The organism is Leisingera sp. McT4-56, from assembly GCF_020514995.1.
In the GTDB taxonomy this organism is placed as follows: domain Bacteria; phylum Pseudomonadota; class Alphaproteobacteria; order Rhodobacterales; family Rhodobacteraceae; genus Leisingera; species Leisingera aquaemixtae_A.
This window is the reverse complement of record NZ_JAJALF010000022.1, coordinates 1-80,930: the sequence shown is the minus strand read 5'-3', so window position 1 is coordinate 80,930 and position 80,930 is coordinate 1. Positions and strand designations below refer to the sequence as shown.

Annotated in this window: 79 protein-coding genes, 3 tRNA genes and 2 riboswitches; of the genes, 40 read left to right on the top strand and 42 right to left on the bottom strand. The window is 64.2% G+C overall.

The window, feature by feature from the left end:
• Positions 1 to 2: 2 nt before the first annotated feature.
• Positions 3 to 89 (bottom strand) — tRNA-Leu (locus tag LHL23_RS19530).
• 212 nt (positions 90 to 301) lie between these two features.
• Between LHL23_RS19530 and LHL23_RS19525 the strand changes: the two genes are divergently transcribed.
• Positions 302 to 1,291 (top strand): complex I NDUFA9 subunit family protein, encoded by a 990-nt coding sequence (locus LHL23_RS19525; RefSeq protein ID WP_222476785.1) that lies wholly within the window; start codon positions 302 to 304, stop codon positions 1,289 to 1,291.
• Positions 1,292 to 1,352: 61 nt separating this feature from the next.
• Here the strand turns inward: LHL23_RS19525 and LHL23_RS19520 are convergent, their stop codons facing one another.
• A complete protein-coding gene (locus LHL23_RS19520) occupies positions 1,353 to 2,159 on the bottom strand; it encodes an undecaprenyl-diphosphate phosphatase (protein WP_226431172.1) in 807 nt (268 codons plus the stop codon).
• Between the two features lie 242 nt (positions 2,160 to 2,401).
• Here LHL23_RS19520 and LHL23_RS19515 point away from each other — a divergent pair, with 242 nt between their 5' ends.
• From LHL23_RS19515 to LHL23_RS19485, 7 genes are all read left to right on the top strand, one after another.
• Entirely contained in the window at positions 2,402 to 3,841 is a 1,440-nt protein-coding gene (locus tag LHL23_RS19515) for an NAD(P)-dependent oxidoreductase (RefSeq protein ID WP_222476781.1), read from the top strand.
• Positions 3,842 to 3,949: 108 nt separating this feature from the next.
• Positions 3,950 to 4,384, top strand: coding sequence for a GFA family protein (locus LHL23_RS19510; RefSeq protein WP_226431171.1), 435 nt, complete (start codon positions 3,950 to 3,952; stop codon positions 4,382 to 4,384).
• Positions 4,381 to 8,913, top strand: a complete 4,533-nt coding sequence (gltB, locus tag LHL23_RS19505; protein WP_226431170.1) for a glutamate synthase large subunit — start codon at positions 4,381 to 4,383, stop codon at positions 8,911 to 8,913. Before LHL23_RS19510 ends, gltB begins: the two co-directional genes overlap by 4 nt.
• A gap of 206 nt (positions 8,914 to 9,119) precedes the next feature.
• Positions 9,120 to 9,857 carry a monofunctional biosynthetic peptidoglycan transglycosylase gene (gene mtgA, locus LHL23_RS19500; protein ID WP_226431169.1) on the top strand — a complete coding sequence of 246 codons (738 nt, stop codon included), beginning with the start codon at positions 9,120 to 9,122 and terminating at the stop codon, positions 9,855 to 9,857.
• A 66-nt stretch (positions 9,858 to 9,923) separates the two neighbouring features.
• Positions 9,924 to 10,589, top strand: a complete 666-nt coding sequence (gene fzlA, locus LHL23_RS19495; RefSeq protein ID WP_222476772.1) for an FtsZ-binding protein FzlA — start codon at positions 9,924 to 9,926, stop codon at positions 10,587 to 10,589.
• Positions 10,590 to 10,658: 69 nt separating this feature from the next.
• Positions 10,659 to 11,702 (top strand): tRNA epoxyqueuosine(34) reductase QueG, encoded by a 1,044-nt coding sequence (queG, locus tag LHL23_RS19490; RefSeq protein ID WP_226431168.1) that lies wholly within the window; start codon positions 10,659 to 10,661, stop codon positions 11,700 to 11,702.
• A 72-nt stretch (positions 11,703 to 11,774) separates the two neighbouring features.
• Entirely contained in the window at positions 11,775 to 13,781 is a 2,007-nt protein-coding gene (locus tag LHL23_RS19485) for a hydantoinase/oxoprolinase family protein (protein WP_226431167.1), read from the top strand.
• Positions 13,782 to 13,928: 147 nt separating this feature from the next.
• On the opposite strand, the gene msrA is transcribed toward LHL23_RS19485, so the two are convergent.
• The 8 genes from msrA to ade all read right to left on the bottom strand — a co-directional run bounded on the left by msrA (position 13,929) and on the right by ade (position 21,119).
• The gene (gene msrA / locus LHL23_RS19480; RefSeq protein ID WP_226431166.1) at positions 13,929 to 14,444 is read right to left on the bottom strand and encodes a peptide-methionine (S)-S-oxide reductase MsrA; all 516 of its coding nucleotides are present in this window, start codon (positions 14,442 to 14,444) and stop codon (positions 13,929 to 13,931) included.
• Positions 14,441 to 14,890 carry a peptide-methionine (R)-S-oxide reductase MsrB gene (gene msrB, locus LHL23_RS19475; RefSeq protein WP_174145171.1) on the bottom strand — a complete coding sequence of 150 codons (450 nt, stop codon included), beginning with the start codon at positions 14,888 to 14,890 and terminating at the stop codon, positions 14,441 to 14,443. Before msrB ends, msrA begins: the two co-directional genes overlap by 4 nt.
• Before the next feature lie 104 nt (positions 14,891 to 14,994).
• Positions 14,995 to 15,558: a DUF4202 domain-containing protein gene (locus tag LHL23_RS19470; RefSeq protein WP_226431165.1), complete on the bottom strand. Its 564-nt coding sequence runs from the start codon at positions 15,556 to 15,558 to the stop codon at positions 14,995 to 14,997.
• Positions 15,559 to 15,670: 112 nt separating this feature from the next.
• A complete protein-coding gene (locus LHL23_RS19465) occupies positions 15,671 to 16,576 on the bottom strand; it encodes a DMT family transporter (RefSeq protein WP_222476763.1) in 906 nt (301 codons plus the stop codon).
• A 61-nt stretch (positions 16,577 to 16,637) separates the two neighbouring features.
• Positions 16,638 to 17,261, bottom strand: coding sequence for a LysE family transporter (locus LHL23_RS19460; protein ID WP_226431164.1), 624 nt, complete (start codon positions 17,259 to 17,261; stop codon positions 16,638 to 16,640).
• A gap of 164 nt (positions 17,262 to 17,425) precedes the next feature.
• On the bottom strand, positions 17,426 to 17,713 hold the full coding sequence (locus LHL23_RS19455; RefSeq protein WP_019297532.1) for an HU family DNA-binding protein: 288 nt from the start codon (positions 17,711 to 17,713) through the stop codon (positions 17,426 to 17,428).
• A 140-nt stretch (positions 17,714 to 17,853) separates the two neighbouring features.
• A complete protein-coding gene (locus LHL23_RS19450; RefSeq protein ID WP_222476758.1) occupies positions 17,854 to 19,320 on the bottom strand; it encodes an AMP nucleosidase in 1,467 nt (488 codons plus the stop codon).
• On the bottom strand, positions 19,317 to 21,119 hold the full coding sequence (gene ade / locus LHL23_RS19445; protein WP_226431163.1) for an adenine deaminase: 1,803 nt from the start codon (positions 21,117 to 21,119) through the stop codon (positions 19,317 to 19,319). Before ade ends, LHL23_RS19450 begins: the two co-directional genes overlap by 4 nt.
• 142 nt (positions 21,120 to 21,261) lie before the next feature.
• On the opposite strand from ade, the gene LHL23_RS19440 reads away from it, so the two are divergent.
• Together LHL23_RS19440 and LHL23_RS19435 are read left to right on the top strand one after the other, a co-directional pair.
• On the top strand, positions 21,262 to 21,684 hold the full coding sequence (locus tag LHL23_RS19440; RefSeq protein WP_226431162.1) for a VOC family protein: 423 nt from the start codon (positions 21,262 to 21,264) through the stop codon (positions 21,682 to 21,684).
• 83 nt (positions 21,685 to 21,767) lie between these two features.
• The gene (locus tag LHL23_RS19435) at positions 21,768 to 22,958 is read left to right on the top strand and encodes a hypothetical protein (RefSeq protein ID WP_226431161.1); all 1,191 of its coding nucleotides are present in this window, start codon (positions 21,768 to 21,770) and stop codon (positions 22,956 to 22,958) included.
• On the opposite strand, the gene LHL23_RS19430 is transcribed toward LHL23_RS19435, so the two are convergent.
• Positions 22,955 to 23,896, bottom strand: coding sequence for a GlxA family transcriptional regulator (locus LHL23_RS19430; RefSeq protein ID WP_226431160.1), 942 nt, complete (start codon positions 23,894 to 23,896; stop codon positions 22,955 to 22,957). The two genes, LHL23_RS19435 and LHL23_RS19430, sit on opposite strands and share 4 nt — an antisense overlap.
• Before the next feature lie 79 nt (positions 23,897 to 23,975).
• On the opposite strand from LHL23_RS19430, the gene LHL23_RS19425 reads away from it, so the two are divergent.
• From LHL23_RS19425 to LHL23_RS19410, 4 genes are read left to right on the top strand one after another with little or no spacing between them, the layout of a single operon-like run.
• Positions 23,976 to 25,139 carry an acyl-CoA dehydrogenase family protein gene (locus LHL23_RS19425; protein ID WP_226431159.1) on the top strand — a complete coding sequence of 388 codons (1,164 nt, stop codon included), beginning with the start codon at positions 23,976 to 23,978 and terminating at the stop codon, positions 25,137 to 25,139.
• A gap of 3 nt (positions 25,140 to 25,142) precedes the next feature.
• Complete coding sequence (locus LHL23_RS19420) at positions 25,143 to 25,445, top strand: SelT/SelW/SelH family protein (RefSeq protein ID WP_226431158.1); 303 nt, start codon at positions 25,143 to 25,145, stop codon at positions 25,443 to 25,445.
• Between the two features lie 6 nt (positions 25,446 to 25,451).
• On the top strand, positions 25,452 to 27,479 hold the full coding sequence (locus tag LHL23_RS19415) for an acetate--CoA ligase family protein (protein ID WP_226431157.1): 2,028 nt from the start codon (positions 25,452 to 25,454) through the stop codon (positions 27,477 to 27,479).
• 50 nt (positions 27,480 to 27,529) lie between these two features.
• Entirely contained in the window at positions 27,530 to 28,315 is a 786-nt protein-coding gene (locus tag LHL23_RS19410; RefSeq protein WP_222476744.1) for a carnitinyl-CoA dehydratase, read from the top strand.
• Between the two features lie 225 nt (positions 28,316 to 28,540).
• Here the strand turns inward: LHL23_RS19410 and LHL23_RS19405 are convergent, their stop codons facing one another.
• The gene (locus tag LHL23_RS19405; protein ID WP_222476742.1) at positions 28,541 to 29,176 is read right to left on the bottom strand and encodes a class I SAM-dependent DNA methyltransferase; all 636 of its coding nucleotides are present in this window, start codon (positions 29,174 to 29,176) and stop codon (positions 28,541 to 28,543) included.
• A 73-nt stretch (positions 29,177 to 29,249) separates the two neighbouring features.
• Between LHL23_RS19405 and LHL23_RS19400 the strand changes: the two genes are divergently transcribed.
• Complete coding sequence (locus tag LHL23_RS19400) at positions 29,250 to 30,119, top strand: SDR family oxidoreductase (protein ID WP_226431156.1); 870 nt, start codon at positions 29,250 to 29,252, stop codon at positions 30,117 to 30,119.
• A 42-nt stretch (positions 30,120 to 30,161) separates the two neighbouring features.
• On the opposite strand, the gene LHL23_RS19395 is transcribed toward LHL23_RS19400, so the two are convergent.
• The 7 genes from LHL23_RS19395 to LHL23_RS19365 all read right to left on the bottom strand — a co-directional run bounded on the left by LHL23_RS19395 (position 30,162) and on the right by LHL23_RS19365 (position 35,881).
• Entirely contained in the window at positions 30,162 to 30,524 is a 363-nt protein-coding gene (locus LHL23_RS19395) for a 1-deoxy-D-xylulose-5-phosphate synthase (protein WP_226431155.1), read from the bottom strand.
• Positions 30,517 to 32,445 (bottom strand): 1-deoxy-D-xylulose-5-phosphate synthase, encoded by a 1,929-nt coding sequence (gene dxs / locus LHL23_RS19390; RefSeq protein ID WP_226431154.1) that lies wholly within the window; start codon positions 32,443 to 32,445, stop codon positions 30,517 to 30,519. The genes LHL23_RS19395 and dxs overlap by 8 nt, the downstream gene beginning before the upstream one ends.
• A gap of 41 nt (positions 32,446 to 32,486) precedes the next feature.
• On the bottom strand, positions 32,487 to 33,371 hold the full coding sequence (locus tag LHL23_RS19385) for a polyprenyl synthetase family protein (protein ID WP_226431153.1): 885 nt from the start codon (positions 33,369 to 33,371) through the stop codon (positions 32,487 to 32,489).
• Between the two features lie 3 nt (positions 33,372 to 33,374).
• On the bottom strand, positions 33,375 to 33,617 hold the full coding sequence (locus tag LHL23_RS19380) for an exodeoxyribonuclease VII small subunit (protein WP_027235853.1): 243 nt from the start codon (positions 33,615 to 33,617) through the stop codon (positions 33,375 to 33,377).
• On the bottom strand, positions 33,614 to 34,540 hold the full coding sequence (locus LHL23_RS19375; protein ID WP_226431152.1) for a histone deacetylase family protein: 927 nt from the start codon (positions 34,538 to 34,540) through the stop codon (positions 33,614 to 33,616). Before LHL23_RS19375 ends, LHL23_RS19380 begins: the two co-directional genes overlap by 4 nt.
• A gap of 129 nt (positions 34,541 to 34,669) precedes the next feature.
• Positions 34,670 to 35,371 carry a response regulator gene (locus LHL23_RS19370; RefSeq protein WP_226431151.1) on the bottom strand — a complete coding sequence of 234 codons (702 nt, stop codon included), beginning with the start codon at positions 35,369 to 35,371 and terminating at the stop codon, positions 34,670 to 34,672.
• A gap of 6 nt (positions 35,372 to 35,377) precedes the next feature.
• Complete coding sequence (locus LHL23_RS19365) at positions 35,378 to 35,881, bottom strand: MarR family winged helix-turn-helix transcriptional regulator (RefSeq protein WP_222476734.1); 504 nt, start codon at positions 35,879 to 35,881, stop codon at positions 35,378 to 35,380.
• Between the two features lie 162 nt (positions 35,882 to 36,043).
• Between LHL23_RS19365 and LHL23_RS19360 the strand changes: the two genes are divergently transcribed.
• The 4 genes from LHL23_RS19360 (at position 36,044) to LHL23_RS19345 (ending at position 39,167) form a co-directional block, all read left to right on the top strand.
• The gene (locus LHL23_RS19360; protein ID WP_222476732.1) at positions 36,044 to 36,910 is read left to right on the top strand and encodes a branched-chain amino acid aminotransferase; all 867 of its coding nucleotides are present in this window, start codon (positions 36,044 to 36,046) and stop codon (positions 36,908 to 36,910) included.
• 202 nt (positions 36,911 to 37,112) lie between these two features.
• The gene (locus LHL23_RS19355) at positions 37,113 to 37,583 is read left to right on the top strand and encodes an MgtC/SapB family protein (RefSeq protein ID WP_226431150.1); all 471 of its coding nucleotides are present in this window, start codon (positions 37,113 to 37,115) and stop codon (positions 37,581 to 37,583) included.
• Positions 37,584 to 37,698: 115 nt separating this feature from the next.
• On the top strand, positions 37,699 to 38,658 hold the full coding sequence (locus LHL23_RS19350) for an AraC family transcriptional regulator (RefSeq protein ID WP_226431149.1): 960 nt from the start codon (positions 37,699 to 37,701) through the stop codon (positions 38,656 to 38,658).
• 137 nt (positions 38,659 to 38,795) lie between these two features.
• Positions 38,796 to 39,167 (top strand): SPW repeat domain-containing protein, encoded by a 372-nt coding sequence (locus LHL23_RS19345; protein ID WP_226431148.1) that lies wholly within the window; start codon positions 38,796 to 38,798, stop codon positions 39,165 to 39,167.
• Positions 39,168 to 39,170: 3 nt separating this feature from the next.
• On the opposite strand, the gene LHL23_RS19340 is transcribed toward LHL23_RS19345, so the two are convergent.
• Positions 39,171 to 40,007 (bottom strand): LysR substrate-binding domain-containing protein, encoded by an 837-nt coding sequence (locus tag LHL23_RS19340; protein WP_226431147.1) that lies wholly within the window; start codon positions 40,005 to 40,007, stop codon positions 39,171 to 39,173.
• A 102-nt stretch (positions 40,008 to 40,109) separates the two neighbouring features.
• Here LHL23_RS19340 and LHL23_RS19335 point away from each other — a divergent pair, with 102 nt between their 5' ends.
• Entirely contained in the window at positions 40,110 to 40,808 is a 699-nt protein-coding gene (locus tag LHL23_RS19335) for an SDR family oxidoreductase (RefSeq protein WP_226431146.1), read from the top strand.
• Between the two features lie 56 nt (positions 40,809 to 40,864).
• On the opposite strand, the gene LHL23_RS19330 is transcribed toward LHL23_RS19335, so the two are convergent.
• Positions 40,865 to 41,800: a DMT family transporter gene (locus LHL23_RS19330; protein ID WP_226431145.1), complete on the bottom strand. Its 936-nt coding sequence runs from the start codon at positions 41,798 to 41,800 to the stop codon at positions 40,865 to 40,867.
• A gap of 94 nt (positions 41,801 to 41,894) precedes the next feature.
• Here LHL23_RS19330 and LHL23_RS19325 point away from each other — a divergent pair, with 94 nt between their 5' ends.
• Positions 41,895 to 43,397, top strand: a complete 1,503-nt coding sequence (locus tag LHL23_RS19325; RefSeq protein ID WP_226431144.1) for a malonate--CoA ligase — start codon at positions 41,895 to 41,897, stop codon at positions 43,395 to 43,397.
• Positions 43,398 to 43,518: 121 nt separating this feature from the next.
• On the opposite strand, the gene LHL23_RS19320 is transcribed toward LHL23_RS19325, so the two are convergent.
• Complete coding sequence (locus tag LHL23_RS19320) at positions 43,519 to 44,157, bottom strand: cation transporter (protein WP_226431143.1); 639 nt, start codon at positions 44,155 to 44,157, stop codon at positions 43,519 to 43,521.
• A 73-nt stretch (positions 44,158 to 44,230) separates the two neighbouring features.
• Between LHL23_RS19320 and LHL23_RS19315 the strand changes: the two genes are divergently transcribed.
• The gene (locus LHL23_RS19315) at positions 44,231 to 44,647 is read left to right on the top strand and encodes a MerR family transcriptional regulator (RefSeq protein WP_226431142.1); all 417 of its coding nucleotides are present in this window, start codon (positions 44,231 to 44,233) and stop codon (positions 44,645 to 44,647) included.
• A gap of 64 nt (positions 44,648 to 44,711) precedes the next feature.
• Here LHL23_RS19315 and aroC read toward each other — a convergent pair whose 3' ends face one another.
• On the bottom strand, positions 44,712 to 45,812 hold the full coding sequence (aroC, locus tag LHL23_RS19310) for a chorismate synthase (protein ID WP_226431141.1): 1,101 nt from the start codon (positions 45,810 to 45,812) through the stop codon (positions 44,712 to 44,714).
• 232 nt (positions 45,813 to 46,044) lie between these two features.
• Positions 46,045 to 46,136, top strand: a riboswitch (TPP riboswitch).
• 32 nt (positions 46,137 to 46,168) lie between these two features.
• Between aroC and thiB the strand changes: the two genes are divergently transcribed.
• The 3 genes from thiB to LHL23_RS19295 are packed head-to-tail and all read left to right on the top strand — an operon-like array spanning position 46,169 to position 49,357.
• Positions 46,169 to 47,146, top strand: a complete 978-nt coding sequence (thiB, locus tag LHL23_RS19305) for a thiamine ABC transporter substrate binding subunit (RefSeq protein WP_226431140.1) — start codon at positions 46,169 to 46,171, stop codon at positions 47,144 to 47,146.
• Positions 47,122 to 48,678: a thiamine/thiamine pyrophosphate ABC transporter permease ThiP gene (locus LHL23_RS19300; protein WP_226431139.1), complete on the top strand. Its 1,557-nt coding sequence runs from the start codon at positions 47,122 to 47,124 to the stop codon at positions 48,676 to 48,678. The genes thiB and LHL23_RS19300 overlap by 25 nt, the downstream gene beginning before the upstream one ends.
• Entirely contained in the window at positions 48,665 to 49,357 is a 693-nt protein-coding gene (locus tag LHL23_RS19295) for a thiamine ABC transporter ATP-binding protein (protein WP_226431138.1), read from the top strand. The genes LHL23_RS19300 and LHL23_RS19295 overlap by 14 nt, the downstream gene beginning before the upstream one ends.
• Positions 49,358 to 49,419: 62 nt before the next feature.
• On the opposite strand, the gene LHL23_RS19290 is transcribed toward LHL23_RS19295, so the two are convergent.
• Positions 49,420 to 49,857 (bottom strand): 6,7-dimethyl-8-ribityllumazine synthase, encoded by a 438-nt coding sequence (locus tag LHL23_RS19290; RefSeq protein ID WP_226431137.1) that lies wholly within the window; start codon positions 49,855 to 49,857, stop codon positions 49,420 to 49,422.
• Between the two features lie 79 nt (positions 49,858 to 49,936).
• Positions 49,937 to 50,085: riboswitch (FMN riboswitch) on the bottom strand.
• Between the two features lie 56 nt (positions 50,086 to 50,141).
• Here LHL23_RS19290 and LHL23_RS19285 point away from each other — a divergent pair.
• On the top strand, positions 50,142 to 50,765 hold the full coding sequence (locus LHL23_RS19285; RefSeq protein WP_226431136.1) for an FMN-binding negative transcriptional regulator: 624 nt from the start codon (positions 50,142 to 50,144) through the stop codon (positions 50,763 to 50,765).
• Here the strand turns inward: LHL23_RS19285 and LHL23_RS19280 are convergent.
• Positions 50,744 to 51,040, bottom strand: coding sequence for an antibiotic biosynthesis monooxygenase family protein (locus tag LHL23_RS19280; RefSeq protein ID WP_222476698.1), 297 nt, complete (start codon positions 51,038 to 51,040; stop codon positions 50,744 to 50,746). The two genes, LHL23_RS19285 and LHL23_RS19280, sit on opposite strands and share 22 nt — an antisense overlap.
• Before the next feature lie 112 nt (positions 51,041 to 51,152).
• Between LHL23_RS19280 and LHL23_RS19275 the strand changes: the two genes are divergently transcribed.
• The 4 genes from LHL23_RS19275 to LHL23_RS19260 all read left to right on the top strand — a co-directional run bounded on the left by LHL23_RS19275 (position 51,153) and on the right by LHL23_RS19260 (position 54,683).
• A complete protein-coding gene (locus tag LHL23_RS19275) occupies positions 51,153 to 51,755 on the top strand; it encodes a glutathione S-transferase (protein ID WP_226431135.1) in 603 nt (200 codons plus the stop codon).
• Positions 51,756 to 51,967: 212 nt separating this feature from the next.
• Positions 51,968 to 52,528, top strand: coding sequence for a ubiquinol-cytochrome c reductase iron-sulfur subunit (petA, locus tag LHL23_RS19270; protein WP_222476695.1), 561 nt, complete (start codon positions 51,968 to 51,970; stop codon positions 52,526 to 52,528).
• Between the two features lie 12 nt (positions 52,529 to 52,540).
• Entirely contained in the window at positions 52,541 to 53,875 is a 1,335-nt protein-coding gene (petB, locus tag LHL23_RS19265; RefSeq protein WP_222476693.1) for a cytochrome b, read from the top strand.
• A gap of 19 nt (positions 53,876 to 53,894) precedes the next feature.
• Positions 53,895 to 54,683: a cytochrome c1 gene (locus LHL23_RS19260; protein ID WP_222476691.1), complete on the top strand. Its 789-nt coding sequence runs from the start codon at positions 53,895 to 53,897 to the stop codon at positions 54,681 to 54,683.
• A gap of 87 nt (positions 54,684 to 54,770) precedes the next feature.
• Here the strand turns inward: LHL23_RS19260 and LHL23_RS19255 are convergent, their stop codons facing one another.
• The 3 genes from LHL23_RS19255 to dapF form a co-directional block, all read right to left on the bottom strand.
• Complete coding sequence (locus LHL23_RS19255; RefSeq protein WP_226431134.1) at positions 54,771 to 55,208, bottom strand: glyoxalase superfamily protein; 438 nt, start codon at positions 55,206 to 55,208, stop codon at positions 54,771 to 54,773.
• A 191-nt stretch (positions 55,209 to 55,399) separates the two neighbouring features.
• On the bottom strand, positions 55,400 to 56,662 hold the full coding sequence (gene mtaB / locus LHL23_RS19250; RefSeq protein WP_226431133.1) for a tRNA (N(6)-L-threonylcarbamoyladenosine(37)-C(2))-methylthiotransferase MtaB: 1,263 nt from the start codon (positions 56,660 to 56,662) through the stop codon (positions 55,400 to 55,402).
• On the bottom strand, positions 56,659 to 57,501 hold the full coding sequence (gene dapF / locus LHL23_RS19245; protein ID WP_226431132.1) for a diaminopimelate epimerase: 843 nt from the start codon (positions 57,499 to 57,501) through the stop codon (positions 56,659 to 56,661). The genes mtaB and dapF overlap by 4 nt, the downstream gene beginning before the upstream one ends.
• A gap of 187 nt (positions 57,502 to 57,688) precedes the next feature.
• Between dapF and LHL23_RS19240 the strand changes: the two genes are divergently transcribed.
• Positions 57,689 to 57,764 (top strand) — tRNA-Lys (locus LHL23_RS19240).
• Positions 57,765 to 57,802: 38 nt separating this feature from the next.
• Here LHL23_RS19240 and radC read toward each other — a convergent pair.
• From radC to dnaK, 3 genes are all read right to left on the bottom strand, one after another.
• Positions 57,803 to 58,567 carry a RadC family protein gene (gene radC, locus LHL23_RS19235; protein WP_222476653.1) on the bottom strand — a complete coding sequence of 255 codons (765 nt, stop codon included), beginning with the start codon at positions 58,565 to 58,567 and terminating at the stop codon, positions 57,803 to 57,805.
• A 284-nt stretch (positions 58,568 to 58,851) separates the two neighbouring features.
• Positions 58,852 to 60,009, bottom strand: a complete 1,158-nt coding sequence (gene dnaJ / locus LHL23_RS19230) for a molecular chaperone DnaJ (RefSeq protein ID WP_222476651.1) — start codon at positions 60,007 to 60,009, stop codon at positions 58,852 to 58,854.
• A 78-nt stretch (positions 60,010 to 60,087) separates the two neighbouring features.
• Positions 60,088 to 62,010 carry a molecular chaperone DnaK gene (gene dnaK / locus LHL23_RS19225; protein WP_222476648.1) on the bottom strand — a complete coding sequence of 641 codons (1,923 nt, stop codon included), beginning with the start codon at positions 62,008 to 62,010 and terminating at the stop codon, positions 60,088 to 60,090.
• 213 nt (positions 62,011 to 62,223) lie between these two features.
• Between dnaK and LHL23_RS19220 the strand changes: the two genes are divergently transcribed.
• Positions 62,224 to 62,826: an alpha-ketoglutarate-dependent dioxygenase AlkB family protein gene (locus LHL23_RS19220; protein ID WP_226431131.1), complete on the top strand. Its 603-nt coding sequence runs from the start codon at positions 62,224 to 62,226 to the stop codon at positions 62,824 to 62,826.
• Between the two features lie 71 nt (positions 62,827 to 62,897).
• Here LHL23_RS19220 and LHL23_RS19215 read toward each other — a convergent pair whose 3' ends face one another.
• Both LHL23_RS19215 and LHL23_RS19210 read right to left on the bottom strand, forming a co-directional pair.
• Positions 62,898 to 63,542 (bottom strand): SH3 domain-containing protein, encoded by a 645-nt coding sequence (locus LHL23_RS19215; RefSeq protein WP_226431130.1) that lies wholly within the window; start codon positions 63,540 to 63,542, stop codon positions 62,898 to 62,900.
• Positions 63,539 to 64,360 carry an ABC transporter permease gene (locus LHL23_RS19210; protein WP_222476645.1) on the bottom strand — a complete coding sequence of 274 codons (822 nt, stop codon included), beginning with the start codon at positions 64,358 to 64,360 and terminating at the stop codon, positions 63,539 to 63,541. The genes LHL23_RS19215 and LHL23_RS19210 overlap by 4 nt, the downstream gene beginning before the upstream one ends.
• Before the next feature lie 111 nt (positions 64,361 to 64,471).
• Between LHL23_RS19210 and cysQ the strand changes: the two genes are divergently transcribed.
• The 8 genes from cysQ (at position 64,472) to LHL23_RS19170 (ending at position 73,528) form a co-directional block, all read left to right on the top strand.
• Positions 64,472 to 65,269, top strand: a complete 798-nt coding sequence (gene cysQ / locus LHL23_RS19205; RefSeq protein ID WP_222476643.1) for a 3'(2'),5'-bisphosphate nucleotidase CysQ — start codon at positions 64,472 to 64,474, stop codon at positions 65,267 to 65,269.
• Entirely contained in the window at positions 65,269 to 66,069 is an 801-nt protein-coding gene (locus LHL23_RS19200; RefSeq protein ID WP_226431129.1) for a 3-deoxy-manno-octulosonate cytidylyltransferase, read from the top strand. Before cysQ ends, LHL23_RS19200 begins: the two co-directional genes overlap by 1 nt.
• Before the next feature lie 181 nt (positions 66,070 to 66,250).
• Positions 66,251 to 67,144, top strand: coding sequence for a UTP--glucose-1-phosphate uridylyltransferase GalU (gene galU, locus LHL23_RS19195; RefSeq protein WP_222476640.1), 894 nt, complete (start codon positions 66,251 to 66,253; stop codon positions 67,142 to 67,144).
• 47 nt (positions 67,145 to 67,191) lie between these two features.
• On the top strand, positions 67,192 to 68,175 hold the full coding sequence (gene galE, locus LHL23_RS19190; RefSeq protein ID WP_226431128.1) for a UDP-glucose 4-epimerase GalE: 984 nt from the start codon (positions 67,192 to 67,194) through the stop codon (positions 68,173 to 68,175).
• 2 nt (positions 68,176 to 68,177) lie between these two features.
• Complete coding sequence (locus LHL23_RS19185; protein ID WP_226431127.1) at positions 68,178 to 69,218, top strand: glycosyltransferase family 2 protein; 1,041 nt, start codon at positions 68,178 to 68,180, stop codon at positions 69,216 to 69,218.
• Positions 69,219 to 69,401: 183 nt separating this feature from the next.
• Entirely contained in the window at positions 69,402 to 70,388 is a 987-nt protein-coding gene (locus LHL23_RS19180) for a glycosyltransferase family 2 protein (protein ID WP_222476633.1), read from the top strand.
• Positions 70,385 to 72,085, top strand: coding sequence for a beta-1,6-N-acetylglucosaminyltransferase (locus LHL23_RS19175; protein WP_226431126.1), 1,701 nt, complete (start codon positions 70,385 to 70,387; stop codon positions 72,083 to 72,085). The genes LHL23_RS19180 and LHL23_RS19175 overlap by 4 nt, the downstream gene beginning before the upstream one ends.
• A 6-nt stretch (positions 72,086 to 72,091) precedes the next feature.
• Positions 72,092 to 73,528 (top strand): sulfotransferase family 2 domain-containing protein, encoded by a 1,437-nt coding sequence (locus tag LHL23_RS19170; protein WP_226431125.1) that lies wholly within the window; start codon positions 72,092 to 72,094, stop codon positions 73,526 to 73,528.
• Between the two features lie 162 nt (positions 73,529 to 73,690).
• On the opposite strand, the gene LHL23_RS19165 is transcribed toward LHL23_RS19170, so the two are convergent.
• The 9 genes from LHL23_RS19165 to LHL23_RS19125 all read right to left on the bottom strand — a co-directional run bounded on the left by LHL23_RS19165 (position 73,691) and on the right by LHL23_RS19125 (position 80,924).
• On the bottom strand, positions 73,691 to 74,155 hold the full coding sequence (locus LHL23_RS19165) for a PTS sugar transporter subunit IIA (protein ID WP_222476628.1): 465 nt from the start codon (positions 74,153 to 74,155) through the stop codon (positions 73,691 to 73,693).
• A gap of 52 nt (positions 74,156 to 74,207) precedes the next feature.
• Positions 74,208 to 74,765 carry a ribosome hibernation-promoting factor, HPF/YfiA family gene (hpf, locus tag LHL23_RS19160; RefSeq protein WP_222476627.1) on the bottom strand — a complete coding sequence of 186 codons (558 nt, stop codon included), beginning with the start codon at positions 74,763 to 74,765 and terminating at the stop codon, positions 74,208 to 74,210.
• A gap of 270 nt (positions 74,766 to 75,035) precedes the next feature.
• A complete protein-coding gene (lptB, locus tag LHL23_RS19155) occupies positions 75,036 to 75,794 on the bottom strand; it encodes an LPS export ABC transporter ATP-binding protein (protein WP_222476625.1) in 759 nt (252 codons plus the stop codon).
• Positions 75,794 to 76,306, bottom strand: a complete 513-nt coding sequence (locus tag LHL23_RS19150; RefSeq protein WP_226431124.1) for an LptA/OstA family protein — start codon at positions 76,304 to 76,306, stop codon at positions 75,794 to 75,796. The genes lptB and LHL23_RS19150 overlap by 1 nt, the downstream gene beginning before the upstream one ends.
• Before the next feature lie 3 nt (positions 76,307 to 76,309).
• Entirely contained in the window at positions 76,310 to 76,909 is a 600-nt protein-coding gene (gene lptC / locus LHL23_RS19145) for an LPS export ABC transporter periplasmic protein LptC (protein WP_222476623.1), read from the bottom strand.
• A gap of 22 nt (positions 76,910 to 76,931) precedes the next feature.
• Positions 76,932 to 77,900, bottom strand: coding sequence for a KpsF/GutQ family sugar-phosphate isomerase (locus tag LHL23_RS19140; RefSeq protein ID WP_222476621.1), 969 nt, complete (start codon positions 77,898 to 77,900; stop codon positions 76,932 to 76,934).
• Positions 77,897 to 78,511, bottom strand: coding sequence for a ribonuclease D (locus LHL23_RS19135; protein ID WP_226431123.1), 615 nt, complete (start codon positions 78,509 to 78,511; stop codon positions 77,897 to 77,899). The genes LHL23_RS19140 and LHL23_RS19135 overlap by 4 nt, the downstream gene beginning before the upstream one ends.
• 165 nt (positions 78,512 to 78,676) lie before the next feature.
• Positions 78,677 to 80,575: a M10 family metallopeptidase C-terminal domain-containing protein gene (locus LHL23_RS19130; protein ID WP_226431122.1), complete on the bottom strand. Its 1,899-nt coding sequence runs from the start codon at positions 80,573 to 80,575 to the stop codon at positions 78,677 to 78,679.
• Between the two features lie 262 nt (positions 80,576 to 80,837).
• Positions 80,838 to 80,924, bottom strand: a tRNA-Leu gene (locus tag LHL23_RS19125).
• Positions 80,925 to 80,930 lie beyond the last annotated feature (6 nt).

The following is an 80,930-nucleotide window of genomic DNA, read 5'->3' as shown; positions in this document are numbered from 1 at the left end:
AATGGTGCCCAGGAGAGGACTCGAACCTCCACGTCCATACGGACACTAGCACCTGAAGCTAGCGCGTCTACCAATTCCGCCACCTGGGCAGGTGTCGTGGGACCGGCGTATAAGCAGCTTCCCGGGGGGCGTCAAACGGATTTTTTCAGGATCGCCGGGGCGGGACAGAAGAGGGGGTGGCGCTTCGGCGGAAAAACTGATGCAGGCAGGCCGCTTGGGCCGCAGCAGCGGCCATTTGCGCCTTGTTCGGCGCCTCTTGCGGCGCTAGAGCATACTTGCAGCTAAGTTCAGGAGCCAAATGATGTCCAAACTGGTCACGATCTACGGCGGATCCGGATTCGTGGGCCGCTACATCGCGCGGCGCATGGCCAAGGAAGGCTGGCGGGTGCGGGTCGCCGTGCGCCGTCCCAATGAAGCCATGCATGTAAAGCCTTACGGTGTTCCGGGCCAGGTGGAGCCGGTGTTTTGCAACATCCGCGACGATATTTCGGTCGCGTCGGTGATGCAGGGGGCGGATGCAGTGGTCAACTGCGTTGGCGTGCTGAACGAGCTGGGCAAGAACACCTTTGGTGCCATCCATGCCGAAGGTGCGGGCCGCATCGCGCGCATCGCGTCGCAGCAGGGCGTTGCCAATCTGGTGCATATCTCAGCGATTGGCGCCGATGCGGATGCCGCCAGCGGCTATTCCCGCACCAAGGCCGCCGGCGAAGCTGCTGTGCAGCAGCATTTCCCCGGCGCGGTGATCCTGCGCCCCTCGGTGATCTTCGGGGCAGAGGACGGCTTCTTCAACCGGTTTGCCGGAATGACCCGCCTGTCGCCCTTCCTGCCGATTGCCGCAGGCGGCACCAGGTTCCAGCCTGTGTTTGTGGATGATGTGGCCAAGGCTGCGGTCAAGGGTGCGCTGGGCGAGGCCGAAGGCGGGGTCTATGAACTGGGCGGGCCCGAAGTCAAAACCTTCCGCGCGCTGATGGAGCAGATGCTGGAGGTCATCCACCGCCGCCGCGTCATCATCTCGCTGCCCGGTTTCATGGCGAAGCTGGTGGCTTTCGGCTTTGACATGCTGCAGTTCGCCAGCTTCCAGCTGATCGAGAACAAGATGCTGACCCGCGATCAGCTGAAAAGCCTGAAGTCGGACAACGTGGTATCCGACGGCGCCAAGGGTTTTGCGGATCTGGGCATCGACCCGGTGAACGCTGGCTCGGTGCTGCCGGATTACCTGTGGAAGTTCCGCCCCTCCGGCCAGTATGACGAGATGACCAGCTCCGCCCGCAATCTGCGTAACGGCGCCTGATTTTCGAAACGAGTCGAAGCTTTGAAAGCGCGGGGCAGCCCCGCGCTTTTTCCTTTCCGGTTCAGCTGCTGTAGGCGATGGTCAGAAGCACCGTGCCCAGGATCACCCGGTAGATTACATAAGGTGTGAAGCTAACCGAGCGCAGCAGCCGCATCATCAGGCTGAGCGCGGCCAGCGCCGAGAGCATCGCCAGTGCCGCGGCAATGGCGGCATCGCGCAACAGGGCGGTATTGGCCTCCAGCGCTACACCAGTACCTAGCAGAACAGCGGAGGCAAAGATCGATGGAATCGACATCAGCATTGCAATCCGGGCACCTTCCTCGCGCGTGTAACCCAGCTGGCGGGCGCCAGTAATGGTGATACCGGAGCGTGATGTGCCGGGAACCAGCGCCAGCATCTGCCATAGGCCCATGATCAGAGCGTCGCGCGTGCCCCAGTCAGCGGCCTGTTTTTCTTCGCTGCCTTTCTGGTCGGCCCAGTACATCACCAGGCCAAAGCCCAGCATTGCCCAGCCGATCACGGTGATCGACCGCATCGCCAGGCTGAGCCCGGTGCAATATAGCAAGGTACCAACCATGACGGTGGGAATAGTGGCGATGATCAGTCCCATCGCTAGTTTGGACCCCGGAGTGTCGGTGCGGCCGGAAAGGGCGCGGGGCAGGCCAAGCAAACCTTCGCGCACGTCGCCCCAGAAATAGAGCATAACCGCTGCCAGGGTGCCTGCGTGCACGGCCACGTCGACTACTTGGCCCTGATCTTCGAGGCCCGTGAGGCCGGGCAAAAGAATCAGGTGGCCGGAGGAGGAAACGGGCAGGAATTCCGTGAGGCCCTGGATAAGTGCAACCAGAATCAATTGGAAAAGCGGCATCCGCAAATCATCTCCTGCTGGCCTCGAAGGGGCGGTAAACTGTCGCGACTCTGTATAAATCCCGGCACTGGATTGGAAAGCAGATATTAAGGTCCGAATCGGGCCTAAAATTCCTGTACATTTCCGTCAAACACGGTATCAGAAATTAAGCGCTGGCAAAATAGGTCAGCAAAGTTGACATAAAAGCGTATCCGTACCCGAAATGGTGCCTGCGCAGCCAGACAAACGATGGAGTCCAGCCCGTGGCCAAGCAACCGATGCTGAAATTTGTGCAGATCGAACGCGACATGCCGGAAAAGCGTGACGCAAGTGTACGCAAGGAAGACTTCAAAGAGATTTACGCAGAGTACGCTGCTGCCAAGGCCGAAGAGCAGGCCAGCCGCTGCAGCCAGTGCGGCGTGCCCTACTGCCAGAGCCACTGCCCCCTGCACAACAACATCCCCGACTGGCTGCGCCTGACCGCCACCGGCCGCCTGGAAGAAGCCTATGCCACCAGCCAGGCCACCAACACCTTCCCGGAAATCTGCGGCCGCATCTGCCCGCAGGACCGCCTGTGCGAAGGCAACTGCGTGATCGAGCAGTCGGGCCATGGCACCGTGACCATCGGTTCGGTTGAGAAATACATCACCGACACCGCCTGGGAAAACGGCTGGGTGAAACCGGCGGCTCCGCTGGCCGAGCGCAGCGAGAGCGTCGGCATCATCGGCGCCGGCCCCGGCGGCCTGGCGGCGGCGGACATGCTGCGCAAGGCGGGGGTGCAGGTCACTGTTTACGACCGCTATGACCGTTCCGGCGGTCTGCTGATGTACGGCATCCCCAGCTTCAAGCTGGAAAAGGACGTGGTGGAGCGCCGCAACAAGCTGCTGGCCGACGGCGGCGTGACCTTTGTCCTGAACTGCAACGTGGGCGAGGACATCTCGTTCGAAGAAATCCGCAAAAAGCATGACGCGGTGATCATTGCCACCGGCGTCTATAAATCGCGCGATCTGGCGATGCCGGGCAGCGGCTCGGAAGGAATCGTCAAGGCGATCGACTTCCTGTGTGCCTCGAACAAGAAGAGCTTTGGCGACGAAGTAGCTGAGTTCGACAACGGCAGCCTGAATGCAGAAGGCAAAAAGGTTGTGGTGATCGGCGGCGGTGATACCGCGATGGACTGCGTGCGCACTTCGATCCGCCAGGGCGCAACTAGCGTCAAATGCCTTTACCGCCGCGACCGGGCCAATATGCCGGGCTCGCAGCGGGAAACCCAGAACGCCGAGGAAGAAGGCGTGGTCTTCGAGTGGCTGTCGGCGCCCAAGGGCTTCACCGATGAAGGCGGCAAGGTTGCAGGCGTGATGGTGCAGAAGATGCGCCTGGGCCAGCCGGACGCTTCGGGCCGCCAGGCGCCGGAAGTGATCGAAGGCGCGGATTACGTGGAAGAGGCCGACCTGGTCATCAAGGCGCTGGGCTTTGAGCCGGAAGAGCTGCCTGTCCTGTGGAATCAGCCGGAGCTGCCGGTGACCCGCTGGGGCACCATCAAGGCAGCGTTCAAATCCGGCGCGACCGAGCTGGACGGTGTCTATGCGGTGGGTGATATCGTGCGCGGCGCATCGCTGGTGGTCTGGGCGATCAAGGACGGCCGTGACTGCGCCGAAGCGATCATCGAAAACTTCAACAGCAAGGCCGCAGTGGCGGCGGAATAGGCCGGCACCCCCTGTACACCGTCTGTGCACCCCCTGTGCACCGGCGGAACAGCCGGGAAACGCAGCAAGGTCAGCGATGCTGACCCAGCCAGCAGAAGGACAATGGATATGAGCGAACTGAAGGGACAATGCATGTGCGGCGCGGTAACCGTCACCGCCACCCCTGCGCGCGCTTCCATTTCCGCCTGCCACTGCGAAATGTGCCAGCGCTGGGCCAGCGGCCCTTACCTGAGCTTTGAGGCGGCCAGCGGTTATGCGGCCCTGGGCCCGGTGCAGACCTATGAGTCCTCCGGCTGGGCCGAGCGGGCGTTCTGCGGCAAATGCGGATCGTCGCTGTGGTACCGGATGACCGCAGGAGAACATAAGGGCCAGACGCAGATGTCGGCTGGCCTGTTTGAAAACGCAGGCGGCAACGAGTTGCACCTGGAACTTTACATCGACAAGAAGCCAGCGGGCTACGCCTTCGACAGCAGCAGCCGGAAACTGACCGGCGCTGACGTGATCGAGATGTTCGCCCCCTCCGTAGAAGGAAACAGCCAATGACCAAATATGATGCCGATTGGGTGCGCGCCGAGGAAGCCAAGCGCAAGTGGATGGCTGAAAACGGCCTGTATTCCGAGGAGGAAGAGCATTCCTCCTGCGGCGTTGGCCTGGTGGTTTCGGTTGACGGCAAGAAAAGCCGCAAAGTGGTTGAGGCCGGCATCGACGCGCTGAAGGCGATCTGGCACCGCGGCGCGGTGGATGCCGACGGCAAGACCGGCGACGGCGCGGGCATCCACGTGCAGATCCCGGTTCCGTTCTTCTATGACCAGATCCGCCGCACCGGCCATGAGCCGCGCCAGGATGAGCTGATGGCGGTGGGCCAAGTGTTCCTGCCGCGCACCGATTTCGGCGCCCAGGAACGCTGCCGGACCATCGTCGAGACCGAAGTGCTGCGCATGGGCTATTCCATCTACGGCTGGCGCCATGTGCCGGTGGATGTGGCCTGCCTGGGTGAAAAGGCCAATGCGACCCGCCCGGAGATCGAGCAGATCCTGATTTCCAACGCCAAGGGCGTGGACGAGGAAACGTTCGAGCGCGAGCTTTACGTGATCCGCCGCCGGATCGAGAAAGCGGCCAATGCTGCAGCTATCTCGGGCCTGTATATCGCGTCGCTGTCCTGCCGCTCGATCATCTACAAGGGGATGATGCTGGCAGAGCAGGTTGCGGTGTTCTACCCGGACCTTATGGATGATCGGTTCGAGAGCGCCTTTGCGATCTATCACCAGCGCTATTCCACCAACACCTTCCCGCAATGGTGGCTGGCGCAGCCGTTCCGGATGCTGGCCCACAACGGCGAGATCAACACGCTGAAGGGCAACCTGAACTGGATGAAGAGCCATGAGATCCGCATGGCGTCGGCGACCTTTGGCGACTATGCCGAGGACATCAAACCGATCGTGCCGGGCGGCGCGTCCGACTCCGCGGCGCTGGATGGTGTGTTCGAGGTTCTGGTGCGCGCCGGCCGCTCCGCGCCGATGGCCAAGACCATGCTGGTGCCGGAAAGCTGGTCCAAGCAGGCGGTGGAACTGCCCCAGTCCTGGCGCGACATGTATTCCTACTGCAACTCGGTGATGGAGCCCTGGGACGGCCCCGCCGCGCTGGCGATGACCGACGGCCGCTGGGTCTGCGCGGGCCTGGACCGCAACGGGTTGCGCCCGATGCGCTATGTGGTGACCGGCGACGGGCTGGTGATTGCGGGCTCCGAGGCGGGCATGGTGCCGGTTGACGAGGCCACCGTGGTCGAGAAGGGCGCGCTGGGCCCGGGCCAGATGCTGGCCGTCGACATGGAAAAGGGCAAGCTGTTCCGCGACACCGAGATCAAGGACAAGCTGGCCCGCGCGCTGCCGTTCGGCGACTGGGTCAAGCGGATCAACGATCTGGACGCGGCCCTGGCCAAGGTGACGGAGCAGCCGCTGTTCAGCGGCGAAGAGCTGCGTCGCCGCCAGGTTGCGGCCGGCTATTCGATCGAGGAGCTGGAGCAGATCCTGGCGCCGATGGCCGAAGACGGCAAGGAAGCACTGGCTTCGATGGGGGATGACACCCCGTCGGCGGTTCTGTCCAAGCAGTACCGCCCGCTGAGCCACTTCTTCCGCCAGAACTTCTCTCAGGTGACCAACCCGCCGATCGACAGCCTGCGCGAATTCCGGGTGATGTCGCTGAAGACCCGCTTCGGCAACCTGAAGAACGTTCTGGATGAGGACAGCTCGCAGACCGAGATCATCGTGCTGGAAAGCCCGTTTGTCGGCAACGCCCAGTGGGACAAGCTGGTGGAGCAGTTCAACGCGCCGCTGGCGGAGATCGACTGCACCTTTGCGCCGGGCCGCGGCTCGCTGAATGCGGCGCTGGCGCGGATCCGGGCCGAGGCCGAGGAAGCGGTGCGTTCGGGTGCCGGCCATATCGTGCTGACCGACCAGTATTCGGATGAGGGCAAAGTGGCGATGCCGATGATCCTGGCGACCTCTGCCGTGCATTCGCATCTGACCCGCAAGGGCTTGCGCACCTTCTGCTCGCTGAACGTCCGCTCTGCCGAATGTATCGACCCGCATTACTTTGCGGTGCTGATCGGCTGCGGCGCCACCGTGGTGAACGCCTATCTGGCCGAGGATTCGCTGGCCGACCGTATCGAGCGCGGCCTGCTGGACGGCTCGCTGACCGACAATGTTGCCCGCTACCGCGAAGCCATCGACCAGGGCCTGCTGAAGATCATGGCCAAGATGGGGATCTCAGTGGTGTCCTCCTACCGCGGCGGCCTGAACTTCGAGGCGGTGGGCCTCAGCCGCGCCATGTGCGCCGAGTATTTCCCGGGCATGACCTCGCGCATTTCCGGCATCGGTGTCAGCGGCATTCAGGTGAAGGCAGAGGAAATCCACGCCAAGGCCTGGAAGGCGCCGGAAGGCATCCTGCCGATCGGCGGTTTCTACAAGGCGCGGAAGTCGGGGGAGACCCACGCCTGGGAAGCGACCTCGATGCATATGATGCAGATGGCCTGCAATAGAGCCTCATACGAGCTGTGGAAGCAGTATTCGGCGAAAATGCAGTCGAACCCGCCGATCCACCTGCGCGACCTTCTGCAGATCAAGCCGCTGGGCAAACCGGTGCCGATCGAGGAAGTGGAATCGATCACCTCGATCCGCAAACGGTTCGTGACCCCGGGCATGTCGCTGGGCGCGCTGAGCCCCGAGGCGCACAAGACGCTGAACGTGGCGATGAACCGGATCGGCGCCAAGTCCGACTCCGGCGAGGGCGGCGAAGACCCGGCGCACTTCGTGCCGGAGCCGAACGGCGACAACCCGTCTGCGAAGATCAAGCAGGTGGCGTCGGGCCGCTTTGGCGTGACCGCCGAATATCTGAACCAGTGCGAAGAGCTGGAAATCAAGGTGGCCCAGGGCGCCAAGCCCGGCGAGGGCGGCCAGCTGCCGGGGATGAAGGTCACCGACCTGATCGCCCGCCTGCGCCACTCGACCAAGGGCGTGACGCTGATCTCGCCGCCGCCGCACCACGACATCTACTCGATCGAGGATCTGGCGCAGCTGATCTACGACCTGAAGCAGATCAACCCGCGCTGCAAGGTGACGGTGAAGCTGGTGGCGTCCTCCGGCGTTGGCACCATTGCAGCAGGCGTTGCCAAGGCCAAGGCCGACATCATCCTGATTTCGGGCCACAACGGCGGCACCGGGGCGTCTCCGGCGACCTCGATCAAATATGCCGGCCTGCCGTGGGAGATGGGCCTGACCGAGGCGCATCAGGTGCTGGCGATGAACAACCTGCGCGAGCGGGTGACGCTGCGCACCGACGGCGGCCTGCGCACCGGCCGCGATATCGTGATGGCAGCGATGCTGGGGGCCGAGGAATACGGCATCGGCACCGCGGCGCTGATCGCCATGGGCTGCATCATGGTGCGCCAGTGCCAGTCCAACACCTGCCCGGTCGGCGTCTGCACCCAGGACGAGAGCCTGCGTGCCAAGTTCACCGGCAACGCCGACAAGGTGGTGAACCTGATCACCTTCTACGCCCAGGAAGTGCGCGAAATCCTGGCCTCCATCGGCGCCCGTTCGCTGGATGAGGTGATCGGCCGGGCCGACCTGCTGGCGCAGGTGTCGCGCGGCTCTGCCCATCTGGACGACCTGGACCTGAACCCGCTGCTGATCACAGTCGATGGCTCTGCCAATATCGCCTACAACCGCGACAAGGAGCGTAACGCGGTGCCGGACACGCTGGATGCGGAGATCGTGCGCGATGCCGCCCGCTTCCTGCAGGACGGCGAGAAGATGCAGCTGTCCTATGCGGTGCAGAACACCCACCGCACCGTGGGCACCCGCACCTCCAGCCATATCGTGCGCAACTTCGGCATGCGGAACTCCTTCCAGCCGGATCACCTGACGGTGAAACTGCAGGGGTCCGCCGGCCAGTCGCTGGGCGCCTTTGCAGCGCCGGGGCTGAAGCTGGAAGTGTCGGGCGACGCCAACGATTACGTCGGCAAGGGCCTGTCGGGCGGCACCATCGTCGTGCGCCCGCCGCAGGTGAGCCCGCTGACCGCGTCCGAGAACACAATCATCGGCAATACCGTGCTGTACGGCGCCACCGATGGCTACCTGTTTGCGGCCGGGCGCGCGGGCGAGCGCTTTGCGGTCCGCAACTCCGGCGCCAAGGTGGTGATCGAGGGCTGCGGTGCCTGCGGCTGCGAATACATGACCGGCGGCGTTGCGGTGATCCTGGGCTCGATCGGTGCCAACTTCGGAGCCGGCATGACCGGCGGCATGGCCTATCTGTACGATCCGGAGGGCAAGGCCGAGACCCTGATGAACATGGAATCGCTGGTCACCTGCCCGGTTGCCGTGGCGCATTGGGAGGCAGAGCTGAAAACCCTGATCGAACGCCATCTGGAGGAAACCGGCAGCCGCAAGGCGGCAGAGATCCTGCAGCATTGGGACATCGAGAAGGCGAACTTCCTGCAGGTCTGCCCCAAGGAGATGCTCGACAAGCTGCCGCATCCGGTGATGCAGGAGCAGGAGGCTGTTCCGGCGGAATAAGCCTGCTTAGAGACTGAAACCAAGCCCCGCAGGCCGTGCCTGCGGGGCTTTTCGCATCTGCTGGCCTCCCGCTGCCGGCCGGAATTTCCCGGAGGTTTGTGCCGCAGCTGCGGGCGGGGCGGCCCCCCTGGCGCGCGGATCAGCGGAATGCGGCGTCAAGCAAACTGTTCCTTTGTGAATGCTTCGCGGCCGTCCTATAGAGGGGCATGGCCAAGGCAGTTGCAAAAAAGAAGAAAACCAAGAGCAGCAAGAAGACAGCGAAGCTGAAGATTCAGCCGTTGCGCTGGCTGCGGCGCTGGGCATTGCGGGGCGCGCTGGTGCTTGCCGCGGTGTTTCTCTTTCTCATTCTGCTGTTTTCGGTGGTGAACCCGCCGATCACCCATACCATCTGGGCCGAGCAGCGCCGCCTGGGCGAGGTGGACCGGATGTGGGTGCCGCTGGAGGAAATCTCGCCGGAGCTGGCGCGCTCAGTCGTGGCGGCGGAGGATGCGCAGTTCTGCCGCCATTGGGGCTTTGATGCCCGCGCCATCCAGGCGGCAATCGAGGCCGGCGGCAGCCGCGGCGGCTCGACCATTTCGCAGCAGGTGGTGAAGAACGTGTTCCTGTGGCAGGGCCGCAGCTGGCCGCGCAAGGTGCTGGAGACGCTGCTGACCCCGGTGGTGGAGATCGTCTGGAGCAAGCGGCGCATCCTGGAGGTTTATCTGAACGTCGCCGAAATGGATGAGGGCGTGTTCGGCGCCGAAGCGGCGGCGCGCAAGTATTTCGGGGTCGGCCCCGACGAGCTGAGCGCCCGGCAGGCGGCGCTGATTGCCGCCGTGCTGCCCAACCCCAAGGAGCGTTCGGCCCGCAAGCCGTCGAACTTTGTGCAGCGCCGGGCCCGGCAGATCCAGGACGGAGCGGCCACCATTCGCGCAGACGGGCGGGCGGATTGTTTCGAGGATTGAATCTTTGCCCCGCCCAAGGCATTGCTGAACCAACCGTTGTAAGTTTTCTGGAGAACCCCTGTAGCCATGGCGCGCCTGTACCACGTTCCCCTGTCCCCCTATTGCCGCAAGGTGCGGCTGTCGCTGGCAGAGAAGAAGATCGAGGTTGAACTGGTCGAGGAGCGCTACTGGGAGCAGGATCCGGACTTCCTGCGCCGCAACCCGGCCGCCAAGGTGCCGGTGATCCGGCTGGACGGCCAGATGATGGCCGAGAGCGCCGCGATCTGCGAATACCTGGAGGAAACCCGGCCTGAGCCGGCGCTGATGCCCAAGGATGCCGCGGGCCGTTATGAAGTGCGCCGCCTGGTGAGCTGGTTTGACGACAAGTTCCACCACGAGGTGACATCGAAACTGCTCTATGAGCGGGTGAACAAGAAGATCACCGGCGAGGGCTATCCCGACAGCCGCAACGTCAAGGCCGGCGCCAAGGCGATCAAGTACCATCTGGACTACATGGCCTGGCTGCTGGACCACCGGCGGTGGCTGGCCGGGGACATGATGACGCTGGCGGATTTCGCCGCGGCGGCGCATCTGTCGTCGCTGGACTATATTTCGGATGTGGACTGGAACCGCTCGGCGGTGGTCAAGGACTGGTACGCCAAGATCAAGTCGCGGCCTGCGTTCCGCTCGATCCTGGCGGATCAGGTGCCGGGGTTCCGGCCGCCGCCGCATTACACCGATCTGGATTTCTGATATCAAGCGGGGTGAGGGGCGCTGCCCCCGCGGCCTGATGGGCCGCTCCCCCGGAGTATTTGGGCAAAGATGAAAGACGGAGCCGGCATCAAGGACAGACTGGTGGCGCAAGCGCTGGCCGAGGGGTTCGTGTCCTGCCGCGTCTGCCGGCCCTGGGATGTGCCGCAGGTGCCGGGGCGGCTGCAGGCGTTTCTCGACGCGGGCTATCACGGGCAGATGGGCTGGATGGCGGAGCGTACCCATTGGCGCGGCGATCCGGCGCAGCTGTGGCCTGAGGCGCGGTCGGTGATCATGCTGGCCGAAAGCTACACACCTGAGGAAGACCCGATGGCGGTGGTGGGGCAAGCGGACCGCGGTGCGGTGTCTGTCTACGCCCGCAACAAGGATTACCACGACCTGGTCAAGAAACGGCTGAAGCGGCTGGCGCGCTGGCTGATTGCGGAGGCTGGCGAGGATTGCGAAGTGAAGGTCTTTGTCGACACCGCGCCGGTGCCGGAAAAGGCGCTTGGCATGGCGGCAGGGCTGGGCTGGCAAGGCAAGCACAGCAATCTGGTGAGCCGGGATTGGGGGAACTGGGCCTTTTTAGGGTCTGTTTTCACCACGCTGGAGCTGCCGGCGGATCGTGCTGAGCCGGACCGCTGCGGGTCCTGCCGGGCCTGTCTGGACAGCTGCCCGACGGATGCTTTCCCGGCGCCCTACCAGGTCGATGCGCGGCGCTGCATTTCCTATCTCACCATCGAGCACAAGGGGCCAGTAGACGAGGATCTGCGCGGAAAACTGGGCAACCGGATTTACGGCTGCGACGACTGCCTGGCGGCCTGCCCCTGGAACAAGTTTGCGGTGGCGGCCAGCGATATGCGCTATGCCGCGCGCGAGGAGCTGAAGGCGCCGAGGCTGGCAGAGCTTGCGGTGCTGGATGACGCGGCGTTCCGGGAGAAGTTCTCCGGCTCGCCGATCAAGCGCATAGGGCGCGACCGTTTTGTGCGCAATGTGCTCTATGCGATTGGCAATTCCGGCCTGGCGGAGCTGCGCGAAGCGGCGCAAGGGCTGGCGGAGGATCCGGATCCGGCGGTGGCGGATGCGGCGCGATGGGCGGTTCAACGGCTTTCGTGACGCAAACAGGATGGACGGGCCGCAAATAGGCGTTACACCCGGTCCGGCGAACAGAGTTTGAGAGGGCTGGGCATGGCGTTGCTGCTGGGAGTGGACACGGGCGGAACCTATACCGATGCGGTGCTGATCCGCGACGAGAAGGAGGTGATCGCCTCGGCTAAGTCGCTGACCACGCGCCAGGATCTGGCGATTGGCGTCGGCGGCGCGATCCGGGCGGTGCTGGAACAGTCCGGGGTGAAGCCGCAGGAGGTGTCGCTGGCGGCGCTCTCCACCACTTTGGCGACCAATGCGCTGGTCGAGGGCCAGGGCGGCCGGGTGGCGCTGATCTACATTGGCTTTAAAGAGGATGATCTGGACCGGCACGGGTTGCGGGACGCGCTGAAGGGTGATCCGGCGCTGGTGATCGGCGGGGGCCACACCCACGCGGGCAGCGAGGCAGCGTCCCTGGACACGGAGGCGCTGGAGATGTTCCTTCGCACTGAAGGCCAGGGCGTGACGGGCTTTGCCGTGGCCGGAGTCTTTGCCACCCGCAACCCGGCGCATGAGATGGAGGCGGCGCGGATCATTCACGAGATGACCGGCGCGCCGGCCACCTGCTCGCACCAGCTGTCGGCCAAGCTGAACGGGCCCAAGCGGGCGGTGACAGCGGTGCTGAACGCCCGCCTCATCGGCATGATCGACCGGCTGATCGGGCGAGCGCAGGACACGCTGCGCGATCTGGGGATCGAGGCGCCGATGATGGTGGTGCGCGGCGACGGCGCGCTGATGAGCGGCGAGCAGGCGCGGGAGCGGCCGATCGAGACCATCCTGTCCGGCCCGGCGGCCTCGATCGTCGGCGCGCGCTGGATGACCGGGGCGGACCATGCGCTGGTGAGCGACATCGGCGGCACCACGACAGATGTGGCGCTGATCAAGGATGGCAAGCCCGCGATTGACCCCGCAGGTGCCCGGGTCGGGGCGTTCCGCACCATGGTGGAGGCGGTGGCGATGCGCACCACAGGCTTGGGCGGCGACAGCCAGGTGCATCTGAACACCAGCGGGCTGTCAGGCGGTCTGACCCTGGGGCCGCGGCGGGTGTTGCCGGTTTCGCTGATTGCCACCGACGCGCCCGAGGTGGTGCATGCGGCGCTGGACGAACAGCTGCGCAATTCCACGGTGGGCGAGTTTGACGGGCGTTTTGTGCGGGCGGTGCCGGGGGTGCCGGTGGCGGGCCTGAGCGAGCGGGAGGCTGGGCTGTTGGCGCGGATCGGGATGCAGGTGCATCCCTTGGGGCAGATACTGCGTACCCGGATGGAGCATGGCTCACTGGGCCGGCTGGTGGACCGCGGGCTGGTGCAGGTCTCCGGCGTGACGCCCTCGGATGCCAGCCATGTGCTGGGCCGCGCGGATGCCTGGGACCGCGAGGCGGCAGAGAAGGCGCTGACGCTGTTTGCCCGCCGCCGGGTGGGCAGCGGCGATATGGTGGCAAAAGATGCGGAAACGCTGGCGCAGATGATCATTGATCAGCTGACCGAACAGACCGCTTTGACCTTGTTAGAGTCTGCTTTTGCCGAGGAAGCCGAAGATTTTGGCCTGCCCGCGGATCAACTGGCGCGGCATGTTCTGATGCGGCGCGGGCTGGCGAAACACCGCGGGCTGCTGGCGTTGGATGCGGCGCTGAATGTGGATGTGGTGGGGCTGGGTGCCTCTGCACCCAGCTATTACCCGGCGGTGGGAGAGCGGCTGCACTGCAACATGATCCTGCCGGAACATGCCGGTGTGGCCAATGCTATCGGCGCTGTGGTGGGGCGCGTCACCATGCGGCGCAGCGGCACCGTGACCTCGCCTTCCGAGGGCAAATTCCGGGTGCACCTGGAGAGCGGGCCGGTGGATTACCAGGCCTCGGACGAGGCGCTGGCGGCGCTGGAGGCGGCGCTGGCGGGTGAGGCCCGCGGCGCGGCAGAGGAAGCCGGTGCCGAGGATATCCATGTGCATGTGGAGCGGGATATCCGCACCGCGCAGGTGGAGTCGCGGGAGGTCTTTGTCGAAGCCATGCTGACTGTGGAGGCCAGCGGCCGGCCGCGGGTGGCGCACGCCTAGGCCGGTTTCAGTAGGCGGATTTTTGGGAAATCCCGCTGCCTCCGGCGGGGATATTATTGGCCAGATGAAGCACGGATGGTTGCTGTGGATCTGATATTTGAAGCGCCCCGCCGGAGTGCGGCGGGGCATTGAATGCCTTGCTAGAGCTTATTCTGCAGCGGCATCGCGCTTGGGCAGAACCCAGTCGGGCCGCGCGAAATGGCAGGTGTAGCCGTTCGGCAGCCGCTGCAGGTAGTCCTGATGCTCGGGCTCGGCCTCCCAGAAGTCGCCCACAGGCTCCAGCTCGGTGACCACTTTGCCGGGCCAGAGGCCGGAAGCGTTGACATCGGCGATGGTGTCTTCGGCCACGGCTTTCTGGGTTTCGTCCGCGTAGTAGATCGCCGAGCGGTAGCTCATCCCCAGGTCATTGCCCTGGCGGTTCAGGGTGGTCGGGTCGTGGATCTGGAAGAAAAACTCCAGCATCTCCCGGAAGGAGGTGACGGCGGGGTCAAAAATGATCTCGATCCCCTCGGCATGGGTGCCATGGTTCCGGTAGGTGGCATTGGGCACGTCGCCGCCGGTATAGCCGACGCGGGTGCTGATGACACCGGGGCGCTTGCGGATCAGCTCCTGCATGCCCCAGAAACAGCCGCCTGCCAGGACGGCGCGTTCGGTGGTGCTCATTTCACGACCTCCACTTGGTTGATGTAGGCGCCATAGCCCTCGGCCTCCATGTCGTCCAGATGGACAAACCGCAGCGAGGCGGAGTTGATGCAGTAGCGCAGGCCGCCCCGGTCCATCGGCCCGTCCGGGAACACATGGCCCAGGTGGCTGTCGCCATGGGTGGAGCGGACCTCGGTTCGGATCATGCCGAGGCTGCGGTCCTCCAGCTCCTGGATATGCGCGGATTCGATCGGCTTGGTGAAACTGGGCCAGCCGCAGCCGGATTCATACTTGTCGGAGGAGGCAAACAGCGGCTCGCCCGAAACGATATCGACATAGATGCCCGGCTCCTTGTTATAGAGCAGCTTGCCGGTGCCGGGGCGTTCGGTGCCCGCGTTCTGGGTCACATAGAACTCTTCCTCCGACAGCGCTGCAACGGCGTCCGGGTTCTTGAAGTATTTGGTCATGGTGTCCTCCCGCCTGTTCGCGTTTGGTGCAGAACATGGGGTCTGGGTGCGCAAATGCAAAGCCCTGTTACAGGCGGCTCGCAAAGCCGTGTAGCTGGTGCCGGTCAGGCGGCGAAGGCGCCAGCCAGCTCCGCGGGCAGGGTGAATTCGCCCAGCACCCGGGTGCGGGCCTCTGCCGACATCTTGCGGGCGGTCTTTTCGACAATGCGCTGCACCTTGTCCGCCGGGTGCTTGGTGGCAAAAGGCTCAAAGTACCATTTCAGGAAGACAAAGCAGATGATGTCCTCCAGCGCCTGCACCTGGTCGTCGCGCTTGATGCCTTCCTTGCGCAGCATCTTTGCGGCGGCGTCCACGTCTTCTGCGCCGTAGCCTGCGTCCTGCATCAGCGCGGTGACCACTTCGGCGTGGTGTTGTGCCTCGGCCTTGCGCCAGGCGAGGTAGCCGGCGCGGCCTTCGGGGAAGGCGCTGCGTTCCAGCTTCCAGCGCTCCACATGCTGGCCGCGGGCGGCGATTTGCAGCGTCTCGGAGGCGTCCGGGAACAGGCGGGCCTGCTCTGCGCTCATCCGCTGGCCGTAAAGCAGCGCGGCGGGCTGGCCGTCTTCCAGGTTGGGGTCCTTGGCGTTGGCGGCGTCGATGGCGTCCAGCACCTGGGATAGTTGCGCGCTCATGCCGCGTCCTCCTGCTTGCGTCGTGGTGCTTCAGGTTAAGTCGGAAACGCAAGGACTTGCAACGGGGCCGCGCCGCGGCAGCGGCGCCGGGCCCAAGGGGCGGGGACGGGCGTCAGCCCGGTTTTGCCGCGCGGGAGAGTTCCGATTGCGGATGCGCGGGTTGCCGGGCCAGTTGCACGGCCAGGATGCCGCCGGTGACGATGGCAACGCCGAGCAGATCGAGCGGGCCCAGTTTTTCGCCCAGCAGCACGCTGGCGACGGCGACGCCGAACACCGGGTTCAGGAAATGGAAGGTGGCCGCGCGCACCGCGCCGATGCGGTTCAGGAGCAGCACCCAGATGAAGGTCGCCATCAGCCCAGGCACGATGGTGGTGTAGGTGAAAGCCGCCGCTAGCTGCCAGGTCGGATTGACAAAGATGTCCTCACTCAGCGGTGCGGCCACAAACAGGATGGCAGAGCCGATCAGCATTTGCAGCCCGACCACCATCATGAAATTGCCGCCGGAGGTGGCGCCGCGCAGGGCGAGGGTCGCAGCGGTCAGCGCCAGCACGCCAATGACGCAGAGGCCAACACCTAAGAGGTCCACCCCGGCGCTGAGGCGGGTGCCCATGATCAGGGCAACCCCCAGGATGCCCGCTGCCAGACCGGCATAGCCCAGGGGGCGCAGCCGCTCGCCGAACAGCATCCAGCCGGCCAGCGCCACCAGCAGCGGCATGGTAGAGGCGATGATGGCGGCCAGGGAGGCCTCGATCCATTGCATGGCGACGAAGTTGAGGCCGAGGTAGAGCGCGTTCTGGCAGATCCCGAAAATCACCGTGGCGCGCCACTGGCCCGGCGTCAGCCGCCAGGTCTGGCCCAGGGCGCGGGCGATGGCGACGCCGATCAGGCCGGAGATCAGGAAACGCACCGCAAGCGAGAACAGCGGCGAGGCGTCCTGCACGATGATCCGGGCCGAGGTGAAGGCCGAGGACCACATCAGGGCAAAGGCCAGCCCCATGGCAATTGCGCGTGCGTCCATTGTCCCAACCCTTTCTGCTGCGGCGGACCTTCGGGGAAGCGGGCGGCGGGTTCAAGCCCTGTCAGCTGAGGCGGGCTGCAAAGATCTGCCAGCTGGCGGCACCGAAGGCGGCGGCAAACAGGGCCTCGAACCCGCGGCGCAGGCGGATGTAGATGCGGCTGGCGGCGGCGCTGGAGAACAGGATCGCGTAGCCGTGGAAGATCAGCGTGCTTTGCACCGCGATGGCAGCGATCACCACCAGCAGCGCCGACGGTTCTGTTCCGGGCGGGATGCCGATGGCATAGAGCGAGCCGAAGAACAGGATCGCCTTGGGGTTGGTCAGATGCAGCGCCAGCCCCTTGGTATAGGCGGCGCGCAGCGATGCGGCTGAGGAAGGGCGCAGTTCCGGGGCGCCGGAACGCAGGGCGGACCGGGCAGAGCGGATGGCAAGATACATCAGGTAGGCCGCGCCGAAGTAGCGGACCACCTCGAACATCCAGGCATTGGCCAGCATCACGGCGCCCAGGCCGAAGGCGGCAGAGACCGACCAGATCAGCGAGCCGCTGCTGACCCCGGCTGCCAGTGCCAGCCCGGCAGCGCGGCCGCGTTGCATGGCGGTGCCGGCAATGGTCAGGGTCGCGGGGCCGGGGCTGGCGCCGGCCAGCAGCGCCGCACCCAGGATCAGCAGCAGATTGACGTTCTCCATGGCGCGGCTCCCTTGTGCTTTGACCTCAGCCTGCGCCTCTGTGCCCGGTTTGGCAATCGGGAACGCTGCGCTGGCGGCCGAACTGTCGGCGCAGGCTGCGCGGGGCAAAAGAAAAGGGCCGCCCGCGAGGGGCAGCCCTGTAACTGTCCGGATCAGGTCCGGTATCAGCCGTTCACGCTGTCCTTCAGCGCTTTGGCGATGGTCATTTTCACGACCTTGTCGGCTTCCTTGGTGAACTTCTCACCGGTTGCCGGGTTGCGCACTTCGCGCTCGGGGCGCTCGCGGCAGTAGATCTTGCCGACGCCCGGCAGAGTCACTGCGCCGCCGCCCGACACTTCGCGGGTGATCAGCGAGCAGACCGCTTCCAGGGCGGAACCTGCGACTTTCTTGTCGCTGCCCATTTCCTCTGCCAGAGCGGCAACAAGCTGGGTTTTGGTCATCGGTTTGGACATTCTTCGTCTCCTTAAAGCTGCCCGAACTGTGGGGCCTCATCGCGTGACATTATCGTTATGTTGTTGGACAACACAACTTCTTGTGTGCTCAGCGCAGGCAAAAATGGGCATTTTTTCTAGGAAATCCGCAAAAATCGGCCTTACAGGAAGGCTGTTTCGTCGAACGAGCGCAATTTCCGGCTGTGCAGGCGCTCCAAAGGCATGCCGCGCAAGCGTTCCATGGCTCTTATGCCGATTTGCAGATGGCGTGCAACCTGGGTCCGGTAGAAGTCCGACGCCATGCCCGGCAGCTTCAATTCGCCATGCAGCGGCTTGTCCGAAACGCACAGAAGCGTGCCGTATGGCACCCTGAAGCGGTAGCCGTTGGCGGCGATGGTGGCGCTTTCCATATCCAGCGCAATGGCGCGGGACTGGGACAGCCGCTGCACCGGGCCGGATTGGTCGCGCAGCTCCCAGTTGCGGTTGTCGATGGTGGCGACGGTGCCGGTGCGCATGATCCGCTTGAGGTCGAACCCTTCGTATTCGGTGATCTCTGCCACCGCCTCCTCCAGCGCGACCTGGATTTCCGCCAGCGCCGGGATCGGGGTCCAGATCGGCAGGTCGTCATCCAGCACATGATCCTCGCGCAGGTAGCCATGCGCCAGCACGAAATCCCCCAGCGCCTGGGTGTTCCTGAGGCCCGCGCAATGGCCAACCATCAGCCAGGCGTGCGGCCGCAGCACAGCGATGTGGTCGGTCGCGGTCTTGGCATTGGAGGGGCCGACGCCGATGTTGACCAGGGTGATGCCGTTCCCGTCCTCCCGCTTGAGATGGTAGGTGGGCATCTGCGGCAGCTTTCCGGCCTCGGGGATCACGGCCGAGGGATCGGTGATCTCGTGGTCGCCGGTGCTGACAAAGCTAGAATAGCCGCTGTCCGGATCCGCCAGCTGGGCGCGGGCGTAGGCTTCGAACTCCGCCACGTAGAACTGGTAGTTGGTGAACAGAACATGGTTCTGGAAATGCTCGGCGCTGGTGGCGGTGTAGTGGGTCAGCCGCGCCAGCGAGTAGTCGATGCGCTGGGCGGTGAACAGCGACAGGGGGCCGGTGCCGTTGGCGGGCTGGTGGGTGCCGTTGACGATGTCGTCGTTGGTGGTCGACAGGTCCGGCACGTCAAACACGTCGCGCAGGGTAAAGCCGGCCGCGCCGTCCTGCGGCACGGTCAGATCCGGGCGCGAGGCAACCGCGAAATGCACCGGGATCGGGGTGTCCGAAACCCCGATGGTCACCGGCTGGCCGTGATTGCGGATCAGGAGGGAAATCTGCTGGATCAGGTAATTGCGAAACAGGTCCGGCCGCGTCACCGTGGTGGCATAGGTGCCGGGGGCCGAGACATGGCCGAAGCTGAGCCGGCTGTCCACTTGGGCGAAGGTCAGGGTGGAGAAGCGGATTTCCGGGTAATAGGCCCGGATGCGCTGATTGTCCGGCGCCCCGTCGGCCATGGCGCGGGTGAATTCCTCGCAGATGAAACCGGTGGCCTGCCGGTACAGCAGCTCCAGCCGGTCCACGGCCTCGGTGGCGTCATTGAAGCTTTCGTCCGGCGGATGGCCGGGGTGTTTTGTTGTTATCATTGGGCAGGCTCGATCACCGGGATTTTCTGGAAAGTGCGCACATCGACAAGGCCAAGGTCGGAGATCCTGAGTTCCGGGATCACCACCAGCGCCAGGAGCGAGTGCTGCATGTAGGCGTTATTGAGCGCGCAGCCGCAGGCCTGCATCGCCTCCATCATCACCTGCGCCTTGGCGGCAACCTCGGTGGCGGGGCTGTCGGACATCAGGCCGGCAATCGGCAGCTCGACCAGCGCCAGCTCCTGCCCGTCCTTGTAGAGCGTGATGCCGCCGCCCACCTGGGCCAGCCGGTTGGCCGCCATCGCCATCTGCTCGCGGTCGGTGCCGACAACAATCATATGGTGGCTGTCATGCGCCACGGTGGAGGCCATTGCCATCTTGCCCTGGTAGCCGAAGCCCGAGACAAATGCGTTGGTGACGCCGCCGGTGGCGCGGTGGCGCTCGACCAGGGCGATCTGGCAAACGTCGCCGCGGCCTTCCACCAGCCCGTCCACCACAGGCAGCTCTGCCTGCAGCGCCTTGGTCGGGGCCTGGTTTTCCACCACGCCGATCACATTGGCAGTGACAGCATTGGCGCCCTCTGGTGCGGCCAGTTCGAAATCCTGGGCCGTCAGCTCATGGCCCAGATGCACGGTGCCGCGGGCGCTGGCGGGCCAGTCGTAATGCGGGCAATCTACCTTGATAGAGCCGGATTCCGCGACGATCCGGCCGCACGCGATCACCACCTCGATCGGCAGTTCGCGCAAATCGGAGGTCAGGATCACATCGGCGCGGCGGCCGGGGGTGATGGAGCCGATCTCGCGCTCCAGCCCGAAATGGGCGGCGGTATTGATGGTCGCCATCTGCAGCGCAATCACCGGGTCGCAGCCGCAGGCAATGGCGTGGCGCACCACCCGGTTCATGTGCCCGTCGTTGACCAGCGTGCCGGAGTGGCAGTCATCGGTGCAGAGGATGAAGTTGCGCGGATCCAGCCCCTTTTCCGTCACTGCGGTGATCTGGCTTTCGACGTCATACCAGGCAGAGCCGAGCCGCATCATCGACCGCATCCCCTGGCGCACCCGGGCGATGGCGTCGGCTTCGCAGGTGCCCTCGTGATCGTCCGCCGGGCCGCCGGCCACATAGGCGGCGAAATCCGGGCCAAGGTCGGGGGAGGCATAATGGCCGCCTACGGTTTTGCCCGCGCGCTGGGTGGCGGCGATTTCGGCCAGCATCTTGGGGTCGGCGTTGGCAACGCCGGGGAAGTTCATCATCTCACCCAGGCCGATGATGCCCGGCCAATTCATCGCCTCTGCCACATCTTCGGCAGAGATTTCATAACCGGTGGTCTCCAGTCCTGGCGCCGAGGGCGCGCAGCTGGGCATCTGGGTGAAAATGTTGACGGGCTGCATCAGCGCCTCGTCATGCATATAGCGCACGCCGTCCAGACCCAGCACGTTGGCAATCTCATGCGGGTCGGTGAACATCGAGGTGGTGCCATGCGGGATCACTGCGCGCGCGAATTCCGCCGGCGTCAGCATGCCGCTCTCGATATGCATGTGGGCGTCGCACAGGCCCGGGATCATGTAACGGCCGTTTGCCTCGATGATCTGCGTCTCCGGCCCGGTGCAATAGGAGGCATCCGGCCCGACATAGGCGATGCGCCCGGCTTTGATCGCAATGTCATGGTCCGGCAGCTGTTCGCGGGTGTGGACGTTGACCCAAATGCCCTGCCGGATCACGGTGTCGGCCGACGCGCGGCCTGCGGCTACTTCGATCAATTGCGGGGCGGTGTCGGGCCAGCTCGGGAAAATGTTATCTGACATAATCCAATTGTTCCGATTGCGGGCGGGAAGGCAAGCGGATTGCTTGCATTGCCATCAAAGCTTCATGCCTGCGGTGGAAAGGCGCCGAAGACTGGCGCATTTGGGATTGCGGCAGGGCGGGATCAGGGGAAGACTGGACCGCATGGATTATGGACAGACAGATGCGGACAGTTTCGGACGCTCCCTGCGCGGGATCGGGATCAATCTGCTGGTGCGGGATGTGCCGGCAGAAGTTGCCTTCTTAGAGACTGTTTTTGCGATGAAAGGCCATCAGGTGACGCAGGATTTTGCCATCGTCACCTACGGCGGGCAGGTCTTTCAACTGCACAGCGACGGCACCTATGCGGAAAACCCGCTGCTGGGGCTGTTGCCGGAAAACCCGCCGCGCGGGGCCGGGATCGAGATCCGCCTGTATGACACCGACCCGGATGAGGCCGTGACGCGGGCGGAGGCGGCAGGGTTCACCATTCTGCAAGTGCCCACGGACAAGCCGCATGGCCTGCGGGAGGCTTATATTCTGTGTGAAAACGGCTACGCCTGGGTGCCAAGCCGGCCCAAGGGGTAAGCGGCGGGAAATCCTCCCCTTTCGCCGCGCGGCAGGCCGGTCCATGCTGGGCGGACCCGTACTGATGCCGCGAGGGACCGCAGATGCATGCCATTGCCGATACAACCGCGCTGGTCGAGGAAGGGGTGCTGACCCCGGATCAGGCCCGCACCATCGAGGCGCGCTCGCGCGAGGTGATGGTGTCGCTGGCGGTCAATGCAATCCTGTGTTTCGGGATTATCGCCGCCACCGCTGGGTTCATCTTCTGGCTGGCGGATCCGCTTGCGGTGGCGGTCACCGGCATTCTGATGCTGGGCGGCGGGCTGGCGGTTCTGGCGCGCGGCGGCGAAATGCTGCGGATGTTCGGCAATTCCGCCACGCTGATCGGCGCAGGCATGCTGATGGGCGGCGCCGGGATTGAGCTGGTCGACAAATACGAGGACGTCGCCGGCTGGGTGATGCTGCCTGCCGGCGCGCTGGTGGCGCTGATCTGCACCTGGCGATGGCGTCACGGGGCCTGGTCCGCCGGCTTTGTGCTGGGGGCGATCCTGCTGATGGGGCTGGCGATGCATCTGGCCGGGATCGAACTGCTGCTGCAGCAATACGGCATCGGCTCACCGCTGCGGAACTTGGCGCTGCTTTACTATGCTGCGGCGCTGGCGCTGGCCGGCTGGCAGGTGGACGTGCGCTTTGTCACCGCGCTGGCGATTGCGCCCTTTGCCCAGATGCTGGAGACCGGCACCAGCTATTTCCACGCGGCCTATGTGTTCTATTCGCCGGAATCGACGCTGACGATCCTGCAGATGGTGGTGCTGATCGTGCTCTGTGTCTGGGGTGCCTCCCGGCTGGCGGAGCGCGATGCCCGGCATCTGCGCATTCTGGCGATATTGGGGTTTGTGGTCGCAAACCTCTGCGCGCTGGTCGGCTCGCTGTGGGGGGACGTGGTGGGCGAAACCGTCTGGGGGCCGGGCCGCTACAGTGATGGCTACGAGGACTGGGAGGCCTATGCCGCCGCGCGCGATGCCTTCCGCGACAGCGCGCTGTTCATCCCCGAAAACGTCTATTCCGTGCTTTGGGCAGCCGTGCTGGCGGCGGTGATCTTCTGGGCGGCGCAGCGCCACCAGCGCGGGCTGTTCAACGCGGCGCTGACCTTTGCCGCGATCCATGCCTACACGCAGATGTTCGAATCCTTCGCGGATGAGCCGCTGGCCTATGTGATCGGCGGGCTGGCCGCGATCCCGCTGGCCTGGGGGCTCTGGCGGCTGAACCAGTGGATGGCGGCCAAACAGGCCTAGCCGCTGCTGCGCAAGCTGCGCGGGGTGGTGCCGAACTCCGCCTTGAAGGCCCGGGTCAGCGCGCTCGGGTCGTCATAGCCGCAGCGCAGGGCAATCTCGGAAACGCTCAGAACAGTCTCTAACACAAGCTTTCTGGCCTGTATCAGACGCAGCCGCCGGTAGACCGCCTGCGGCGTTGCCCCCAGTTCACCCTTCATCCGCGCCTCCAGGTCCTTCTGGCTGCGGCCCGCTTTCTTTGCCACGGCTGCGATGGGCAGGGGCGCCTCCAGATTGGCCTGCATCACCGCCACCGCGCGGGCAACCGATTTGCCGCGCACCAGGATCGGATCCTGTGTTTCTGTTGCCTCGGGCGCCATGAACAGCGTCGCCACCTCCAGTCGCAGCGCGGCGCCATGCTGATCGCCGATCAGCTCCATCATGGTGTCAAAGGCCGCCAGCGCGCCAGTGCAGGTGATGCGGTCGCCGTCCCGGACCTGCCGTGCGCGCTCGGCCTGAACCTCGGGGAAAGCCTCGGTGAAACGGCCCAGCTCTTCCCAGTGGATGGTGGCGCGCCGCCCGTCCAGCAGCCCGGCCTGCGCCAGCAGCCAGGCGCCGGTGTCAAACCCCGCCAGTCCCTTGTAGCGGCGGGCAGCGGATTTCAGCGCGCGGGCGGTGGCCACGCTGGCATGGCGTAGGAAGTCATAAGACGGCATTGCAATCAGCAGATCGCCGCTGCAATCGCCCAGTTTCCCATGCGCCCGCACCTCCATGCCCGATGACGACACCGCCGCCCCGCCGTCCAGCGTCAGGAACCGCCAAGTATAGACTTGCCGCCCGGCGAATGTGTTGGCGGCACGCAGCGGCTCCACCGTGTTGGCCAGGCAATGGGCCGAAAACGCATCGAACAGCAGCACATCCAATTGCTGCACCGCAGCGGCATCTTTTGTCCAACTTCGCATGATTATTTCTATTCCTGCATGATGGGCGCGTGCAAGCGGCGTAATCTGATCCGCAACAGATTTGCAGAGGAAGACCGCCATGCAGTTCGGGATGACCGAAGAACAGTCGATGATCGTCGAAACCACCCGCGCCTTTGTGGAAAAGGAGCTCTATCCGCATGAGGCGGAGATCGAGCGCACCGGCCACCTGGACATGGACGTGATCCGTGAGGTGCAGAAAAAGGCGATGGAAGCGGGGCTTTACGCGGCCAACATGCCCGAGGAAGTGGGCGGCGCCGGCCTCGATACCCTGACCTGGCTGATGTACGAAAAGGAACTGGGCCGCGCTAATTACGCGCTGCACTGGACCGGAGTTGCGCGGCCCTCGAATATTCTGCTGGCAGGCACTGAGGAGCAGAAAGAGAAGTACCTGTTCCCCTGCATGAAGGGCGAGAAGTGGGACTGCCTGGCGATGACTGAGCCGGACGCGGGCTCCGACCTGCGCGGCATGAAGGCCACCGCGCGCAAGGACGGCGATGACTGGATCCTGAACGGCACCAAGCATTTCATCAGCCACGCGGACATCGCCGATTTTGCCATCTGCTTCATGGCAACCGGGGTTGAGGACACGCCGCGCGGGCCAAAGAAGAAGATCACCGCCTTCTTCGTAGACAAGGGCACGCCCGGTTTCGAGGTGCGCGACGGCTACGGCAACGTCAGCCACCGCGGCTACACCAATGCGGTGCTGGAATTCGACGACTGCCGCCTGCCGTCCTCCGCCATTCTGGGCGAGGTCGACAAGGGGTTCGAGGTGGCCAACACCTGGCTGGGTGCCACCCGCCTGCAAGTGGCCGCCACCTGCCTGGGCCGCGCCGAACGGGCGCTGCAGCACTCAATCGAATACGCCGCCGAGCGCAAGCAGTTCGGCCAGCAGATCGGCAAGTTCCAGGGCATTTCCTTCAAGCTGGCCGACATGGCGCTGGAACTGAAGGCAGCGAACCTTCTGACCTGGGAAGCAGGCTGGAAATTCGACCAAGGCACCGTCACCGAGAGTGACATGTCGATGGCCAAGCTGAAAGCAACCGAGATGCTGGCCTTTGTCGCCGACGAGGCGATCCAGATTCACGGCGGCATGGGCCTGATGGACGAGCTGCCGCTGGAACGCATCTGGCGCGACGCGCGGGTGGAGCGTATCTGGGAAGGCACCAGTGAAATCCAGCGGCACATCATCAGCCGCGAGATGCTGCGTGTCGTCGGAGGCTGATCCATGACCCAAACCGGGAAACCCGTTGTTACCATTACCTACTGCATCGGCTGCAACTGGCTGCTGCGGGCCGGCTGGATGGCGCAGGAACTGCTGCAGACCTTCCAGGACCAATTGGGCGGGGTGACACTGGTTCCCGGAGATTTGGGCGGGATCTTTGAGATCCATGTTGATAAGGAGCTGGTCTGGGAACGCAAACGGGACGGCGGCTTTCCTGATGTGAAAGAGCTGAAAACCCGCGTGCGCGACCGGATCAACCCTGAACAAGACCTCGGCCATCTGGGCCGCGGCAAGACCGGTGAATAAGATCAAATGCAGTCTCTAAACAGGCTTTTCCGCCCGAAAACCATTGCTGTGATTGGCGGCGGCGCATGGTGCCGTCTGGTGATCGAGCAATGCCAGAAGATGGGTTTTCAGGGCACCATCTGGCCCGTCCACCCCAAGGCCGAAGAGGTCGCGGGCCTGCCTGCGTACAAGGATGCGGACAGCCTGCCGGAGGCGCCTGATGCGGCGTTCATCGGGGTGAACCGCTTTGCCACTATCGAAGTGGTGCGGGCGCTGTCGGCGCGCGGTGCCGGCGGTGCGGTGTGCTTTGCCTCCGGCTTCCTGGAGGCTGCGGCCGAGGATGCCGAAGGCGCGGACCTGCAGGCGCAGCTGCTGGAAGCGGCGGGCGAGATGCCCTTCCTTGGCCCCAACTGCTATGGCTTCATCAATTATCTGGACGGCGCGCTGCTGTGGCCGGACCAGCATGGCGGCCAGCGGGCGGAGAAGGGCGTGGCGCTGGTCACCCAAAGTTCCAACATTGCCATCAACCTGACCATGCAGAAGCGCGGCCTGCCGCTGGCCTATGTGGTGACCGCCGGCAACCAGGCGCAGTCCGGCATTGCCGCGATTGGTGAGGCGCTGCTGGAGGACGACCGTGTTACCGCGCTGGGCCTGCATATCGAGGGCTTTGGCGATCTGCGCGCGTTTGAGGCGCTGGCCGCCCGTGCCCGCGAACTGGGCAAGCCGGTCATTGCGCTGAAGGTTGGCAAATCGGCCGAGGCCCGGGCCGCAACTGTTTCTCATACCGCCTCGCTTGCAGGCGGCGACGCGGGGGCCGGGGCTTTGCTCTCACGCCTTGGCATTCCGCGTCTGGATGACCTGCCGTCCTTCCTGGAAACGCTGAAGCTGTTGCATGCGGCGGGGCGGCTGCCCTCGAACCGCATCGCAACCATCAGCTGTTCCGGCGGGGAGGCAAGCCTAGCCGCGGATACCGGCCATGCACGGAAGGTGGAGTTTCCGCCCCTGAACGCGCGCCAAAAAACGGACCTGCGCGACGCGCTGGGCCCGATGGTGGCGCTGGCAAATCCGCTCGACTACCACACCTATATCTGGCGCGATACCGAGGCGATGACCAAGGCGTTTTCAGCCATGATGGATCCGCAACTGGCAATGACCATGCTGATTGTGGATTTCCCGCGTGACGACCGCTGCGATGCCTCTGACTGGGAATGCGCCATTCAGGCGGCCATCGGCTCGCGCGAGCGGACTGGCGCCAACGTCGGTCTGGTGGCAACCCTGCCGGAACTGCTGCCTGAGGATGTGGCGGCCCGGCTGATGGACGCAGGCGTGGTGCCCTTCTGCGGTCTCAGCGAGGCCATCGCCGCCTGCGAGGCGGCCAGCCTGCCGCTGCCGGAAGCGCCTGCGCCGCTGCTGCTGCCGACGCCGGTTGTGGAGCCCGATCTGGTGCCGGAAGCCGAAGCCAAATGGCAGCTTGCCAGCTATGGGCTGCGCACTCCGCGCTCCAAACGGGCGGCTTCGGCCACCAATGCCCGCGCGGTGGCGGTGGATGTCGGCTTCCCGGTGGTTCTGAAAGGCGAAGGCGTCGCGCATAAGACCGAAGCCGGAGCAGTGGCGCTGAACCTGAACTCAGGCCAGGAGGTGAGCGATGCAGCCTTCAACATGCCTGCGGAGCGCTTCCTGGTGGAGGAAATGGTCACCGGCGCGGTGGCGGAGCTGCTGATCGGCGTCGTCAAGGACCCGGCGCATGGGTTTGTCATGACCCTGGCGGCGGGCGGCACCCTGACCGAACTGATGGAGGACAGCGCGTCCTTCCTGCTGCCGGCCTCAGAAGCGGAGATCGAAGCCGCGCTCCAGTCGCTGCGCGTCTCCAAACTGCTGGACGGCTACCGCGGCGCCCCGGCGGCAGACCGGGAGGCAATCCTGCGCGCCATCCGCGCAGTTGAAGCCTACGTGATGGAGAACGCGCTGGGTCTGGAGGAGATCGAGATCAACCCGCTTCTTTGCACCCCTTCGGATGCGGTGGCGGCAGACGCGCTGATGCGCCGGAAATACTGAGGCTTCGGCCCTGAAACAGAACGGCATGCCAAATGCCAGGAGGAGACGACATGAGTGAAAGCCCCGTGAAAACCCGCCGCGACGGCGCCATTCTGGAAGTGACGCTGGACCGGCCCAAGGCCAACGCCATCGATCTGGCCACCAGCCGGGTGATGGGCGAGGTGTTCCGCGGCTTCCGCGATGATCCGGAGCTGCGGGTGGCGATCCTGACCGGCGGCGGCGAGAAGTTCTTTTGCCCCGGCTGGGACCTGAAGGCCGCGGCGGACGGCGATGCGGTGGATGGCGATTACGGCGTCGGCGGCTTTGGCGGGCTGCAGGAACTGCGCGATATGAACAAGCCGGTGATCGCTGCGGTGAACGGCATCGCCTGCGGCGGCGGGCTGGAGCTGGCGCTGTCGGCGGACATGATCATTGCCGCCGGTCACGCGACCTTTGCGCTGCCGGAGATCCGCTCCGGCACGGTGGCGGACGCGGCCAGCGTGAAGCTGCCCAAGCGCATTCCTTACCATATCGCCATGGAACTGCTGCTGACTGGCCGCTGGTTTGATGCCGAGGAGGCCAACCGCTGGGGGCTGGTGAATGAGATCGTTCCTGCGGATCAGCTGATGGACCGTGCCTGGGAGCTGGCAAGGCTGCTCGCCTCCGGTCCGCCGCTGGTCTATGCGGCGATCAAGGAAATCGTGCGCGATGCCGAGGACAGCAAGTTCCAGGATGCGATGAACCGCATCACGCAGCGCCAGCTCAAGACGGTGGATGTGCTTTACGGCTCCGAGGACAACCTGGAAGGCGCCCGCGCCTTTGCCGAAAAACGCGATCCGGTCTGGAAAGGCCGCTGACGAGGTTCTCCCGCCTGCTGCGGGGCATCCAAAGATGCCCCTGCACAGTTGGGCCCGGCGCCGCGCTTTGCGCGGCGTTTTCCTTTCGCTGAGAAGCTCTTTAGGAGCAGGTTTGCTCCTAAAGCAGCCTGATCGATTGTGTCATCCGCCAGCACAGCCTCAAGGGCAAGCCGCGCGTGCCGCACGGAGGCTGCGCCTCCCTTGACCCTGCGCTGGCGGGGCATTCTAAACTTTCTGGAACAGAGCAATCAGCGCGGTGTCGTCCTTGTGAGCCCCGGTGGCCCGCGAGCCATAAATGCGCAGCTCCGGCAGGGTGAGGCTCTTGATCCATTGACCGCGCAGCAGCCGGTCAAAGGCTTCGGCAAACCCTGCCTTTTCGTAGAACCTGGCATTCACCGACAAGGCAAACCAGGCACCGGGCGCAGCCACGCGCAGCAGGGAGGGCAGCACCTCAGGGCCCAGGTGGCCGTGGGTGAAAGTGCCCGAAGACACCACGCCGCGGTAGGAGCCGCGCGGCACCGGGATGCCCTCCAGCAGGTCGGCCTCTATCACGTCGCGGTAGGCGTCCTTGCGCAGCGCCTCGGCCAGCATGGCGGCGCTGATGTCGGTGGCGTCCACAGGCTCGACCCCAAGCGCCCGCAGCGCCTGGCCGCAGAGTCCGGTGCCCGCGCCCGCGTCCAGAACCGGACCTTCTCCCCCGGCGGCGGCAAAAGCCTTGGCTGTCAATCCGGGCAGCAGGTAATCCTGCCCGGCGGCGAAATCCTGATCGTAGGTGCCGGCCCAGTCCGCATAAAGCCGCCGGGAATCCTCAGGCGTGCTCAACCCATAGGCATCAGACAATCCGGGTGGTTGTTTTTTCATCGGGCCATCAAAGTCGTTGCGGAGATTCGAATCAACCCTTGCGCCCCGGGCTGTGGCGACGCATCTAGGAGCCATGGGAAAAACGCTGCTTTGTCTTGGATTTGGCTATACCGCCCGGGCGCTTGCGCCGCGCCTGCTGGCGGCGGGATGGCGTGTCATCGGCACCTCGCGCGAGCCGGTGGCGGCTGAAGGCGTGGAGATGATCACCTGGCCTGGCCAGACGGTGCCGCTGGACGGCGTGACGCATATCCTGAACTCGATCGGCCCCGCTGCGGACGGCGATCCGGTGCTGGCCGCGATGGGTGACGAAATTGCCGCAGCCCCGGGCCTTGAATGGGTAGGGTATTTGTCGACCACCGCCGTCTACGGCCACCGCGACGGCGCCTGGGTGGATGAGGACACGCCGGTCACTCCCTCCAGCCAGCGCGGCGACTGGCGGGCCTTGGCTGAGGCGCAATGGCAGGCGATCCCCGGCCTGCCGCTGCATATTTTCAGGCTGGCAGGCATCTATGGCCCCGGCCGCGGCCCCTTTGCCAAGCTGATGGCGGGCAAGGCGCGGCGGATCATCAAGCCGGGGCAGGTGTTCTCGCGTATCCATGTCGAGGACATTGCCCAGGTGCTGGCCGCCTCCATCGCGCAGCCGCGCCCCGGTGCCATCTACAACGTTTGCGACGATGACCCGGCCCCGCCGCAGGATGTGCTGGGCCATGCCGCCGAGCTGCTGGGCTTGCCGGTGCCGGCGGAGGTGCCCTTTGAAGAGGCTGGCATGACCCCGATGGCACGCAGTTTTTATGGCGAGAACAAGCGGGTGCGGAACCGCCTCATCAAGGACGAACTGGGGGTGGAGCTGCTCTATCCAACCTACCGCGAGGGGCTGCGGGCGGTGCTGGAAGCCGAGGATATGGAGAGCTTTGTGCCGCCTGCGGAACCGCCGGGGGTGTAACTTCCAGGAGTGCTTGCAACGCAACGCCCTATTTTGGTTCCGTCAGCCTGCTTGAATTAGTTTGGCGTATTCGTCTTGGACATCTTCGTCGATGACCACGTCCCGGAAGCCACCGTACAGCCTGTCATTCTGATCTTTGCGCGGGCCGGAAATCCAGAAGTGTTCCCCGCTATCCACATCAAAGTAGTTTGCCTTGAAGCCTGAACCCTTGAGGCTCTGGAAAACTCTGCCTTGGTAGTAAAGTGACTTGCCTGATTTCGAGAAGTAGACACGGCCAATCCGTGCGGGTCCATTCAGACCTTCGGACTTGTCTTCAATGTACATGATCCGGGAGCGGTCAGGCTTGAATGCATCGGGAAGAGTGAGCGCGTGATCGCGGTTTTCTTCCCGGCCAATCTTACGCACGCTTCTCGCCAATCGTCGCCACGCCCAGAACCTCCAGCACCTTGGCCTCGATCTGCGGCGCGTTCATGGCTGCGATCTCGTACATGTCTGCCGGGCTGGCCTGGTCGATGAAGGTGTCGGGCAGCACCATGGAGCGGTACTTGAGACCGCCGTCGAACACGCCTTCCTCCGCCAGAAGCTGGGCGACGTGGGAGCCGAAGCCGCCCACCGCGCCTTCCTCGATGGTGATCAGCGCCTCATGATCCGCGGCCAGCTGCAGGATCAGGTCGCGGTCCAGCGGCTTGGCAAAGCGGGCGTCGGCAATGGTCGGGGTGATGCCCTTGGCAGCAAGAGATTCTGCAGCCTTTTTGACCTCGCCCAAACGGGTGCCGAAGGACAGCAGCGCCACGCGCTTGCCCTGCTGGATCATCCGGCCCTTGCCGATCTCCAGAACTTCCGGCGTGTCCGGCATCTCGACGCCTTCGCCCTCGCCGCGCGGGTAGCGGAAGGCGATGGGGCCGTCGTCATGGGCGGCGGCGGTGGCGACCATATGGGTAAGTTCGGCCTCATCCGCGGCGGCCATCACCACCATGCCGGGCAGGTTGGCCATGAAGGCAATGTCGAAACTGCCGGCATGGGTGGCGCCATCGGCGCCGACCAGCCCGGCGCGGTCGATGGCAAAGCGCACCGGCAGGCGCTGGATCGCCACGTCATGCACCACCTGGTCATAGCCGCGCTGCAGGAAGGTGGAATACATCGCGCAAAACGGCTTCATCCCGCCGGCCGCTAGCGCCGCTGCAAAGGTGACGCCGTGCTGCTCGGCAATTCCGACGTCAAAGCAGCGCGAGGGGTAGCGTTCTGCCATCAGGCTGAGGCCGGTGCCATCGGGCATCGCCGCGGTGACGGCGCAAATCTTGTCGTCCTTGGCGGCCAGCTTCACCAGCTCATTGCCGAAGACCGAAGTGTAGGAGGGCGCGTTGGAGGGGGCTTTCTTCTGCTCACCGGTCACCATGTCGAACTTGGCGGTGGCGTGGCCCTTGTCGCGGGCGCGCTCAGCCGGGCCGTAGCCCTTGCCCTTCTTGGTGAGGACGTGGATCAGGATCGGGCCGGTGGCGCGGGCCTTGACCGTGCGCAGGACCGGCAGAAGCTGATCCATGTCATGGCCGTCGATCGGGCCGAGGTAGGAGAAGCCGAGTGCTTCGAACATCGTGCCGCCGACGGCCATGCCCTTAATCATATCTTTGGCGCGCTTGGCGCCTTCGCGGAAGGGTTCCGGTAGCAGCGAGACCGCGCCCTTGGCGGCGGCCTTCAGCTCCTGGAACGGCTCACCGGCATAAAGGCGGGACAGGTAGGAGGACAGTGCCCCCACTGGCGGAGCGATCGACATTTCATTGTCGTTCAGGATCACGAACAGCCGCTTGCCCAGGTGGCCTGCGTTGTTCATCGCCTCAAACGCCATGCCGGCCGACATCGAACCGTCGCCAATCACTGCAATGGCATCGCCGTTGCCCTCGGGGATCACACCGCCAAGGTCGCGCGCCACGGCAAAGCCAAGCGCGGCGCTGATCGAGGTGGAGCTGTGGGCAGCACCGAACGGGTCATAAGGCGACTCGGAGCGTTTGGTGAACCCGCTGAGCCCGTCCTTCATCCGCAGGGTGCGGATGCGGTCGCGGCGCCCGGTCAGGATCTTGTGCGGGTAGCACTGGTGGGAGACGTCCCAGATCACCTTGTCCCGCGGCGTGTCGAAAACCGCGTGCAAGGCGGTGGTCAGCTCCACCACGCCGAGGCCTGCGCCCAAGTGACCGCCGGTGACGGAAACCGCGGAAATGGTTTCCTGCCGCAGCTCATGGGCCACCTGCACCAGCTGCGCATCCGTCAGCCCCTTCAGATCCGCGGGGCGCGTGATCTGGTCCAGAAGCGGGGTCTTGGGCCGGTCGGACATGGTGTCTCCTTGGGCTGCGCCTTGAGGGTCGTGGCGCGGGGTTAGCTGTCGCGCGCAATAACGAAACGCGCGGCTTCCTTCAAGGTTGCGGCGTCTGCTTCATAGGGGGATAGCGCGGCGCAGGCTTCATCGCAAAGCGACTGTGCGCGGGCTTTTGCCTCTGCCAGCCCCAGCAAGGAGACAAATGTTGCCTTACCGGCATCGGCATCCTTGCGCACGGCCTTGCCGACCTTGGCGGCGTCCCCTTCGACATCCAAGATGTCGTCGGCGATTTGGAAAGCAAGGCCCAGGGCGCGTGCGTATTGCCGCAGCGGGGCGGGGTTTTCACCGGCCAGTACTGCGCCGGCGGTGGCGGACCATTCGATCAGGCAGCCGGTCTTGCGGCCCTGCAGCAGGGTGATCTGTTCCAGTGTCAGCGGCGCGCCGGCGGTTTCTGCCGCAATGTCCAGCATCTGCCCCGACACCATGCCGTCCTTGCCGGAGGATTGCGCCAGCCCGCGGATCAGAGTCAGCGCATGGGGCCCGATCTTGGGGTCCGCCAGCAGCTCGAAGGCGAAGGTTTGCAGGCTGTCGCCTGCCAGAACCGCCATCGCCTCGTCCCATTTGCGGTGCACGGTGGGCTGGCCGCGGCGCAAGTCGTCGTCGTCCATGCAGGGCAGATCGTCATGCACCAGCGAGTAGGCATGGATACATTCGATGGCAAGCGCAGCCTCGATGGCGGCCTCTGCCGCGACCCCGTGCAAGCGGGCGCTTTCCAGCACCAGGAAGCCGCGCAGCATCTTGCCGCCGGTGATGGCGTAACGCATCGCGGCGTGCAGCTCATCGCTGCCCGCCAGCCGCAACTCCATATGTGCGGTGATACGGCCTTGCGCGTCTTTCAGCGCCTCCGCGAAGGGGCGGGTCCGGGCGTCTGCTGCGGCGCTCATCGATCAGCCGGCGTCCAGCGGCTGGGTGCCCTTGGGGGTGCCGTTGGCGTCCAGGGTGATCGCGGCGACCTTTTCCTCGGCGCGCTTCAGCTCATCCTCGCAGCGTTTCTTCAGCGCGGCGCCGCGTTCGTACAGAGCGATCGAGGCATCCAGCGCCACATCGCCGCGTTCCAGCTGGTCCACCACGCCTTCCAGCTCGCGCATCGCCTGTTCAAAGCTCATCTGCTCTACGGGGGTCTCAGTCATGCCGGTGCCTTCATCAATTCTTCCACATGCGCGCGGGTTGCCGCGGACAGCGCGTTCAGATCATATCCGCCTTCCAAAGTCGAGACGATACGGCCCTGGCACAGCTCACTGGCAAGTTTGCAGAGTTCCGCGGTGATCCAGGCAAAATCGGCAGTGGCCCAGTTGAGGCTGGCCAGCGGGTCGTCCTGGTGGGCGTCGAATCCGGCCGAGATGATAATCAGCTTCGGCTTGAACGCACGCAGGCGCGGGAAAGCCTGGGTTTCATAGGCCGCCTGCATCTCTGCCCGGCCCGATCCCGGCGGCAGCGGCATGTTGAGGATCTGGCCATGGGCGCCGTCCTCATCCGGGCGGCCGGAGCCGGGCCACAGCGGCATCTGCTGGCTGGTGATCAACAATGCGCGCGGCTCGTCCCACAGCAGGTCCTGGGTGCCGTTGCCGTGATGGACGTCGAAATCCACCACCGCAACGCGGCTGAGGCCATGGTGATCGAGCGCGTGCTTGGCCGCCAGCGCTGCATTGCCGAACAGGCAAAAGCCCATGGCGGTATCCGTTTCTGCGTGATGCCCCGGCGGGCGCACCGCGGCAAAGGCGTTCTGCACCTCGCCGCCCAGCACCATGTCGACGCCGCGCACCACGGCCCCCGCCGCGCGGAAGGCGGCATCCAGCGAGCCGGGGGACAGGAAGGTATCGCCGTCGATCTGCGCCCAGCCCTCTGTCGGGGAGGCCTTGCGCAGGTCCGACAGGTAGCCGGCCGGGTGGATGCGCAGGATGTCATCCTCAGCCGCCATCGGGGCCGTCACGCGCTTCAGGTCCAAGGGCTCCAGCGTGTGCAGGATGTGTTCCAGCCGCGCGACCCGTTCCGGGTGGCCCTCAGGTGTGACGTGATTGAGGCAATCCGCGTGGGTGATCAGGGCGGTGGTCATGGGCGCGTTCCTCCGGCTGCGGGTCTTGGCGCGACCCTAGGAGGGGGCGGGTTGCGGCCGCAAGGGGAATCCGGGGCGCTGCCCCGGACCCCGGGAAATTTAGGGCCAGAAGGAGGCGCTGACCGTGCCTTAGTCCGGCGCCAGCATGTAGCCCGCGCCACGCACCGTTTGCAGGTACTGCGGCTGTTTAGGGTTCGGCTCGATCTTGCGGCGCAGCCGGGTGATTTGCACGTCAACAGCGCGCTCCTGCGCTTGGCCACGGTCGCGGCCCAGGTCCTCCACCAGCTTGGTGCGGGAGACCGGTTCGCCGGGCTGGGCGGAGAAGATTTTCATCAGCTGGCTTTCGGTGCCGGTCAGGCGGATCAGCTCATCGCCTTGCCACATCTCGCCGCGCTCGATGTCATAGCGGATGGCGCCCAGGTGCAGCACCTTGGGGGCGGCCTCCTGCGTGACGGTGTCCGGCATCCGCCGCAGGATCGCATTGACACGCAGCAGCAGCTCCTTGGGCTCGAAAGGTTTCGGCAGATAGTCGTCCGCCCCTGCCTCTAGGCCCGCAATCCGGTCCTCGGTCTCGCCCTTGGCGGTCAGCAGCAGGATCGGGGTGGTCATGGTTTCGCGCAGGGAGCGGGTCAGCGACACGCCGTCCTCGCCCGGCATCATCACATCCATCACGATCAGGTCGAAGTCGAGGCCGGCCAGCACGCGGCGCGCATGGGCGGCGTCGCGCGCAGCGGTTACCAGAAAGCCGGAGCGCATCAGGAATTTCTTCAAGAGGCCGCGGATGCGCTCGTCGTCATCGACGATCAGCAGATGGGCGTCGTGTATGCTCATGGTGCCTTAGTCCCGCAGCTTGGCATAGGCGCGGCGCATGTCCGCATCCATCATTGCCTCAAGCACCGTCTTGAAGCCCTGCACCGCTTCGGGGCCGGCATCCTTGTAGGCGGCGCGCATCCGGGCGCGCTGGGCGTCGGACAGCGTCGCCTCCAGTGCCTGGCCCTGATCGGTCAGGTAGAGGTGGCGCTCGCGCTTATCGAGCTCCCCCACCTTGGAGATCACCAGCCCGTCGCCGATCAGGGTGCGCAGCACCCGGTTCAGAGACTGTTTGGTGACGCCCAGGATGCTCAGGAGATTGTTCACCGTGGTGCCCGGCGAGCGGTTGATGAAGTGAATGGCGCGGTGGTGCGCGCGGCCATAGGACATCTCGGCCAGGATCCGGTCCGGATCGGCGGTAAAGCCGCGGTAGGCAAAAAACATTGCCTCGATCCCCTGGCGCAGCTGTTCATCTGTCAGAAACAGCAGGCTTTCGCTGCCGTATCCCTGCCCTGTCCGGCCCTCAGGCATGTGGTGCCCCCTCGTCTGTCTTGCCGGTCAGTTTATGTCAGTGTTGTTGACATTCCAAGGGTGAAGATGTATCGAATCGCAGCTTTGGCGCAAGATTATGCCCGCTCCGGCCTTAACTTGCGCAATAAATGAAAATCACCGCAGAATTCAGGAGGGTGCGGCATGGCTGGTTACGACGACCGCGACGGTGTGATCTGGATGGATGGGGAGCTGGTCGACTGGCGGGATGCCAAGGTGCATATCCTGACCCATGCGATGCATTACGCCTCCTCCGTGTTCGAGGGCGAGCGCGCCTACAACGGCAAGATCTTCAAGAGCCGCGAGCATTCCGAGCGCCTGATCGCATCGGCCGAGGCACTGGACATGCCGATGCCCTACACCGTCGACCAGATCGAGGCGGCCAAGGAAGAAACCCTGAAGGCCTCCGGCCTGCAGGACGCCTATGTGCGGGCGCTGGTCTGGCGCGGCTCCGGCGAGGACATGGGCGTGGCCTCCGCCAAGAACCCGGTGCGCATGGCGATCGCGGTCTGGGGCTGGGGCGCCTATTACGGCGACGCCAAGATGAAGGGCGCCAAGCTCGACATCGCGGAATGGAAGCGCCCGAGCCCGGAAACCATCCCGGTTCACGCCAAGGCGGCGGGTCTCTACATGATCTGCACCATTTCCAAGCACAAGGCAGAGGCCAAGGGCTGCTCTGACGCGCTGTTCATGGACTGGCGCGGCTATGTGGCTGAGGCCACCGGCGCCAACGTGTTCTTTGTGAAGGATGGCGAGGTGCACACGCCGCTGGCCGACTGCTTCCTGAACGGCATCACCCGCCAGACCGTGATCCAGATGCTGAAAGACAAGGGCATCACCGTGCATGAGCGCCGCATCAAGCCGGAAGAGATGGAAGGTTTTGAGCAGTGCTGGCTGACCGGCACCGCGGCCGAGGTCACCCCGGTGGGGCAGATCGGCGACTATACGTTTGAGGTTGGTGATCTGACCCGCGAGATCGCCGAGGATTACGAGAAGCTGGTCCGCGCCTAAGCAGCCTTTAGAAAGCCAGGTGAAAACCCCCGCCATCGCGCGGGGGTTTTGCTTTGCGGGCCGGCCTGATTGCGCCAGCGTCTGGTCGCCAAGCCAATTTCCTGCAATTTTTTCAGCCCTGTGCCATAGTCGGGCATATTGCTGAAAAGTCATTCCTGGGCAGGCTGCACGCTGCTGCCCGCCAAGAAGGAGCAGGAACACGATGGACCTGAGCATTGCCTATGTGAGTTATCTTGAACTGGGCCTGCGGCTGATCTGCGCCGCTGCTGCCGGGGCGCTGCTGGGGCTGGACCGGGAACTGCGGCACCGCAAGGTGGGTATGCGGACCTACATGATTGTCTCGCTCGGAGCGGCGGGCTTTACGCTGATCACCATGGAAATGTCGATGGAGGCGCTGACCCTCGAGATGGGGGCCGACCCGACAAGGATCATGCAAGGGCTTGTCGGCGCGATCGGTTTTCTGGGTGCCGGCGCAATCATCCAGGGCGACGAGCGGGTCGGCGGCATGGCAACGGCGGCCAGCCTGTGGGTGGCCGGAGGGGTCGGCATGGCGTCGGGGCTTGGCTATTATGTCCATGCGGTACTGCTGGCCGCTGGGGCTGCGGCAATTCTCGCCATGAGCCGCCTGATGAGCAGCCGCGGCAGCAAGGACCGGCCGGACATCAGCGAGTAGCACTGCTCTGTCCGGTGTCTTGAAATGCCGGGATCCGGCTGCCTGATCGTTCACATTTCCTTGCAGATCATCCGGCGCCATGGACGGGGGATGCATGGCAACTAACATGAAAGGCATGTTGGATCTTCTCAGCGATATTCTCACCCGGCTGTCCCTTAGGGGGACGCTTTACTTCCGCACGTCCTTTAGTCCGCCCTTCGGGGTCCAGGTGCCGCCGTTCCAGAACGTGGCACGGTTTCATTTCGTGCAGCGCGGGGAGTTGAAGGTGCATGTGCCGGCAACCGGCGGTACCCTGCGGCTGCGGCAGGGGGATCTGGTGCTGATCCCGCATGGCAATGCGCATATGCTCTTGTGCAACGAGGTGCAGCCGCTGGAGGCCCTGCCGCTGGAGCAGGTGCTGCAGGATGCCGGTTACGACGGCGGCGGGGTGCTGGTTTATGGCGGCGCGGAAGAGCACCGCGATACCCAGCTGATCTGCGGCCATTTCTCCTTTGCCGGGATGCCGGGGCGGCGCGGCACCGGGCATATGCTGATCGACCGGCTGCCGCCCTACATCGTGATCGAGAACTACGGCGAAGAGGCAGGCGCCTGGATCGAGGCGACACTGCGGATGATCGGCTCCGAGGTGCAGGGCGCCCGTATTGGTGGCGACCTGATTGCGCTGAAACTGTCCGAGGTGCTGTTTGCCCAGGCCATCCGCGCCTATCTGGAGCATCAAAGCCCCAGCGGCTCGGCGCTGGCTGGGTTTGCCGATCCGCGGCTTTCCCGCGCGCTGACCGCGTTCCACCAGGCGCCGGCGCAGGAGTGGAGCGTCGAGGGCCTGGCGCGCGAGGCCGGCATGTCGCGCACCGCCTTTGCCCAGGAATTCACCGCCAAGATGGCGGTGACGCCGATGCAGTACCTGACCAGCTGGCGGATGCAAATCGCTTGCCAGGGGCTGACGGAGCAGGGGCTGAACGTTGCGGATGCGGCCGAGATTGCCGGCTACGCCTCCGAGGCGGCGTTTTCGCGGGTGTTCCGTAAGCAGGTCGGCATGTCCCCGGCGGCCTACCGGCAGCAGCACAGGGCTGCCTGACCCGCTGGGCTCCCCGCTTCTGTACGATCTGCAAAATTTGCGGGGGCTTCTGAAATTCAGCGTCCGGTTCTGATGGGGCAGATTGGGGCTACAGCCGCATCGGCGGCCAAGAGACCTCAGTAACAAGGACCTGACCCATGCCCCTCCGCTTTGTGACCCGCACCATCCACGCCTATCTCGACTACCCTGTGGCCATCGCCCTGATGGGGCTGCCGTTCCTGCTGGGCCTCGGCGAAAGCAACCCGCTGGCGCTGTGGCTGTCGGTGGCAACCGGCATCGCCGCCTTTGTCCTGACGGTGCTGACCGACCATCACCTCGGCCTGATCCGGGTGCTGCCCTACAAACTGCATTTGACGGTCGACCTGATTGTCGGCCTCACCTTTCTGGCAGCACCTTTTGCCTTTGGCTTTGCCGGGCTGGATGCAGTGTTCTACTGGCTCAACGGCGCTGCCGTGGTTGCTGTGATCTCGCTCAGCGCGCCGGAAGGGGCTGAGGCCGCCTCTGCCTGACCGCTATTGGCGCAGCAGCCAGTCCACCACTGTTTTGGCCCGGCCCTGAGTGCTGGGCCAAAGCACGTAGAAGCCCTGATCCCCCAGCCGCGGTGCCTGCCACAGCTCTGCCAGCGGCTGGCTGCCCAGGAAAATACGGGGCACAAGGGCAATGCCCTGCCCGTTCATTGCCGCATCCATCGCCAGCGCGGTCTGGTTGAATTGCAGCACCCGGCCCGCGGCGGTGAGCCCCTCCTGCCGCAGAAGCAGATCCCAGTGCCGGTGCCCGTCCTGTATCAGGGTGTGCCGCGCCAGACCCGCCAGTTCGGGTGAATCCTCCTTAGTTAGAGCCGAATCCTGGCGTGCCACCGCCACCAGATCCACCAGTGACAGGAGCGCAGAGTTCAAGCTGCTTTCCTGCGGCTTGCCGCCCTGGCGGATGGCGATGTCGATGCCGTCGCGCTTGAAGTCCGTCAGGCTTTCCTCTGCCACGACCCGCAGGTCGATATCGGGGTGGCGGGCCTCGAACTCCGGCAGCCGCGGCACCAGCCATTTCGAGGCAAAGGAGGGCGGCACCGACAGCGTTACCCGCTGCACTGCCGGCGCCAGCTTGTCCGTTGCCTCGCGGATCAGCGCCAGTGCCTGCCGGACCGGGGCGTGATAGCTGCGCCCGGTGTCGGTCAGCATCAGCCCGCGGGCGTGTCGGTGGAACAGCTTGTGGCCCAGATCCGCCTCCAGCCGCCGCACCTGCTGCGCCACTGCGCCCTGGGTCAGGTGCAGCTCCTCTGCCGCGCGGCCGAAGTTCAGGTGGCGGGCAGCGGCGTCGAACATCCGCAGAGCGTTGAGGTTGGGCAGGCGCATCAGGTCTCAGCCAGTAGTTTTTCTACAGTCTGGCGCGATGAGATATGATTGGTCAAGCGCGGCCTGAGCAGCCATCCTGAGGGCAAGCAAAGGAGTAAAGACATGACCAAGGTTGCTCTCTTCACCGCCGCCGGCAGCGGTATGGGCGCGGATGCTGCCCGCCACCTTCATTCGCAGGGGTATGAGGTCGCGATCCTCTCCTCCTCCGGCAAGGGCGAGGCGCTGGCGCAGGAGCTGGGCGGGGTGGGCCATACAGGCTCCAACCTCGAACAAAGCGATCTGCAGGCGCTGGTGGACAAGGCGATGGACCGCTGGGGGCGGATCGACGTGCTGGTCAACTCGGCAGGCCACGGGCCCAAGGGCGACATCATGGAGATCAGTGATGAGGACTGGCATCTGGGGATGGAATACTACCTGATGAACGTGATCCGCCCGGCCCGGCTGGTGGCGCCTGTCATGGCGGCGCAGGGCAATGGGTCGATCATCAACATCTCCACCTTTGCGGTGTTTGAGCCGGACCCGCTGTTCCCGACCTCTGGCGTGTTCCGGGCCGGGCTCGCGAGCTTTACCAAGCTGTTTGCCGACAAGTTCGCGGCCCGGGGCGTGCGGATGAACAACGTGCTGCCGGGCTTCATCGACAGCCTGCCTGAAACCGAAGACCGCAAGGCGCGCATCCCGATGGGGCGCTATGGCACCGCCCGCGAAGTATCAGCGCTGATCGCCTATCTGGCTTCCGATGATGCGGCCTATACCACTGGTCAGAACATCCGCGTCGACGGGGGGCTGACCCGCGCGATCTGAGCCGGGCCGGTAGGGATGCAGGCTCTAACACTGCAGTAATCCCGTGTTAGAGCCTGCTATCCGCCCTTTGGGTCGATCAGCGGCTTGGCCTTGCCGCGCCGCAGGCCCAGCCGGTGCTCGCGCCAGATCACCAGCACATTGCCGGCGATCACCAGCGCCGCACCGGCCAGCATCACCAGCGTCGGCCACTCGTTGAACCAGACATAGCCGATCACAATGGCAAAGATCATCGAGGCATAGTCATAAGGCGCCAGCATCGAGGCGGGCGCAAAGCGGTAGGAGGAGGTGACCAGGATCTGTGCCACCCCGCCGACCAGCCCGGCGCTGACTAGCAGCGCCGCGGTTTGCGCATCCGGCATCACCCAGCCGAAGGGGGCGGTCAGCAGCGCCAGGCCAGAGGCGGTCAGCGAGAAATAGAAGACGATGGCCGCGGTATGCTCGGACTGCACCATGCGGCGGATGTGGATCTGCACAAATCCGCGGGCGACAGTGGCGCCAACCACCAGCAGCACCCCCAGCATGGCGCCATCGCCGAGGTCGCCGCCGAGGCGCGGCCAGATCATGATCAGCACGCCCAAGAGGCCGATGGCGACGGCGCTGATGCGCACCAGGCGGATGGTCTCGCCCAAAAACAGCGCCGCAAGGATCAGGGTGAAGATCGGGGTGGCATAGCCGATGGCGGTGACCTCCGGCAGCGGCAGCAGCGCCAGCCCCATGAAGGTCATCCCCATTGCCGAGGTGCCGACCAGTCCGCGCCACACGTGAAACATCGGCTTCCTGGTGATCAGCCCCTGGCGCAGCTGCCCGCGCGCGGCCAGCCAGATGACGATCACCGGGATCGCAAAGAAGGAGCGGAAGAACACCGCCTCGCCTGCCGGTACGGTTTCCGAGGTGGCCTTGATGATCCCGGACAGTGCGGTGAACAGCGCAATGGCAGTCACTTTCAGCAGGACCGCCAGCACAGGCCGATGCGATGTTAAGGATTCCGCCATGGCGCGACCCTGCGCCCAAGCGCCGCAAAGATCAATGGCTTGATTTCGGAGGGCCAAGGCGCGCAAATGGCGCCGCCAGATGAAGGAGCCGCCGATGTATGACGACAACCACCTGATCCGCCAGCTGCGCGAGTCCTCGCTGGGGCGCGAGGAGGATGTTTTTGCCCGGCTTCCAGACGGCAGCACTGTCACATTCGGCGCGCTGTTTGCCGGCGCGGAGCGGATGGCAGCGGCGCTGGCCGCCCAAGGCGTGCAGCCCGGTGACCGGGTGGCGGTGCAGGTCCAAAAAACCATTCAGGCGATCGAACTGTACCTTGGCACCGTCATGGCCGGCGGTATCTTCCTGCCGCTCAACACCGCCTATACCGGGCCGGAGGTGGCCTACTTTGTGGGCGACGCCTCTCCGTGCGTGGTGGTTTGCGATCCGGCGCGGCTGGAGGAAATCGGCGCCATTGCGGCTGGGGCAAAGGTGCTGACACTGGACGCCGCAGGGCAGGGAAGCCTGCGCGATCTGGCGGATGGACAGTCCGGTTTTGCACCCGTGTCACGTCAGCCAGATGATCTGGCGGCGATCCTTTACACTTCCGGCACCACCGGCCGCTCCAAAGGCGCGATGCTGAGCCATGATAACCTGGCGTCCAACTCGCTGACCCTGCGCGACTACTGGCGGTTCACCAAGGACGATGTGCTGATCCACGCGCTGCCGATCTTCCACACCCACGGGCTGTTTGTGGCGACCAATGTGGCGCTGTTTGCAGGCAGCCAGGTGGTGTTCCTGCCGGGCTTTGATGCCAATGCCATTCTGGAGGCAATGCCGTCCTCCACAGCGATGATGGGGGTGCCGACGTTTTATACCCGCCTGCTGGCGGATGAACGGCTGACGCGCGAACGCGCCGCCAATATGCGACTGTTCATTTCCGGCTCTGCGCCCTTGCTGGTCGATACCCATGAGCAGTGGGAGGCCCGCACAGGCCACCGCATCTTGGAACGCTACGGGATGACCGAAACCAATATGAGCACCTCCAACCCCTATGAGGGTGAGCGTCGCGCGGGCACCGTCGGTTTCCCGCTGCCGGGCGTGGAAGCCCGGGTGATGCAGGACGGCGCCGAGGTGCCCGCCGGAGAGATCGGCGTGCTGGAGGTGCGCGGCCCGAACGTGTTCCAGGGCTACTGGCAGATGCCGGAGAAGACGGCGGAAGAGCTGAAACCAGACGGCTGGTTCATCACCGGTGACATGGCAAAGGTCGACGCCGACGGCTATGTCACCATTGTCGGGCGCGAGAAGGACCTGATCATCACCGGCGGCTTCAACGTCTATCCCAAGGAGGTTGAGAGCCTGATCGACGACCTGCCCGGCGTTCTGGAAAGCGCGGTGATTGGCGTGCCGCATCCCGATTTCGGCGAGGGTGTGGTGGCTGTGGTGGTGCCGGAGACTGAAGGCACCAGCGCCGAGGCGATCAAGGCGGCTCTGTCGGGGCAATTGGCCAAGTTCAAGCAGCCCAAGGAGATCATCCTGCTGGAGGCCCTGCCGCGCAACACTATGGGCAAGGTGCAGAAGAAAGCCCTGCGCGAGGAATACGAGGGTCTTTTTGCCTAACCTTTGCTCTACCCGGCCGGTAGGCCGGGCTGCGCCTGCCTGCCCGTCAAACCGGAGGTTTGCCTCCGGCAAAACGGACAGGCGCATTTGGGCCAGCCCAGGCATGCGCAGCTCTCGGTTCTTAGTGTGTATGCGCCGCCGCGTGCGCCTCTTCCGCGCGCCATTCCCGCACGGCCTGCACCAGGATCTGTAAGGCGGAGTTCAGGAACAGCCCGCCCATGATGCCGGCCACAATGAGGTCCGGCCAGCCGGTTGCCGTGCCCCAAACCCCCAGGGCCGCAAACATCACCGCCACATTGCCAATCGCGTCGTTGCGCGAACACAGCCAGACCGACCGCACATTGGCGTCGCCGTCCTTGTAGCGGGCCAGCAGCAGCACCGAGATCAGGTTCGCCGCCAGTGCCATGAAGCCGATCACCCCCATGATATGGGCCTGCGGCACGCCGACGTAGAATACTTGGTATACAGTGGAGCCGAACACCCAGAGCCCCATCAGCAACAGGCTGATGCCCTTGCCCAGTGCCGCCAGCGCCCGGGTGCGCAGAGTGGCCCCGATCACCGCCAGCGAAATGCCATAGGTCAGCGCGTCACCCAGAAAATCCAAGGCGTCCGCCTTCAGCGCCTGGCTGCCGGACAGCTGGCCCGCACCCATTTCCACCGCAAACATGCCGGCGTTGATGGCGATCACCAGCCAAAGCCTGCGTTTGTAGTCGTCCGAGACCCCGTCGAATTTTGCGCTGTGGTTGCAGCAGCCTGCCATTGCTCTTGTCCTCATTCCTGATTCGATACCAATGTAAGGCCTCTAGTCACTAGAGCATCAAGAGGGTTTGCGCATGTTTTCCATCGGCCAGCTGTCCAAGGCCACCGGCGTCAAGGTGCCCACCATCCGCTATTACGAGGAAATCGGCCTATTGCCGGAACCGGGCCGCAACGCCGGCAACCAGCGCCGCTACGGGCAGGACGGCATGGACGCGCTGGGTTTCATCAAACACGCGCGCGATCTCGGGTTTTCGCTGGAGGACATCAAGGCGCTGATGGGGCTGGACGGGCATCTGGGCGATGATTGCGCCGAGGCCGACCGGATTGCCCGCAGCCAGCTGGCCAATGTGCGGGACCGCATCCGCAAGCTGCAGCAGCTGGCGTCCGAACTGGAGCGGATCAGCCACCTGTGCGACGGCGGCAGCGGCGGCTGTTGCAAGGTGCTGACGGCGCTGGGCGACCACAGCCAATGCGCGGGCGAGCACGGTTGAGGCGCAGGCTGAGAGGCGCCACCCGAACCAAATTCGGGCAACTCCCCTTGCTAGGGCCTGATCCTCAGCCGATGCGGCCCTGGTTTTCGCCGATCTGGCCGCGGTGCAGCAGCAGGTGGTCCAGGATCACGCAGGCCATCATTGCCTCGGCCACCGGCACCGCGCGGATGCCGACGCAGGGGTCGTGGCGGCCCTTGGTGATCACTTCGGTGGCGGAGCCGTCCTTGCGGATTGACTTGCGCGGTGTGAGGATTGAGGAGGTCGGTTTCACTGCAAACCGCACCACCACATCCTGCCCAGTGGAGATCCCGCCCAGGATGCCGCCGGCGTGGTTGGAGGAATACTCCGGGCCGTTTTCACCCATGAAGATCTCATCAGCGTTTTCCGAGCCCTTGAGGCGCGCGGCATTCATGCCCTCGCCGATCTCGACGCCTTTGACTGCGTTGATCGACATCATCGCGGCGGCCAGATCGGTGTCCAGCTTGCCATAGACGGGCGCGCCGATGCCTGCGGGGACACCCCGGGCAACAACCTCAACCACGGCGCCAACGGAATCATGCGCCTTGCGCAGGCCTTGCAGGTAGTCTTCCCATTCCTGAACTGCGCCTGCGTCAGGGATCCAGAAATCGTTCTGATCAATCGCGTCCCAGTCGAACCGGCTGCGGTCGATCTCCAGCTCGCCCATTTGGGTCATGTAGCCCTTGATCTCCAGCCCCGGCACCAGCGCCTTGATTGCTTCACGTGCAACACCGCCGGCTGCAACCCGCGCCGCGGTCTCGCGTGCCGAGGAGCGGCCGCCGCCGCGGTAGTCGCGGTTGCCATACTTCTGGAAATAGGTGATGTCGGCGTGGCCCGGACGGAAGGTCTGGGAAATCTCACCGTAATCCTTGGACCGCTGGTCGGTGTTTTCGATCATCAGCTGGATCGGGGTGCCGGTCGATTTGCCCTCGAACACGCCGGACAGGATCTTCACCGCATCCGGCTCATTGCGCTGGGTGGTGTTCTTGTTCTGGCCGGGGCGGCGCTTATCCAGCCACTGCTGCAGCATTTCCGGCTCCAGCGGCACATTCGGCGGGCAGCCGTCGACGGTGGCGCCAAGCGCGGGCCCGTGGCTCTCGCCCCAGGTGGTGACGCGGAAGAGGTGTCCAAAGCTGTTCATCGACATGAGGCGCGGTCTCCTTTGCGGGACGTGCTTAGCGGGCAGGGGCCTGTGCCTCAAGCGGATTCCTCTGCGGCATAGGAACAGGGGGCGCTGCCCCAGCCGCCTGCGGCGGCTCCCCCGGGGATATTTTCAGCCGGAAGAACAGGGGATCGGCGCCGGCAGCGGTCCAGTTTGCCTGAAGCGTAGGTCCTGGCGGGGCTTTGGCTTGTCTTTGTTGCGGCCAAACCCTAATGTCCGCGCCACCTCGGGGTGCGCTTCGGCGCTGAGATGACACCCGTTGAACCTGAACCGGATCACACCGGCGGAGGGAAGGTACTGGACAGCCTCCACCCTTGCCCAAAGCCGCAAAGGAGGATGGCATGAAACATCTTGCATTTGCAGCGGGACTGCTTGGCGCCTCGGCAGCCTTTGCCGATACGCCCGAACTCACCGTTTATACCTATGACAGCTTTGTCTCCGATTGGGGCCCCGGCCCGGCGGTGGAAAAAGCGTTTGAGGAAGTCTGCGGCTGCGACCTGAAACTGGTGGGCGCTGGCGACGGCGCGGCACTGCTGGCGCGGGTCAAGCTGGAAGGCGCACGCTCTGACGCCGATGTGGTTCTGGGCCTCGACACCAACCTGACCGCGGCGGCCAAGGAAACCGGCCTGTTTGCGGAGCATTCGGTCAGCGCCGACTATGCGCTGCCGGTCGAATGGAATGACGCGACCTTTGTACCGTATGACTGGGGCTACTTCGCCTTTGTCCACAACGCCGATGCCGCGGCGCCTGCGGATTTCAAGGCGCTGGCCGCCAGCGACAAGAAGATTGTCATTCAGGATCCGCGCTCCTCGACCCCCGGCTTGGGCCTGCTGTTGTGGGTCAAGGCCGCCTATGGCGACGAAGCGCCGGAGATCTGGAAGGGCCTCTCTGACAACGTGGTCACCGTGACCAAGGGCTGGTCCGAGGCCTATGGCATGTTCCTGGAGGGCGAGGCCGACATGGTGCTGTCCTACACCACCTCGCCCGCCTACCATCTGATTGCGGAGGAAGACGGCTCCAAGGCAGCGGCTGCCTTTGACGAGGGCCACTACATGCAGGTGGAAGTTGCAGCGAAGCTCGCAAACACCGACCAGCCGGAGCTGGCCGACCAGTTCCTGGCCTTTATGGTGTCGGATGCGTTCCAATCGATAATCCCGACCACCAACTGGATGTACCCGGCTGTGACCCCGGCGGCGGGCCTGCCGGAAGGGTTCGAAACCTTGATCGCGCCGGAGAAATCGCTGCTGCTGAGCGAGACTGAGGCAGCGGACGTGCGCGATGCGGCGCTGGGCGAATGGCTGGACGCGCTCAGCCAGTAAGCGCCTTTCCCGGTATCAGCGCGGCCCTTCTGGTGGCGGCGCTGATTCTGGGGACGCTGGGGGCTGTTGCCCTGCGGGCCGAGGCCGGCACCGGGTTTAGCGCCAGCGACTGGGCCGCGCTGCGGTTCACGCTGACCCAGGCGAGCCTGTCGGCGCTCTTGAGCGTTGGCCTTGCCATCCCTGTCGCCCGCGCGCTGGCGCGGCGGCGGTTTTGGGGGCGGAGCCTGCTGATCGCGCTGTTGGGCGCGCCCTTCATTCTGCCTGTCATTGTGGCCATTCTTGGCTTGCTGGCGGTCTTCGGCCGCGCCGGCTGGCTGAGCAGCTTGCTGGGGCTGTTCGGGCTGGAGCCGGTGCAGATCTACGGGCTGCACGGGGTGGTGCTGGCGCATGTTTTTTTCAACTTGCCGCTGGCGACCCGGCTGATTCTGCAAGGCTGGCAGGAAATCCCTGCCGAACGCTTCCGCCTGGCGGCGCAGCTGGATGCCGGGCCGCTGGCGATGTGGCGGCTGCTGGAAGGCCCGATGCTGCGGCGGGTGGCGCCGGGCGCGTTTGCGGTTGTCTTTGCCATTTGCCTCTCCAGCTTTGCGGTGGCGCTGACTTTAGGCGGGGGGCCAAGGGCCACCACCATCGAACTTGCTATCTACCAGGCGTTCCGCTTTGATTTCGACCTAGGACGGGCGGCGCTGCTGTCGGGCCTGCAGTTGTTGCTGACTGGTGCTGCCGCGCTGGTTGCGCTGCGGGTGTCAGCTGGTGAAGGCTTTGGCGCCGGCCTTGACCGGGCAGTGCGGCGCTGGGACGGGCAGGGTCGGCCCGCGCGCTGCGCTGATGTTTTCTGGATAGTCTTTTCCGCTGTTTTTCTGTTGCTACCGCTGGGCGCAATAGTGCTGGCAGGCTTGCCGGGGCTGACAGCCTTAAAAGGCAGTGTCTGGCAGGCGGCTGGCAACTCCATTTTGGTTGCTGCGCTTAGCACCGTGATCCTGCTGGCGCTTGCCTTGCCGATGGCGGCTGCCGTGGCGGCGGGCCGCAACGGCATAACTGAACTGTCGGGCATTCTTGGCCTCGCGGCCTCCCCCCTGGTGATCGGCACCGGGCTGTTCATCCTGATCTATCCCATTGCGGACCCCTTTGCCCTGGTGCTGCCGGTGACGGCGCTGGTCAATGCGGTGATGGCGCTGCCCTTTGCCATGCGTATCCTGGTCCCGCGCGCCCGGGAGGTGCTGGGGCGCTATGGCCGCCTGTCGCTGTCGCTGGACATGCAGGGCTGGGCCTTTGTGCGCCGGGTCTACCTGCCGCGGATGCGGGCGCAGACGGGGTTTGCCGCAGGACTGGCGGCCGCCCTGTCGATGGGCGACCTCGGCGTGGTGGCGCTGTTTGCCGATCCGGATTTCGCAACGCTGCCCTTGCAGATTTACCGGCTGATGGGGGCCTACCGGATGGAGGCGGCGGCGGGTGCGGCGCTGCTCTTGCTGATGCTGTCGATGGGGGCGTTCTGGATTTTGGACCGCGGGGGGCGCTGGCATGCTGAGGCTTGAGAACTGCCGGATCATGAACGGCGATTACGCGGTGGAGGCGGATCTGGAGATCGCGCCCGGAGCTTGCGTGGCGGTGATCGGCCCGTCTGGCGCCGGGAAATCCACGCTGGTGGAGGCGATCGCCGGTTTTCTGCCCATCACCCGCGGGCGAGTCTTGTGGAACGGAGCCGACCTGACCCGCCAGCCGCCGGGCAAGCGGCCGGTGGCGATGCTGTTTCAGGACGGCAACCTGTTTCCGCATCTGACCGTGGCGCAGAACGTTGGCTTGGGGCTGCATGCAAACCTGCGGCTGAACCAGTTGGAGTGGGATAGGGTCGGCGCGGCATTGGCGCGGGTTGGACTTGGCGGCATGGGCGGGCGCAAGCCTGCGGCGCTGTCCGGCGGCCAGCAAAGCCGGGTGGCGCTGGCGCGGGTTCTGGTGCAGGGGCGCGATATCCTGCTGCTGGATGAGCCCTTTGCCGCGCTGGGCCCGGCGATGAAGGCTGAGATGCTGGATCTGGTGGCGGAACTGGCCCGCGAAAGCGGCGCCACGGTGCTGATGGTCAGCCATGACCCGAATGACGCCCGCCGGATTGCAGATCAGGTGGTGCTGGTGGCGGAGGGCGAGGCGCATCCGCCCAGAGCGACGGCGGAGTTGCTGGACAACCCGCCGCCTGCCTTGAAGGCTTATTTGGGGTGAACAATGGCCGGGCCGCTTGCGGCCCGGCCTGCGCCTGCCGGGGGCAGGCGTTGGCCGCTGTTTTACGCAGCCAGCACCGTTTTCCGCGTTTTGGTGATCATCAGCGCGGCATTTGCAGCTTCACGCCCCTTCTCCACAAAATGCGCGCGGTAAATCGCGTTGTGGTGCTCAGTCTCCTGATACTGATGCGGGGTCAGCGACACCGACAGCACCGGCACCCCGGTGTCCATGCCGGCGCGCATCAGCCCGTCGACCACCGCCTGGGCGACAAAATCGTGCCGGTAGATGCCGCCATCCACCACAAAGGCAGCGCAGGCGACAGCGGCGTATTTCCCAGTCTTGGCCAGTTCCTGCGCCAAGAGCGGCATTTCAAAAGCGCCGGGAACATCGAACACGTCGACCTGTTCCGCCGGGATCAGCTGCAGGAAGCCCTCCAGCGCCCGGTCGACAATATCGGCATGCCATTGCGCCTTGATGAAGGCATAGCGGGTGTGTGTCATCTCGTAATCTCCTTGTGCTTCTGACACGTCACCCAAGGCGATCACGAACAGACGGGCGCACGCCTGGCGCCGCCCTTCTGCACGTTCTCTTCCATCCGGACTGTGACCGTCGGCTCTGGAATCGCACCAGATCTGCTGACACTTCCAAACCTTGGAAGCCGCTCGCGGGCTTACGGGACGTGCCCGCTTACCGCCGGTGGGGAATTCCGCCCCGCCCTGAGAACGAAACGGACCTTGCCAACAGGCGTGCGGATTTTCAAGAGTTGCGATGAAGGAGACAGCCCATGCATCCCAATCCTGTTTTTCACGATGCTGATACCGCGCAGAACCTGGCATTTGCCCGAGCGCGGGGCTTTGGCGTGCTGGCTGTCTCCGCAGCGGAGGCGCCGCTGATCAGCCATGTGCCGTTCCTGATTTCGCAGGATGGGGCGTGGGCGGACCTGCATCTGGTGCGATCCAACCCGATTGTGCGGGCGCTGAAGGAAGCGCGCCCGGCGAAGATCGCCGTCAGCGGGCCGGACGGCTACGTGTCGCCGGACTGGTACGGGGTGCCGGACCAGGTGCCGACCTGGAATTATGTCGCGGTGCATTTGACCGGAGAGTTGGAACTGCGCCCGGATGAGGAGCTGCGCGGGCTGCTGGACCGGCAGTCGGCCTTTTATGAGGCGCGGCTGGCGCCGAAGCCGCCCTGGACCACCGGCAAGATGGACGCAGAGGCGCTGGCGCGGATGATGCGTATGATCGTGCCCGCCCGGATGCGGATCTCCGGTGCCGATGGCACCTGGAAGCTGAGCCAGAACAAACCGGAGGCCGCGCGCGCCGCAGCGGCGGAAAAGATCGCCGGCGGCACCGGTGCGGAGCTGGAGGAGCTGGCAGCGCTGATGCGTCAGGTTTCAACCAGGTCATAGTGCCTGATGGTGCGCGACTCGACCAGTTCGGCCTCTGCGGGGTCGATGTGGGGGCTGGTGTAATCCTCGCCCACGAATGCCTTGAGCGAGGCCAGATCCTTCCAGACCATCACAAAGCTGAACTCCCGCGGGGTTTCGGCACGCGGCGCTCCCGGCAGCACCGAGACGATGCCGTCGGTGCCCTTCATCAGCGGAATCGCGGTTTCATGAAAGAACTTGCTGAACTCGGCTTCCTTGCCGGGCCGGATCACAACCTGGAATATCCGCATGATCATTGGGGGCCTCCCTTCGCTTGCTGCACAAATCCAGCTTAACACAGCGCGGAAATTGGCCCTTCCCCTCAGCCCGGCTTGCAGTAGGCTGCGGCCAAACAGCGGAGGATTTCCCATGAGGCTCACGTATTCCCAAGCATCCCCTTTTGCCCGCAAGGTTGTGGTGCTGCTGCATGAAACCGGGCAGCTGGAAGAGGTCGAGATCCAGGATGTCACAACCACCCCTCTCAGCCCCAGTCCGGATGTGAAGGCCAGCAACCCGCTCGCCAAGATCCCGGCGCTGGAGCGCAACGACGGGCCGGCGCTTTACGACAGCCGGGTGATCTGCGCCTATCTGGACGACCGCGCAGGCGGCAGGCTGTACAGCGGCGGCTGGGACAGCATGGTGCTGGAGGCCACCGCCGACGGGATCATGGATGCGGCGGTGCTGATGTCCTATGAAAAACGGCTGCGTCCCGAGGAAAAACAGTGGGACAGCTGGCTGGAGGCGCAGCAGGGCAAGGTGCTGGGCGGCTGCGCCGCGCTCAACGCGCGCTGGATGAGCCAGCTGCAGGGGCCGCTGGACATAGGCCAGATCGCAGTGGCCTGTGCGCTGGCCTATGTGGACTTCCGCCACCCGGATACAAACTGGCGCCAGGGCAACGAGGCGCTGGCGGACTGGTTTGCCGGTTTCGAATCGCGCCCGGCAATGCAGGCGACAAAACCGCCTGCGGCCTGAGCGCCGGCCCTTGAAACATGCATGTGCCGCACAGATATGGGTGCGGCACTGTCACACAGGCGTGACAGAATTGCTGTCTGCGGCTTTCTGCGCGCCCATGACCGCTGGACGAATTGCTTTCTCCCCGCTAGACACGCGCCTGAGTCACTGCGAGCAATCGCGGTGCATGCGCATGTTTGCCCTAAACGGGCGCTGGAATTGGAGAAAACCTCGTGTCCCACGCAGAAGACCACGAAGGAACCCGGAGAGATTTCCTCTACTACGCCACTGCCGGCGCCGGGGCAGTGACCGCGGGTGCCGCCGTATGGCCCCTGGTCAACCAGATGAACCCCTCCGCCGACGTGAAAGCGCTGTCCTCGATCCTGGTCGATGTCAGCGGCGTGGAAGTTGGCACGCAGATCTCGGTCATGTTCCTGGGCAAGCCGGTGTTTATCCGCCGCCGCACCCAGGAAGAGATCGAGCAGGCCCGTGCCGTGGAGCTGTCCGAGCTGATCGACCCGCGGTCGGAAAACCCGAACAAGCCGGGCACCGACGCGGCTGACGTCAACCGCACCATGGACGACGCCGGCGAATGGCTGGTGATGATGGGTGTTTGCACCCACCTCGGCTGTGTGCCGCTGGGCGACGGCGCCGGCGAATTCAACGGCTGGTTCTGCCCCTGCCACGGCTCGCACTACGACACCGCAGGCCGCATCCGCAAAGGCCCGGCGCCTGAGAACCTGCACGTGCCGGTGGCTGAGTTCACCGACGCCAACACCATCAAGCTGGGATAAGGAAACGCGCTCATGTCCGGTATTCCGCACGACCATTACGAGCCGAAGACAGGCGCAGAAAAGTGGCTGCACAGCCGCCTGCCCATCGTCGGCCTGATCTATGACACCATCATGATCCCCACCCCCAAGAACCTGAACTGGTGGTGGATCTGGGGCATCGTCCTGGCCTTCTGCCTGGCGCTGCAAATCGTCACCGGCATCGTTCTGGTGATGCACTACACCCCGCATGTCGACATGGCCTTTGCCAGCGTCGAGCACATCATGCGCAATGTGAACGGCGGCCACATGCTGCGCTACCTTCACATGAACGGCGCCTCGCTGTTCTTTGTTGCTGTCTACATCCACATCTTCCGCGGCCTGTACTACGGCTCCTACAAGGCGCCCCGCGAGATCACCTGGATCGTCGGCATGCTGATCTATCTGATGATGATGGGCACCGCCTTCATGGGCTACGTGCTGCCCTGGGGCCAGATGTCCTTCTGGGGTGCAACCGTTATTACCGGCCTGTTCGGCGCGATCCCGTTCATCGGCGAAGCAATCCAGACCTGGCTCTTGGGCGGGCCGGCGGTGGACAACGCCACTCTGAACCGCTTCTTCTCGCTGCACTACCTGCTGCCCTTCGTGATTGCAGCGCTGGTGATCGTGCACATCTGGGCCTTCCACACCACCGGCAACAACAACCCCACCGGTGTTGATGTCCGTAAGGGATCCAAGGAAGAAGCCAAGAAAGACACCCTGCCGTTCTGGCCGTACTTCGTGATCAAGGACTTCCTGGGCCTGGCTGTTGTGCTGGTTGTGTTCTGGGCCATCGTCGGCTTCATGCCGAACTACCTGGGCCACCCGGACAACTACATCGAAGCCAACCCGCTGGTGACCCCGGCGCACATCGTTCCGGAATGGTACTTCCTGCCGTTCTACGCGATCCTGCGCGCCTTCACCTCCGAGGTCTGGGTGGTGCAGTTTGCCTCCTTCATCACCGGCGGCATCGTGGACGCGAAGTTCTTCGGCGTGATCGCCATGTTCGGCGCGATCCTGGCCATGGCGCTGGCGCCTTGGCTGGACACCTCCAACGTGCGTTCGGGCCGTTACCGTCCGATGTTCAAATGGTGGTTTGCGCTGCTGGTCGTCGACTTCTTTGCCCTGATGTGGCTGGGTGCGATGCCGGCGGAAGAGCCCTATGCATCGTTCTCGCTGATCGCATCGGCCTACTGGTTCGGCTACTTCTTCGTGATTCTGCCGCTGCTGGGCGTGATCGAGAAGCCGCTGGCTCAGCCCGCAACCATCGAAGAGGATTTCGACGCCCACTACGGCAAGAAGTCTTCTGCAGACGCCACTCCTGCCGAGTAAGAAGAAGGAACACCTGACAATGTTCAAGAAACTGGCAACCGGTGCCGCCTTCGCTCTGGCCATGATCCCTGCTGCGTCTTACGCAGCAGGCGGCGGCGAGCAGCACATCACCGACTACGCCTTCTCGTTCGAAGGGCCGTTCGGCACCTACGACCGCAATCAGCTGCAGCGCGGCCTGCAGATCTACACCGAAGTCTGCGCAGCCTGCCACGGGCTGAAGCTGGTGCCGATCCGCACCCTGTCGGACGAGGGCGGCCCGCAGATGCCGGAAGACCAGGTGCGTGCCTACGCAGCTGACAACTTCAGCGTCTACGATCCGGAACTGGATGAGGACCGCCCGGCCAAGCCGGTCGACAATTTCCCGGAGAACAACAACGCCGGCGCCCCGGACCTCAGCATGATGGCTAAGGCGCGTGCGGGTTTCCACGGCCCCTACGGCCTGGGCATCAACCAGCTGTTCAAGGGCATGGGCGGTGCCGAATACATCGCCTCGCTGCTGGCCGGCTACACCGGAGAGGAAAAGGAAGAGGCTGGCACCATCTTCTATGAGAACACCGCCTTCCCGGGCGGCTGGATCTCGATGGCGCCGCCGCTGTCGGACGAGCAGGTGGAATTCGCAGACGGCCACGCCAACGACGTGGACGCCATGGCGCAGGACGTCGCGGCTTTCCTGATGTGGACCGCCGAGCCCAAGATGATGGCCCGCAAGCAGGCCGGTTTTGTCGGCGTGCTGTTCCTGACCCTGCTGTCGGTAATGCTGTATCTGACCAACAAGCGCCTGTGGGCGCCGCACAAGGGCAAGCACTGATCCCCGGCGGCTGACAGCGCTGAAACATCAAACCCCCGCAAGTGCCACTTGCGGGGGTTTTTCATTGCTGGGGGCGTGCTTGGCGGCCTAGGCCAGCGGGCTGACCGTCAGATGCGGAAGGCCGTTGGAGGTCTTCTGCGGCGAGCGGTCGTCCGCATTGATGACCGCGGATACCCGGTGCCGCCAGGACGAGAAGCTGTCGAACTGGACCACGTCCACCGGCGTGTCGAATTGCAGGGTGATCCTGCGGTGGCCGTTGCTGCCGCAGGCTGTCAGCCCGTGGACATAGCCGGTGAAGGGCTGGCCTAGGTAGCGCCCTTTGACCCGCATCCCCACCTGCAGCTCCGGCGCGTTGGAAGCACGGGCGCTGAGAGTGTTCCAGTCGCGGAAGCCGTAATACTGGGCAATTCGCTCCAAGGCGGTGCTGTGGCTGATGGGCTGGCACTGGGCTTCGGAATGCTTGCGCAGCAGCCGTGCTTCGGCTTTGAGCTGCGCAACAGAAGGAAGGGCAGAGTTTGTCTGCATGGAAGGTCCTTTCGCAAAAGGGTGCTAATGCCGTTGCAGACAGGGCTCGCGTTGCTGTCCGGGTATGCACCCAGGCGTCAGGATAAACCTTGTCCGGATTTCACCATGGCCAGAGGCCGCGAGCGGCAGGTATCCGGGACCGTGCTTTGATATTTAGCGGGAAAGCCTGGTGTTGGCAATTCCTGTCCGGTTCAAGCCACCAGCTGGTGGCCCTCAACGCCGGCAATCACTGCACTGACAATCCGGCCTTCTTCCTGCGGCTTCGCAAATGCCACCTCGGTGAACTGCTCGGTGCGGCCCATGTGCAGGTTTTCCATCAGGATGCGGTGGGTCTTGCCGACCTGCTCTGCCAGATGGCGGCTGACCTGCGCGTCGCCGGCGGCGCGCAAGCGGGCGGCGCGCTCCTTGATCACATTGCCGTTCACCTGGTTCGGGATCTTCGCCGCCGGGGTGCCCTCGCGCTTGGAATAAGGGAAGACGTGAAGCCAGGTCAGGTCGCAGTCGGTGACCAGTTTCAGCGAGTTTTCGAAATGAGCGTCAGACTCGGTCGGGAAGCCCGCGATGATGTCGGCGCCAAAGGTCATCTCCGGGCGCAGCCGGCGGGCTTCCTCGCAAAACGCAATGGCGTCGTCGCGCAGGTGGCGCCGGGCCATGCGTTTCAAGATCAGATCGTCGCCGTGCTGCAGCGACAGGTGCAGATGCGGCATCAGCCGCGGTTCGGTGGCAATCGCCTGCATCAGGTTTTCGTCCGCCTCAATCGAATCGATCGAGGAGATGCGCAGCCGCGGCAGGTCCGGCGCCAGTTTCAGGATCCGCATCACTAGGTCGCCCAGGCGGGGCTGTGCGGGCAGATCGGCGCCCCAGGAGGTCAGGTCCACGCCGGTCAGAACCACCTCGTTGTAGCCCCTGTCCACCAGCCGCTTGATCTGGTCGATCACCACACCGGCAGGGACCGAGCGGGAGTTGCCGCGGCCGTAGGGGATGATGCAGAAGGTGCAGCGGTGGTCGCAGCCGTTCTGGACCTGCACATAGGCGCGGCTGCGGGTGCCGAAACCGTCGATCAGGTGGCCTGCAGTCTCCGTCACCGACATGATGTCGTCGACCTGGACTTTCTCCGTCGTCCCGATGAAATCCGGGCCCTTGGCGATCTGCTGCCAGGTCTCGGCCTGCATCTTCTCGGTATTGCCGATGACGCGGGTGACCTCTTCCATAGAGGCAAAGGTTTCCGGCTCGGTCTGGGCCGCGCAGCCGGTCACGATGATCGGCGCCTCCGGATTTTCGCGGCGCAGCTTGCGGATCTCCTGGCGCGCCTTGCGCACGGCCTCAGCGGTCACAGCGCAGGTGTTGACCACCACGGCGTTTTCCAGGCCCGCCTGCTGGCTCAGCTCTTTCATCGCCTCGGTCTCATAGGCGTTTAGACGGCAGCCGAGGGTGGTGAACTTGGGCACGCTCATGCCAGCGACTCCAGGAATTCACGGGTGAAGGTGCCGTCGAACACATGCATGGTCGGGCCGGTCATCCAGACGCCGTCCTCGGCCCAGTCGATCCACAGGGTGCCGCCGTCCAGGTCGATCTGCACCTTGCGGCCCGTCAGCCCGCGCCGTGCGGCTGCAACGGCTGTTGCGCAGGAGGAGGAGCCGGAAGCCAGTGTCACCCCCACACCCCGCTCCCAGACCCGCATGCGGATGCGGTCGGGGCCGGTCACCTGGGCAACCTGCACATTGGTGCGCTGCGGGTAGAGCGGGTGGTGCTCATAGCGCTGGCCGAATTCCTCCAGCGGAATGACCTCTGCGTCTTCGACAAAGAAGGTGCAATGGGGGTTGCCCATGCCGGTGGCTGTGGGGCCGCCCTCGATCGGCAGTTCCAGCGTGTCCGCTTCCTCGGCCAGGGGAATGTCCTGCCAGTCCAGCTGCGGCGCCCCCATGTTGACGGAAGTGAGCCCGTTGCCGGCGTCGCGGGCATAAAGGTCGCCGCGGTCGGTGGTCAGGTGCAGCTCCGGTTTGCCGGTTTCCAGGATCAGGTGACGGGCAATGCAGCGGGTGGCATTGCCGCAGGCCGCGGAGGTGGAGCCGTCGGCATTGTAGAAAGTCAGATGCGCGTCGCCCGGGCCGTGCGAAATCACCGTCAGCTGGTCGAAGCCGACGCCGAACTGGCGGTGCGCGATTCCCTTGGCCATCGCCGGGGTGATGGCAATATCCTGCGCGCGCGCGTCGACAACGACGAAGTCGTTGCCCAGCCCGTGCATCTTCATGAAGGGGAGTTTTGTGTCTGCCGAGGTGCTCATGGCGGGCATATAGACCCGGCGCGGAGATGAATCCAGCCTTCGCTGAGAAAAGTTGAAAAAAGGGGTTGACCCCCCGCCGCACTGGCCCTAGATACGCCGCCTATCGGGACAGCGTGACACACACCGCCGCGCCGGACCAAAGCGAAATAAGTGCTTGAACCTTCTGGAGAAAACACTTAGACCGCGACGAAGAAGTGGGCCGTTAGCTCAGTTGGTAGAGCAACTGACTTTTAATCAGTGGGTCGCAGGTTCGAATCCTGCACGGCTCACCACTTCCTCCCTGAACCGCTGATGATGACGCCAGAAACCGCTACAGGTAGCCCCGGGCGCGGAAGCTGAGTTCGGTGGATTTTCCGATGATGAGATGGTCATGCAGGGTGATTCCCAGCGCAATCAAAGCGGCCTGGATCTGATCTGTCATGCCGATGTCGCTGTCCGAGGGGGTGGGGTCGCCGGACGGATGATTATGCACCAGAATCAAGGCGCTGGCGTTGAGTTCCAGGGCGCGTTTGGCGACCTCGCGGGGGTATACGGGCACGTGGTCGACGGTGCCGCGGCCCTGTTCCTCGTCGGCGATCAGCACGTTCTTGCGGTCCAGGAAAAGGATGCGGAACTGTTCGGTTTCGCGGTGGGCCATGGTGGTGTGGCAATAGTCCAGAAGGGCGTCCCAGCTGGAGATCACCTGGCGCTGAATCACCCGGGCGCGGGCCATGCGGTGGGCGGCGGCCTCCAGCACCTTGAGGTCAGTGATGACCGCGTCGCCGATGCCCGTCACTTGCGCCAGCCGTTCCGGTGGGGCTGTCACAACGCGGTTGAAATCTCCAAAGGTATCAAGCAGTTGCCGCGCCAAGGGTTTCACGTCGCGGCGCGGGATGGAGCGGAACAGGACCAGTTCCAACAGTTCGTAATCCGGCATCGCCGCGGCGCCGCCGGCCATGAAACGCTCCCGCAGGCGGGCGCGGTGGTCCTTGATGTAGGAGGGCAGGCGGCCGGGGGAGATCGGGGCCGCAGGAGCCTCCTCGCTGCCGGGGAACAGCGGCAGGGAGACGTCCTCGAATGCGGGGTCCTGTGCCATGGCGCCATGGTGCCGCCATCATGGTTGAGGAAGTGTTAATAGGTGCCGTGGCGGAGCGGCCGCAGGGCAGCAGCGGGGGGGTGACAGGCGTGCACCCCCTGTACACCCCCTGTGCACCGCCGCAGCGGGGCGTAAGGCGTTTGGGCTGTAGCCTGCGTAAAGGATGCGCAAAAGAAAAGCGCCCCGGATTGGGGCGCTTTTGATCGAGGCGTTTTAGGCTAGTGGCCGGGGCTCCGCCCGTTCGCAAGCGAAACGCTCCCCCGGAGCGTTTCCGGGGAGCTTGCTCACCCCTTCATCCCGTCCCAGAAGCTTTTCACCGAAGAGAAGAAGCTGCGGGATTCGGGGTTGGTGTTCTCCTCGGAGATCTCCTCAAACTCGCGCAGAAGCTCCTTCTGGCGGGCGGTGAGGTTCATCGGGGTTTCCACCGCCAGTTCGATGAACATGTCGCCGGTGGCACCGCCGCGCAGCGCCGGCATGCCTTTGCCGCGCAGGCGCATCTGGCGGCCGGACTGGCTGCCCTCGGGGATCTGCACCCGGCCGCGGCCGCCGTCGATGGTCGGCACCTCGATGGAGCCGCCAAGCGCCGCCTTGGCCATGCTGACCGGCACCCGGCAGTAAAGGTTGTTGCCGTCACGCTCGAACAGCTTGTGCGGCGAGACCTCGACAAAGATGTAGAGATCGCCCGGAGGGCCGCCGCGCAGGCCGGCTTCGCCTTCGCCTGCCAGGCGGATGCGGGTGCCGGTTTCCACGCCTGCCGGAATGTTCACGGACAGCGAGCGGTCTTTCTCTACCCGGCCGTGGCCGTGGCAGGATTTGCACGGGTTCTTGATGATCTGGCCCAGGCCCGAACAGGTCGGGCAAGTGCGTTCAACGGTAAAGAAACCCTGCTGCGCGCGGACCTTGCCCATGCCGGAGCAAGTGGGACAGGTGGTGGGTTCCACGCCGCCTTCGGCGCCGGTGCCCTCGCAGGAGGTGCAGGAGACCGAGGCCGGCACTTTGATGGTCTTGTGCAGGCCGCCAAAGGCTTCCTCCAGCGAGACGCGCAGGTTGTAGCGCAGGTCGGCACCGCGGGAAGCCCGCTGGCGTCCGCCAGCACCGCCGCGCTGGCCGCCCATGAAGTCGCCGAACAGGTCGTCGAACACGTCGGAGAAGGCGGAAGAGAAATCGCCGCCGCCAAAGCCCTGGCCGCCGCCGCGCTGGCCGCCGCCCATGCCGTTTTCAAAGGCGGCATGGCCAAAGCGGTCGTAGGCTGCCTTCTTGTCGGCGTCCTTCAGGACGTCATAGGCCTCGTTGGCCTCCTTGAACTGCGCCTCGGCGTCCGGATTGTCCTTGTTCCGGTCGGGGTGCAGTTCCTTGGCTTTCTTGCGGAAGCCTTTTTTGATTTCGTCTGCGCTGGCGCCTTTGGCCACGCCCAGAACGTCGTAATAGTCACGTTTTGACATCGGTTACCCCATCTGCCTCAACGAAAATGGGCCGGTCCGGGGTTCGGACCGGCCCGCCTTGGCCTGAGTGGTCAGGCGTTAGCGCTTGTCGTCGTCCAGGTCTTCGAATTCGGCGTCAACGATGTCGTCATCGCCGGGGCCTGCGGTCTCATCTGCGGCTGCGGGCTCATCGTCGCCGCCTTCTTCAGCCTGCGCCTTGTAGATCGCCTCGCCCAGCTTCATGGCGGCCTCAGTGACGTTCTGGATGCCGGATTTGATCTTCTCGGCGGTCGATTTCTCGTTTTCCAGATCGTCCTTCAGCGCGGCCACGGCCAGCTCGATCACCTCGACGGTGGACGGATCGACCTTGTCGCCATGCTCTTCCACCGATTTCTCGGTCGAGTGGATCAGCGATTCGGCCTGGTTCTTGGCTTCGATCAGCTCGCGGCGTTCCTTGTCCGCCTCGGCGTTGTCCTCGGCGTCCTTGACCATCTTTTCGATGTCCTCGTCGGAGAGGCCGCCCGATGCCTGGATGGTGATCTGCTGTTCCTTGCCGGTCGCCTTGTCCTTGGCGCCGACCGACACGATGCCGTTGGCGTCGATGTCGAAGGTCACTTCGATCTGCGGCATGCCGCGCGGTGCCGGCGGGATTTCCTCGAGGTTGAACTGGCCGAGCATCTTGTTGTCGGCAGCCATTTCACGCTCGCCCTGGAACACGCGGATGGTCACGGCGTTCTGGTTGTCTTCCGCGGTCGAGAACACCTGCGACTTCTTGGTCGGGATGGTGGTGTTGCGGTCGATCAGGCGGGTGAACACGCCGCCCAGGGTTTCGATGCCCAGCGACAGTGGGGTCACGTCGAGCAGCACCACGTCCTTGACGTCGCCCTGCAGAACGCCGGCCTGGATGGCGGCGCCCATGGCAACCACTTCATCCGGGTTCACACCCTTGTGCGGCTCCTTGCCGAAGAACTTGGAGACCTCTTCGATGACTTTCGGCATCCGGGTCATACCGCCGACCAGAACCACCTCGTCAATGTCGGAGGCGGACAGGCCTGCGTCCTTGAGGGCCGCCTTGCACGGATCCATCGAACGCTTGATCAGGTCGGAGACCAGGCTTTCCAGCTTGGCGCGGGTCAGCTTCATCACCATGTGCAGCGGCTGGCCCGAGGACGGGTCCATCGAGATGAACGGCTGGTTGATCTCGGTCTGCGAGGTGGAGGACAGTTCGATCTTGGCTTTTTCAGCGGCTTCTTTCAGGCGCTGCAGGGCCATCTTGTCCTTGGACAGATCGACGCCGTTTTCCTTTTTGAACTCATCCGCCAGGTAGTTGACGATGCGCATGTCGAAGTCTTCGCCGCCCAGGAAGGTGTCGCCGTTGGTCGACTTCACTTCGAACAGGCCGTCGTCGATTTCCAGGATGGTCACGTCGAAGGTGCCGCCGCCGAGGTCATAGACGGCGATGGTCTGGGTGTTTTCCTTGTCGAGGCCGTAGGCCAGCGCAGCCGCGGTCGGCTCGTTGATGATGCGCAGCACTTCGAGGCCGGCGATCTTGCCGGCGTCTTTGGTGGCCTGACGCTGGGCGTCGTTGAAGTAGGCGGGCACGGTGATCACCGCCTGGGTGACTTCCTCGCCCAGGTAGGACTCCGCGGTTTCCTTCATCTTGCCCAGGGTGAAGGCGGAGATTTGCGACGGGGAGTATTTCTCACCCTTGGCTTCGACCCATGCGTCGCCGTTGCCGCCGTTCACGATGGAGAACGGCACCATTTTCTTGTCCTTGGCGACGGCCGCGTCGTCGAACCGGCGGCCGATCAGGCGCTTGACGCCGAAGATGGTGTTGTCGGGGTTTGTCACCGCCTGGCGTTTGGCCGGCTGGCCGACCAGCCGCTCGTCGTCGGTGAAGGCGACGATCGACGGGGTGGTGCGGGCGCCCTCGGCGTTCTCGATCACGCGGGGCTGGGAGCCGTCCATAATGGCCACGCAGGAGTTGGTGGTGCCCAGGTCGATTCCGATAACTTTGCTCATTTTCGATCCCTTTTTACTACTCAAGGCGATTACCCGAGGCCTGAACCCGTTGCGGCATCCCGGCCCCGATTGATTTGCGGTTTGGTCTGCACCTTGCCGCGTCCCGGCGTATATAGGGACGTGAAATCGGCCCTGCAAGCGCTCAGGCACGCCCGCGGGCGTGAATCAATGCGGTTTTTTGCAAGGGTTGCAGTTAAGGATGGATGAACGGCAATGACCCTTTTGCGGGTGCGCGGATTCGATGTTCACAAGGGGTATCTGGACCCGGGCAAACAGGCGGCGCTGATCGAAAGCCTGCGGCCGGTGCTGAAGGCGGCGCCCTTGTTCTCGCCAAAGGTGCCGGGCGGCGGGCAGATGTCGGTGCGGATGACCTCAGCCGGGCGGTTCGGGTGGTATTCGGATGCCAGGGGCTACCGTTACGCCGAGGCGCACCCTTCGGGCCGCGCCTGGCCTGAGATCCCGGGCGAGGTGCTGCAGATCTGGGATGCGCTGACCGGCCTGGAGCGGCAGCCGGAATGCTGCCTGCTCAATTACTACGGCGAGGGTGCCCGGATGGGGCTGCACCAGGACAAGGACGAGGCGGATTTTTCCTATCCTGTTGTGTCGGTGTCCCTGGGCGATGACGGGCTGTTCCGGATCGGCAACCGGACCCGCGGCGGCAAGACGGAATCGGTCTGGCTGAGCTCGGGCGATGTGGTGGTGATGGGCGGCGAGGCGCGGCTCACCTATCACGGGGTGGACCGGATCCGATTCAAGTCCTCGCGTCTGCTGCCCAAGGGCGGGCGGATCAATCTGACGCTGCGGGTGGTAACGTGATGCCGGCGGGGCAAAAGTCTTGAGGAAAACGTTTGCCAAGACTTTTGCTGAAAAGTCTTGGGGCTGGCCGCCTAGGGCGCCAGCGAGCAGCAGCCGGTCAGAAGGTCCATCTTGCCTGCGCCGCGCAGGTGCAGCAGGTCGATTGCGATGCCGTAGGTCCGGTCCGACATGCCGTCTGAACATTGCCCTGAGGTGAGGGTGCCGAAGATGCCGGCCGGCTCTGGCCCGGACAGCCCGCTGCCTGTCTGGCCGGCGGCATAGAAGCCGGACTTGCCGCTGCGGCCCGCCGCGGGCTCCCGTGCCTGCAGGGTAAAGGCGGTGCCGGGCCTGTCCGGGGTGGAGAGGGTTGGCGTCTCGTCCAGAGTGAGGGACCAGAATGGTTCGGTTCCGAAACAGTCCAAAGGCTGATCCTGCCGCCTGTGCCAATCCGAACTGGCTTCCAGGTCAAGAAACCGCAGCGCGGCCCAGCCGGAGCGCTCGCCGATGTTGACCAGCCCCCATTTGCCGCTGTCATCTGCCAGCACCACCTCGACCCCGGTCTGGTCAGGCGCCAGGCTGCCAATGATTTCTGCACCTGCCGACGGGGCGCTGCGGACATTCAGCACGTCGTCAGCTGCCACGCCGGCAACGGAATAAAGTGCCGGAAACTCCTGCGCCGCTGCCGGCAGGGCCGCGCAGGCCAGCCAGAGGAGGGCAGCAGCGAAGCGTTTCCTCACCGCCGCGCGCTCCAGCTGAGGGAGACCTGGCGGCGGGTGTAGAATTCGCCCATCAGGCCGACGACGATCAGCACCAGCGCGATCCATGCGGCATACTGCCAGGAGCTGAAATGCGGGTTGTAGTTGATGAACACGTACCCCCGCGACTGATCAATGCAGTGAAACAGCGGGTTCCAGTCGAACATGGCGAGCATGAAGCTGGGCAGCGTGTTGGCCAGGAACATCTTGCCCGAAGCGATCATGTTGGCGCGCTGGTAGATCATCGTCAGGATGCCGACAAAGCTGGGCGCCCAGGGTTTCAGCACCAGGAACACCAACCCCACACCGGCGCCTGTTATCCACGCCAGCAGAACCATGCCGAAGGCGGGAACCGGCTCCTCGATATGCAGGGGGGTGAAGGCGACATGGTAGACAAACAGAATGGTGAACAGCGACAGCACCTGAATGTACAGCGCGCCGATTGCCGCCGACAGAATGGCGACCATCGTGTTCATCGGCGCGTGCTGCATCATCGGGCTGCTGGGCCCTTCGGCGCCGGAAACCGCGCTGACGGTCTTGGTGTGCACCATGAAGAGGAAGACGCCGGACATCACGTAGAGCAGGAAGTCGCCGCGGATGGCGGAGCCGCGCATGCCCAGCACCGCAAACATCACATAGAAGGCCAGGACGAACAGAACCGTCTGCAGCAGGTTCAGGCCAAGCGCGATAAAGGCGTTGTTGTGCTTGGAGCGGACACTGCGCACGACGGAATGGAACACCACCTCGGACAAGGTGAAGAATCCGGACATCCGCGAAGGCTGGGTGCGCTGCTGAAACATGAACCTGCGTTCTCTGCTCGAATGTGATGCGGCTGCTTGCCGTTCTGCTGTCCGGGCATCATAAGGGGCAAGAGGCAAATTTTCAATTAAACCCGTGTTGGGGAGATGCGTGTGACCTATGACGACCTGGTGCCCGTGATCCGCCGCCTGGCCATTGAGGCCGGTGCGAAGATCATGGAAATCTACAACTCCGACGATTTCGACGTGAAGGTGAAATCCGACGACAGCCCGGTAACCGAAGCGGATGAGGCGGCGGATGCGCTGATCTCGGCAGGGCTGCGGGCGGCGTTTCCGGACATGATGCTGGTCACCGAGGAGCAAGCTGCGTCGCACAAGGAGCGCGGCGACACCTTCCTGATCGTCGATCCGCTGGACGGCACCAAGGAATTCATCCACCGCCGCGGCGATTTCACCGTCAATATCGCGCTGGTGGAGAAGGGCGTGCCGACCCGCGGCGTGGTTTATGCGCCTGCGCGGCAGCGGATGTTCTTTACCCTGGCCGATGGCAGCGCGGTCGAGGAGACCGGCGCCTTTGATCCGGAGACCATCGGCGAAACCCGCGCGATCCGGGTTGCGGACAGCGACAATTCCGCGCTGATGGTGGTGGCGTCGAAGTCGCACCGCGATCAGGCCACCGATGACTACATCGGCAAGTACAATGTGAAGGACAGCAAGAGCGCCGGCTCCTCGCTGAAGTTCTGCCTGGTGGCCACCGGCGAGGCGGACATCTACCCGCGCGTCGGCCGCACCATGGAGTGGGACACTGCCGCAGGCCATGCGGTGCTGGCGGGTGCGGGCGGCAAGGTGGTGCGTTTTGACGATCACACCCCGCTCGCCTACGGTAAAGAGGGCTATGCGAACCCGTTCTTTATTGCCTATGCCCCGGCCGTGGAACTGAAGGAAGCCTGATGTCCGTTCTGATCGTCATCCCCGCCCGCTATGCCTCCACCCGCTATCCCGGCAAGCCGCTGGTGCCGTTGACAGGGGCTACTGGCGAGAAACGCTCGCTGGTCGAACGCTCCTGGCGGGCGGCCTGTTCGGTGCAGGGTGTGGACCGGGTGGTTGTGGCGACGGATGACGACCGGATCAGGGAGGCGGCGGAGGCGTTCGGCGCCGAAGTGGTGATGACCTCGGAGTCTTGCGCCAATGGCACCGAGCGCTGCGCCGAGGCGCATGCCGCGCTGGGCGGCGGCTATGAGATCGTGGTGAACCTTCAGGGCGACGCGCCGCTGACCCCGCATTGGTTTGTCGAGGATCTGGTCGCAGGGCTGCGGGCGGCTCCCGGCATGGGGCTGGCAACACCGGTGCTGTGCTGCAACGGCGAGACGCTGAACAGCCTGCTGGCGGACCGCAAGGCCGGCCGGGTCGGCGGCACCACCGCGGTATTTGCCGCGGACCACAGTGCGCTCTACTTCTCCAAGGAGGTGGTGCCTTATTGCGGACAGGTATACGGGGATGGCGAAAACACGCCGGTCTTTCATCATGTCGGAGTCTATGCCTACCGTCCGGATGCCTTGGCAGCGTATTCTGGCTGGGATACAGGGCCGCTGGAACGGCTCGAAGGGCTGGAGCAGCTGCGGTTTCTGGAAAACGGGCGCAAGGTGCTGTGTGTTGAGGTTGACGCGCGCGGGCGCGAATTCTGGGAGCTGAACAACCCGGAAGATGTGCCGCGCCTGGAGGCCATGATGAAGAAAATGGGGCACGAGTGACTGGAGTATGGTAATGAAGTCAGACATGCGCACGCGTAAGTTGCGTATTGGTGCTGCCGGGCGGCAGCAGACAGCCGCAGCAGCTTTTGCTGGAGACCGCCGGGCGTGAGATGCGCCTGCGCCCCGCGGCAAAAACGGGCATCAACCGCCGCCCCGGGAATTTGAGTGCAGAGAGAACGACATGCGTAAAAAAGTAACCAAAGCGATTTTTCCGGTTGCAGGCTTGGGAACCCGGTTCCTGCCGGCAACCAAATCGGTTCCCAAGGAAATCATGACCCTGGTCGACCGGCCGCTGGTGCAATATGCCATCGACGAGGCGCGCGCTGCCGGGATCAAGGAGTTCATCTTTGTAACCTCCCGCGGCAAAGGCGCGCTGGAGGATTACTTTGACCACTCGCCGGTTCTGGAGCAGGAGCTGCGCAAGAAGGGCAAGGACGATCTGCTGGAGATCCTGAAGAGCACGGATATGGAATCCGGCGCGATTGCCTATATCCGCCAGCACAAGGCGCTGGGCCTGGGCCATGCGGTCTGGTGCGCCCGCCGCCTGATTGCCAATGAGCCCTTTGCCGTGATTCTTCCGGATGACGTGATCGCGGCGGAAACGCCCTGCCTGAAGCAGATGGTCGAGGCCTATGAGGAAACCGGCGGCAACATGGTTGCGGCGATGGAAGTCCCGCGGGAGAAGACTTCGTCTTACGGCGTGCTTGATGTGAAAGAGGACATGGGCCAGGTGGTTGCTGCCAACGGCATGGTGGAGAAGCCCAAGATGGAGGACGCGCCGTCGAACCTGGCGGTGATCGGCCGCTATATCCTGGCGCCCTCGGTTCTGAAGAACCTCAACAAGATGAAGCAGGGTGCAGGCGGCGAGATCCAGCTGACCGATGCAATTGCCGAGGATATTGCCCAGGACGTGCCGGTTTACGGATACCGTTTCAACGGCCAGCGGTTCGATTGCGGATCCAAGGCCGGCTTCCTGCAGGCGACCGTGGCCTTTGCGCTGGCGCGGGATGAGCTGCGGGACGACCTGATGAGCTACATCACCGAGATCGCGCAGGTCGGCAAGGCCGCGCAATAACCACTGTGGCCGCCCGTTGCAGGGCGGCCCAGCATGGGGCAGAGACAGTGACCAATATCCTCGTGACCGGCGGTGCCGGATATATCGGCTCGCACGCTTGCAAGGCGCTGAAGGCGGCGGGCTATACGCCCGTGACCTATGACAACCTGGTGACCGGCTGGCAGGATGCGGTCAAATTCGGCCCGTTCGAGAAAGGCGACCTGAACGACCGGGCGCGGCTGGATGAGTTGTTTGCCAGATACCAGCCGGCCGCGGTGATGCATTTTGCGGCGCTCAGCCAGGTTGGTGACGCGATGAACGAGCCAGGGCTTTACTGGGCCAACAACACCGGCGGGTCGCTGAACCTGGTCGAGGCCGCGGTGGCCGCGGGCTGCCTGGACTTCGTGTTCTCCTCGACCTGTGCCACCTACGGCGAGCACGACAACGTGGTGCTGGATGAAAACACGCCGCAGCTGCCGCTGAATGCCTATGGCGCCTCTAAGCGCGCGGTGGAGGACATCCTCAAGGATTTCGGTGCCGCGCACGGGCTGCGGTCGGTGATCTTCCGCTATTTTAACGTGGCGGGCGCTGATCCTGAGGCGGAGGTGGGCGAATTCCACCGCCCCGAGACCCATCTGGTGCCGCTGGTGCTGGATGCGATTGCCGGAAAGCGCGACGCACTGACCATCTTCGGCACCGATTACGACACGCCGGACGGCACCTGCATCCGCGACTATGTGCATGTCTGCGACCTGGTGGATGCCCATGTTCTGGGCCTGAAATGGCTGGAGGACGGCAAAGGAAGCCGGGTGTTCAACCTGGGCACCGGCAGCGGCTTCTCTGTGTGCGAGGTGATGAACAAGGCTGAGGCTGTCACCGGGAAGGCCGTGCCTTGCAATATCGGCCCGCGCCGCGCGGGCGATTGCACCAAGCTGGTGTCGGGGTCTACCCGCGCTGTCACTGAGCTGGGCTGGGAGCCGCGCCGGTCCACGCTGGAATCCATGATCGCCGACGCCTGGAAATGGCACAAGACTGGCCGCTACGAGGCCTGACAATGGCAAGACCTGCCGCCCCTGACCTGCCTCCTCTGGGCCTGACCGGGGCCTACAGGATGCGGTGGAAGCGGCGGCGGATGCTGTGGCGTGCGCTGCGCGCCCGCCGACAGATGCAGAAAGTGGCCGACCGCACCCGGAATATCCCGGAGGATCCCCTTCTCTGTTTTGCAACCATGCGCAACGAGATGACGCGGCTGCCGTTCTACCTGGAGCACTACCGCAGCGCTGGCGTGTCGCAGTTCCTGATTGTCGACAATGGCAGCACCGACGGCAGCACCGAATACCTGGCGCAGCAACCGGATGTGTCACTGTGGCAGACCCGGGCAAGTTACCGGGAGTCGCGGTTCGGGGTCGATTGGCTGACCTGGCTGCAGATCCGCCACGGCCATGGGCGCTGGTGCCTGACGGCGGATGCCGATGAAATCCTGACTTACCCGTATGCGGACAGCCGCAGCCTGCGGGATCTGACAGCCTGGCTGGACCGGCATGGAGTCGCCGCCTTTGGCGCGATGATGCTCGACATGTACCCGAAGGGGTGGCTAGGCAGCCATTCCTGCACGCCTGGCGGCGATCCGTTCGAGACCCTGAACTGGTTCGACGCGGAAGGGTACACCTGGGAGTACCTGGAGCGCTACGGTCAGATTTCGATCCGGGGTGGGCCGCGCAAGAGACTGTTTTTCTTGGACAACCCGGATTTTGCCCCCCATTTGCACAAGATCCCTTTGGTGCGCTGGAACCGGCGGTTTGCCTATGTGAGCTCTACCCATACCCTGCTGCCCCGGCATCTGAACTCGGTGTTTGATGCCCGGCTGAACTTGCCCTCCGGTGTGCTGCTGCACAGCAAGTTCCTAGATGAAATCATCCGCAAGTCGGCCGAGGAAAAACAGCGCCGCCAGCATTTCACTCATGCCGAACGCTATGATGCCTATTACGACGGGATCATGGCTGGCCCGGATCTTTGGTATCCGGGGTCAGTGCGATACGAAGATTGGCGTCAGCTGGAGCAGTTGGGCCTGATGACCCGGGGCAGCTGGCAGTAGCCTTAGGGCCGGGTGTTGCAGCCGCGCCGTTCGCCCTCGTAACTGTTTCTAAATCCATTGTTAATACACTGCGTGCGTGACATATTGCGCGGAAACTTGCCGCCGGCCGGGGGATTAAGGCAGGCAGGCGCGCTCCTTGGAAAATGGTTTGGAGTAGACGTGGGGCTTTGGGATTCTTACCGGATGCGGTTGCGGCGCAAACGGCGTCTTGTCCGCGCCGTGCGCAAATCCGGTGAGCTGACACCCGTGCAGGACCATACCGGGGCAATCCGGCCGGATGACATCCTGCTGGTCTGCACCATGCGCAATGAGCAGATCCGGCTGCCCTATTTCCTGCAGTACTACCGCAGCATGGGCATCAATCATTTCCTGTTCGTGGACAATGGCTCAACCGATGGCACCGCCGCCTACCTGAGCGGAATGGAGGATGTCTCGCTGTGGCACACCGCTGCCAGCTACAAGCGCGCCGGGTACGGCATCGACTGGATGAACTACCTGAAGCGCAAATACGCGCACGGGCACTGGGTGCTGGTGGTCGATCCGGATGAATTTTTCATCTACCCGTTCTGCGACACCCGGCCGATCCGGGCGCTGACCGACTGGCTGGACAATTCGGCAATCCGCAGCTTCTCGGCGATGCTTCTGGACGTCTATCCCAAGGGCCGGGTCGGCGAGGTGCCTTACCAGGCCGGGCAGAACCCGCTGGAAATCGCCCATTGGTTCGACAGCGGCAATTACACCATCAGCCGCAATCCGGAATACGGCAACCTGTGGATCCAGGGCGGGCCGCGGGCGCGGGTGTTCTTTGCCGACCAGCCCCGGAAAGCGCCGGCGCTGAACAAGATCCCGCTGGTCAAATGGCACCGGCGCTACGCCTATGCCAGCTCCACCCATGCGCTGCTGCCGCGCGGGCTGAACCAAGTCTATGAAACCAATGGCGGCGAAAAGGCGAGCGGCGCGCTGCTGCACACCAAGTTCCTGGACACCTTCACGGCCAAGGCCGAGGAGGAGCTGCAGCGCGGCCAGCATTACGGCGGCTCGGTCGAGTACAGGGCCTATGCCGGCAAGCTGGCGGAGCAGCCGGAGCTGTGGTGCAAGTGGAGCGAGAAATACATTAACTGGCGCCAGCTGGAGATCCTGGGGCTGATGTCCAAAGGGAACTGGGCATGAGCACGGTCGGGGTAGTCATGCTGGTGCACACGGCGCTGGAGCGGGCGGCGCAGGTGGTGCGCCACTGGACCGCCAGCGGCTGCCCTGTGGTGCTGCATGTGGACCGCAAGGTCCGGCGCGACGCCTTTGACCGCTTCCGCCAGTCGCTGGACGGCAACCCGCTGGTGCGGTTTTCCGCCCGCCACCGCTGCGAATGGGGCACCTGGGGCATCGTTGCCGCCTCGCAATCGGCGGCGGAAGTGATGCTGGCGGAGTTTCCGGATGTGCGCCACGTCTACCTGGCCTCGGGCTCCTGCCTGCCGCTCAGGCCGGTGCAGGAACTGGCGGATTACCTGGCCGCGCGGCCGGACACCGATTTCATCGAAAGCGCAACCACCGCGGATGTGCCCTGGATTGTCGGCGGCCTCAGCCATGAACGGTTCACTTTGCGGTTCCCGTTCTCGTGGAAAAAGCGCCGCTACCTGTTCGACCGCTATGTGGACCTGCAGCGCAAGCTGCGGATCAAGCGGCGGATCCCGCCCGGGCTGGTGCCGCACATGGGCAGCCAGTGGTGGTGCCTGACCCGCAAGACCCTGTCGGCGATTCTGGAGGACCCGGAGCGCCCGGTCTATGACGCCTATTTCCGCAAGGTCTGGATCCCGGACGAAAGCTACTTCCAGACCCTGGCGCGGCAGTATTCCAGCAACATCGAAAGCCGATCGCTGACGCTCAGCAAGTTCGACTTCCAGGGCAAGCCGCATATCTTCTACGACGACCACCTGCAGCTGCTGCGCCGGTCTGATTGCTTTGTCGCGCGCAAGATCTGGCCGCATGCGGAGCGGCTCTATCAGGCGTTCCTGACCGATCCCGCCGGGGCGATGAAACGGACCGAGCCGAACCCCGGCAAGATCGACCGGATCTTTGCCAAGGCGGTTGAGCGGCGCACCCGCGGCCGGGCGGGCCTTTACATGCAAAGCCGCTTTCCCGGCCACGGCTCGGAGAACGGTGTCACCTCCAACCCTTATTCGGTGTTCCAGGGCTTTACCGAGCTGTTCGAGGATTTCGAGACTTGGCTGGGCAGGACAACAGGGGCCAGGGTGCATGGCCATCTCTTTGCGCCGGAGGGCGCGGCGTTCTCTGAAGGGCAGAGCCTGATCAACGGCTGTCTCAACGCCAGTGCCGGCATGCGCGACTACAATCCGGAAAGTTTCCTGACCAGCCTGATCTGGAACACCCGCGGCGAGCGGCAGTGCTTTCAGTACGGGCCGCGCGCCAACCAGGCGGTGAACTGGCTGATGGCGCGGGATTCCAACGCGCAGATCTCAGTCATCAGCGGCGCCTGGGCAATCCCGCTGTTCAAATCCAGCGGCAGCTTTGCCGAGCTGCGCCAGGAGGCGGCCAGGCTGCAGCAGCGGGAGGCCGAGCAGCTGCAGATCCTGCGCTCGCAATGGACCAAGGCGCGGGTGCGGATCTGGACCATGGCGGAGTTTGTCGAGGCGCCGATGGAGCCCTTGCAGACCATTATCGACGAAATCGGCCCGCTGGCCGTGCGGCACCTGAGCGAAGCGCCCAGGATGACCGATCTTGAAGGCTTCGGGCAGTTCCTGCAGAATCTGAAGAACCAGGGCATGCATCCCTATCTGATGGGGGATTTCCCGGTGGAGCATAGCCCTGCCAGCCCTGCCAAGCCGCAGCGCAAACCCTATCTGGTGCGATAAACCCTGATGCCTACTGCTTCCTTTGACTACTTTGTTGTCTTCGCTGAAATGCGGACCGGCTCCAATTTTCTGGAGACCAACCTGAATGCCTTTGACGGGCTCGCCTGCCATGGAGAGGCCTTCAACCCGCATTTCATCGGCTATCCGAACAGCACGGAAATCCTGGGCGTGACCCAGGCGATGCGGGAAGCGGACCCGGCGCGGCTGATCGAGGCGGTCAAGGCAGATCCCGGCAAGCTGGGGGGCTTCCGCTATTTCCATGACCATGACCCGCGGGTGCTGGACCTGATGCTGGAGGATCCGCGCTGCGCCAAGATCATCCTGACCCGCAACCCGCTGGACAGCTATGTGTCCTGGAAGATCGCCCGGCAAACCGGCCAGTGGAAGCTGACCAATGTGAAGCGCCGCAAGGAGGCCAAGGCGCAGTTCGACGCGGCGGAATTCGCTGTCCATGTAGGGGCGCTGCAGGATTTCCAGGTCACCCTGCTGAACCGGCTGCAGGCGCTGGGGCAGACGGCGTTCTACGTGGCCTACGAGGATCTGCAAAGTCTTGAGGTGATGAACGGGCTGGCCCGCTGGCTGGGGGGCTCGCAGCAGCTGGAGGCGCTGGACGAAAGCCTCAAGCGGCAGAACCCGGCGCCGGTGCTGGCCAAGGTGGCCAATCCTGATGAGATGCAGGCGGCGCTGGCCGGCATGGACCGGTTCAACCTGACCCGGACCCCGAATTTTGAGCCGCGCCGCGGCCCGGCAGTGCCGGGATATGTGGCCGGGGTGGCGACGCCGCTGCTGTACCTGCCGCTGAAGGGCGGGCCGGAGGCCGGGGTGGTGCAGTGGATGGCCGCGCTGGACCATGTGGCGCCTGAGGGGCTGATACAGGGCATGAACCAGAAGCAGCTGCGCCAGTGGAAGCGCGGCAACAAGGGCTTTCGCAGCTTTACCGTGCTGCGCCACCCGGCGGTGCGGGCGCATGCAGTGTTCTGCCGCCGGATCCTGAATGCGGGTGAAGGCAGTTACCGGCAGATCCGCAATACGCTGCGGCGGCAGTTCAAGCTGCCCATTCCCGAAGAAGGCCCTGGCGCCGGTTATTCGCGCGCCCAGCACCGCGAAGCCTTTGCAGGGTTTCTGGAGTTCGTGCAGGCCAGCCTGGCGGGGCAGACCTCTGTCCGGCTGGATGCGGAATGGGCGACCCAGAGCCAGGCGCTGGCCGGGTTTGCCGAACTTGGCTCTCCGGACCTGCTGATCCGTGAAAATGAAATGGGCGAGGATCTGCCCGCGCTGGCCCGCAAGCTGGGGCGGATGGAGCCGGGGGCGGTGCCGGAAGCGGGCCCTGACGAGCCAATTGCGCTGGCGGACATCTATGATGCGGACCTTGAGGCGCTGATCGCCTCGGTTTACCAGCGCGATTACCTGGCCTTCGGCTTTGGCGCCTGGCGGCAGGAGTAATCCTGCTGGCCCGCAGCGGCGCGGCGCGTTTCAATAAGAGCCGCTATGCGCAAGTTTGCAGGCCGTGCGCCGTGGGCCTGGCCTGACGGCAGCAGCTTTCTCGTCCGCGAGGCGAAGAAAGGCGGGAGCGGCGGCAACAGCCGGGAGTGATCGGCTTGGGTGTCAGGCGGCCTGGACGGACTGGCCTTCGGTCAGGATGGTATAAAGCGTAGCCGGATCGTGGTTGGCGCGCAGCTTGGTGCAGAAGCTCTGTTCGCGAAGGGTGCGCGACACCAGTGCCAGTGCCTTCAGGTGTTCAACCCCGGCGTCCTCGGGCGCGAACAGGGCAAAGGCGATGTCCACCGGCTGGCGGTCCACTGCACCGAAATCCAGCGGTTTTTCCAGGATCAGGAAAGTGCCGCAGACCTCGCTGATGGTATCGAGCCGGGCATGCGGCAGGGCGACGCCATGGCCGACCCCGGTGGGGCCGAGGCTTTCGCGGTCCAGCAAAGCCTCGACAGTGCCTTGGGCGTCCAGCCCGTAAGCGACCTGAGCGACATCCGCGATTTCCTGGAACAAGCGCTTCTTGCTGGAGACCGCTCCGATAACCCGGACGGCCTCTGGCTTGAGGATGCTGGAAATCTGCATGTTGTCTGCTCCGTTCCGGCGCCCCTGCGGGGCGCCGATGCCTTGGGTGTGTTTACGGATCGATCCAGCCGATGTTGCCGTCTTCACGGCGGTAGACCACGTTCAACCCGTCTTTGCCTTCATTGCGGAAGACCAGAACCGGGGCGCCTGCCAGCTCCATCTGCATCACCGCTTCCCCGACGGACAGGGAGGGGATGCGGGTCTCCATTTCGGCGACGATGATGGGCTGCAGGGAGTCCGGTTCGGAATCCGCTTCCTCAGAGGCGAGGATATACGAATTGGCGCCCAGATGTTCAACCGGTTCGCTGCGGTCCTTGTGGTGATCCTTCAGCCGGCGCTTGTAGCGGCGCAGCTGCTTTTCCATTTTCTCGCAGCAGGCGTCGAAGGCGGCGTAGATTTCGGTTTCGTGGGCTTTTGCCTGCGCGCTCAGCCCGGTCGACAGATGGACGGTGGCTTCACACACATACTCATGCGCCGAACGGGAAAAGACCACAGTCGCGTCGGTTGGCCGTTCGGCGTATTTTTGAACGGCCGAACCCAGCTCGTTCTGCACATGAACCTGCAGAGCTTCGCCGATGTCGATCTGTTTGCCGCTGATTTTGTAACGCATGTGATCTCCTTCACAAATTATTGCGGCCGGGCCCGCTGCCAAGGCAATCCTTGGCAGTGTCACGTCAGGTCCGGATCCGGGGGGCAGGCCAGCCGTCCGGTTGCATCCGTCCGGGCCTTGTCGCCAAGGCTGTTATTCGGACTGCATCGGACTGCGCGTATGCCATGGGCCAATTCGACGGCAAGATAGCGGGAGAGTCAATGGATAACGCGAAAAAAGAGGCCGGGTTTGCAGCGGGTTTTCGCGCCCGGAAAGCGGTGGCAAAAGGGGTCAGGAAATGCGGAAATTGTCACCCAGGTAGACCCTGCGGACGTTCTCGTTCTCCACCACTTCCTCGGGGCTGCCGGACATCAGCACCTGGCCGTCATGCAGGATATAGGCACGGTCGACGATCTCCAGCGTTTCGCGCACATTGTGGTCGGTGATCAGCACCCCGATGCCGCGTTTCTTGAGGTCGGCCACCAGGTGGCGGATGTCGCCGACCGAGATCGGGTCGACGCCGGCAAAGGGTTCGTCGAGCAGCAGGTACTTGGGGTCTGCGGCCAGGCAGCGGGCGATTTCCACCCGGCGCCGTTCACCGCCCGACAGGGCAAGCGCCGGCGCGCGGCGCAGGTGTTCGATGGAGAAATCGGACAGCAGTTCCTCCAGCCGCTCGCGGCGCTTGTGCTCGTGCTTTTGCGAGATATCCAGCACCGCGGAGATGTTGTCCTCAACCGACAGGCCGCGGAAGATCGACATCTCCTGCGGCAGGTAGCCGATGCCCATACGCGCCCGGCGGTACATCGGCAGGCCGGTGACGTTCTGGCCGTCGATGCTGACGGTGCCGGCCTCGGGAAAGACCAGACCCGCGATGGCATAGAAACTGGTGGTCTTGCCGGAGCCGTTGGGGCCCAGCAGCGCCACCACCTCGCCGCGGTTCAGGGACATCGAAACATCCCGGATCACCACCTTCTTGCGGTAGGACTTCCGCAGCCGCTCGATGCGCAGCCCGGAGGAGCCTTCGGTGACGGTGAGTTTGGGTTTCGCCATCAGTTGCTACCGCCGTTCGGGTTGAGGATGGTCTTGACCCGGCCGTCCATCTTGGCGGTGCCGGACGTCAGGTTCACCTCCAGCCGGTTCGAGGCCAGGGTGCCGGTTTCCTGGGTCAGCAGAACGTCGCCGGTCATCACGATCGTGCCCTTGTCGATGGTGTATTCGGCGTAACGGGATTCAGCGGCGTCGGGGCCGCTGACAAGCACCACGTTGCCGGTGGCCTCCAGCCGTTCGATGCCGGCCTTGCCGCCGCCTTCGCTGGCGGTCTTGTAGATGACCAGCACGTTGTCGGCGGACAGCCGCATGATGCCCTGCACAATCAGGACGTTGCCGGTGAATTCTGCGGAGCCGTCGGCCTGATTGACGGCCAGATTGTCGGCGGTCACTTCAACCGGCAAGGTGGGGTCGGCTTCGACAGTGCCGAAGGCCACAGAAGCGGTTTGCGCCGCTGCGAGGCCGGGAAATACGGCGAGAGGCAGACAAAGAATAAATGCACGCAAATAAGACACAGGCTATCTTTCCGGTTTCTGGGGGTCATATAGCAGTTTTACCCCGTTTTTGAACACCATATGGACCGGGCCGCCCTGGGTTTTTGTCCTGATCTGCATGTTGCCTGCGGTCAGGTCGCCAATAGCGCCGGTGGCCCGGACCGGACCGGGGCTGACGGCCTCCAGCCCGCTGAGCGCGGTGTCCAGTGCCTCGGTTTCGACCACCAGGCCATCGGCCGACGTGATGACCACATTGCCGGTGAAACGGGCGAGGTCCTGGTCCGGCTGAATGGCGCCGGTTTCGGAAACCAGGGTGATCCGGCCGCCATCGGCCAGCTTGAATTCCGCGGAAAGGTCGCTGGCAACCGGGGCGGAGCCGGTCCGGCCGGGACGGGCCAGCGCGGCGGTGACCATGATCTCGTCGCCCCGCATGGTGGTGCCTGAGAAGAACGGAGCGGTGACCTGCTGGCCTTTCATCCGGTCCTCGATCTCCTTCTGGGCAAAGGGGATCACGGCATCCGTGTTCACCCCGCGCGAGATCATGAACAGGGTCGACAGCAGGACCAGGGCTGCCAGCGGCAGCAGCACCTTGAGGTAGGCGACGGCTCTGGAATGGCTGTCCATGCTCTGCTTCCCGGCCTCCGTGTCAGCCCAAGCCCGCGCGCAGGCAGTCATGGATGTGCAACAGGCCCTCGGCCTTGCGGCCGTTTTCCGGGTCGACGACGAACAGGCAGGTGATCTTGCGCTGGTTCATCACCGCAACGGCCTCTTGCGCCATGGCGCCGGGGGCGATGGTGGCGGGGGCCGTGGTCATCACCTCAGCCGCGGTCTTGCCCAGCAGCCCGTCCATGTGGCGGCGCAGGTCGCCGTCGGTGATGATGCCCGCCAGCGAGCCATCGGCGGCGGCGACACCAGCAACACCGAAGCCTTTCTGGCTGATTTCGATCAGGGCGTCGGCCATCGGGGTGGTCTCGGAGACCAGCGGCAGCGCATCATCCGCGTGCATCAGGTCGCGCACCTTGCTGAGCTGCGCGCCGAGCTTGCCGCCCGGGTGGAAGTCGCGGAAGTTTTCCGGGCGGAAATCGCGGTGCTTCATCAGCGCAATCGCCAATGCGTCGCCCATCGCCAGCGTCAGCGTGGTGGAGATCGAGGGCACCATGCCAAAGCCGCAGGCCTCGCCCATCGATGGGATCTGCAGGTGCACGTCAGCCTGTTTCATCAGGGTGCTGTCCATCTTGCTGGACAGGCCGATCAGCGGAATCGCGAAGCGGCGGGTGAAGGCCAGCAGGTTGGCCAGCTCAGGCGCCTCGCCGGAGTTGGAGATCGCCAGCACCACGTCGCCGTCTGACAGCATGCCGAGGTCGCCATGACTGGCTTCGGCCGGGTGCACGAAATAGGCCGGCGTGCCGGTGGAAGCCAGGGTCGCTGCGATCTTGTGGCCGATATGGCCGGACTTGCCGATGCCGCTGACGATGATGCGGCCCTTGGCCTGCAGGATCAGCTGCACTGCTTCGGCAAAGCGCTCGTCCAGCCCTTCGGCAAGGGCGTCCAGCGCCTTGGCCTCATCGGCGATCACCTGACGCGCGGTGACAAGGAATTTTTCGGTATCGGTCATGAGTGGGCAAAGATGTCAGTTTCGGGCCAGCCAGCCAGGTCCAGCTTGGCGCGCGTTGGGAGGAAATCGAAACAGGCATGGGCCATTTCGGTGCGGCCTTCACGGGCCAGGCGCTTGTCCAGGGCGTCGCGCAGCTTGTGCAGGTGCAACACGTCCGAAGCCGCGTAGTCGAGCTGCGCCTCGGTCAGTTCTTCGGCGCCCCAGTCGCTCATTTGCTGCTGCTTGGAGATGTCGATGCCCAGAAGCTCCTGGGTCAGGTTCTTGAGGCCGTGGCGGTCGGTATAGGTGCGCACCAGGCGGCTGGCGATCTTGGTGCAATAGACCGGCGCCGCGAGGGCACCGAAAGCGTGGTGCATCGCGGCAATGTCGAAGCGGCCGAAGTGAAACAGTTTCAGCACATTGGCATCTTCCAGCATGCGGCACAGGTTGGGGGCAGCGGTCTGGCCCTTTTCCACCTGCACGATATGGGCGTTGCCGTCGCCGCCGGACATCTGGATCACGCAGAGCCGGTCGCGGTGCGGGTTCAGCCCCATGGTCTCGCAGTCGATGGCAACAACGGGACCGAGGTCCAGCCCATCGGGCAGGTCGTTCTTGTACAGGTAATTGGCCACTGGAATTCCCTTTTGATGTTCACCGCGCCGGGCTGTGCTGCAGACGAAATAGGCACTTTGCTCCGCAAACTCAACTGCGCCATAAAAAGGGAAATGCTGCTAAGAAATGCTGAAGAGCGCCGCCCTGCGAACAAGTCCTTTGCAGGGCGGTGCTTTTGGCACTGGTCAGAAGATGAAGTCGTCTGCGGAAAGGCTGCTCAGCTGCACATCTTCGAGAAGGACCGAGCTGTTTGCGCCGGTTGAAATCCGGACGCCGTCAGCGGTCTCAACGGCGTCTGCCAGAACGTCGCCGAAGCCGTCGAACCCGGACAGCCGGGAGAAATTGATGCGGTCCGCGCTTTGGCCGGCGGTGAAATCCAGGATCCGGTCGTGGCCATGGCTGCCGCCAAACACAAAGACATCGTTTCCGGCGCCGCCGGTCAGGATGTCATCGCCTGCTCCGCCGTTCAGCAGGTCGCGGCCGCTGCCGCCGTCCAGCCGGTCGCGTCCGGCGCCGCCGTACAGCCGGTCATTCGCGTTGCCGCCGTTCAGCCGGTCGATCTGGCCGCCGCCGAACAGCCTGTCATTGCCGCCGCCGCCCACCAGCCGGTCGCGGCCTGCGCCGCCGCTCAGATGATCGTTGCCGGTGTTTCCAAACAGTTGGTCATTGCCATCGCCGCCGTCCAGCCGGTCGCTGCCGCCCATCGCCCGGACAGTATCATCACCCGCCTGAGTACGGATGTCATTGGCGGCGCTATTGCCGGTCACAGTGTCATTCCCGGCGCCGGTGATGAGGTTCTCAACGACGGTGCCGCGCGCAATCCCGATATTGCCAATCAATCCGCCCGCATCCGAAAAATGCCCCTGGCGCAAGTCGACGCGGCTGGCTGTGTCGATGCTGCTGAGGTCCAGCGTGTCTGTGCCGCTCTGATCGTAGATGGTGAAGGCAACGGGCTCGCCTTCGTAATTGGACCGGTTGCCGAACAGGTCGCCAAGAACGCCACGCAGGCTGGAACTGGGTCCCCAAACTGTGTCGCCCGCTGTTGCACTGCCGCTGCCGGGTGCGCCGTAAAGTTCCTGTATTGCAAGGATGTCTGCCATCATCGGTGTCAGCAGGCTGGCGTAGCTGGCGTCCACGCTGGTGTTTTCTGTCTGGCTGAAATAGGACATGATTGACAGCTGCCAGCTGTCGTTGCTGAATTCCTCGCTGGACCCGTAAGTCGCGGTGCCGTTGTAGTCGCCCTGGTGTCCCAGTCCCAGCGCATGGCCAACCTCGTGAATGTAGGTCTGGAGGGAGTAGCTGTCGATGCTGGTGCCAAATTCGGTCAGCCAGGGAAGCGAGACGTTCACTATAGATGAGGTGATCACGCCGTTCGTCACCTCAGAAGTCGAGTATGCGGTAGCGTAGGATCCGTCGTCGGTGAATGTGATGTCCGCGCTTCCGGTGATTTCGGAAAACTCGATGCCGGCAACCATCTCCCAGGCCTCCAAGGCCCAGCGTGCGAGTTGCCGGCCCTCAGCGGTCAGCCCGGTCAGGTTTACGGTAATTACATTGCTTTCCGACGTGTCGAAGCTTCTACGGCTTCGGTTGCTGTCCTCCCAGTAACCGTCTGTCAGATAGCCTGCCAGGTCATTCAGAGACCCATGCGGAGCCGGTTCATCCAGACCAGTAGAGATCGTGTAGCTGCCAGAGTAATTGTCTGAATATGAGCCCGCGCCAATGTAGTAAGTGCCGGTGGCGGTCGCAGTAAAGGTAATAGCGGAATCATAACCTGGCCCGCTGTCATCATCGCTGCGGATCAGGCTGCCCTGGCCATTGTAAAGCCGCAGGTAGGGGTCGCTCAACGTGCCGCCGCCGCTGGCCGCACCGCTCAGTTCAATTTCGTAGGTTTCACCTTCTGTCAGTGTGATGGCAACCCAGTCCCGGTCGCCGCCGCTGGAAAGCGTGCCATGGAACGTGTCGCCGGGGGACATGCGGTATGAGGTCCAGGTTCCATGGCCTGCGTCCGAGATTTCGACAACCCTGGCAGAGCTAACATTGTCCTGACCTTCGGACGCGGCACGTTCAATGCAATCTAAACACATGAAAAATCTTCCTGTTGGCCTTCGTCGCGTGTTGAAAACCGTAAAACTATTGAATCAACTCTTGGTGGCGGTAATTCCCCACCTGCAATCAGTGCGCTTAAATCATTTTTAACGAGTTGCTGAAAGCCCGGTTGCTAAGGCTTCGTCGGGAGTGCGGCAAAAACGTTGCGTGAACCGATTGCAAACAGAGCAGGAATCAAAGGAAAACAGATGCTTGCGCTTGTTGGCTCGCAAACAGAAACAGTATGTTGCTGAAGGGGAATGGTGCCCAGGAGAGGACTCGAACCTCCACGTCCATACGGACACTAGCACCTGAAGCTAGCGCGTCTACCAATTCCGCCACCTGGGCAGGTGT

Excerpts from the sequence above, each read along its gene's own strand:
- LHL23_RS19525 (WP_222476785.1), top strand. The coding sequence starts at position 302 with ATGTCCAAACTGGTCACGATCTACGGCGGATCCGGATTCGTGGGCCGC.
- LHL23_RS19520 (WP_226431172.1), bottom strand. The coding sequence starts at position 2,159 with ATGCCGCTTTTCCAATTGATTCTGGTTGCACTTATCCAGGGCCTCACG.
- LHL23_RS19510 (WP_226431171.1), top strand. The coding sequence starts at position 3,950 with ATGAGCGAACTGAAGGGACAATGCATGTGCGGCGCGGTAACCGTCACC.
- gltB (WP_226431170.1), top strand. The coding sequence starts at position 4,381 with ATGACCAAATATGATGCCGATTGGGTGCGCGCCGAGGAAGCCAAGCGC.
- mtgA (WP_226431169.1), top strand. The coding sequence starts at position 9,120 with ATGGCCAAGGCAGTTGCAAAAAAGAAGAAAACCAAGAGCAGCAAGAAG.
- fzlA (WP_222476772.1), top strand. The coding sequence starts at position 9,924 with ATGGCGCGCCTGTACCACGTTCCCCTGTCCCCCTATTGCCGCAAGGTG.
- queG (WP_226431168.1), top strand. The coding sequence starts at position 10,659 with ATGAAAGACGGAGCCGGCATCAAGGACAGACTGGTGGCGCAAGCGCTG.
- LHL23_RS19485 (WP_226431167.1), top strand. The coding sequence starts at position 11,775 with ATGGCGTTGCTGCTGGGAGTGGACACGGGCGGAACCTATACCGATGCG.
- msrA (WP_226431166.1), bottom strand. The coding sequence starts at position 14,444 with ATGAGCACCACCGAACGCGCCGTCCTGGCAGGCGGCTGTTTCTGGGGC.
- msrB (WP_174145171.1), bottom strand. The coding sequence starts at position 14,890 with ATGACCAAATACTTCAAGAACCCGGACGCCGTTGCAGCGCTGTCGGAG.
- LHL23_RS19470 (WP_226431165.1), bottom strand. The coding sequence starts at position 15,558 with ATGAGCGCGCAACTATCCCAGGTGCTGGACGCCATCGACGCCGCCAAC.
- LHL23_RS19465 (WP_222476763.1), bottom strand. The coding sequence starts at position 16,576 with ATGGACGCACGCGCAATTGCCATGGGGCTGGCCTTTGCCCTGATGTGG.
- LHL23_RS19460 (WP_226431164.1), bottom strand. The coding sequence starts at position 17,261 with ATGGAGAACGTCAATCTGCTGCTGATCCTGGGTGCGGCGCTGCTGGCC.
- LHL23_RS19455 (WP_019297532.1), bottom strand. The coding sequence starts at position 17,713 with ATGTCCAAACCGATGACCAAAACCCAGCTTGTTGCCGCTCTGGCAGAG.
- LHL23_RS19450 (WP_222476758.1), bottom strand. The coding sequence starts at position 19,320 with ATGATAACAACAAAACACCCCGGCCATCCGCCGGACGAAAGCTTCAAT.
- ade (WP_226431163.1), bottom strand. The coding sequence starts at position 21,119 with ATGTCAGATAACATTTTCCCGAGCTGGCCCGACACCGCCCCGCAATTG.
- LHL23_RS19440 (WP_226431162.1), top strand. The coding sequence starts at position 21,262 with ATGGATTATGGACAGACAGATGCGGACAGTTTCGGACGCTCCCTGCGC.
- LHL23_RS19435 (WP_226431161.1), top strand. The coding sequence starts at position 21,768 with ATGCATGCCATTGCCGATACAACCGCGCTGGTCGAGGAAGGGGTGCTG.
- LHL23_RS19430 (WP_226431160.1), bottom strand. The coding sequence starts at position 23,896 with ATGCGAAGTTGGACAAAAGATGCCGCTGCGGTGCAGCAATTGGATGTG.
- LHL23_RS19425 (WP_226431159.1), top strand. The coding sequence starts at position 23,976 with ATGCAGTTCGGGATGACCGAAGAACAGTCGATGATCGTCGAAACCACC.
- LHL23_RS19420 (WP_226431158.1), top strand. The coding sequence starts at position 25,143 with ATGACCCAAACCGGGAAACCCGTTGTTACCATTACCTACTGCATCGGC.
- LHL23_RS19415 (WP_226431157.1), top strand. The coding sequence starts at position 25,452 with ATGCAGTCTCTAAACAGGCTTTTCCGCCCGAAAACCATTGCTGTGATT.
- LHL23_RS19410 (WP_222476744.1), top strand. The coding sequence starts at position 27,530 with ATGAGTGAAAGCCCCGTGAAAACCCGCCGCGACGGCGCCATTCTGGAA.
- LHL23_RS19405 (WP_222476742.1), bottom strand. The coding sequence starts at position 29,176 with ATGAAAAAACAACCACCCGGATTGTCTGATGCCTATGGGTTGAGCACG.
- LHL23_RS19400 (WP_226431156.1), top strand. The coding sequence starts at position 29,250 with ATGGGAAAAACGCTGCTTTGTCTTGGATTTGGCTATACCGCCCGGGCG.
- dxs (WP_226431154.1), bottom strand. The coding sequence starts at position 32,445 with ATGTCCGACCGGCCCAAGACCCCGCTTCTGGACCAGATCACGCGCCCC.
- LHL23_RS19385 (WP_226431153.1), bottom strand. The coding sequence starts at position 33,371 with ATGAGCGCCGCAGCAGACGCCCGGACCCGCCCCTTCGCGGAGGCGCTG.
- LHL23_RS19380 (WP_027235853.1), bottom strand. The coding sequence starts at position 33,617 with ATGACTGAGACCCCCGTAGAGCAGATGAGCTTTGAACAGGCGATGCGC.
- LHL23_RS19375 (WP_226431152.1), bottom strand. The coding sequence starts at position 34,540 with ATGACCACCGCCCTGATCACCCACGCGGATTGCCTCAATCACGTCACA.
- LHL23_RS19370 (WP_226431151.1), bottom strand. The coding sequence starts at position 35,371 with ATGAGCATACACGACGCCCATCTGCTGATCGTCGATGACGACGAGCGC.
- LHL23_RS19365 (WP_222476734.1), bottom strand. The coding sequence starts at position 35,881 with ATGCCTGAGGGCCGGACAGGGCAGGGATACGGCAGCGAAAGCCTGCTG.
- LHL23_RS19360 (WP_222476732.1), top strand. The coding sequence starts at position 36,044 with ATGGCTGGTTACGACGACCGCGACGGTGTGATCTGGATGGATGGGGAG.
- LHL23_RS19355 (WP_226431150.1), top strand. The coding sequence starts at position 37,113 with ATGGACCTGAGCATTGCCTATGTGAGTTATCTTGAACTGGGCCTGCGG.
- LHL23_RS19350 (WP_226431149.1), top strand. The coding sequence starts at position 37,699 with ATGTTGGATCTTCTCAGCGATATTCTCACCCGGCTGTCCCTTAGGGGG.
- LHL23_RS19345 (WP_226431148.1), top strand. The coding sequence starts at position 38,796 with ATGCCCCTCCGCTTTGTGACCCGCACCATCCACGCCTATCTCGACTAC.
- LHL23_RS19340 (WP_226431147.1), bottom strand. The coding sequence starts at position 40,007 with ATGCGCCTGCCCAACCTCAACGCTCTGCGGATGTTCGACGCCGCTGCC.
- LHL23_RS19335 (WP_226431146.1), top strand. The coding sequence starts at position 40,110 with ATGACCAAGGTTGCTCTCTTCACCGCCGCCGGCAGCGGTATGGGCGCG.
- LHL23_RS19330 (WP_226431145.1), bottom strand. The coding sequence starts at position 41,800 with ATGGCGGAATCCTTAACATCGCATCGGCCTGTGCTGGCGGTCCTGCTG.
- LHL23_RS19325 (WP_226431144.1), top strand. The coding sequence starts at position 41,895 with ATGTATGACGACAACCACCTGATCCGCCAGCTGCGCGAGTCCTCGCTG.
- LHL23_RS19320 (WP_226431143.1), bottom strand. The coding sequence starts at position 44,157 with ATGGCAGGCTGCTGCAACCACAGCGCAAAATTCGACGGGGTCTCGGAC.
- LHL23_RS19315 (WP_226431142.1), top strand. The coding sequence starts at position 44,231 with ATGTTTTCCATCGGCCAGCTGTCCAAGGCCACCGGCGTCAAGGTGCCC.
- aroC (WP_226431141.1), bottom strand. The coding sequence starts at position 45,812 with ATGTCGATGAACAGCTTTGGACACCTCTTCCGCGTCACCACCTGGGGC.
- thiB (WP_226431140.1), top strand. The coding sequence starts at position 46,169 with ATGAAACATCTTGCATTTGCAGCGGGACTGCTTGGCGCCTCGGCAGCC.
- LHL23_RS19300 (WP_226431139.1), top strand. The coding sequence starts at position 47,122 with ATGGCTGGACGCGCTCAGCCAGTAAGCGCCTTTCCCGGTATCAGCGCG.
- LHL23_RS19295 (WP_226431138.1), top strand. The coding sequence starts at position 48,665 with ATGCTGAGGCTTGAGAACTGCCGGATCATGAACGGCGATTACGCGGTG.
- LHL23_RS19290 (WP_226431137.1), bottom strand. The coding sequence starts at position 49,857 with ATGACACACACCCGCTATGCCTTCATCAAGGCGCAATGGCATGCCGAT.
- LHL23_RS19285 (WP_226431136.1), top strand. The coding sequence starts at position 50,142 with ATGCATCCCAATCCTGTTTTTCACGATGCTGATACCGCGCAGAACCTG.
- LHL23_RS19280 (WP_222476698.1), bottom strand. The coding sequence starts at position 51,040 with ATGATCATGCGGATATTCCAGGTTGTGATCCGGCCCGGCAAGGAAGCC.
- LHL23_RS19275 (WP_226431135.1), top strand. The coding sequence starts at position 51,153 with ATGAGGCTCACGTATTCCCAAGCATCCCCTTTTGCCCGCAAGGTTGTG.
- petB (WP_222476693.1), top strand. The coding sequence starts at position 52,541 with ATGTCCGGTATTCCGCACGACCATTACGAGCCGAAGACAGGCGCAGAA.
- LHL23_RS19260 (WP_222476691.1), top strand. The coding sequence starts at position 53,895 with ATGTTCAAGAAACTGGCAACCGGTGCCGCCTTCGCTCTGGCCATGATC.
- LHL23_RS19255 (WP_226431134.1), bottom strand. The coding sequence starts at position 55,208 with ATGCAGACAAACTCTGCCCTTCCTTCTGTTGCGCAGCTCAAAGCCGAA.
- mtaB (WP_226431133.1), bottom strand. The coding sequence starts at position 56,662 with ATGAGCGTGCCCAAGTTCACCACCCTCGGCTGCCGTCTAAACGCCTAT.
- dapF (WP_226431132.1), bottom strand. The coding sequence starts at position 57,501 with ATGCCCGCCATGAGCACCTCGGCAGACACAAAACTCCCCTTCATGAAG.
- radC (WP_222476653.1), bottom strand. The coding sequence starts at position 58,567 with ATGGCACAGGACCCCGCATTCGAGGACGTCTCCCTGCCGCTGTTCCCC.
- dnaJ (WP_222476651.1), bottom strand. The coding sequence starts at position 60,009 with ATGTCAAAACGTGACTATTACGACGTTCTGGGCGTGGCCAAAGGCGCC.
- dnaK (WP_222476648.1), bottom strand. The coding sequence starts at position 62,010 with ATGAGCAAAGTTATCGGAATCGACCTGGGCACCACCAACTCCTGCGTG.
- LHL23_RS19220 (WP_226431131.1), top strand. The coding sequence starts at position 62,224 with ATGACCCTTTTGCGGGTGCGCGGATTCGATGTTCACAAGGGGTATCTG.
- LHL23_RS19210 (WP_222476645.1), bottom strand. The coding sequence starts at position 64,360 with ATGTTTCAGCAGCGCACCCAGCCTTCGCGGATGTCCGGATTCTTCACC.
- LHL23_RS19200 (WP_226431129.1), top strand. The coding sequence starts at position 65,269 with ATGTCCGTTCTGATCGTCATCCCCGCCCGCTATGCCTCCACCCGCTAT.
- galU (WP_222476640.1), top strand. The coding sequence starts at position 66,251 with ATGCGTAAAAAAGTAACCAAAGCGATTTTTCCGGTTGCAGGCTTGGGA.
- LHL23_RS19185 (WP_226431127.1), top strand. The coding sequence starts at position 68,178 with ATGGCAAGACCTGCCGCCCCTGACCTGCCTCCTCTGGGCCTGACCGGG.
- LHL23_RS19180 (WP_222476633.1), top strand. The coding sequence starts at position 69,402 with ATGCGGTTGCGGCGCAAACGGCGTCTTGTCCGCGCCGTGCGCAAATCC.
- LHL23_RS19175 (WP_226431126.1), top strand. The coding sequence starts at position 70,385 with ATGAGCACGGTCGGGGTAGTCATGCTGGTGCACACGGCGCTGGAGCGG.
- LHL23_RS19170 (WP_226431125.1), top strand. The coding sequence starts at position 72,092 with ATGCCTACTGCTTCCTTTGACTACTTTGTTGTCTTCGCTGAAATGCGG.
- LHL23_RS19165 (WP_222476628.1), bottom strand. The coding sequence starts at position 74,155 with ATGCAGATTTCCAGCATCCTCAAGCCAGAGGCCGTCCGGGTTATCGGA.
- hpf (WP_222476627.1), bottom strand. The coding sequence starts at position 74,765 with ATGCGTTACAAAATCAGCGGCAAACAGATCGACATCGGCGAAGCTCTG.
- lptB (WP_222476625.1), bottom strand. The coding sequence starts at position 75,794 with ATGGCGAAACCCAAACTCACCGTCACCGAAGGCTCCTCCGGGCTGCGC.
- lptC (WP_222476623.1), bottom strand. The coding sequence starts at position 76,909 with ATGGACAGCCATTCCAGAGCCGTCGCCTACCTCAAGGTGCTGCTGCCG.
- LHL23_RS19140 (WP_222476621.1), bottom strand. The coding sequence starts at position 77,900 with ATGACCGATACCGAAAAATTCCTTGTCACCGCGCGTCAGGTGATCGCC.
- LHL23_RS19130 (WP_226431122.1), bottom strand. The coding sequence starts at position 80,575 with ATGTGTTTAGATTGCATTGAACGTGCCGCGTCCGAAGGTCAGGACAAT.